This is a genomic window from Nocardiopsis salina YIM 90010 (assembly GCF_000341025.1).
In the GTDB taxonomy this organism is placed as follows: domain Bacteria; phylum Actinomycetota; class Actinomycetes; order Streptosporangiales; family Streptosporangiaceae; genus Nocardiopsis; species Nocardiopsis salina.
On sequence record NZ_ANBF01000096.1, the window covers coordinates 10,089 to 92,396 of the forward strand.

The 82,308-nt window shown below is 70.9% G+C and carries 69 protein-coding genes and 9 pseudogenes (1 of these 78 cut by a window edge); 31 read left to right on the top strand and 47 right to left on the bottom strand.

Annotated features, from left to right (window positions below):
* The 4 genes and pseudogenes from D474_RS28280 to moeZ all read right to left on the bottom strand — a co-directional run.
* Positions 1-1,612 (bottom strand): annotated as a pseudogene (locus D474_RS28280) (ATP-dependent helicase) (it extends 1,486 nt beyond the left edge of the window).
* 246 nt (positions 1,613-1,858) lie between these two features.
* Positions 1,859-2,170 carry an MGMT family protein gene (locus tag D474_RS0110765; protein WP_017613586.1) on the bottom strand — a complete coding sequence of 104 codons (312 nt, stop codon included), beginning with the start codon at positions 2,168-2,170 and terminating at the stop codon, positions 1,859-1,861.
* 71 nt (positions 2,171-2,241) lie between these two features.
* On the bottom strand, positions 2,242-2,625 hold the full coding sequence (locus D474_RS0110770; RefSeq protein ID WP_017613587.1) for an SPW repeat domain-containing protein: 384 nt from the start codon (positions 2,623-2,625) through the stop codon (positions 2,242-2,244).
* 162 nt (positions 2,626-2,787) lie between these two features.
* The gene (gene moeZ, locus D474_RS0110775) at positions 2,788-3,951 is read right to left on the bottom strand and encodes an adenylyltransferase/sulfurtransferase MoeZ (RefSeq protein WP_017613588.1); all 1,164 of its coding nucleotides are present in this window, start codon (positions 3,949-3,951) and stop codon (positions 2,788-2,790) included.
* 281 nt (positions 3,952-4,232) lie between these two features.
* Between moeZ and D474_RS0110780 the strand changes: the two genes are divergently transcribed.
* From D474_RS0110780 to D474_RS0110790, 3 genes are all read left to right on the top strand, one after another.
* Entirely contained in the window at positions 4,233-4,460 is a 228-nt protein-coding gene (locus tag D474_RS0110780; protein WP_017613589.1) for a hypothetical protein, read from the top strand.
* Positions 4,461-4,734: 274 nt separating this feature from the next.
* On the top strand, positions 4,735-5,409 hold the full coding sequence (locus tag D474_RS28285) for a TetR/AcrR family transcriptional regulator (RefSeq protein WP_083931791.1): 675 nt from the start codon (positions 4,735-4,737) through the stop codon (positions 5,407-5,409).
* A 297-nt stretch (positions 5,410-5,706) separates the two neighbouring features.
* Complete coding sequence (locus D474_RS0110790) at positions 5,707-6,489, top strand: mechanosensitive ion channel family protein (RefSeq protein ID WP_017613591.1); 783 nt, start codon at positions 5,707-5,709, stop codon at positions 6,487-6,489.
* 118 nt (positions 6,490-6,607) lie between these two features.
* On the opposite strand, the gene D474_RS0110795 is transcribed toward D474_RS0110790, so the two are convergent.
* The 3 genes from D474_RS0110795 to D474_RS0110805 form a co-directional block, all read right to left on the bottom strand.
* Positions 6,608-6,850: a hypothetical protein gene (locus tag D474_RS0110795; RefSeq protein ID WP_017613592.1), complete on the bottom strand. Its 243-nt coding sequence runs from the start codon at positions 6,848-6,850 to the stop codon at positions 6,608-6,610.
* Positions 6,851-7,126: 276 nt separating this feature from the next.
* The gene (locus D474_RS0110800) at positions 7,127-7,438 is read right to left on the bottom strand and encodes a DUF6401 family natural product biosynthesis protein (RefSeq protein WP_017613593.1); all 312 of its coding nucleotides are present in this window, start codon (positions 7,436-7,438) and stop codon (positions 7,127-7,129) included.
* A gap of 131 nt (positions 7,439-7,569) precedes the next feature.
* The gene (locus D474_RS0110805; protein WP_017613594.1) at positions 7,570-8,247 is read right to left on the bottom strand and encodes a ferritin-like fold-containing protein; all 678 of its coding nucleotides are present in this window, start codon (positions 8,245-8,247) and stop codon (positions 7,570-7,572) included.
* Between the two features lie 557 nt (positions 8,248-8,804).
* Here D474_RS0110805 and D474_RS28290 point away from each other — a divergent pair.
* Together D474_RS28290 and D474_RS0110815 are read left to right on the top strand one after the other, a co-directional pair.
* Positions 8,805-10,300, top strand: a pseudogene (locus tag D474_RS28290) (DEAD/DEAH box helicase).
* 184 nt (positions 10,301-10,484) lie between these two features.
* Positions 10,485-11,399, top strand: coding sequence for an alpha/beta fold hydrolase (locus tag D474_RS0110815; protein ID WP_026118367.1), 915 nt, complete (start codon positions 10,485-10,487; stop codon positions 11,397-11,399).
* An 81-nt stretch (positions 11,400-11,480) separates the two neighbouring features.
* Here D474_RS0110815 and D474_RS0110820 read toward each other — a convergent pair whose 3' ends face one another.
* The 5 genes from D474_RS0110820 to recD2 form a co-directional block, all read right to left on the bottom strand.
* Positions 11,481-12,443 carry an MBL fold metallo-hydrolase gene (locus tag D474_RS0110820; RefSeq protein WP_017613595.1) on the bottom strand — a complete coding sequence of 321 codons (963 nt, stop codon included), beginning with the start codon at positions 12,441-12,443 and terminating at the stop codon, positions 11,481-11,483.
* A gap of 106 nt (positions 12,444-12,549) precedes the next feature.
* Positions 12,550-13,425 (bottom strand): PHP domain-containing protein, encoded by an 876-nt coding sequence (locus tag D474_RS0110825; RefSeq protein ID WP_017613596.1) that lies wholly within the window; start codon positions 13,423-13,425, stop codon positions 12,550-12,552.
* Between the two features lie 47 nt (positions 13,426-13,472).
* A complete protein-coding gene (locus D474_RS0110830; RefSeq protein WP_338045279.1) occupies positions 13,473-14,138 on the bottom strand; it encodes a DUF6758 family protein in 666 nt (221 codons plus the stop codon).
* Positions 14,139-14,228: 90 nt separating this feature from the next.
* Positions 14,229-16,121, bottom strand: coding sequence for a translational GTPase TypA (gene typA / locus D474_RS0110835; RefSeq protein WP_017613598.1), 1,893 nt, complete (start codon positions 16,119-16,121; stop codon positions 14,229-14,231).
* A gap of 299 nt (positions 16,122-16,420) precedes the next feature.
* On the bottom strand, positions 16,421-18,646 hold the full coding sequence (recD2, locus tag D474_RS0110840) for an SF1B family DNA helicase RecD2 (protein WP_017613599.1): 2,226 nt from the start codon (positions 18,644-18,646) through the stop codon (positions 16,421-16,423).
* Between the two features lie 166 nt (positions 18,647-18,812).
* On the opposite strand from recD2, the gene D474_RS28295 reads away from it, so the two are divergent.
* Positions 18,813-19,901: a serine/threonine-protein kinase gene (locus D474_RS28295; RefSeq protein WP_051050950.1), complete on the top strand. Its 1,089-nt coding sequence runs from the start codon at positions 18,813-18,815 to the stop codon at positions 19,899-19,901.
* Here D474_RS28295 and D474_RS0110850 read toward each other — a convergent pair.
* Positions 19,886-20,449, bottom strand: a complete 564-nt coding sequence (locus tag D474_RS0110850) for a hypothetical protein (RefSeq protein WP_026118368.1) — start codon at positions 20,447-20,449, stop codon at positions 19,886-19,888. The two genes, D474_RS28295 and D474_RS0110850, sit on opposite strands and share 16 nt — an antisense overlap.
* Before the next feature lie 216 nt (positions 20,450-20,665).
* Here D474_RS0110850 and D474_RS34260 point away from each other — a divergent pair.
* Positions 20,666-22,493, top strand: a pseudogene (locus tag D474_RS34260) (bifunctional metallophosphatase/5'-nucleotidase).
* Between the two features lie 115 nt (positions 22,494-22,608).
* Here the strand turns inward: D474_RS34260 and D474_RS31720 are convergent.
* Positions 22,609-23,211 (bottom strand): hypothetical protein, encoded by a 603-nt coding sequence (locus tag D474_RS31720; protein ID WP_026118369.1) that lies wholly within the window; start codon positions 23,209-23,211, stop codon positions 22,609-22,611.
* A 581-nt stretch (positions 23,212-23,792) separates the two neighbouring features.
* On the opposite strand from D474_RS31720, the gene D474_RS0110865 reads away from it, so the two are divergent.
* The gene (locus D474_RS0110865; protein ID WP_026118370.1) at positions 23,793-24,461 is read left to right on the top strand and encodes a response regulator transcription factor; all 669 of its coding nucleotides are present in this window, start codon (positions 23,793-23,795) and stop codon (positions 24,459-24,461) included.
* Between the two features lie 70 nt (positions 24,462-24,531).
* The gene (locus D474_RS0110870) at positions 24,532-25,818 is read left to right on the top strand and encodes a sensor histidine kinase (protein ID WP_026118371.1); all 1,287 of its coding nucleotides are present in this window, start codon (positions 24,532-24,534) and stop codon (positions 25,816-25,818) included.
* 12 nt (positions 25,819-25,830) lie between these two features.
* Here D474_RS0110870 and D474_RS0110875 read toward each other — a convergent pair whose 3' ends face one another.
* From D474_RS0110875 to wecB, 3 genes are all read right to left on the bottom strand, one after another.
* Positions 25,831-28,053: a glycosyltransferase gene (locus tag D474_RS0110875; RefSeq protein ID WP_017613603.1), complete on the bottom strand. Its 2,223-nt coding sequence runs from the start codon at positions 28,051-28,053 to the stop codon at positions 25,831-25,833.
* A 56-nt stretch (positions 28,054-28,109) separates the two neighbouring features.
* A complete protein-coding gene (locus tag D474_RS0110880) occupies positions 28,110-29,852 on the bottom strand; it encodes a hypothetical protein (RefSeq protein WP_017613604.1) in 1,743 nt (580 codons plus the stop codon).
* Positions 29,853-30,055: 203 nt separating this feature from the next.
* A complete protein-coding gene (gene wecB, locus D474_RS0110885; protein WP_026118372.1) occupies positions 30,056-31,168 on the bottom strand; it encodes a non-hydrolyzing UDP-N-acetylglucosamine 2-epimerase in 1,113 nt (370 codons plus the stop codon).
* 189 nt (positions 31,169-31,357) lie between these two features.
* Between wecB and D474_RS28305 the strand changes: the two are divergent.
* The 5 genes and pseudogenes from D474_RS28305 to D474_RS33300 all read left to right on the top strand — a co-directional run.
* A pseudogene (locus D474_RS28305) lies at positions 31,358-33,080 on the top strand (glycosyltransferase family 4 protein).
* A 100-nt stretch (positions 33,081-33,180) separates the two neighbouring features.
* Positions 33,181-34,542 carry a nucleotide sugar dehydrogenase gene (locus tag D474_RS0110895; RefSeq protein ID WP_017613607.1) on the top strand — a complete coding sequence of 454 codons (1,362 nt, stop codon included), beginning with the start codon at positions 33,181-33,183 and terminating at the stop codon, positions 34,540-34,542.
* Positions 34,543-34,798: 256 nt separating this feature from the next.
* Entirely contained in the window at positions 34,799-35,968 is a 1,170-nt protein-coding gene (locus D474_RS0110900) for a glycosyltransferase family 4 protein (RefSeq protein WP_026118373.1), read from the top strand.
* A gap of 107 nt (positions 35,969-36,075) precedes the next feature.
* A complete protein-coding gene (locus D474_RS0110905; protein WP_017613609.1) occupies positions 36,076-36,681 on the top strand; it encodes a malonic semialdehyde reductase in 606 nt (201 codons plus the stop codon).
* Between the two features lie 461 nt (positions 36,682-37,142).
* A pseudogene (locus D474_RS33300) lies at positions 37,143-37,244 on the top strand (MarR family transcriptional regulator); the annotation flags it as partial.
* A 497-nt stretch (positions 37,245-37,741) separates the two neighbouring features.
* Here D474_RS33300 and D474_RS0110915 read toward each other — a convergent pair.
* From D474_RS0110915 to D474_RS0110950, 8 genes are all read right to left on the bottom strand, one after another.
* Entirely contained in the window at positions 37,742-38,608 is an 867-nt protein-coding gene (locus D474_RS0110915; protein ID WP_026118374.1) for a glycosyltransferase family 2 protein, read from the bottom strand.
* Positions 38,609-38,856: 248 nt separating this feature from the next.
* Positions 38,857-39,627 (bottom strand): CDP-alcohol phosphatidyltransferase family protein, encoded by a 771-nt coding sequence (locus D474_RS0110920; RefSeq protein ID WP_017613612.1) that lies wholly within the window; start codon positions 39,625-39,627, stop codon positions 38,857-38,859.
* Complete coding sequence (locus D474_RS0110925) at positions 39,605-40,654, bottom strand: iron-containing alcohol dehydrogenase family protein (RefSeq protein ID WP_017613613.1); 1,050 nt, start codon at positions 40,652-40,654, stop codon at positions 39,605-39,607. Before D474_RS0110925 ends, D474_RS0110920 begins: the two co-directional genes overlap by 23 nt.
* Positions 40,655-40,659: 5 nt before the next feature.
* Positions 40,660-41,391: a phosphocholine cytidylyltransferase family protein gene (locus tag D474_RS0110930; protein WP_017613614.1), complete on the bottom strand. Its 732-nt coding sequence runs from the start codon at positions 41,389-41,391 to the stop codon at positions 40,660-40,662.
* Positions 41,392-41,407: 16 nt separating this feature from the next.
* Complete coding sequence (locus D474_RS0110935; protein ID WP_017613615.1) at positions 41,408-42,052, bottom strand: DUF5941 domain-containing protein; 645 nt, start codon at positions 42,050-42,052, stop codon at positions 41,408-41,410.
* Positions 42,049-42,843, bottom strand: a complete 795-nt coding sequence (locus tag D474_RS0110940; RefSeq protein WP_026118375.1) for a hypothetical protein — start codon at positions 42,841-42,843, stop codon at positions 42,049-42,051. The genes D474_RS0110935 and D474_RS0110940 overlap by 4 nt, the downstream gene beginning before the upstream one ends.
* Positions 42,844-43,049: 206 nt before the next feature.
* Complete coding sequence (locus tag D474_RS0110945) at positions 43,050-43,925, bottom strand: ABC transporter ATP-binding protein (RefSeq protein ID WP_017613617.1); 876 nt, start codon at positions 43,923-43,925, stop codon at positions 43,050-43,052.
* Complete coding sequence (locus D474_RS0110950) at positions 43,925-44,770, bottom strand: ABC transporter permease (protein ID WP_017613618.1); 846 nt, start codon at positions 44,768-44,770, stop codon at positions 43,925-43,927. The genes D474_RS0110945 and D474_RS0110950 overlap by 1 nt, the downstream gene beginning before the upstream one ends.
* Positions 44,771-45,179: 409 nt before the next feature.
* Here D474_RS0110950 and D474_RS0110955 point away from each other — a divergent pair, with 409 nt between their 5' ends.
* Positions 45,180-45,932, top strand: a complete 753-nt coding sequence (locus D474_RS0110955) for an IspD/TarI family cytidylyltransferase (protein WP_017613619.1) — start codon at positions 45,180-45,182, stop codon at positions 45,930-45,932.
* The gene (locus D474_RS0110960) at positions 45,932-46,693 is read left to right on the top strand and encodes a glycerophosphodiester phosphodiesterase (protein WP_017613620.1); all 762 of its coding nucleotides are present in this window, start codon (positions 45,932-45,934) and stop codon (positions 46,691-46,693) included. The genes D474_RS0110955 and D474_RS0110960 overlap by 1 nt, the downstream gene beginning before the upstream one ends.
* Positions 46,694-46,767: 74 nt before the next feature.
* Here the strand turns inward: D474_RS0110960 and D474_RS0110965 are convergent, their stop codons facing one another.
* On the bottom strand, positions 46,768-47,859 hold the full coding sequence (locus D474_RS0110965) for a DUF4429 domain-containing protein (protein WP_017613621.1): 1,092 nt from the start codon (positions 47,857-47,859) through the stop codon (positions 46,768-46,770).
* 93 nt (positions 47,860-47,952) lie between these two features.
* Positions 47,953-48,948 carry a glycosyltransferase family 2 protein gene (locus D474_RS0110970; protein ID WP_017613622.1) on the bottom strand — a complete coding sequence of 332 codons (996 nt, stop codon included), beginning with the start codon at positions 48,946-48,948 and terminating at the stop codon, positions 47,953-47,955.
* Positions 48,949-49,241: 293 nt separating this feature from the next.
* On the opposite strand from D474_RS0110970, the gene D474_RS0110975 reads away from it, so the two are divergent.
* The 3 genes from D474_RS0110975 to D474_RS0110985 all read left to right on the top strand — a co-directional run bounded on the left by D474_RS0110975 (position 49,242) and on the right by D474_RS0110985 (position 53,026).
* On the top strand, positions 49,242-50,783 hold the full coding sequence (locus D474_RS0110975; protein ID WP_026118376.1) for an LCP family protein: 1,542 nt from the start codon (positions 49,242-49,244) through the stop codon (positions 50,781-50,783).
* Between the two features lie 11 nt (positions 50,784-50,794).
* On the top strand, positions 50,795-51,460 hold the full coding sequence (locus D474_RS0110980) for a hypothetical protein (protein WP_017613624.1): 666 nt from the start codon (positions 50,795-50,797) through the stop codon (positions 51,458-51,460).
* Between the two features lie 234 nt (positions 51,461-51,694).
* Positions 51,695-53,026, top strand: a complete 1,332-nt coding sequence (locus D474_RS0110985) for a UDP-glucose dehydrogenase family protein (RefSeq protein WP_026118377.1) — start codon at positions 51,695-51,697, stop codon at positions 53,024-53,026.
* A gap of 64 nt (positions 53,027-53,090) precedes the next feature.
* Here the strand turns inward: D474_RS0110985 and D474_RS28315 are convergent.
* A pseudogene (locus D474_RS28315) lies at positions 53,091-54,598 on the bottom strand (MFS transporter).
* A gap of 71 nt (positions 54,599-54,669) precedes the next feature.
* Between D474_RS28315 and D474_RS0110995 the strand changes: the two are divergent.
* Complete coding sequence (locus D474_RS0110995) at positions 54,670-55,245, top strand: TetR/AcrR family transcriptional regulator (RefSeq protein WP_017613627.1); 576 nt, start codon at positions 54,670-54,672, stop codon at positions 55,243-55,245.
* A 98-nt stretch (positions 55,246-55,343) separates the two neighbouring features.
* A complete protein-coding gene (locus D474_RS0111000; RefSeq protein WP_017613628.1) occupies positions 55,344-55,568 on the top strand; it encodes a hypothetical protein in 225 nt (74 codons plus the stop codon).
* Between the two features lie 56 nt (positions 55,569-55,624).
* Here D474_RS0111000 and purE read toward each other — a convergent pair whose 3' ends face one another.
* Positions 55,625-56,161 carry a 5-(carboxyamino)imidazole ribonucleotide mutase gene (purE, locus tag D474_RS0111005; protein WP_017613629.1) on the bottom strand — a complete coding sequence of 179 codons (537 nt, stop codon included), beginning with the start codon at positions 56,159-56,161 and terminating at the stop codon, positions 55,625-55,627.
* Positions 56,158-57,315 carry a 5-(carboxyamino)imidazole ribonucleotide synthase gene (locus tag D474_RS0111010; protein WP_017613630.1) on the bottom strand — a complete coding sequence of 386 codons (1,158 nt, stop codon included), beginning with the start codon at positions 57,313-57,315 and terminating at the stop codon, positions 56,158-56,160. The genes purE and D474_RS0111010 overlap by 4 nt, the downstream gene beginning before the upstream one ends.
* 224 nt (positions 57,316-57,539) lie before the next feature.
* Between D474_RS0111010 and D474_RS0111015 the strand changes: the two genes are divergently transcribed.
* A complete protein-coding gene (locus D474_RS0111015; RefSeq protein ID WP_017613631.1) occupies positions 57,540-58,058 on the top strand; it encodes a GtrA family protein in 519 nt (172 codons plus the stop codon).
* The gene (locus D474_RS0111020) at positions 58,055-58,513 is read left to right on the top strand and encodes a hypothetical protein (RefSeq protein ID WP_017613632.1); all 459 of its coding nucleotides are present in this window, start codon (positions 58,055-58,057) and stop codon (positions 58,511-58,513) included. Before D474_RS0111015 ends, D474_RS0111020 begins: the two co-directional genes overlap by 4 nt.
* On the opposite strand, the gene D474_RS0111025 is transcribed toward D474_RS0111020, so the two are convergent.
* On the bottom strand, positions 58,503-59,504 hold the full coding sequence (locus D474_RS0111025) for a CPBP family intramembrane glutamic endopeptidase (RefSeq protein ID WP_017613633.1): 1,002 nt from the start codon (positions 59,502-59,504) through the stop codon (positions 58,503-58,505). The genes D474_RS0111020 and D474_RS0111025 overlap by 11 nt on opposite strands.
* A gap of 417 nt (positions 59,505-59,921) precedes the next feature.
* On the opposite strand from D474_RS0111025, the gene D474_RS0111030 reads away from it, so the two are divergent.
* Positions 59,922-61,061 (top strand): Mrp/NBP35 family ATP-binding protein, encoded by a 1,140-nt coding sequence (locus tag D474_RS0111030; RefSeq protein ID WP_017613634.1) that lies wholly within the window; start codon positions 59,922-59,924, stop codon positions 61,059-61,061.
* An 81-nt stretch (positions 61,062-61,142) separates the two neighbouring features.
* Here D474_RS0111030 and D474_RS0111035 read toward each other — a convergent pair whose 3' ends face one another.
* The 4 genes from D474_RS0111035 to sigE all read right to left on the bottom strand — a co-directional run bounded on the left by D474_RS0111035 (position 61,143) and on the right by sigE (position 65,043).
* Positions 61,143-62,192: a S1C family serine protease gene (locus tag D474_RS0111035; RefSeq protein ID WP_017613635.1), complete on the bottom strand. Its 1,050-nt coding sequence runs from the start codon at positions 62,190-62,192 to the stop codon at positions 61,143-61,145.
* A gap of 465 nt (positions 62,193-62,657) precedes the next feature.
* The gene (locus D474_RS0111040; protein WP_017613636.1) at positions 62,658-63,722 is read right to left on the bottom strand and encodes a hypothetical protein; all 1,065 of its coding nucleotides are present in this window, start codon (positions 63,720-63,722) and stop codon (positions 62,658-62,660) included.
* Positions 63,719-64,426 carry an anti-sigma factor family protein gene (locus tag D474_RS0111045; RefSeq protein WP_026118379.1) on the bottom strand — a complete coding sequence of 236 codons (708 nt, stop codon included), beginning with the start codon at positions 64,424-64,426 and terminating at the stop codon, positions 63,719-63,721. The genes D474_RS0111040 and D474_RS0111045 overlap by 4 nt, the downstream gene beginning before the upstream one ends.
* Positions 64,423-65,043, bottom strand: coding sequence for an RNA polymerase sigma factor SigE (sigE, locus tag D474_RS0111050; protein WP_193373993.1), 621 nt, complete (start codon positions 65,041-65,043; stop codon positions 64,423-64,425). Before sigE ends, D474_RS0111045 begins: the two co-directional genes overlap by 4 nt.
* A 279-nt stretch (positions 65,044-65,322) precedes the next feature.
* Between sigE and D474_RS0111055 the strand changes: the two genes are divergently transcribed.
* Both D474_RS0111055 and D474_RS0111060 read left to right on the top strand, forming a co-directional pair.
* Positions 65,323-65,958, top strand: coding sequence for an O-methyltransferase (locus D474_RS0111055; protein ID WP_394296529.1), 636 nt, complete (start codon positions 65,323-65,325; stop codon positions 65,956-65,958).
* Positions 65,959-66,136: 178 nt separating this feature from the next.
* Positions 66,137-67,147 (top strand): GNAT family N-acetyltransferase, encoded by a 1,011-nt coding sequence (locus tag D474_RS0111060; protein ID WP_017613639.1) that lies wholly within the window; start codon positions 66,137-66,139, stop codon positions 67,145-67,147.
* A 67-nt stretch (positions 67,148-67,214) separates the two neighbouring features.
* Here D474_RS0111060 and D474_RS0111065 read toward each other — a convergent pair whose 3' ends face one another.
* The 7 genes and pseudogenes from D474_RS0111065 to D474_RS0111095 all read right to left on the bottom strand — a co-directional run bounded on the left by D474_RS0111065 (position 67,215) and on the right by D474_RS0111095 (position 73,457).
* Entirely contained in the window at positions 67,215-68,690 is a 1,476-nt protein-coding gene (locus tag D474_RS0111065; protein WP_017613640.1) for a leucyl aminopeptidase, read from the bottom strand.
* Positions 68,691-68,767: 77 nt separating this feature from the next.
* The gene (locus D474_RS30975) at positions 68,768-68,935 is read right to left on the bottom strand and encodes a DUF3117 domain-containing protein (RefSeq protein ID WP_017613641.1); all 168 of its coding nucleotides are present in this window, start codon (positions 68,933-68,935) and stop codon (positions 68,768-68,770) included.
* A gap of 318 nt (positions 68,936-69,253) precedes the next feature.
* A complete protein-coding gene (locus tag D474_RS0111075; RefSeq protein ID WP_017613642.1) occupies positions 69,254-69,850 on the bottom strand; it encodes a hypothetical protein in 597 nt (198 codons plus the stop codon).
* A 169-nt stretch (positions 69,851-70,019) separates the two neighbouring features.
* Positions 70,020-70,511, bottom strand: coding sequence for a hypothetical protein (locus tag D474_RS0111080; protein ID WP_017613643.1), 492 nt, complete (start codon positions 70,509-70,511; stop codon positions 70,020-70,022).
* A 54-nt stretch (positions 70,512-70,565) separates the two neighbouring features.
* Positions 70,566-71,345 (bottom strand): LOG family protein, encoded by a 780-nt coding sequence (locus D474_RS0111085; RefSeq protein WP_017613644.1) that lies wholly within the window; start codon positions 71,343-71,345, stop codon positions 70,566-70,568.
* Positions 71,346-71,431: 86 nt separating this feature from the next.
* A pseudogene (gene dapE / locus D474_RS28320) lies at positions 71,432-72,483 on the bottom strand (succinyl-diaminopimelate desuccinylase).
* 137 nt (positions 72,484-72,620) lie between these two features.
* Positions 72,621-73,457: a 2,3,4,5-tetrahydropyridine-2,6-dicarboxylate N-succinyltransferase gene (locus tag D474_RS0111095; RefSeq protein ID WP_017613645.1), complete on the bottom strand. Its 837-nt coding sequence runs from the start codon at positions 73,455-73,457 to the stop codon at positions 72,621-72,623.
* 199 nt (positions 73,458-73,656) lie between these two features.
* On the opposite strand from D474_RS0111095, the gene D474_RS0111100 reads away from it, so the two are divergent.
* Positions 73,657-74,526 carry a hypothetical protein gene (locus D474_RS0111100; RefSeq protein ID WP_026118382.1) on the top strand — a complete coding sequence of 290 codons (870 nt, stop codon included), beginning with the start codon at positions 73,657-73,659 and terminating at the stop codon, positions 74,524-74,526.
* Here the strand turns inward: D474_RS0111100 and D474_RS28325 are convergent.
* The 3 genes from D474_RS28325 to fdxA all read right to left on the bottom strand — a co-directional run bounded on the left by D474_RS28325 (position 74,419) and on the right by fdxA (position 77,364).
* On the bottom strand, positions 74,419-75,684 hold the full coding sequence (locus tag D474_RS28325; RefSeq protein WP_017613647.1) for a macrolide family glycosyltransferase: 1,266 nt from the start codon (positions 75,682-75,684) through the stop codon (positions 74,419-74,421). The two genes, D474_RS0111100 and D474_RS28325, sit on opposite strands and share 108 nt — an antisense overlap.
* Positions 75,685-75,741: 57 nt before the next feature.
* Complete coding sequence (gene dapC / locus D474_RS0111110) at positions 75,742-76,848, bottom strand: succinyldiaminopimelate transaminase (protein ID WP_017613648.1); 1,107 nt, start codon at positions 76,846-76,848, stop codon at positions 75,742-75,744.
* A gap of 198 nt (positions 76,849-77,046) precedes the next feature.
* Entirely contained in the window at positions 77,047-77,364 is a 318-nt protein-coding gene (fdxA, locus tag D474_RS0111115; protein ID WP_017613649.1) for a ferredoxin, read from the bottom strand.
* 179 nt (positions 77,365-77,543) lie between these two features.
* On the opposite strand from fdxA, the gene D474_RS0111120 reads away from it, so the two are divergent.
* From D474_RS0111120 to D474_RS0111130, 3 genes and pseudogenes are all read left to right on the top strand, one after another.
* Positions 77,544-77,786 (top strand): putative acetyltransferase, encoded by a 243-nt coding sequence (locus D474_RS0111120; RefSeq protein WP_017613650.1) that lies wholly within the window; start codon positions 77,544-77,546, stop codon positions 77,784-77,786.
* A 156-nt stretch (positions 77,787-77,942) separates the two neighbouring features.
* Positions 77,943-79,290: pseudogene (locus tag D474_RS28330) on the top strand (hypothetical protein).
* 82 nt (positions 79,291-79,372) lie between these two features.
* Positions 79,373-80,425, top strand: a complete 1,053-nt coding sequence (locus D474_RS0111130) for a site-2 protease family protein (protein ID WP_017613652.1) — start codon at positions 79,373-79,375, stop codon at positions 80,423-80,425.
* A 160-nt stretch (positions 80,426-80,585) separates the two neighbouring features.
* Here D474_RS0111130 and D474_RS0111135 read toward each other — a convergent pair whose 3' ends face one another.
* Together D474_RS0111135 and mshB are read right to left on the bottom strand one after the other, a co-directional pair.
* Positions 80,586-81,035, bottom strand: coding sequence for a hypothetical protein (locus D474_RS0111135; RefSeq protein ID WP_051050951.1), 450 nt, complete (start codon positions 81,033-81,035; stop codon positions 80,586-80,588).
* Between the two features lie 35 nt (positions 81,036-81,070).
* Positions 81,071-81,937, bottom strand: coding sequence for an N-acetyl-1-D-myo-inositol-2-amino-2-deoxy-alpha-D-glucopyranoside deacetylase (mshB, locus tag D474_RS0111140; protein WP_193373994.1), 867 nt, complete (start codon positions 81,935-81,937; stop codon positions 81,071-81,073).
* Between the two features lie 117 nt (positions 81,938-82,054).
* On the opposite strand from mshB, the pseudogene D474_RS0111145 reads away from it, so the two are divergent.
* Positions 82,055-82,308: pseudogene (locus D474_RS0111145) on the top strand (S9 family peptidase); the annotation flags it as partial.

Sequence of the window (82,308 nt, forward strand, 5' to 3'; positions counted from 1 at the left end):
CCTGTTCGGCGTCGGCCCCCTCGGCGGCGAGCTCACGCACGGTGGCCAGCGCCGTGGCCACGCGTGTGGCGGGTGCGGCGACGTCGCGGTCGACGAGGGTGAGGTCGCGGGGGTCGAGCAGGGCGTCGACGAGCAGCTGCGCGGAGGGCCGGTACCCCTCGTCGGTCTCCTCGGACCGGGCGCGATCGAGGTCGAGGCGGCGCAGGGCACGCAGGAGCCGCCGCAGGCCCACGGTGTCGGCCTCCCCGAACGGGCTGGTGAGGAGCTCGCGTGCGGCGGTGTCGTCGAGCTCTCCGGGGGCGAGTCCGTACCGGATCAGCGCCAGCAGGGGACGCACGAGCGGTTCGTCGGCCACCGGGAGGTCGTCGGCCCCCACCACCACGGGCACGGAGGCGGCGGTCAGGGCACGGCGCAGCACGGGCGTCTGGCGCACCGACGACCGCACGATCACGGCCATGCGCGACCATGGGACCCCGTCCACGAGGTGTGCTCTCCGCAGGGTGTCGGCGATGACGGCGGCCTCCTGCGCGGCATTGTCGGCCTGCAGGAGCTTGACGGTCCCGTCCGCGGTGTCCTCTCCCGGAACCAGGTCGCGGTGCTCGTTGACCTGGCCCGGGGCACCGCCGGCCACCGCGGGCAGGCGTCGGGCGACCGCACGCGAGGCCGCGAGCAGGCCGACCCCGCTGCGGCGGCAGGTGCGCAGGGCCACGACGTCGGCGTCCTCTCCGCGCGCGGTCGGGAAACGCTGCGGGAACTCGAGGATGCCGCGTACCTCGGCGCCGCGGAACCCATAGATGGACTGGTCCGGGTCGCCGACCGCCACGAGGTCGCGCCCGTTGCCGGCCAAGGCGCGCAGCATCTGTTCCTGGGCGGGGTCGGTGTCCTGGTACTCGTCGACGAACACGACCTCGTGGGCGTTGCGTTCACGTTCGCGCACCTGGGGGTCGGACAGCATGTCGGCGGCCACACGAACGAGCTCGGCGTAGTTGAGAGTGGGAACGGGCGCGATGTCGAAACGGCCGGTGTAACGCTCCAGGAACCCGGCGGCCGAGCGCCAGTCGTCGCGGTCGCGTTCGGTGCCGAGCAGGTCGAGGGAGGCGGGGTCGAGGCCGCGTTCCTGGGCGCGCATGAGGAAGTCCCGCAGTTCCTCGGCGAACCCGCGGGTGTCCAGGGCCGGGCGCAGGCGTTCGGGCCAGCCGTCGGCGCCGTCCTCGAGTTCGCCGCGCAGGAGTTCACGCACCTCCATGAGCTGTTCGGGCCCCGACAGCAGTCGCGGCGGATGATCGCCCATGCGCTGGAACTCGCGCCGGATCAGCGCGTACGCATAGCTGTGGAAGGTCATGGCCAGGGGTTCGCGGGTGGTCCGGCGCAGGCGCCCCGTGATGCGTTCGCGCAGTTCCTGGGCGGCCTTGCGCCCGAAGGTGAGCACCAGCACGCGGGAGGGGTCGATGCCGCGGTGGTCGATGCGGTCGACCACGGCCTCGACGATGGTGGTGGTCTTGCCCGTGCCCGGCCCCGCGAGGACCAGCAGTGGCCCGCCCTTGTGCTCGACGACCCGGCGCTGGTTCTCGTCCAGCACGGGCGGCGGCTGCACCTGGTGGGCGCGCCGCACGAGACGGTAAGGGGAGGAGTTCACGCACCCAGTTCATCAAAGGGCAAAGACCGTCTCTGCCATGACCCGGGACGAGGGCCTGCTTGGCGAACACCGATTACCTGCTGCGCGACGCCCCAGCGGCACTCTCGCTGCGTTCCCATCAGTCGACGGCGCAGCCGCCGACTCCTTCTTCCGCCTTGCGACAGCACCACTGGCTACGGAAGGCGTCCACCAAACAGGCCCTGTCCGCGCCCCGGGCACCGTTCAGGGCTCCTGCGGGCCGGCCCAGCGTGCCCTGCGCATGTCCACGCGGTCGCTGCGCGGGCGCAGGGGTGTGGCCTCCGCCGCGTAGTGAGAGAGCGCACGCACCTCGTGCCCGGGGGGCGGTCGGCCGTCGGCCCGCACGACGCGCCACCACGGCACAGCGCCGCCCCAGCCGGCCATGACCGCACCGACCTGGCGGGGACCGCCGCGTTCGAGGTACTCGGCGATGTCGCCGTAGCTCATGACGTGTCCGGAGGGGATGCGGTCGACCAGGTCGAGGACGGCCTGGCTGTATTCGTCGGGTTCCACCACGGGGGTCAGCCTAGACACCGGGACAGCGGTGGGGCCGCCCCGGAAGGAGCGGCCCCGTGTGCATCGCGTGCTCAGGCCGACTGCGGCATGTGATTGCCCCAGGCCAGTTCCGGGTCGCGCTTGACGTTGGCGCGGGCCGCCACGAGGCCGATGACCCCGAGGATGGCGATGACCGCGCCCAGGACCCATGCCGTCGCGGCCGCCGCCGTCGATCCGGTGAACGCCAACAGCCAAGGCAGGAGGAAGGCCAGCACACCGGCGCCCGCCACAGCGGCCTCGCTGGAGACCGCGCCGGGGCGAGTGATGGAGATTGTGGAGGCCATGATCGTGATGAGGCCCAGCACCATCATGAACCCGCCGGGGAACCCCAACAGGTAGTGCCAGGTCCAGCTCAGGGCCAGGGCGAGCCCTGCGGCGATCGCCGCCCAGTTGTCCCAACGTCCCCTTCTACGCATCGCGCCACCTCCCAGCAGCGGGCCACGACCGGTCGGTCCGGTGGCCTTCGAGGTGATTCGTACCCTTCGGCACACCCCACAAGACGCGCAGCGGCGCCCGGACCTGGGCCCGGGCGCCGCTGTGTGTGCTGCCGTGTCGGCCGCGCAGCGCGGCCGGAGCGCCTAGTACGTGGGCAGGCTGGTGTCGACCTGGTTGGCCCAGGCCAGCACACCGCCGCCGACGTGCACGGCGTCGGAGAAGCCGGCGGCCTTGACCGCGGCCAGGGCCTCGGCCGAACGCACACCCGACTTGCAGTGCAGGACGAGGCGCTTGTCCTGCGGGAGCTGCCCCAGGGCCTTGCCGTTGAGGAAGTCCCCCTTGGGGATCAGCGTCGCACCGGGAATGTTGACGATCTCGTACTCGTGCGGCTCCCGCACGTCCACGAGGTAGATGTCGTCGGGCTTGTTGTCGAGGAGGTCCTTGAGCTCGGGCGCCGTGATGGTGGAGTCGGCGGCCGCCTCGCTCGCCTCGTCCGACACGGTGCCGCAGAAAGCCTCGTAGTCGATGAGCTCGGTGACCGGCTCCGTGTCGGGGTCCTTGCGGACCTTGACCTCGCGCCACGTCATCTCGAGGGCGTCGAAGATCAGCAGACGGCCGACCAGCGGCTCACCGATACCGGTGATGAGCTTGATGGCCTCGTTGACCATGACCGACCCGATGGAGGCGCAGAGCACCCCCAGGACGCCGCCTTCGGCGCAGGACGGGACCATGCCGGGCGGCGGGGGCTCGGGGTAGAGGTCGCGGTACTGGGGACCGTGCTCGTTCCAGAACACGCTGACCTGGCCGTCGAAACGGAAGATCGAGCCCCAGACGTAGGGGATGTTCAGGATGACGCAGGCGTCATTGACCAGGTACCGGGTCGCGAAGTTGTCGGTCCCGTCGAGCACGAGGTCGTAGCCGCGGAAGACCTCCAGGGCGTTGTCCGACTCCAGGCGGTCCTGGTGCAGGACGACCTCGACGTTGGGGTTGACGTCCTTGATGCTGTCGCGCGCGGACTCGGCCTTCGGGCGGTCCACGTCGCTCTGGCCGTGGATGACCTGGCGCTGCAGATTGGACTCGTCGACGACGTCGAAGTCGATGATCCCGAGGGTGCCCACGCCCGCGGCGGCGAGGTAGAGCAGGGCCGGGGAGCCCAGACCGCCCGCGCCGACGACCAGGACCTTGGCGTTCTTGAGGCGCTTCTGCCCGTCCATACCCACGTCGGGGATGATGAGGTGGCGCGAGTAGCGGCGCACCTCGTCCACGGTCAGCTCGGCGGCTGGTTCGACCAGCGGCGGCAGCGACACGGTGACTCCTCAAAGTCTGTTGGTAGCTTCACACCGCCCGAATCCGAGAGGGACCACCGGGCGAGGGGGCGGGTCGCGAAGCGTGCTTGCACTTATACCCAACCTAACGGGTGGGGTATTCCATTCCCACCTCGGGGAGGTGTGGGGCACGGCGCCCGCACGCAGGACCGTCCCACTCGATCACAACCACCGCCTCCCCGGACTTCATTCCGAGGTGTTGACCCCCGAGGCAGGCAGGGAAGAGTAGTGTCCGCGAGAGCCGCGACACTAGGGAGGACCTCGTGAGCACCCACGAAGAGCCGGGCAAGCAGCAGCGGGATTCCGGCGGGGACCCCGCCGAGGCCGTCCCCGAAGCCGACTCCGCAGAGCAGAGCGCCGACGCAGCCCACGAGAGTGAGAGCGAGGACTGGCAGCAGCGGGTCGCCGACTCCCCGTTCTCCGAGGGTTCGGAGGCCGACGTGGTCGACCAGTCCATCGACGCCGGTGAGGACGAGGACGAACACCGCTGAACCACCGGACGCCGCTGGGCACGGTGTGAGGTCACCCTCAGAGCCGGCCTGCGCACACCCCCGGCCGGATCGTGCACCGCCCGTGCACGCGCGTTTCCGGCCGGTTCCCCCGTGCGCCTACGTCGGACGTCCCTGCCGACACCGAACCTACGCAGGAGTAGGATGTGAGGAAACTGTGCGACGCGTCACCGAACCCGGGGGCGCCGGGCAGTACTAGCCACGCAGATGTTCGGTATGGCGTGCATCTGCCATGCCGAGTTCGGAGGGTGTGGGTGTGACAGCTCCTTCAGACGCCCGCTCCCGGGGCACCCGCTTGCCCCGGGTCAGGCGCCGACGCCAGCTCCTGGCCGCGGCACAGGAGGTCTTCGTCGCCCGCGGGTACCACGCCGCGGCCATGGACGAGATCGCCGACCGCGCCGGGGTCAGCAAACCAGTGCTCTACCAGCACTTCCCAGGAAAACTGGAGCTCTACCTGGCCCTGCTCGAAGAGCACTCCGAGGCCCTGGTCGAGAAGCAGCGGGAGGCCCTGGAGAACACCGACGACAACGCCCAGCGCGTCGCCGCGAGCTTCCGTGCCTACTTCGACTTCGTCGCGGGCGACGGTGAGGCCTTCCGTCTCGTCTTCGAGTCCGATCTGCGCAACCTGCCCGCCGTGCGTGAGAAGAGCGAGCAGACGATGCAGCGCTGCGCCGAGCTCATCGGCGAGGTGATCCGCCAGGACACCAGTATCTCCGACGAGGAGTCGCACCTACTGAGCATCGGGTTGGTCGGCATGGCCGAGACCAGCGCCCGGTACTGGCTCAACAACCACGGCGCCGTACCCAAGGACGCCGCCGAGCAGCTGGTGGCCCGCCTTGCCTGGCGCGGCATCAGTGGCTGGGGGCTGCAGCGCGGCGCGGACGAGATGACAGGCGAGAGCCACGAGGGCGACGGCTCCGCCGACCACTGAACGAACCCCCGGACGACGGCGGCCAGGGCCACAGAGGCCCGGCCGCCGTCGTCTTTTTCCCCGGGGCAACGGCGCTCCCCCGGTCCGCGCCACCGGATTCCACCCCCATTCCTACGAACGGTCAATACCCGCCCAAGAATGACCCAAGGAACAGAATTGCCCCCGCGCCGACTGCGCGCAGGGATTCAATTCCCCTTCGTCGGGTATCGCCGGAATGAGAAGTACAGACTTCTCCGCGACGTATCCGCCCCGGCCCGCAGAGCCTCGGCGGAACAAGCGAATCGGGGGTGAACACGTATGGACATGGGTCAGGGCCTGACGAGCGCCTGGGAGGCGTTCGCCTCTTTCGTACCGTTGCTCATCGGCTTCCTGGTCGTCCTGGCACTGGGCTGGCTGATCTCGTGGCTCGTGGGCAAGGCCGTCTCCAAGGGCCTGCACGGGGTCGGCCTGGACCGTGCCCTGCACCGCGGGGGTGTGGGCGAATACTTCGAGCGCAGCCGCTGGGGCGCCAGTGAGCTCTGCGGCAAGATCATCTACTACGTGGGACTGTTGTTCACGTTCTCGTTCGCGTTCAACGTCTTCGGGCCGAACCCGGTGAGTACTCTGCTCAACCAGGTCATCGCCTGGATCCCGCAGGGCATCGTCGCGCTGGTGATCGTGGTGGTGACCGCGATGATCGCCAAGGCGGTGCGCAACGTCGTCTCCGGCGCTCTCGGCGGCCTGTCCTACGGCCGGATCCTCGCCAACGTGGCGGCCGTGTTCGTGCTCGCTCTGGGTGTCATCGCCGCGCTGAACCAGGCCGGTGTGGCCGAGGCGGTGACCGTCCCGGTCCTGGTGGCCGTACTCGCCACGCTCGGCGGCATCCTCGTCGTCGGTGCCGGCGGGGGGGTCNCGATGCAGGAGCGCTGGGCGCGTTGGCTGGACGTGGCCGAACGCGAGACCAGCCGGATGAACGAGGACTCCAGTTACCAGGCGGGCAAGGAAGCCGCGATGAGCCGACCGGGTGCCGAGCGCACCGGAACGGAGGAGAGCCGCGAAGGGGCCTCGGCCTCCGGGCGCGGACCCGAGTCCACACCGTGATCGACCTCGAACGCGGCCGCCGCCACCAGGCGGTTGCACACGACGAGGGCGGAACCGCGACGGTTCCGCCCTCGTTCACGTCTGTGGCCCGCGCCGGAACCCCGCCATGCCGCCGTGTCTACAGGAACTCCGAATCGCGCAGCTCCAGTTTGGACAGCTGCTCGATCCTGCGGAAGACCAGCACCCCGATCGCGGCGATGGTCAGCAGCCCCAGCCAGAACACGATGCTCGCGGGCCCGCTGAAGACCATGGAGACCAGCGCGATGACGCCGATGAGCACAAAAAGCGCGAAGTCGATGCGGTCCTGTTGGATCAGGACGCCGACCGGTGGACGCGCCGCCCCATGCCGACCGCTCCTCATTCGCATTCCTTTCTCGCGGCCTCAGGGCCGCTCCGCCGTTCGGCGGTGCCCCGATCCTCGTTTCTCCCGGACCGGTAACACCGAGGGTCCCACGTTGCATTCCGCAGGGCCCGTACAGCGGGCAGGGTGGACCGGGCGACCGCCCGATTCTCAGCGTACGCGCGACACCGGTTTTTCGCCGGGGAACAGGAAAAGGACCGGCAGCATCCGGGGCCCAACGGCATCGGTGGGCGGGGTCGGCGTCGTGGCTCACACCGTCCTGCGGACGTCACGACCCTAGCGGACGAAACCGCGCTCCTTCGCCAGGCGGCAGATGGCGAGGACGCGCAGGGTCTCCCAGTCGTAGTCGGCGGTCTCGGAGTCCCAGCCGCGCTCGAGGCAGCCGTCGAGGAAGCCGTGGAGGTAGGTACCGAGTGTGCGGGCGTTGATCTCGCTGCCGGCATCGGCGATGCCGTCGCACACCTCCGCGGTGTGCTGGTCCAGCTCAGCGCACATCCAGGGTTCGATCGGACCGTCCAGCGGACCGATCCGGTGGAAGTCTCGGGTGAGCCCGGCCAGCGGGTGGCGCACGGAGGTGCCGATGGGCATAGGGGTACCTACTAGTGATTGGTCTGAGGACGACGAGCGACCCCTACTGTACGTGGGGCCATCACCCGAACGTTACGAAAGTGTGCGAAATTACCCGTACTTGACCAAGCAGACCCCAAGCCCCGGTCAACTCAGTCGCTCAGGCCCATGGTCTCGAGCCGGGCGACGTGCCTGTCGGCGATGGAACCGAACAGGCGGGTCACACCCGCGAGATCGCCGATGCCGGCGTCGTCGCCGCCCCCGTCCTCGGCCAGCAGCGCGGCCAGGCGCGGGCGGGCCACGGCGACCTGCTGCGCCTGGCTCAGTGCTTCCCCGACCAGGCGGCGGGCCCACAGGGACAGGCGTCCTGCGAGGGCCGGGTCCTCCGCCACGGCCGCGCGCACGGTCTCGGAGATGAACGCGCCCCGGCTGTCCTCGGCGAGCACGGTCTCGACCAGCACGCTGGTGTCGGGGTCGGCGAGCTCGGCGACCTTGCGATAGAAGTCACCCGCGATCCCGTCGCCGACGTAGGTCTTGACCAGGCTCTCCACCCAACTCTGCGGCTCGGTGCGCGCGTGCCAGGAGTCCAGGGGCTCAACGAAGGGTGCCATGGCCTCCTCGGGCTCGGCCCCGACTTCGACGAGCCGCTCGCGCAGGCGCTCGTAACGACGCTGTTCCTCGGCCGCGAGCGAGGCGAGGCGACCCTTGTCCTTCAGGGTCGGCGCCAGTGCCGCATCGTCGGTGAGGCGGAAGAACGAGCCGAGTTCGGCGTAGGCGAGCAGACCGAGCAGGTCGGTCACGGCGGGGTCGACGGAGGGGCCTGGGTTCATGCCGCTCAGAGTATCGCCCGCCCTCGCCGGGACGGTAGCGGGGACTAAACGGGCGGCGCGCACGGTTGCACCGCGTGGAAGCGGGTACGGTCCCTGCCGTCCACGGGCCGGTGAACCGGCATGTCGAACGGTGGGGTCTGCGGCTAGACTCTGCGTGATGACGAGCGTGTGCAGACGTCGCGGCCACCTGCTCCGCCGAAGTACGGCGGCGACCGGGCCTCGTTCACGGCGCCACGCGCGACCGACCCACGACGGCCCGCCACGATCCCGCCCACGCGGGGCCGGTCGACCCCGACCACACACGACAGACCTGCGGATGGTTCCGGATCCGCGGCCGGGCACCCCCGCGCCGGCCGGGACCAGGAGGCAGCGCCACCGTGTCCGTGCGACGTCACGACGTCGTGACACCGGTGAGCCGCGCCCTCGCTCCGGCAGCAGACCGAATGCGACCGCACGCCGCGGCCACGCCGACGTTGCGGCCCGCCAAGATGGAGGCATGAGCCCTGAGCAGTACAGACGAGACCAACGAACCCCGGACCACCTTCCGTGATCTGGGTGTGAACACCGACCTCGCCGACGCCCTCGAAGCAGAGGGGATCGTCGAGCCCTTCCCCATCCAGGAACAGGCCCTGCCGATCGCACTCTCCGGCAGTGACATCATCGGCCAGGCCCGCACGGGCACCGGTAAGACCCTCGCCTTCGGGCTCCCCCTGCTCCAGTCGGTGCAGAAGGACCCGGGCACGTCCAAGCGCCCGCACGCGCTGATCGTGGTCCCCACCCGCGAACTCGCCATCCAGGTCGCCGCCGACCTCACCACGGCCGGCAAGCGCAGCGGCAGCAGGATCCTCACCGTCTACGGGGGCCGGTCCTACGAACCGCAGATCAACGGCCTCAAGGAGGGCACCGACGTCGTCGTCGGCACCCCGGGCCGCCTCCTCGACCTGGAGAACCAGAAGCACCTGCGTCTGGACGCGGTCTCGGCCGTGGTCCTGGACGAGGCCGACAAGATGCTCGACCTGGGTTTCCTCCCCGACATCGAACGCATCCTGACCAAGATCCCCGAGAAGCGCCAGACGATGCTGTTCTCGGCCACGATGCCGAGCGAGATCGTCACCCTCTCCCGGAACTACCTCACGCGTCCCACGCACGTGCGTGTGGGTGACGACGACGAGATCGACGGCAGCTCGATGCCGGGCCGCATCACCCAGCACGCGTTCCGCACGCACCAGATGGACAAGCCGGAGATGCTCGCCCGTCTGCTGCAGGCCGAGGGCCACGACCAGAGCATGGTCTTCTGCCAGACCAAGCGCGCCTGCGACCGGGTGGCCGGCGACCTGAAGTCCCGCGGATTCGCGGCCGCGGCGGTCCACGGCGACCTGGGGCAGAGCCAGCGCGAGCGGGCCCTGCGTGCGTTCCGCAACGGCAAGATCAACATCCTGGTCGCCACCGACGTGGCCGCCCGGGGTCTGGACGTGGACGACGTCACGCACGTGGTCAACTACGAGACACCCGAGGACGAGAAGACCTACACGCACCGCATCGGCCGTACGGGCCGCGCCGGCCGCAACGGGACCGCCGTCACGTTCGTGGACTGGCAGGAGATGCCGCGCTGGAAGCTGATCAACGGCGCTCTCGACCTCGGCCAGGCCGAACCGGAGGAGACCTACTCCACCTCGAAGCACTTCTTCGAGGCGCTGCGCATCCCCGAGGGGACCAAGGGCCGTCTGGCGGCCGACAAGCGCGGTGACCACGCCGGTCTGGAGGCCGAGGAGGTCGAGGACATCGGCGACACCGGCCAGCGGTCCGAGCGCAAGGACCGCGGCAACGAGCGCGGCAACGAGCGCGGGGGCGGGAACCGCCGCCGCGGCGGCGGCCGCAACCGTTCGCGCNCGGCGGTGCGTCGGCCGAGGCCTCCACCGAGGCCAAGGGCGAGAGCCGCTCCGAACAGCCGGAGAAGGGCTCCTCCGACGAGGGGGGAGCGCGCCGCGTGCGCCGTCGCCGTCGGACCCGCGGTGGTGTGCGAGCCGCCCGCCGGGACCCCGAGAACACCTGATCAGGGCCGTGCCGCGCCCGCTCCGAGGCGGGCGCCACGGCCGACGCAGATGTGTCACCCGCGGCCACGGTCGCGGGTCCGTTCTCCTCCGGGGACCGTCCCTGCTCCCGCGGTGCCCGCACGTACGGAGCCACGGTCACGAGCTCGCCTTCCCCGTGCCCCCGATCGTCTAGGGTGTCCCGACGTGAGTACACCCCAGTTCCTGACCCTGCCCCCGGGCGTCTTCCCCGTGGAGCTGTCGCTGCCGCACGGCCCGGTGGCTGCCCTGCGTGCGCTTCCCACCTCGGGCAGCAGCCCCGAGCTGTACCCCGCCGTGCTCGTGCACGGTTACACGGGGAGCAAGGAGGACTTCATCGCGCTCCTCCAGAGCCTGGCTCAGGTCGGCCGGGAAGTGGTCGCGATCGACCTGCCCGGCACCTACCGTTCCCCCGGTTTCGAGACCCTCTCCCCCGCACCCGGGACCCCGCGCCCCGACTACCGGCTGCCGTCGCTCGGCATGGTGGTCGCGGAGGTCTGCGAGCTCGTCGGCGCCGGCCGTCCGGTGCACCTGGTCGGCCACTCGATGGGCGGGCTGATCGCGCGCGAGACAGTCCTGTCCCAGAGCACGGAGCTGCACACCCTGACGCTGCTGTGCTCGGGCCCGGGCGCGCTCACCGGGCAGGCCGCCGCCCAGGTCCGCATGCTCATCGCCGCGCTCTCGGCCGTGGACCCGACCCCGGACCGCATGCGCGAGCTGTGGGAGGAGCACGTGGCCGAGGGCGTACGTGCGCGGATCACCGATCCGGAGGTCCGCGAGTTCCTGCGCGACCGCACGCTCTCCAGCAGCCCCGAGGCACTGTTGCACACGGCTGAGGACCTGTTGGGCGCCGCCGACCGCACCGAGGAGTTGGCCGGCGCCGGGGTCCCGGTACTGGTGCTCTACGGCGAGAACGACGACGGTTGGACCACCGGGGCACAGGAGGAGATGGCCGACCGGTTGGGCGCCGAACGCATCGTCGTACCCGGCGCGGGCCACTCCCCCAACGTCGAGGCCCCGGAGACGACCTCCTCCGCCCTGACCACGTTCTGGAACGACCGCGAGTCCGTCGGGCAGCGATGACCCCACCGCACACGAACGGCGCCGTGCCCCGCCCGGGAACGGGCGGGGCACGGCGCCGATGTCTGTGCAGGGGCCCGAGAGTCAGACCCAGGAGTCGAAGTTGCGGCCCTCGGCGGCCGCGGTGGTCGCCGGACCGCTGTCGGGGAGAAGGCGCGTCTCGGGCGGGAGGGAGAGCAGCTTCTCGCCGATGGAGGCGAGCTGCGTGGTGTAGTCGAGGTAGGTGTCGCCGACCATGCCGGGCTCACCGGAGCGGACGGTGTCACCGCTGAGAACGACACCCTTCTGGCTGATGTAGTAGCCGACGGTGCCGGTGGAGGTTCCGGGCAGGGCGAGCACGTCGATGTGCAGGTCGCCCACGTCCAGAGAGCCCTGGCCCTCGACCTCGATCTCGGGGCGGTGCTCGGCACCGTGGTAGCGGCGCCAGACGCGCATCTCGCGGGGGTGGAGGGCGATGGGGGCTTCGGCCTCCTCCGCCACGGCGATGGCGGAGGCGATGTGCGGGGAGTAGCCGTTGGTGCAGGCCACGAGGTAGATCTCGCGCTCGCCGACGGCCTCGAGGATCGCTTCGGAGTCGTACGCGGGGTCGATGACGATCACACCGTCCTCGTCGGCCTCGACGATCCAGGTGTTGGCGACCATCTCGAACTTCTCACCGTCGAACTCGAAGGTGCCGGCGGTGCGCACGCGGGTGATGCCCTCGCTGTCGGGGCCGGTCACGCCGGTCTCCTCGCCCTCGTCGGCGAAGACGTCGGTGGAGGCGGACTCCTCCTCGGCGGATTCCCCGGAACCCTTCTCTTCCTCGGAGTCCTTGCCACCGTCGGAGTCCTTCTCTTCCTCGGAGTCCTCGGCGGCCTCGTCGTCGGTGGCGGTCTCCTTCTCGTCCTCGGCCTTGTCGGCGCCGACCTTGCCCTCGGGCCTCTCGCCGCGGTCCTCGGACTCTGCCTCCTCGGCCTCTTCGACCTCCTCGGCCGACCCCACCGCCTCCGCAGCGGAACCGGTGGCCTCCTGGCCGTCCTTCTTCTTCGACTTCCGCTTCCAGAACACGGCTCAGACCTCTCGCATCGTCCGGGTACGGGTTTTCACGCTGCGACCCATTGTGGCGCGCCCGCGCAGTGGTCCGTACCGTACCGAACCGTCCGGTGCGGACCGCTCACCCCCGGATGAGGGAGGCCCCGGTCGCGGGGGCGACGAGGCGGTCGAAGGCCTCCGGATCGGTGGTGCAGCGCCCGAGGCGGCGGCCGGTCAGGGCCCCGTGGTCATCGCTGGAACCGGTGACCACCACCCCGAGGTCGTCGGCGACCCCGCGCCAGTACCGGGCCTCACGGCGATTGTGCGAGGGGTGGTCGGCCTCGATCCCACCGAGCCCGGCCGTGGCCATGCGCTCGACCAGCTCCAGGGGTACGGCGCCGTTGAGAGCGCCCTCGGCGCGACCGGGGTGGGCCAGGGAGCAGACGCCGCCCGCGCCGCGCACGAGTTCGACCGCGCGCACCGGGTCGATGGCGTACCGAGAGGCGTAGGCGGGCCCGCCCGAGCCGATCCACCGGTCGAAGGCGTCCTGCACGTCCCGGGCCGCACCGGCCTCGACGACGGCGCGTGCAAGATGCGGGCGGCCGATGGTGTTGGCGTCGGCGTACTCGTCCTTGCCTGCCCCGGCGATCTCCAGGACCCGCTCCCATTCGACCTCGACCCCGTGTGCCTGCAGCTTCTCGACCATCTCGCGGGCGCGGGAGGCGCGGTCGGACCGCACTCTGCGCAGTTCGGCGAGAAGCCCGGGGTCACCGGGGTCGAAGAGGTAGGACACGAGGTGCACGCTCGACCCGGCGTGGGCGCACGACAGCTCCATGCCGGGGACGAGGGCCAGACCGGGAGGCAGGTGGTCGGCGGCCTCCTCGACCCCGCCGACGGTGTCGTGGTCGGTCAGGGCGAGCACGTCCAAGCCGGCGGCGACCGCGTGGTCGACGACCTGGGCGGGGGTGTCGGTCCCGTCGGAGACAGAGCTGTGGGAGTGCAGGTCGATACGTGTCACCGGGCGATTGTACGTAAGGGATGCTTCACGCCACGGGGCAGCAGGCCCTAATCCGTTTCCTCCCGCGCAGCGAGCTCTCCCATCAGAAAGGGGCTCAACGCACCGAACGGGGGCTCCAGTGATACACCCCCGTCGTTGATACCGCGCAGATCCCTGAGCGCGTGGATCTCGCCCATGAGCATGCCGGTGTCGGCGTCGGCGAAGACGATCCACAGCCAGTGGGCGAGCGCCTCACCGGTGTAGACGGCCCGACCGCGCCCCAGATCGAGGTTCCACAGGGCGATGTCGTGGCCGTCGAAGCGGAGTTTGTCGTCGGGGGCCCCGCCGTCGAAACCCTCACCCGGGTCCGGTCCGTCGAGCCCGGCGAGGCGGGCGCCCAGGCCCACCCCCGGGTCCTCGGCGACCACCGCACACTCCCCGACCCCTCCCAGGGGGCCGGGTCCGGAGAGCGCCACGGCGGTCGCGATCGCGCCCGAGCGCTCGTCCCCTGCCTCGGCGAACCCGGTGACCACCCACCCGGTCGGCAACGGCCACGGGATCCACAACGGGACACGGGCCTGCGGAAGAAGCGTCTCCAAGGAGGCGGCCCCGGGCGCCCGCACCGGCTGGAGCGGGGCAACGGGACCGTGTGCGTCGCACTGCCAGGCGCTGGTCCACAGCCCCGGGGGCCGGACCACGCGCCCGCATCTGGGACACGAGGGCTCGGACTTCATGCTGGTTGCGGTCTACCCGTGTGACCTGCGGCAAAAACGCGGGGGCGGGCCGCCCGTGCGGCCCGCCCCGGAAGTCCTGAACGCCATCCCCTAGGAGGACTGGCGCTTCTTGCTCGCGGCCATCCGACCACGCTCCTTGTGGTCCAGGACCACCTTGCGGATGCGCACGGCCTCGGGCGTGACCTCCACGCACTCGTCCTCGCGGCAGAACTCCAGCGCCTGCTCCAAGGAGAGGTGGCGCGGCGGCACCAGGCGCTCGAGTTCGTCGCCGGTGGCCGAGCGCACGTTGGTGAGCTTCTTCTCCTTGGTGATGTTGACGTCCATGTCGTCGGCACGGGAGTTCTCTCCGACGATCATGCCCTCGTAGACCTCGGTGCCCGGTTCCACGAACAGGACACCGCGCTCCTGGAGGCTGAACATCGCGTAGGTCATGGCCTGCCCGGAACGGTCGGCCACCAGGGCGCCGTTGGGCCGGGTACGCAGGTCGCCGAACCACGGCTCGAACTTCTCGAAGACGTGGTGGGCGATGCCGGTGCCACGGGTCTCGGTTAGGAACTCCGTGCGGAAACCGATGAGGCCGCGGGAGGGCACGAGCCAGTCCATCCGGATCCAGCCGGTGCCGTGGTTGACCATGTTCTCCATGCGGCCCTTGCGGACGCTGAGGAGCTGGGTGATGGCGCCGAGGTAGTCCTCAGGGGCGTCGACGGTCAGGCGCTCGACCGGCTCGTGCACCTTGCCGTCGATGGTGCGGCTGACCACCTGCGGCTTGCCGACGGTGATCTCGTACCCCTCGCGGCGCATCTGCTCGACCAGGATCGCCAGGGCCAGCTCACCGCGGCCCTGCACCTCCCAGGTGTCGGGGCGCTCGGTGGGCAGCACGCGCAGCGACACGTTGCCGACGAGCTCCTTGTCGAGGCGGTCCTTGACCAGGCGCGCGGTGACCTTGGCGCCCTTGACCTTGCCGACCAGCGGCGAGGTGTTGGTACCGATCGTCATCGAGATGGCCGGCTCGTCGACCTGGATGAGCGGGAGCGGGCGCGGATCGTTCACGTCGGCGAGAGTCTCACCGATCATGATGTCGCTGATGCCGGCGATCGCGATGATGTCGCCGGCCCCGGCCTTCTCGGCGGACTTGCGCTCGAGGCCGTCGGTCTTGAGCAGCTCGGTGATCTTGACCTGCTGGGTGGAGCCGTCGGTGCGGATCCACGCCACCTGCTGGCCCTTGTGGATCTCGCCCTGCTTGATGCGGCACAGCGCCAGGCGGCCCAGGAACGGCGACGCGTCCAGGTTGGTCACGTGCGCCTGCAGGGGCGAGTCGGGCACGTACTCGGGTGCGGGGATGGTGTCCAGCAGCGTGCTGAAGAAGGGCACCAGGTTGTCGTTGTCGGGCACCGCACCGTTGTCGGGGCGCTCCAGAGAGGCCTTGCCGTCACGGGCGCACGCGTAGACGATCGGGAATTCGATCTGCGACTCGTCGGCGTCCAGGTCCATGAACAGCTCGTAGGTGTCGTCCACGACCTCGGCGATCCGGCTGTCGGGCCGGTCCACCTTGTTGATCACGAGGATGACGGGGAGCTTGGCCGCGAGCGCCTTGCGAAGGACGAAACGGGTCTGGGGCAGCGGGCCCTCACTGGCGTCGACCAGCAGGACGACCCCGTCGACCATCGACAGGCCGCGCTCGACCTCGCCGCCGAAGTCGGCGTGGCCGGGGGTGTCGATGATGTTGATGACCACGTCCTCGCCCTCGGGCGTGGTGTAGTGCACCGCGGTGTTCTTCGCGAGAATGGTGATGCCCTTCTCGCGCTCGAGGTCGTCGGAGTCCATGACGCGGACGTCGACGTCCTCGTTCTCGCGGAAGACACCGGACTGCCAGAGCATGGCGTCAACGAGGGTCGTCTTGCCGTGGTCCACGTGGGCCACGATGGCCACGTTGCGGATGTCTTTCCGGCGGGCGGTGCCCTCGACGGGCGTAGCGCTGGACATGGGTAAGTCTCGATCTCCTGATACTGGGTAGAGACCGCAGAATGCCACGGCCCACTCGCCAGTTTATGTGGTGGATGGTGTCTGGTCGGGTGCCTGTGCTGCGCCTCACTCCGACCGTTCGGCCGGTGGCGCCAGGCGCTCCAGGGGGCGGGGGACGCCCTCGACCACGACGGGAGTCTCTTGCACAGTCCTCCAGCCTAGGGCCTCTTCAGCGGGCACCGCCCACACCGTGGCCCGCCACCGCCCCGACGGGCGACCGGGCCCACGCAGCAGCGCGGACCTGAGGGCCCGCGCCCCGCTCAGGCGGGTCCGTCTGCGGCCGTGCGGAGCCGATGGGCCAGAGCTGTGTGGCGCCGCCCGGAGGAGGCGTTGCGTACCGCCTGGGCCAGCGCCCGACGCGAGCCCACCAGCACCACGAGCCGCTTGGCGCGGGTGATGGCGGTGTACAGCAGGTTGCGCTGCAGCATCAGCCACGCGCTGGTGGTCACGGGCACGACCACGGCCGGGTACTCGCTGCCCTGGGAGCGGTGCACGGTGACGGCGTAGGCGTGGGCGAGCTCGTCGAGTTCGGCGAAGTCGTAGCCGATCTCCTCGTCCTCATCGGTGCGCACGGTGAGCTCCTGCGCCACCGCGTCTACCCCGGTGACCACCCCGAGTGTCCCGTTGAAGACCCCGTTACGGCCCTTGTCATAGTTGTTGCGGATCTGCGTGACCTTGTCGCCGGCCCGGAAGATGCGACCGCCGACCCGGCGTTCCGGCACGTGGTCGGCGGCCGGGGTGAGCACCTCCTGCAGCGCGGTGTTGAGGTTTCCCGCCCCGGCGGGTCCGCCCTTCATCGGTGCCAGGACCTGTACGTCGCGCCGCGGGTCGAGGCCGAACCGGCGGGGGATGCGCCGGGCGACCACGTCCACCGTGAGCTCGGCGGCCTCGGCAGGGTCGTCGCTGGGGAACAGGAAGAAGTCGTCCAGGCCCTGCAGCACGGGCGGTTCACCGGCGTTGACGCGGTGGGCGTTGGTCACCACCCCCGATTCCTGGGCCTGTCGGAAGACGTGGGTCAGCCGCACGCTGGGGACCCCGGTCCCGTGGTCGAGCAGGTCGCGCAGCACCTGCCCGGCCCCGACGGACGGGAGCTGGTCGACATCGCCCACCAGCACGAGGTGGGCGCCGGGTGGGACCGCTTTGACCAGCTTGTTGGCCAGCACCAGGTCGAGCATGGAGGCCTCGTCCACCACGAGCAGGTCGCAGTCGAGGGGGTGGTCGCGATCGTGGGCGGCCTCCCCGCCGGGGCGCAGTTCCAGGAGCCGGTGGACCGTGGAGGCCTCGACCCCGGTGAGCTCGGTCAGGCGTTTGGCGGCCCTCCCGGTGGGCGCCGCGAGCACGACCTTGTGGCGTTTGGCCAGGGCGGTGGTCACGATCGAGGAGACGGTGAAGGACTTGCCGACACCCGGCCCGCCGGTGAGCACGCAGACCCGCTCGGTCAGGGCCAGGCGCACCGCACGCTGCTGCTCCTCGGCCAGATCGGTGCCGGTGCGTGTGCGCAGCCAGTCGAGCACCACCTCCCAGTCCACCCCTGCGAAGGCGGCCATGCGGTCGACCGGGGCACGGAGCAGCCCGCGCAGCCCGCCGACCAGCCCCAGCTCCGCCCGGTGGAACGGCAGCAGATACAGGGCCCGCACGGGCATCCCGTCGGGTCCCGGGACCGTCTCCGTGGCGATGCCCTCGGTCTCCACGAGCTCACCGATGCAGTCGATGACCAGCGACGAGTCGACCGACAGGATCTTCACGGCCTGCGCGATGAGTTGTTCCTCCGGCAAGTAACAGTGGCCGTCGCCGGTGGACTCGGACAGTGTGAACTGGATCCCCGCCATGACCCGTTGGGGGCTGTCGTGCGGGATGCCGACCGCCTGCGCGATGGTGTCGGCGGTCTTGAACCCGATGCCCCAGACGTCGGTGGCGAGCCTGTAGGGCTCCTTCTGAACCACGTCGATCGAGGTGTCGCCGTACTTCTTGTAGATGCGCACGGCCAGAGAGGTACTGACCTCCACCCCCTGCAGGAAGACCATGACCTCCTTGATGGCCTTCTGCTCCTCCCAGGCGTCGGCGATCGCGGCGGTGCGTTTGGGCCCCAGCCCAGGGACCTCGATGAGCCGGTCGGGTTCTTCCTCGACGACCTCGAGCGCGTCGGTACCGAAATGCTCAACAATGCGTTCGGCCATCTTCGGCCCGATGCCCTTGATCAGGCCGGAACCGAGGTAGCGCCGGATCCCCTGCACGGTGGCGGGCAGCACGGTGGTGTAGTCGTCGACGTGGAACTGGCGCCCGTACTGGGGATGGGAGCCCCACCGTCCCCTCATGCGCAGGGACTCCCCCGGCTGCACTCCCATGAGGGAGCCGACGACAGTGAGCAGGTCGCCACCGCGTCCGGTGTCGACCCGGGCCACGGTGAAGCCGTTCTCCTCGTTGGCGTAGGTGACACGTTCGAGCACGCCCTGGACGACGGCCCCGCGGGGTCCCTGTTCCGACACCCGTCCCTCCTTCGCCGTCCCTGGCGCCCGTCGTGCACCGACGATACGACAAGGAGCGGTCCCGGCGTACCGGCCCGTGGAGCCGGCGCCCGACGCGCAGCGGCGCTGTGACAGCGTGGTGGCGGGTATCCCTTCCCCGTCCCTGGAGAGAACCGGGAGAGTACTGATGAGAGTTCGCGGTGTGCGCAGACTCAGCCGCCTGGAGGCGGAGGATCCCGGGGAGGTCGGCGGCCACACTGTGCGGGGCCGGGTCGGCTCGGGAGGGATGGGCGTGGTCTACGCGGTCGATTCCCCCGGCGGCCAGGAGTACCTCGCCGTGAAGGTCGTTCACGCCGAGCACGCCGCGGATCCCCGGTTCAGGGAACGCTTCGCGCACGAGGCCCGCCTGCTCTCCAAGGTCAACAGCGCCTCGGTGTCCCGGTTCGTACAGGCCGACGTCGGGGCCGAGCAACCGTGGATGGTGACCGAGTACGTCCCCGGACCACCGCTGCGCCACCACGTGGAACGCTTCGGGCGCATACGCGGTGGGATGCTTCTGGGGCTGGCGGTGGGCACGGCCGAGGCGCTGCGCGACGTGCACGCGGCGGGGGTGGTCCACCGCGACCTCAAACCCGGGAACGTGGTGCTGTCGGCGGCCGGCCCGAAGATCCTCGACCTCGGGATCGCCCACGACGTCGAGGAACCCGATCCAACCAAGTGGTTGCGGTTGCGCAGGATGCGCCGGGCCTATCGCGAACGCGGGCTTCCGTCACCCCGGTCCCTCGCCGACGAGCGCACCGCCGAGCACCACGACCGGCGCGGCACTCCAGGATGGATCAGTCCGGAACAGTACCGCGACGAGCCCACCACGCAAGCCTCCGACGTGTTCCTGTGGGGCGCACTGCTGGCCTTCGCCGCGGCCGCGCACGACCCCTTCGGCCGGGCCCCGGCCGGGGAGATGGCACGTCGCGTCGTGCACGAGGAACCGGATCTGGAATATCTGCCGCCGGGGCTCGAACGCCTGGTGCGCGCGGCCATGGCCAAGGATCCGGCCGCGCGCCCGGACTCCGTGGAGCTGTTGCGCGCGGCTCTGGCTCTGGAGGGCCCCCAGGGCGGTGTGCGTCCACCGCAGGAAGGCGTATTCGCGGACGGCCTCGGCCCGGCCGCAGTTCGCGGGGTCCTGGAGCGCCACTGGACCCGCGCGGACGTGCGGGTTCCGCGACCGCCCCGCTTGCCGCGGCGCCGGGCCCGGAGCGCGGCTCAGAGCAGCCCGTAGTGTGCGCGGCTCTCCTTGGAGATCATGAAGACCAGCATCGTGATGGTGAAGCCCAGCGGGATCAGAATCGTGAAGTCACCGGCGAACAGGGCGAACACGAGGATCGCGGCGGCCAGGCCCTGGAACAGCACGACGCCCCAGAAGACCCCGACGGTGCGGTTCCGGATCCGGCTCGCCAGGAGCACGGACAGCGCACCGTAGACGCCGGTGACGGCGAGCAGGTTGGCCATGAGGGAACGCATGTATCCGACGTCGATGTCGACCTCGACGCCCTGCTCGGCCATGAGGCGCTCCTGCTCGGCGAAGCTCTCGCGCATCTCCTGCTCGGGTGCGCCCAGCGACAGCAGCACCATGAGGGCGATGCCGATGCCGCAGGCGCCCCCGATGAACATGAGCGTGCGCACGATCATGACCTTCTTCGGGGTGGGCGCGTCGGGCCGCATGGCGTCCAGGTGCGCTTCCAGCCCGGAGAAATCTCCCTGTGGCGGAATGTCGCCCCCGCCTCGGGCCCCGTCGTGGTCGTTCGGATCGTGGCCAGAGGGAAACACGGGTCCTCCGAGGGAGTTCGGCGCGAGCTTTCGCTTCCATGGTAGGCGTGCGGCGTGCCGTCGGACAGCGAGGAAGGTCCCTCGGGGTGATGTCGAAAACCGGCGCGGCAACCGCAGGTTCTGCAAATCGTAACCGCGGGGGCCGTGCTTCCCCGGGCTCCGCGTCTTAGGGTGAACCCCTCCCCCGCCCCCACACGCCCCAGAGGAGTCACACGGATGTCCAGATTCGTGCGCGCGTCCGGCGCGCTGCTGTTGAGCGGTGCCCTGGTGGTGCCGTCGGCGCAGGCCGCATCAGCCGAGCCGGGACAGGCCCCGGCCGGGGAAGCGGACTTCACCCTCACCCTCCTGCACGGCAACGACCCCGAGTCCCAGCTCCTGCACGCGTCCGGGGAAGAGGACTTCGGCGGTGCCGCCCGGTACACGACCCTGCTCGACGAGCTCCGCACGGCCGAAGCCGCCGGGGACGAAGCGCTCGGGGACGAGGCCGACCACCGCGGTGCGGTCGCGGTGAACGCCGGCGACATGTACCTGCCGGGGCCGGAGTTCGCGGCCTCGCAGGAGGAGGGCGCACCCTTCTACGACGCGCTCGCCGCCGGGTACGCCGAGTACGACGCGGTCTCGATGGGCAACCACGAGTTCGATTTCGGCCCCGAGGTGTACGCCGAGTTCATCGGCGAGCTTCCGGAGGACACCCCGGTGGTGGCCGCCAACGTCGACGTCTCCGGTGAGCCGGATCTGGCCGCGCTCGAGGAGGACGGCCGCATCGCCCCGAGCACGGTGCTCGACGTCGAGGGGGAGCCGGTCGGTGTCGTCGGAGCCCTCTACCCGGACCTCGAGGCGATCTCCAGCCCGCGCGACGTGGTCGTGGACGAGGTCGCCGAGCCTGTCCAGGCCGAAGTGGACCGCCTCGCGGAGGACGGTGTCGACAAGATCATCACCGTCTCCCACCTGCAGGACATCACCAACGAGGAAGCGGTCGCCGCCGAACTGAGCGGTGTCGACGCCATGGTCGCCGGCGGCGGCCACGAGGTCATGGCCGGGGAGGACGACGCCCTCGTACCGGGCGACGAGATCACCGAGCACCCCGGTTCCGGTGAGCCGCTCTCCTACCCGCTGATCGCCCAGGACGCCGACGGCGCGGACGTACCGATCGTCACGGCGGGCGAGGACTACAAGTACGTGGGCCGCCTGGTCGCCAACTTCGACGCCGACGGGAACCTGGTCTCGATCTCCGACCGTTCCGGCCCCGTCGTGGTCGACGACTCCGTGGAGCCCGACCCGCGGGTGCAGGAGGAGGTCACCGACCCGGTCGCCGACCACGTGGCCGAGCTCGCCGAGACCGAGGTGGCCCAGAGCGAGGTCGACCTCGACGGGCGCCAGGATCCGGGTGTGCGGACTCAGGAGACCAACCTGGGCAATCTGCTCGCCGATTCCCTGCTGGAGACCGGGCAGGAGAACGCCGAGGAGTACCAGGTCCCCGAGCCGCAGATCGGGATCCAGAACGGCGGCGGGATCCGCNAGCGCGCTGGACACCTACTCCGTGGCCGCGTTCGCCAACCAGGTCGCGGTGGTCCCCGAGGTGCCGCGTGACCAGGTCAAGGAGCTGCTGGAGCACGGGGTGTCCGCCCTGCCCAACGCCGACGGTGCGTTCATGCAGGTCGGCGGCGTCAACTTCGCCTACGACCCGGACGGTACGGCCCAGGAGGTCGACGAGGACGGCGAGGTCCTGACCGAGGGCACACGCGTGCGCAGCGCGGTCCTGCACGACGGCACCGTGATCGTCGAGGACGGCGAGGTCGCGGACGGCGATCCGGTCTCCGTGGCCACCAACGACTTCTCCGCGGGCGGCGGCGACTCCTACCCGTTCCGCGGCGCCGACTTCACCGTGGTGGGCTCGACCTACCAGGCCGCACTCGAGGCCCGGCTGACCGGGTCCCTCGAGGGTGTGGTCCCGGAGGCCGACTACCCCGAGGGCGGTTCCGGCCGCATCGTCGAGGGCGACGAGGCGACCGAGCCCGAGGACGGCGGCCGACCCGTCGTCTGAGACCGCGTGCGCGCGGTGTTGACGACACGAGCGGGGCCCGCCCCGCCGCCCGGGTTCTGGCGGTGGGGCGGGCCCCGCCTTCTCCGGGCGCCCTGCCCGGTACCGTCCTCTCGGGTCAGGGGCAGCCGGTGGCCTCGGTGGCGTCGTCGGCCATGGTGTCCCGCTGGCCCTGGTCGGTGTTGTTCTCCTCGAACCAGACCAGCACCACGTGGCAGGCGTCGGTGACGTCGATCGCGTCGCCCTCGTCGAGGTTGTCCTCCATGTTCTGGCTCACGGAATCAGCCACGATGGCGTTGTCGAAGGCGATGACACGCACGAGGTCGGTGTCCATGGCGCTGGAGCAGCTGAAGAGGTCACCCAGGGGGTCGTCCTCGTCCTCCCCCTCCTCGCACACGTCCTCGGTGGTGTCGAAGCGCTGATCGATGTCGTGGTCCTGACGCAGCTCGTTGACGACCTCCTCGGCAGTGAGCAGGTCCTCGGGCTCCTCCGTGGGTGAGGGCTCCTCGGTCGGGGAGGGCTCCTCGGTGGGTGTGGGCGTCGGGGACGGCCTCGTGGTGGGGGTGTCCTCGTCGGTCGGAGACTCCGAGTGCTCCTCGGTGGGTTCTTCGGTCTCCTCGTCCTCGGCGATCGCAGTGGTGGCCGCGTTGCCCGCGAGCAGGGTGCCGCCGACAACGGTCGCCCCGGCGAGCACGGCGATCACGGTGAGGACCGCGAGCATGCCCGCGCCGTAGCGTCCCGGACCGCCAGAACCGCCAGAACCGCCAGAACCGCCGGGGCCGTACGGGCCGACCGGCCCACCGGGTCCGCCGGGTCCGCCGGGTCCGTACGGGGGCGGACCTTGCGGTCCCTGCGGACCATAGGGGCCCTGGGGCGGCACCCCCGCTCCACCTCCGGGCTGGGGCGGGCCCTGGGGTGCCGCGTACCCGGCTCCCCCGCCCGGCTGCTGCGGATGCCCCTGGGGCGCGTACGGGGAGGGGGCGCCCGGACCTTCAGGGGTCCCGTGGGCGTAGGGGTCGTGTCCGCCCCCGTCCGGGCCGGGCATGTGGTGGGGGTTCACTGGGCAGGCTCCTCGTGGTGCGTTCAGGCAGGGACGGCGCCGGGTCAGGACGATCCGGTGGGGGTTCCGCCCCTGACGCCGACCCCCAGTTTCCCAGTTTCGCCAACAAAGTGCAAAGAAAAGGCACATACCGGCCAATTGCACCTTTCGCCAGGTATGTGATTAGCGCATTTCCGGCCATCCTTGGGACATCCGGCGCGCATAATAGGGAAATGCGCCACCCCAGATCTACGATCGGCAGCATGACCTGCGTTTTGCTGGCCGAAGACGATGTCTCGATCTCCGAACCCCTCGCGCGCGCGCTCCGCCGCGAGGGCTATACGGTGGACGTGACCGTCAACGGCATTGAGACACTCGACCGTGCCCGTGCGGGAGACATCGACCTCATGGTGCTGGATCTCGGGCTGCCCGAAATGGACGGCCTGGAAGTGGCACGGCGGCTACGCGCCGAAGGCCACGGAACGCCGATCCTCATCCTGACCGCCCGCGCCGACGAGGTCGACACCGTCGTCGGCCTCGACGCCGGCGCAGACGACTACGTCACCAAGCCGTTCCGGCTGGCCGAGCTCCTGGCACGTGTCAGGGCCCTGTTGCGCCGGGGCGGGGCCGAGGTACCGGTCGTGCACGGGGTGCGGATCGACAACGACTCGCGCCGCGCGTGGATGGGCGACCGCGAACTCCAGCTGACCACGAAGGAGTTCGACCTGCTACGCGTGCTCGTACGCGATGCCGGAAAGGTGGTCACCCGGGAACAGATCATGCGGGAGGTGTGGGACACCAACTGGTGGGGCTCGACCAAGACCCTGGACATGCACATCTCCTGGCTGCGGCGCAAGCTCGGGGACGATGCGAACCAGCCGTCGTACATCACGACCGTTCGCGGGGTCGGCTTCCGGTTCGAGCGAGACTGACACGATCTTCCGGATGCGACGCGCTCGGCGCCGGTCGACCGCTTCCGGGGTCGGACGGACATGAGGTGACATGCGCAGGCGGATGGTTTTCTCCACCCTGGTGGTGACCGTCATCGCCGTCATGCTGCTCGGGCTGCCCCTGGGCGCGCTGACCTATCAGCTCATCCACGAGGAGGCCGCCCGCCAGCTGCAGGGCGAGGCGGAGTTGATCGGTGCCGAGAGCGACACGATGCTCGAGTTCCAGGACGAGATCGACACGGCCAGGTTCGACCAGGACTACCCGCGGCGGTACATCCGCGTGACCCCCGCGGCCGGCTCGGAACCCGTGACGGCCGGGGATCCCGCCCTGGATCCCGAGGCGCCCGAGTCCCCGAACACCCTGTTGGGGACGACCACGACGGGGCGTGACACCCATGTCGAGGTCTGGGCCGCCTCCGACGACTACCAGAGCAGCGTGATCCGCGCCTGGTTGGGCATCGCCTCCCTGTCACTACTGGCGATCGGCGTCGCCGTGGGGCTCTCGATGTTCCAGGCCAGGCGCCTCACCCTGCCGCTGATGGACCTGGCCGCCACGGCAGAACGACTCGGCTCCGGTGTGGCCACCCCGTGGGGCCACCGTTACGGGATTCCCGAGGCCGACCGCGTTGCAGAGGTGCTGGACCGCAGCGCCGAACGCATCGCCGGCCTCATCGCCACCGAGCGCCACTTCGCCACCGACGCCTCTCACCAGCTGCGCACACCGCTCACCGCACTGACCATGCGCCTCGAGGAGATCATCCAGGTCGCGGACGACCCCCAGCTCGTGCGGGAGGAGGGCGAGGCCGCCCTCGCCCAGACCGAACGCCTCGTGGAGACCGTCGAGAGCCTCCTGGGCCGAGCACGCAAGAGCCAGAACCCCGAGGTCGAACCGGTCGAGCTCGACCCGGTCCTCAACAACCTCCAGGCCGAGTGGGCCCCCGTCTTCCAGCAGGAACGCCGCCGCCTGCTCGTGGTGGGCGACTCCGGGCTGACCGCGATGACGGTACCGGCCGACCTCGCTCAGATCCTCGCGACGCTCGTCGAGAACGCCTACAAACACGGTGCCGGAACGGTCACGCTCCGGCGCATCGACACCGGTCACTCCGTGCGTATCGAAGTCAGCGACGAGGGCGAGGGCGTACCCGACCACCTGTCCGGCCGGATCTTCGACCGCGAGGTCAGCGGCGGCGACGGGACCGGGCTGGGTCTGGCGCTGGCCCGGCACATCGCCGAGTCCGAGGGCGCGCGCATCGAGCTCGTTCAGACCCACCCGGCCACGTTCGCGCTGTTCCTGCCCGCCGGGGCCGGGGGCCTGTCGAAGATGACCGGCCCCGTCTGACCCCTCCCCCGGTCAGGGCGAGGGGGTAGCGGCCGCGGCCGGTGCCTCCGTCCCGTCGGGGCGTTTTCCGCTCACCACCAGGTCGGTCCAGAGCGAGCGCACCCGCCCCAGTCCGTAGGAGCCCACGATCTGTGCCCGGGCCCGCTCCGCGGTCTCCCTGAACCGGCCGTCGGCCACCACGGCGTGGATCTCCTCGGCCATGGCGACCGGGTCCTCATGGATCCACTCGGTGTCGTAGATGGTGTCGGCTCCGGGCCAGGGCAGAACGGCCGGCACACCCCCGGAGGTCGCACACTCGGCCGGGGCCAGGTGGAAGGACTCGTCGTCGCTGGTGGAGAGCGTGAACCCGATGCGGCGCAACCAGGTGGCCACGTCGGGCCCGAACGGGTCGAAGACCACGGCCCCGGCCAGGGCCTCGTCACGCTGGATACGGCGGTAGGCCTGCTCGAAGAAGGCGCGCTCCTCGGGCCGGTTCCACACCCACCAGTAGTCCCAGGGGTGCTTGGTCTTGATGGAGAGGGTGAAGCGCGGCTCGAGTCGGCGCAGTTCGGCGAGTACGTCCAGGGCACGGTCCAGGCGCTTGCGCGAGGGGGCGATCCCGATCATGCCGAGGGAGTACTCGGTCCCGGCGAGCTTGGGCCGGGAGAGCTGGCGGTCGTCGACCCAGTTCGGCAGGACCACGACCTTGTCGGCGGGCCACCCTGTGAGCTCCCTGGTCAGAGAGGCGTAGTGGGGGCTCACACAGACGACGGCGTCCACCTTGTCGATGTCGAGCTTGCGGGGCCACTCCGCGTAGAGCTCGAACCGGTGCAGGCGCACGATGAGGCGTTGGCCGGGGCGTTTCCACCTGGAGTAGAAGAGGGCGTTGGGGCCGCACCACTCGCAGATGACCACGTCGGCCCAGGCGGCGAGCTCCCGTGACCGGTACTGGTCGTGCGTGCGCAGGCCCTCCCACTCGTCGATACGCACGTCCAGCCCGGGCAGGGAGTCCAGGTACTCGGCGAGCCTGGTGAAGAACTTCATGTCGTGCCCGGCGATGACGACCTTGAGCGGGCGCCCCGGGTCGGTACCGGCCGGTGCGGGCGGGAGCGCCTCGGCGAGCAGGCCGCGCAGCCGTTCCGCGGCCCGGTCCAGGGTGTGCTCGGCCGCCGCGGAACGGCACCGCTCGGCCGCGTCTGCGTAGACGGCACGGTCGGTGTGGGCGCGGGCGACCACGTCGGCGACCGAGTCCAGGTCCTCCCCGGCGAAGAGGGGGTAGTCGGCGCCCAGGAGGTTCTCGTGCATCGGGGTCCGGTTGAGCACGACCGGGAGGCCGAGGGCACCCAGCTCGAGGACCTTCGTGGACAGTTCGAGGCTGGCGTCCATCGACGGGTCGCGCCAGGAGAGCCCGAACCCGCACTCGGCCGACTGGGCCAGGGCCTCGGCCCGCGACATGCCGCCGCGCCAGTCCACACCCGGGGTGGTCTCGAGGGCGCGGCGCATGCGCTTGGCCCACTCGGCCGGTTCGGAGTGGATCTTGTCGCCGATCATGACGACCTCGGAGTCCACGCCCCGGCGGGAGAGCGCCTCGGGCAGCTCGGTCATCTCCAGGGTGTTCCACAGGGGAGCGAACTTGCCGGTGTAGGCCAGGCGGGCGCTGGCGTGCACCTCGCCGTCGGCCCTGACGCCCTCGGGCACCACGACCACCGGGGGGAAGAGTTCGGCGCGCCCGCAGACGGCGGGCACGTTCGACTCCAGGAACGCCCGCATCTCCTCGGTCTGGCAGAGCAGGAACCGGGAGGCCACGGCGATCTCGGTGAGCTCGGTGGTGGCGGTCGCTCCCAGTTCTCCGACGCTGTGGGGGAAGTCGGTGAGGTAGGTCCACAGCCGCCCGGACAGGGACTCCTCCTGCGCGGCCAGGCCGGCGAGGCGGCGGCCGCGCACCACGACCAGGTCGAAGGGGGTACGGGCATGCCGGTCGCACATCAGGCCCACGGCCTGCTCCGGGGTGAGCCCGCGTGGGCCGAGGTCGCCGAGCAGCTTGTCCTCGTAGGGGCGCACGAGGCGCACACCGGGGGTACGGGTCAGCGGTTCGGTGAGCCGGTCGGTGCGCACGGGCGCCTTGAGCAGCACGGTGACCTCGCAGCCCGCGGCGGCCAGGGCCTGCGCCATCGACTGGGCCCAGATCGCGGAACCGTCGATGATGTTGAGGTCCACGTCCCCGTACAGGAGCGCGCGCGGAGGAGGAGTACTCACGATCTTCCCTTCGGATGCTTTCGGGTTGCCCTGGGGGCGGCCGGCGTTACCGCCGGTCAACCGACGGCGCCCGCGTCTGCGGAGGTGTGGGTGGTGCCGTCGGCGTCGGAGGAGCGGCCGGGGCCGTTCTCCGGTCCCAGGGCGAGCAGGCGGCTGCCTCGCCGGTACCACTGTCCCGGGGGCCAACCCTGTCGCAGCAGGGACTCGCGGGCCAGTTCCGGTCTGATCTCGCTGACGAACACGTACTGTCCGTCCTCGGTCCGGGGCCGGTCGAAGAAACCGCGGTCGCCGGTGTCCTCGGGGTCGGCGCTCCGGGGCCTGGCACCGACGGCGTCGGCACCGGAGCACTCGGCAGCGCACACGAGGTCGGCGAGGCGGTGCTCGCCCAGGGGCCCGGTCCAGGGGTGGGCCCACCGGGCGGTGGCCCGGGCGGCCAACACCGCCCAGCGTTCGACGGCGAACCCGTCACCGCGGGCGGCGGTGCGGGTGAGTTCCTCGGGGGTGTCGGGGGCGGTGAAGCGTGCGGTGCGCACCGTCAGGCCCTCCGCACGCAGGCGCCGGACCCCGGCAAGTCGGGCCGCCGCTCCCGGGACGACGACCTCGGCCGGGCGCAGTCGCGACCGGAGCACGTCGTCGGCGAGCTGATCGGCCTCGGCCTCGCCTGCGGGGTCGGCCAGGACCGCCACCGCACGCCCGCGCAGGGGCAGTTCGGTTCCGGGGGTTCCGGGCGGGAACTCCAGTCCGCCCAGGACCTCGGCCAGGCGCACTGGCGTGGCCTCGCCGAGGAAGACACCGCGCAGCATCTCGCGCTGTTCGGCAGCAGTGGGTGCGTCGGCACGCAGGCGCGGAACGGACACCGCGAGGTCCTCCTCCCCGGCCAGGGCAGCCGCGGCGGAGTGTGTGACGGTGCGGGCACCGCAGGCACGCGCCCGGCGGTGCAGGGGGCCGCTCGCGGGGCCGCTGCCCGGGAGGACCGCGACGTTGGCGGCACGCAGGGCTTCAGCGAGGTCCGGGGCGTCGGCATCGACCACGCGCACACCCAGGTCGGCCAGGACATCGGGAATGCGGTCGGATGTGTCGGCCCGCACGAAGACCGCCTCCGCCCCGGACGCGAGGTCGGCTGCCACAGGGTTGAACAGGTGGAGGGGCACCCCGGCGTCACCCTGGTGGATGCGGTTGAATCCGAGCTCGCGCAGAGCGGGCGGGGTGGGTCCGTCCTCCAGGAGCACCGCGGGGATGCCGCGTGAGACCGCCGACTCCAGTACCCAACCGAGGGCGCGGGTCCGGTCGGCCACAGCGGGGTCACCGACGTGGGCCCATGGCGACCCCGGCGCGGCGGCCGAGGAAGAGACGAGGACGAGGTCGACGTCGACGCCGTCCATGACGATCTGGGCGTCGTGGGGGCGAAGGGGTACCGAGCGCAGGTACGGGTCGATCGCCTGCTGGATCCCGGTTCCCACGACCGTGGCCGCGACCAGGTGTTCCTCGCCCTGGCCCACGATCCCGCTGAGGAGGCGGGCCTCCTGGCGGTCGGCGTCGAAGGAGCGTACGGGTTCCACACGCCGGCGCTGGGAGTGGGTGGTGGTGCCGCTGCGCCGCCAGAGCCGGTAGAGGTCGCGCGGGAGGCGGACCAGTGAACGGCCCGGGCGTTTGGCGGCGTTGGTCAGGGCCCGGCCGACCTGGAGCGACGTCGAACCCTCGAGGGAGGCCAGGCGCACCTGTGCCTCCTGGAGCTGGGCCTCGCGTTCGGCCAGGGCCTGTCGGAGCTGTTCGGTCTGGCTCTGTTCACGCCGTTTCACGGTCTGCCACCTTGTGTTCTGGTCGGGTCGGCATCAGCGGGGACGGCCGGTGGGACCGGCGCGCCCCCGGCCGGGAGCGGATGCCCAGCCTCAGGCGGGCCCGGGCTCCCGTGGGACGCCCGCACTCGACGGTTGGTGTGCCTGGCAAGGGGAGATCACCTCGACCGGTGTTCGGTGTAGGGGGAGGGTACGGGGCAGGGGCTTCATCGGACCCACCCCGACAGCACTGCGGCGATGCGTTCGCCGGAACGGCCGTCCCACAAGGGCGGGACGTCGTCGCCACTGCGGCTCTCGGGTCGGCCGTCCAGGACCTTGGTGAGCGCTTGGACGAGGTCGTCCTCGGTGACGAGCTGGTTGGTTCCGTGTGTGATGGTCACCGGACGTTCGGTGTTGGGACGAAGAGTCAGACAGGGCACGCCGAGGATGGTCGTCTCCTCCTGCACACCCCCGGAGTCGGTGATCACGGCCGACGCCCCGCGCGTGAGCGCCACGAAGTCGAGGTAACCGAGGGGGTCGAGCAGGTGGACGCCGGGGTGGTCCCCGAGGCCGGCCCGGTCGAAGGCGGCCTTGCCGCGCGGGTGGACGGGCATGACCACGGGGATCTGATCGGCGATGGCGTGCAGGCGGCCGGTGAGGCGGGCGACGTTGTCGGCGTCGTCCACGTTGGCGGGCCTGTGCAGGGTCGCGGCGACGTAGCTCTCGGGCAGACCGAACCGGGTGCGCAGGGCATCGGCGTCGAACCGGTCCAAGTTCCGGAGCAGGGTGTCGATCATGGGGTTGCCGACCAGGTGCACCCGGTCGGTGGAGACCCCTTCGTCGGCGAGGTGCCCGATCGCCTCGGGGCTGGTGGCGAAGCACAGATCGCTGAGCTGGTCGGTGACCCGGCGGTTGATCTCCTCCGGCATGGAGTTGTCGAAGGAGCGCAGGCCCGCCTCCACATGTGCGACGGGAACACCGAGCTTGGCAGCGACCAGTGCGGCGGCCACCGTGGAGTTCACGTCGCCGTAGACCACGACCGAACCGGGCTCGCGGCGGGTGAACTCCTCCTCCAGGCCGACCATGAGCGCGGCGGTCTGGGAAGCGTGCGAACCCGACCCCACGCCGAGGTCGACATCGGGTGTGGGAAGACCGAGGTCGCGGAAGAACACCGCCGACATCCTGTCGTCGTAGTGCTGTCCGGTGTGGACGACGGATTGGTGTGCCCCGCGCTCGCGGAGTGCGGAGACGACCGGTGCGGCCTTGACGAAGTTGGGCCGCGCGCCGACGACGTGCACGATGCCGGTGTCCCTGGTCCCTAGGGGAGCGCTCGCTGCCACGACTGTGTCTCCTTCTGCTGTGGCGCGGCCGTCACGGTACGGCGCCGCGGTCGGTCCGCGAGGGTCGGACCGGGGCCTTGCCCCAGCCGTCCCCCGCGCGTCGCCGTGGCGTCACCGCTCGGCCACGTCCGCGTGGTTGTGTTTCTGACCGTGCACGAGAACCGAACTCACCAAGCCCACGTACCGCACGTGCGCGCCCGTTGGCCGCGCGCTCTGACGTTCACGGCCTCCCTGGCCTGGCGGCACCTGCGTGCCGAACCTGCCCGTCTGCCGTTGCTGGCGCTGCGGTTGGCCCCCGGCCCGCCCCGGCGGGCGGTGCGCTCGGTCGCGTCCCGGCTCGGCGGTCTGCCCCTGGCCTACGCTCTGTGGGACCAGGGCCGGCGTGAGGATGCCCGCGAGGCTGTGCTCACCGAGGCCGACGGCGCCGGGGACCGCGCGGTCGGCCGCCTGGTGACGGCCTGTCTGGCCGCGGGTGACACCGCCACCGCCCGTGAGCTGGTGGAGCGGCTGCCCCGGGGTGCGACCAGGGACACGGTCGAGCACAGGACGGCGCTGGCCACCGGCCGGGCCGTATCCGCTTCGTCCGTAACGCCTGATCATCACGGGATCACGGTAACGCGCGGTGACCGAACAGGGCCCGACGACACGGTGAACGCTCGGCGACCGCCCGACGCCCCTGGGGAACTGCGTGTCCTGCACTTGGTCACCAACGCGTTGCCGCACACGAACGCGGGCTACACACAGCGCACGCACCGCATCGCGGCCGCCCAGCGCGAGCTCGGCATCGACGCCCATGTACTCACGCGGGCGGGGTACCCGCTGACCAAGGGGGTGCCCGATCCGCGCCCCCTGGTGGCGGTGGACGGTGTCCCATACCACCGGATGATCCCGTGGACGGCTCCGGCCGACGCGGACGCGGAGTTCGAGGCGGGGCTGCGTATGGGATCCGACCTGGTGGAAGCGTTGCGGCCGGACGTGCTGCACGCGGCGAGCAACCACCACAACGCCAGGCTGGCCCTGGCCCTGGGCCGGCGCTTCGGGATCCCGGTGGTCTACGAGGTGCGGGGTTTCCTGGAGGAATCCTGGCTCTCGCGCGATCCCGAACGCAGTACGCGGGACGCCTTCTACCGGTCCGAGCGGGCCGCCGAGACGGCGTGCATGCTCGCGGCAGACCTGGTGGTGACGCTGGGCGGTGTGATGCGGGCCGACATCGTGGACCGCGGTGTCGACCCGGACCGTCTGCTGGTGGTGCCCAACGCGGTGGACCCCTCGTTCCTGGAGCCCCTCCCCCCGGCGTCCGCCGTGCGAGAGCAGCTCGGCATCGGCGCCGATGCCTTCGTGTCCGGTACGACGACGAGCTGTTTCGGTTACGAGGGCCTGGACACCTTGTTGGAGGCCGTCGCGCTGATGCGGGATCGCGGCGAGGACGCACACGCCCTGGTGGTCGGCGACGGTCCCGAACTCCCGGCGCTGCGTTCCCGCGCCGAGGCCCTGGGGCTTTCCGGTTCCGCCCACTTCCCCGGCCGGGTGCCCGTGGCGCAGGTTCGCGACCACCACGCGGCCATGGACGTCTTCGCGGTCCCGCGTCGGGACGAACGGGTGTGTCGTGTGGTCACTCCGCTCAAGCCGGTAGAAGCTATGGCAGGGGGGGTGGCCCNCCAGTGATCTGCCTGCGTTGCGAGAGATTGTGGAACCAGGGGTGACCGGCGAGTTAATTCCGGCAGGACAATCGGTATGTCTAGCCGATGCGCTCTCAAAACTCTCTTATAGTCACAAAACGCGCACCTCTTACGGATGCGCAGGTCGAAGCGTCGTCGAAGAAGAACGAACCTGGGCCGGAGCCGCATACCGCTACGACGCGGCGTACAGAGGTCTCATCCGAAAATTGTCCGGACCAGGCCACATCCCGTAATACCGGCAAACGGACGCCTAGACTCGGACGGCCGCCGCCGAAATAGCAGACCTCACGTACGTACGCCCGTTCTCGAAACGAATGCGAGTGTGACAGCGAAGTGGATGCCGCATCCTCCAACCGAGCAACCGTCGAGCGGCCCGGGACACCGGCGAGCGACCTCGTCGTCCTGGGCCTGGGCTACGTGGGGCTGCCCCTGGCAGCCGAGGCAGCCGCAGCGGGTCTGCGGGTCGTGGGGCTGGACGTCAGCCCGCGGGTCGTCGAAGGCCTGAACGAGGGCGGATCACACATCGACGACCTCTCCCCGGACGACATCACCGCGATGCTCGACCAGGGTTTCAGCGCCACCACCGACCCGGCCTGCCTGGCGTCGGCGCGCACCGTCGTCATCTGCGTCCCCACACCCTTGTCGCCCGAGGGCGGCCCGGACCTGGGCGCGGTCACGTCCGCGGCCAGGTCCATCGCGGCGAACCTGACCCCGGGCACGCTGGTGATCCTGGAGTCGACGACCTACCCCGGCACCACCGAGGAGGTCGTCCGGCCGATCCTGGAGGAGTCCGGCCTGGTCGCCGGCTCCGACTTCCACCTGGCGTTCTCGCCCGAGCGCATCGACCCGGGCAACGCGGCCTTCGGCGTGGCCAACACCCCGAAGGTCGTGGGCGGCATGACCCCGACCTGCGGGGAGCGCGCAGCGGAGTTCTACGGGACCTTCGTCAACAGCGTGGTCCGTGCGAGCGGCACCCGTGAGGCGGAGATGGCCAAGCTGCTGGAGAACACCTACCGGCACGTGAACATCGCACTGGTCAACGAGATGGCGGTGTTCTGCCAGGAGCTCGGCATCGACCTGTGGGACTCCATCTCGGCCGCCGCCACCAAGCCGTTCGGGTTCCAGGCCTTCTACCCGGGCCCGGGTGTGGGCGGGCACTGCATCCCGATCGACCCGAACTACCTGTCGTACAAGGTCAAGACGCTGGGCTACCCGTTCCGGTTCGTGGAGCTGGCGCAGGAGATCAACGGCCGTATGCCCTCCTACGTCACCCAGCGTGCCCAGGAACTCCTCAACGACAGCGGCCTGGCCCTGTCGCGCTCCAAGGTGCTGATCCTGGGCGTGACCTACAAGGCCGACATCGCCGACCAGCGCGAGTCGCCGGCCCGTCCCGTGGCGCGCAAGCTCGCCGCCAAGGGCGCCACACTCACCTATCACGACCCGCACGTGGAGTCGTGGACGGTCGACGGAGCCGAGATCCCGCGCTCGACCGACCTGGACCGCGCCCTGGCCGACGCCGACCTGACCGTGCTGCTGACCGACCACACCGACTACGAGCCCAAGCGGCTGTCCGAATACGCACGGCTGCTGTTGGACACCCGCGGGGTGCTGCGCCGTACCCCGCCCGAGACCGAGGCCGACGTGCCGCCGCAGGTCCGTCGGCACGTCGATCGCGAGGGCCTGCAGGTGCTCTGAAACCCGGTCCCACGGGTCCTGAACAGGGCCCACACCACCGACGGCACGTCGGGGACGGACGGCGTCCCCCGGCGTGCCGTTCGCTGTTCACCTGCCTCTGCCACAAGGTTCACCGGATGCCCCCTTGCCGTCCATCGGGCTTTTCTCGCGACGTTTCCGCAGGTGAATACCGTGTCGAAAAGCTGGTCGCGCCACCGAAGAGCAGATCATCGGTTGAGGCGGCCCTTTATACAGGCGACACAGGTAGGTGATCTCCATGCACGTGCTCGTGGCCACGGTCGTGCACCACCCCGAGGACGCGCGCATTCTGCACCGCCAGATCAGGGCACTGCTCGACGCGGGGCACTCCGTCACCTACGTGGCTCCGTTCCGCGAGTGCGGGGTCACGCCGTGGGACTCAGTGCGGTCGATCGATGTACCCCGGGCAGCGGGCCGGGAACGCATGGCGTCCCTGCGGGCGGCACGACAGGTCCTGGCCGAACACGCTCCCGGGGCCGACCTGCTGCTCTTCCACGACCCCGAACTCATGCTCGCGCTGCCGGAGAACCGCCCGCTGACCGTGTGGGACGTGCACGAGGACACTCCGTCGGCGCTGCTCACCAAACCCTGGGTTCCCGGACCGCTGCGCAGGCCCCTCGGCGGCGTGGTGCGGATGTTCGAGCGCCGCGCCGAGCGCCACATGCGGCTGCTCCTGGCCGAGGAAGGCTATCGGAACCGGTTCCGCCTCGACCACCCGGTCGTGCCCAACACGACCGACGTGCCCGAACAGCCGGCGCGTGAGCCCGGTGACGACCGGGTCGTCTACCTGGGACACGTCTCGGTGGCCAGGGGGGCACACGAACTGGTGGAACTGGGCCGGTTCCTGCAGCCCTACGGCATCCGGCTGGAGGTGATCGGCGGCGCGGACCCGAGCGTGCGCCCCCTGCTGCGCGAGGCCTCCCAGGACGGAGCCCTGCACTGGTACGGCTACGTCCCCAACGACCGGGCGCTGCGGATGTGCGCGGGCGCCCTGGCCGGGGTGAGCCTGCTGCACGACGAACCGAACTACCGCCACTCCATGCCGACCAAGATCGTCGAGTACATGGCGCACGGGCTCCCGGTCGTCACGACGGCGGGCCCGGTGGCCACGTCCCTGGTGAACGGTCGCCCGGAAGGACCTGCCGGGTCGGTCGTGCCGTTCGGCGACGCGTTCGCTGCCTCGCAGGCGATCCTGCGCCTGCGCAGGGAACCGCGGCTGCGCGCCGAGTACGCACGCACGGGGCATCGGATCGCCCAGACCTCCTTCCACTGGCCGGTTCAGGCGCGCAGCTTCGTCAAGCGGCTGGAGAGCTGGGTGGACGAGGCGACCGGGCCGGTGGTGCACGTGCCGCGCCCTCGCAGGCGCGCACGTCGCGCACCCGCCGGCCCGGCCCTGGCGAGTGAGTGAGATCACATCGCGCGGCCGCTGAAATATCTTCCTGGGAAATCAGGTTGGGGTCACGTGACAGCCCCGGGCCCCGCGCCCGGAACCCCACACGACACCGAGGTTTCCCCATGTACGACGCCCTGGCCCTCGACAAGAACGCCCAGGACCTGCTGTTCCGCGAGGCCCGCACCGCCAACAGCTTCACCGACGAGCCGGTGACCGACGAGCAGCTGCGTGCGATCTACGATCTTGTCAAGTACGGCCCGACGTCGATGAACAACCAGCCGCTGCGCGTGACCGCCGTGCGTTCGAAGGAAGCCCGGGAGCGCCTGATCCCGCACATGGCCGGCAACAACGCCCCCAAGACCTCCACCGCGCCGCTGACCCTGATCCTGTCGGCCGACAGTTCCTTCCACGAGCACTTCCCGACGACGTTCCCGGTCGCCCCCGACGCCCGTGAGAACTTCTCGGGCATGCCGGTCGAGGCCCGCGAGAACGTCGCTCACGAGAACACCATGCTCCAGATCGGCTACCTCATCATGGGTGTGCGCGCCGCGGGGCTCGCCGCCGGACCGATGAGCGGTTTCGACGCCGAGGGTGTGCGCAAGGAGTTCTTCGGCGAGGACTCCGCCCTCAAGCCGGCCGTGGTCATGAACATCGGCAAGCCCGGCCCGGACGCCTGGTTCGACCGCCTGCCGCGCCTTGGGCACGAGCAGGTCGTCACCGAGCTCTGATCTGCCGCGCCGCGCCGCACGTGGGGGCCGCTCCCGTCTGTCCGGGAGCGGCCCCGCGTGCGTGCACGGGCCGCAGCCGCCCGCTCCGGCCCGGTCCGGAAACGGCCGGACGGCACCCTCGCGCCCCACGCACACCACCAACGTGTCGTCCCCGAGGGGCGCACACGGAAGCGTCCGGTGGAGCAGACGGTCCCCTCGGAGCCGGTAGCGGCAGCGGGCTCTGTGCGGGCGGTGTACGTGTTCGCCGCGCCCCGGGCGCGGCATCGGGCGTTCCGTTATGGTCTTGGAGAAACCCGGCGACCGGCCGGAGCGCGGGATCGGCGCACAGCCGTGATGGGTGAGAGTGGAAAGTGAGTTCTGAGTCGCAGGAGCAGACGCAACAGACAGCTCGGGCCGCCTCGGCGGTGACCGAGGTCATCGAGGTGCTCTGGGGCCGTGGCCGCGAGGCCGCCGCCTCCCCGGTGTCCCCCTCCCAATTGAAGGTCCTGTTCGTCCTGGAGGACGAGGACGGCGTCAACCTGCGCACCGTCACAGAACGACTTGGGTCGACCCCTCCTTCCGTCAGCAGGCTCTGCGACCGCCTCGAAGCGGTCGGCTTCGTCAGCCGTACGGCCAGCCCGAGCAGCCNGCTCCTTCCTCAACGACCTGCGTGGCCGGCGGGAGAAGGAGCTCCACACGGTGATCGCCCGCATGCCCCCGAAAAAGCGCACGATGCTGCTGGAGGGCCTCACGGCCTTCCGGGAGGTGGCCGCACAGACCGAGGACTCGGGGGTTCGGGACCCCCGGACCGCATGACAGGGGAGACTGCCAGGTACCTCCGCAGCGCATGGCGAAGGCACCGGGGTGTTCGGCCTGCCCCTCGGTCCGAACCGCTCCACCCGAGGAATCCATGCGAAGCAGCCGAAATATTGTCAACGCGCAATAGACTTCGGCGGTCCCTCCCTGGTGGCACGGAGAGGTCGATTCCTGCCCGGACCTGCCCCCCCCGCACACACGAACGGAGGGTCCGCACACCCAGGTGCACGGACCCTCCGCAGGTTCGTGGACGCGCCTGCGCCGGTCAGATGACCGGGGGCCGCCCTGCGCGTGTCATCCGCCAGACCGTGCGCCACCCGATCGGTGTGCGCGCACCGGCGTCCTCCCGCCAGCCCTCACGGAACCCCTGGAACCAGGAACGCAGCGCGTCGCGATCACGCTCGCGCAGCAGCGTCAGCCCCATCCAGGTCCCCAGGTACGGCAGCACCAGCAGCCAGGGCAGGTTCCGGCGGGCCAACCACACCCGGTTCCGGGCGTTGAGGCGGTAGAAATCGGCATGACGTGTCGGGGCGACCGCCGGGTGGTACATGACCGCGTCCGCGTCGTACTCGATCCGGTAGCCGGCGTCGATGATGCGCCAGGCCAGATCGGTCTCCTCGTGTGCGTAGAAGAAGTCGCCCGGGAGACCGCCACCCGCCTCGAAGGCCGTCCGCCGGATCGCACTCGCGCCGCCCAGGAACGTGGTGACCTCGCTGGACTCGCGCGGGTTGCCCACCCGCAACCGCGGCACATGGCGCCGCTGGTCGGGGCCGCCGTCGGGGTCGGCGATCCGGAAGGAGATCGCACCCAGCGACGGGTCGGAGGCGAACCGTTCCCGTACGTGGCGGGCCAGGTCGGTGGAGCGGTACCAGCCGTCGTCGTCCAGGAACAGCACGATGTCGCCCTCTGCGGCGCGCACACCCTCGTTGCGCCCGGCCGGGATACCGACGTTCTCGGGCAGCGGGACGGTGCGCACACCCTCGGGCAGCTCGGGCAGCTCGGCGCCGTTGCTGACCACCACGACCTCGACGTCGGCGCCCTCCTGTTCGAACACGCTGGTGATCGCACGGCGCAGTTCGGCCGGGCGGGTCCCCATCGTGAGCAGGACACAGGACAGTGTGGGCGCGGACACCTCGGCGCGGCTCCGTTCGGCGGCGGTGGGCTGGGAGTCCTCCGCCTCGGACGCATCGGAACCCGATGCGGGCGGAATGACAGGAGTAGCCATGGGTTCGACCGATCAGTGGACGGCGTGCGACAGGCAGGTGAAGTACCAGCAACGGTCGCAGAAGCAGACTAACGAAAGCATAAAAGGGGGGTGTAGGGGGCTGTGAACCGGGTAACGCTCACAGCCCCCTCTGTGACGGTAACGTCACTACCGCGTTATTCCAGGCGGCGCGAGGCGACCACGCTGACGAAGTGTGCCGCGCTCATGAGCACACCCACGAAAGCGCAGACCGCGACGAGGATCCGGGTGGCGGTCAGATCGCCCAGGAAGGCGTCGACGACCGCGGCCACGACGACGAGCAGGGAGAGCTCCACCGCCTGGATCACCCGGTGCACCTTGAGCATCGAGGCCAGCCGGCGGGCCAGGCTCAGTCCGGAGGACCGCGGGCTCATCGCGGCGTCGCTGACCTCCTCCGGCAGGCCCGCCTTGGCGCGGGCGACCACGACGTTGTCGGTCTCGGCCTTGATGAGCGCCACGCCCAGGGCGGCGGCCATACCCAGGATCACCCAGCCGCCGGCCTCGAACTCACCCTGAGCACGGATGCCCAAGCCGATGAGCAGGGCGATCTCGGACACGTAGTGCCCGATGCGGTCCAGGTAGATCCCGGCGACGCTGGTGCGTCCGGTGTAGCGGGCGACCTCGCCGTCCGAGCAGTCCAGGAGCAGGTACACCTGGACCATCACGGCCGCCAGGATCGCCGACCACAGGCCGCCGAAGGCCACCACGACACCGGCCAGGACACCGAAGGCCATCATCAGGTAGGTGATGGGGTTCGGGGGGACCCCGAGACGGACGAACACGGTGCTCACGTACGGGGAGAGGTCCCGCATGTAGAACCGGCCTGCCCAGTGCTCCTCGTTGGTGCGCTCCTTGATCCCCTCGGGCTGGCCGCCCGAGCGGACCTCAGCGACCGACGGCTTCGACATACTCTGCGACACTCCGCCCGATCTCGTCCTCGGAGAGGTTCAGGTGTTCCAGGATCGTGAACCGGCCGGGACGGGTGTCCGGTGCGAGGACCACCGCCTTGGCGAACTCCTCCGCGGACAGGCCCACGTCCGAGGGGACGATGGGCAGGTCGTGGCGGAGCAGGCAGTCACGGATCTCGTGCATACGCGCCTCGGACCAGTCGAGGTGGCGCACACGCAGGAAGGACGCGTACAGCGCGCCCAGGCCGGCGAGCTCGCCGTGGTTGCTGGTGCCCGGGTAGAGCTGCGTGACGGCGTGCAGGATCTCGTGGCAGGCGCCACTGGCAGGACGGCTGGAGCCGGCCACCGACATCGCCATTCCGGACAGCACCAGACCCTCGGCGAGCACGGTCAGCAGCGAGTCGGACTCCACCGAGTCGGGCCGGTGCAGGATCGCCTCGGCCGCCACACGCGCGAAGGTCACGGCCATACCGTCGACCGGCTCGCCGTTGACCCGCCCGGCCAGCTCCCAGTCCTCGATCGCCGAGATGTTGCTGACCACGTCGCCGATGCCCGAGCGCACGAGGTGGGAGGGTGCCGCCTGCACGTAGTCGAGGTCGATGACCAGGGCGATGGGCATGGTGACGCCGATCGACGGCTTGCCGCCCTCGTGCTCGAGGGAGCTCACCGGGGAGGCGATGCCGTCGTGGGCCAGGTTGGTGGCCACGGCCACCATCGGGATACCCGCCATGGTCGCGGCGAACTTGGTCACATCGATGGTCTTGCCGCCGCCGATGCCGGCCACGGCCTCGTAGGCGCCCGAGCGCAGCTTCTTGCCGAGCTCGGTGGCGGCGTCCACGGTGCCTTCGCTGACCTGGAAGACCTCGCACTGGGGCAGGTCGACGTCGCGTTCGATGCGCTCACCCTGGCCGGGGCCCACGACGAGGGCGATGCGGCCCTCGGTGGCGATGCGCCGGTCGGCCAGGACGTCGCCGAGCGCGGCGATGGCCCCGCGACGCACGTCGATGGCCAGGGGCGACTGCAGCATTCGGGCTAGTAGCGGCACGCGATCTCCCTCGCCTCGGCCAGGTCGTCGTGGTCGTCGACCTCGACCCACTCGACGTCTCCGATGGGCGCGATGGAGACCTTCTCCCCGCGGTTGACGAGCTCCTGGAAGCCGTCCTCGTAGTACAGCTGCGGGTCGCGCTCCCAGGTCGCCTTGAGTGCGTCCGCGAGGCGGGCATCCAGGGACCCCTCGAGGAGGGTGGCGCCGATGTACTCGCCCGCGGCGATGCCCGGGTCCATGAGCTTGGTGATGTTCTTCAGGTGCCCGGAGCCGTCCAGGGTCACCTTCATCTCCTCGTCGGCGAGCTTCTTGACGTCGTCGACCGCCAGGAGCAGTTCCGAGCCGCGGGAGCCCAGCAGCGCCTCCTCGACGCTCACCGGGTGCACGGTGTCCCCGTTGACGAGGAGGACGCCCTCGGAGAAGAACTCACGCGCGGTCCAGAGGGAGTAGGCGTTGTTCCACTCCTCGGCCTTGTCGTTGTAGCTGAGGGTGATCTTGACGCCGTGGCGCTCCTCGAGGGCCTCCTTGCGTTCCTCGACGGCGTTGGCGGCGTAACCGACCACCACGACCACGTCGGTCAGCCCGGCAGCGGCCAGGTTGCGCAGCGAGATGTCCATGATGGTCGTCTCGCCGTCGACGGGCACCAGGGCCTTGGGCAGGGTGTCGGTGTAAGGACGCAGCCGGCGTCCCGCGCCCGCGGCGAGAACCATTCCGAGCATGAGGGCGTGTTCCTCCTTAGGTTGAGGAGGCGTCCACGCCTCCTCGGTCGTTGTGGTCGTCACGCAGGTCGGTCACCGGTGTCGCGCTCCAGGTGCGCACGGACTCGCGGACGAGCAGCGCCACCAGGTACGCGGCGAGCAGGCCGTAGACGGCCGTGAGCGACTCCAGCGCTCCCCCGACGGCGACGACGAGCAGGCGCCCGTCCCAGCCGAGGGAGGCGGCGCGTACCCACCCGGGGCGGACCGTGCCGACCGCGGGGCGGGTGACGTCGTCGCGGTGGTGGAGGACGACCGCCACCAAGAGTACGAACACCAGGGGACCGGGTACACCGGACGCCAGTCCCAGGACCGTCAGGAACCCGTACTCGGTGACGCGCAGCACGGGTGGCACGAGCCAGTCGAACCGTCCGTAGTGGGGGTGGCCCGAGACCAGGCCGGACAGTAGCAGGGATGCGACCGGTGCGAACAGGGTAATGCCTGTCAGCCGCCCCTGGTCTGCCACGAGGAGGGTACCGGCGACCAGAGCGACGGTGAGTACGGTGAGCAGGGGCGGGAAGGCACCGGGGGCGATCCGCCCCAGCAGGAGCCCGATGTGACTGTCATCACGCAGAAAGCGCAGATCGGGTCGGCGCGGCGCCACCTCCCGCACGGCCCCGCTCACACCTGCTCCACGCGGTCCCCGGCGCCGACCAGTTCACTCGTGACAGCGATCGTGCACCCCACGACGAGAGTGACGAAGGCGACCCTGGGGTCCCACACGATCGTGGTTACGACGATCGCCAGGAATCGCACGGGCTGGGTGAAGGCCAGCCCGCGGCGGGCGAGATCGGACAGCGGCACCACGGCGCCGGTTGCGGCGGGGGCCGCCCCCCTCCCCTCCCGCGCGGCCACACGCGTGCTGCCGCGCGCGGACTGCGTGCCGAGCAGCCGTCCGGTGAGTTCGGGGTCGCTGTCGCCGGGCGGGCGCGGACCGGGGACCCCGGCCCCGCCGAGGAGGCCCTCAGAACGCCGCTGCGCGGGCACCGCACCGCGAGCCGCGTCACGCCCCAGCGGCTCGGCAGCGGGGGGCTTGCGGGCCACCAGGAGCGAGTCGCGCAGCGCCAGCGCGATGAGGGCACCCGCGGCCCACGCCCAGGCCCCGTTGATGCCGGCGGCGACCGCGCCCAGGGCCAACCCGGCGTAGACGATGTACTCGCGCAGCTGGCCGAGCATGGCCGCGAGCCACAGGGTGAGGGAGTCGCGCCGGTTGGGGGGCNCCGAACGCACAGCGTCGCAGGCCAGGACGAGCGCGAGGAAGACCGATCCGACGAGTGGCCCGTTGCCCTCTCCCTGTGCGAACCAGACGGCCGCGCCGAGTGCGGCCAGCACGCTGATCCGGGTCATGCCGGCCCGGGTCACGTGCCTCCGTTCCAGGACGCGTGCGATCGTCCGCGCGGGTGAAGCGTGTGCCATGTCCGTGCCCTCCCAGATGTACCGAGGGACACGTTTACTCACGCTGGGTAACCATTCAACGCCGACACGCATATTGGCCCGGTAGCCCCAGGTCGGCGGGGGTTTCGGACAGGCCAGGACGCACGCGAGCGCACCACCGGAAAACCCGTGGTGCGCTCGCGGATGCTGCGTGGAGGGAGGTGAGAGGGGGTGGGCCCAGGGTTGCCCTAGGCCTCGTCGCCCTCGGACTTGCCGTCGTCGGGATTCTTGTCGCCGTCGGCGCGCTTCTTCTTCGCCGCATCGCGCTTCTTGCGTTCGGCGATCTCGGCCTTGGTGTCCTCGTTGTAGGCCTCGAGCGCCGAGTCGATGTCGGTGTCCAGGGCCAGGCTGCCGTTGCGGATGTAGAGACCGCGGTTGCAGAACCGGCGCAGGTCCTTCTCGCTGTGGGAGACCAGGACCATCGTGCGCTCGTTGGCGAGCATACGGTCGATGGCCGCGTAGCACTTGAGCTTGAAGGCCTTGTCGCCGACGGCCAGGACCTCGTCCACCAGCATGATCGGGTGCTCGAGCTGCGAGATGAGCGCGAAGCCCAGACGCACCTTCATGCCACTGGAGTAGTGGCGCACCGGGGTGTCGACGAACTTCGGCTTGATCTCGGCGAAATCGATGATGTCCTCGAAGCGCTCGTCGATCTGCTTCTCGGTCATGCCGTGCAGAGAGCCCACGAGGTACACGTTCTCGCGGCCGGTCAGGTTGTCGTTGAACCCGGCACGCAGCTCCAGGAGCGGGGCGACCTTGCCGTGGACCTGGACGTCGCCCTCGTCGGGGATGAGGACGCCCGCGATCATCTTGAGCAGCGTCGACTTTCCGGTGCCGTTCTTACCGACGATGCCGACGCAGTCGCCCTTGGCGATCTCGAAGGACACATCGCGCAGCGGCCAGAAGTCGTCGCCCTCGGCGTTGGGGTCGCGCTTGCTGCCGTGGATGAACATCTCGCGCAGGCTGCGCTTGCGCCTGCGGTTGACGGCGAACTTGACACCGAGACCCTTGGCCTCGATGACCGGGCCAGCGCCATCCGTGGTGTAGGTGGAGGGCTGTGCCATCACAACTCCTTCAGGACGGACATCTCCAGACGGCGGAACGTCCAGTATCCGATGACGAGCATCAGGAAAGAACCCACCACCGACGACCACAACGCGATCGTGGTCGGGGTCAATTCCGGGAATCCAGCGAACCACACCGCTCTGTGCATCTGGAAGATGCCCAGCAACGGGTTGAGCTGGTACAGGGTCTTGAGCCATTCCGGGATATCGGACTGCAGGACCATGTGCGCCGGGTACAGGATGGCCGATCCGTAGAACAGGAGGCGCGTGATGATGCGCACCATCCGTTCGATGTCGCGGAACATGACGTTCACCGTCGACAGGAACAGGGTCATCCCCAGGCCGAACACGAACTGCAGCACAATGGCCGAGGGCAGCCAGACGAGCATCCCCGTCCAGCTGAACGTGCCGCCCAGGAACACGACGAAGGCCAGCAGCACCGGCAGGGTGAGCAGGTACTCGACGAACTTCGTTCCCACAGTGGCCATCGGGAAGATCTCCCGCGGCACCTTCATCGTCGTGATGAGTTTGCCGTGCGTGATCATCGCCCGGGGTGACTCGCCGAACATCGCCCCGAACGAGGTCCACGGCAGGATGCCCGCCACCAGGTAGAGCAGGAACCCTCCGTGGTCCAGGGCCTCCGGCGGCATCCCCCGGTCGGCCTGGAGAATCACTCCGAAGACGAAGAAGTAGACCATCGTCAGAGCCAACGGCTCCAACATGGTCCACGCGTACCCCAGTACGGACTGCTGGTACTTGACCTTCAGGTCGCGCCGGACCAGGAGGCCGACGACCTTCCGGTGCTCCCAGACGGCCAGCGCCCTTGACGCCACCGCCACCTCCAAGGGTTGAGTTCTCTTCGCCCGGAACACGAGGTGCCGGACGGCCGCGTGCATGTGTGTCTGTCGCCTTGCGCGCACCGGGCCTCTGCACGCGGTCCGACCCACGGCAGACGGTTTCCGGCACGGGGGGAGAGCGTGTCCGGGCGACCGGGGGAGTGTCACGGACCGCGCCCGGCTCCACGACCGATTCAGAGGAGGTCTGGACCGAGCACGCCATATCAGGCGTCCAACAGAGTACCGCTGTGAACGACGGGTCGCGCCCATCGCCCCGGCCCCCGCCGCTTCGCCACCCCGGCACCCTCGACCGTACGGAAGCCCCGATCACCCGCAGTGCAGACGCTCCGGGCGTGTGACGCACGTCGGTTAATGTCGACCGGGACCGTACACGCCATCGACGAGGGGGTGGGCCGCCATGAGCGCACGGCCCGAGGTGATCGCGGCCGTCCTGGCCGGCGGGGTGGGTGCCCGGATGGGCGCTCCGGCCCCCAAACAGCTGCTCCCGCTGGAGGGCAGGACGATCATCGAGCACTCCGTGGCCGCCTTCGAGGCGTGCCCCGACGTCGACGAGATCGTCGTGCTGATGGTCGACAGCCACGTCGGGCGCGTCGAGGACCTCGTGGCGGAGGCCGGGTTCACCAAGGTCAGCCGCGTGCTGCCCGGAGGCGCCACCCGCACCGAGACCTCGAACGCCGCACTGGAGGCGATGTCGGGAGCCTCCGACGAGGACCTCGCGCTCCTGCACGACGCGGCCCGCCCCCTGGTGCGGCCGGCGACCGTCTCGGCGTGTGTCGAGGCTCTCGGCCAGGCCGGCGCCGTCGGGGTGGCCGTGCCCGCAGGCGATACCGTGGTACGCGTCACGCCCGGCCGGACCGGCGGAGAGGCGATCACGGACGTCCCCCCGCGCGCCGAACTGAGGCGCATGCAGACCCCCCAGGGCTTCCGGCTCGGGGTGGCACGCCGCGCCTACGGCCTGGCCATGGCCGACCCCGGTCTGGTGGCCACCGACGACTGCGGCGTGGTGCTGCGGTACCTGCCCGAGGAGGAGGTCCGGATCGTGCCCGGCGACGAGTCCAACATCAAGGTCACGAACCCCGGCGACGTCGAGGTGGCCGAGACGCTGCTGCGCCGTGCCCGCGCGCGTGCGGCCGTGACGGGGGCGGCGTGATGGGCGGCGTCTTCGAGCCCACAGAGGTCATCGGCCACCGGGGCCTGGGGCGCGGCGTCGTGGACGTGCACCGGGAGAACACGCCGGGTTCCTACGCGGCCGCCGCGCAGGCCGGGGCGGACTGGGTGGAGATCGACGTGCGCCGCACCGCCGACGACGCGCTGGTGCTGTACCACGACGCGGCCCTGGCCGACGGCCGTGCGATCGTCGACCTGACCGCGGCCGAGTGCACTCAGGCGGGGCTGTACCGGCTGGCGGAGGGGCTGGAGGCGATCCCCGAGAGCGTGGGCCTGGACGTGGACGTCAAGACGGTCATGGAGGACGCCGTGGACTCCCCCACCAGGCACACGGTGTCCCTGCTCCTGCCCCACCTGCGCCGCGAGGCCCGGCGACGCAGGGTGTTCGTGTGCTCCTTCGACCCGGGGCTGCTGGCGGCTGTGCACGAGGGCGCCCCCGAGGTACCGACCGCGTGGATGCCGTACGTGCGCAATCCGGCCGACACGGCGATCCCCGGAGCGGTGGGGCTGCGCTGCCCGATCGTGGCGGTCGACGCGCGTGCACTCGGGCTGGAGGGCGAAGAACCGCGCCCGGGGCGGCGGTCGGTGGAGTACACCCTCGAGGTCGCACACGCAGCGGGGCTGCAGCTCATCTCCTGGTGCCCCGGCCCCGAGGACGCCGCCCGGTACACCGCCGCCGGCATGGACGCGGTGGTGGTCGACGCCGTGCCCGACACACTGGCGGCGCTGCGCGGGCCGGGCTGAACTGCGGGGATCTTGCTACCAGAGCAGAGTTCAGCGCCGATATTGGCTCCAGTAGCAAGAGCCTCGGGGCCAGCTCAGATGCGGCGCAGCAGTTCGGTCTTCTTCTCGCCGAACTCCTCCTCCGACAGCAGCCCCTTGTCCCGGAGCTCGCCCAGGCGCTCGATCTGGGCATAGACCCAGTCGGTGTCGTGCCCGGTGCCGCCCGTGGAACCCTGCTCCGCCACGGGCCCGGCGCCGTCACCCGCCGTTCCCGGCGAGTCTTCGCCCCCGACGCCGGTGCCGGTTCCCCGTCCGCGGCCGGGCAAGGGGATCGTCAGGCGGGGCGCAGCCAGGGCCCCGACCGCGTTCTGCGCCGCCTCGCGCCACCACTCCGGATCCCTGATTCCGGGCCGGTCGCCGATGCCGGCGTCGGAGACCTCGCCCGAGCCCAGGCGCGCGCGGGCCGCGGCGCCGTGGGCCCAGAGGTGCGCGGTGACGGTGGCGGCCATGAGGAAGACCCGGTACTGGCCGTCGTCGTCCTCGTTCGCGCGCAGGATGTTGAGGTCGTGCTTGGGCTTGGCGGCGGCCTCCTTGGCGGTCCTGGCGGTGACCACCCGCAGGAAGGTCCATCCCCAGTCGTCCAGGGGCACGATCTCGACCCCGTTGATCTCGGAGAGGGCGTACTCACGCCGCTGCTTCTTGCGCTTGTACCCGCCCGCCTGCGAACCCGACCAGAGCAGGCGCAGGCCGTCTCCGTCCAACACGGCCTGCCCCTCGCACGTGGTGATGAGCAGGGGCAGCTCGGGGACCATACGGGTGGGGAGCCAGGGGTCCTGGGGTGCCTCCGCCTGCCCGGCGGCGAAGCGCATCTGGTCGGCGAGGTACTCGGCGACCAGCTCGGTGCGGGCGGCCCCGGTGAGGCGGAAGGGCTGGAGCTTGGGGTCGATCTGGGAGCCCACCGCCAGGTAGGGGTCGGTGCGCTCACGCAGGCGCAGGGAGAGCACCCACCCCTTCTTGCGGGCCGCCCCGGGTTCGAACGCGACCGACTCGACGGCGCCCATGGGCACGCTCAAGGAGCCGATCTCCCTGAGCAGCGGGCTCTTGAACCAGCCCTTGGTCTCGTAACGGATCTCGATCGTCTCGCCGTCGAAGACCCAGACCGCCTCGTTCCCGCGTAGTTCGTCCATTGACAGCCTTCCCGTGCCGCACCTTCTTCGATAGCAGAGATCCGGCCGGTTCGACAGGGTGCGGGTGGCTTCCGGCCGGACCGGGCACAGGGGTCAGCCCTGGGCGGCCTGTGCGGTGCGGGAGTCCGAACCCAGGCTCGGCGGGCTCGTGATGAAGCCGGCGCCCCACGACATGTGCATGGTGGCCAGCGCCAGGGGGATCATCGGCCGGGACGCGGCCGGCAGTCCGCGGCCCAGGGGCAGGGTCGCGCCGATGACGAGGGCCAGGTAGGCGCCTGGCACCAGCCACAGCGGCCACCAAAGGAACCCGCCGACGAGGCCGGCGAGGTTACCGGCCAGGGCGACCGGCGGTGCGAGGTAACGCAGGTTGATGGTGCCCTTGTGCTGGCGGGCGACCACGCGCCGCCAGCGTCCGTAGTGGAAGTACTGCTTGGCGAGGAGCCCGACGGTGCGACGGGGACGGTAGGTCACACGCATGCGCGGCTGGAACCAGACGGTGCCACCGGTCTGCCGGATGCGGTGGTTCATCTCCCAGTCCTGGGCCCGCAGGAACGCCTCGTCGTAGCCGCCCACGCGCTCCAGGGCCGAACGCCGGAACACCCCCAGGTACACGGTGTCGGCCGGGCCGCCCTCGCCCCCGGTGTGGAAGCGGGCGTTGCCGACACCGATCTTGGACGTCATCGCGGCCGCCACGGCCTTCTCCCAGGCGGAGACGCCCTCGGCCGCCATGATCCCGCCGACGTTGTCCGCGCCGGTCTCGTCCAGGGTCTCCACGGCCACCCGCAGGTAGTCGGAGGGCATCATCGCGTGGCCGTCGATCCGGGCCACGATGTCGTGCGTGGAAGCGCCGATGGCGGCGTTGAGCGCCGACGGGGTCTTGCCGGAGGGGTTGTCGACCACGGTCACACGCGTGTCCGCGGCAGCGATGCCGTCGGCGACCTCGCGCGTGCGGTCCTTCGAGGGGCCCACGGCGAGCGCGATCTCCAGTTCGCCGGGGTAGTCCTGCTCCAGGACGTGTTCCACCGCCGCGGCGAGGTGGTGCTCTTCGTTGAGAACGGGCATGACGACGGAGACGGAGGGCCAGGACACAGGTACTTCCCAGGATCAAAAGGGGTCGGAACGCCCCAACGGTACTGCACGCGCAGACCCGGGCCGCACCGTCCGGCGGCACGTCTCCCCCGCCTCCGCACCACGTTTTCCACCCGCCACGGACGGGCACGACTTGCGCGGATTTCTGGTTCCCGTCGAACGGTTCCGCCCCGGGACGCGTCCGACCCAATGGGGCGACAACACGCCGAGCGTTGACATCCCGCGTCCTTCGGGGAATCGGGTGACAACCTGGGGAGAAGAACACCGTTGACGGGGTTGGGACGGGGATGTCGATGAGCGACGACAACGCCGGACAGCAGGGGTCGGCGGGTGAGTTCCGGCGCGAACGCTCACAGCCCCTGCCCCCCGGACGGCGCCGCTCCCCACGCAGCGGACGAATCACGGTTCCTTCGGCCGGTGCCCGGCGACGGCGCACCGGCCTTCTCCTGATGAGCGCCCTCTCCGTGCTCGTTCTGCTGGCCTCGGGCATCTCCTGGGGCGCCACCGAATGGGTCTCGGGCAACATCAGCCGCTCCGACGTTTTCGGCGGCCTGGCCGACGACGACCGGCCCGAGAACGAGTCGGGGGCGCTGACCTTCCTGGTGATCGGCTCCGACGGCCGGGACGAGATGAGCCGCGAGGACCAGAACGCGCTCAGTGTGGGTTCGACCCCTGGCCAGCGCTCCGACGCGATCATGCTGGTGCACCTCAACCACGACCGCGACCGTGTCACCGTCGTGGGCCTCCCCCGCGACCTGTGGGTGGACGTCCCCGGCGAGGGCGAGGACAAGATCAACGCCGCCTACGCATACGGCGGCCCCCAGAAGTCGGTGGAGACCGTGGAGTCGCTGACGGGGGTGCGCATCGACCACTACGTCGAGGTGGACTTCACCGGGTTCGTGGACGTCGTCGACTCGCTCGGCGGCGTCGAGGTGTGCCTGGAGGAGAACATCGACGACCCCAAGGCCAAGCTCGACCTGGAGGCCGGCACCCACGAGGTGGACGGCACCGACGCGCTGGCCTTCTCGCGTACCCGCGCGACCGCACGCGGCGACCTGGACCGCATCGACCGCCAGCAACAGTTGGTCGCGGCGATGATGGACCGGGCGCTGAGCACCGAGACCCTCTCCGACCCCGCCAAGCTCACCTCGTTCCTGGAGACCTCGTTGTCGTCGGTGACCGTGGACGAGGGCCTGGACACCGGCACCCTCAACGAACTCGGCCACCAGATGCGCGGGCTCGACCTGGACGCCGTGGACTTCGCGCAGGTGCCGATCGCCGACATGGAGCACTGGACCGAGCGCGGGGACGTCGCGGTGCTGTGGGACGAGCCCGCCGCCCGTGAGCTGTTCGCCGACATCCAGGCCGACCGCCCCGTCGGCGACGAGGAGGAGGCCGGCGCGGATGACGGGGACTCCGATCCGGCTCCGACGGACATCCCGGTGCGTGTCTTCAACGGCACCGCCTCCCCCGGGGTCGGTGCCGAGCTCGACGCCCAGCTGTCGCAGGCCGGGTTCGAGCTCACCGACGGGGCCGAGAACTGGACCAGCCGGGACCTGGCCGAGACCCAGGTGCGGTACGGACCCGAGATGGCCGAGGAGGCCGCCTACGTGTCCGGGCTGATCGACGGTTCCGAAGCTGTGGAGGACGACACCCTGGACGGTGAACTCCAGATCGTGATCGGATTCAATTACACGTCGTTCGACGCCCCCGCTGCCGAGGCCGACGCGGAACCGGCGGAGGAAGAGGAAGCCGAGGAGACCCCCACCGAGCTTCCGGAGGAGTCCGAGGGTTCGGCCACCACCTCGACCGCCGAGGACAACATCTGCTCGTAGGAAGGTTCCCCGTGCTCCGCCATCTGGCCGGCCTGCTCATCGGTACCGCGCTCGCCCCCGCCCTGTGGGTCGCGGTCTCCTGGTCGGCCGAACTGTTGCCGCAGTTGGCCGACGGCGACGTCTCGTTCGCGACGGTCTCGGCGGCACTGCTGCTCGCCGCGGTCGGCGCTGTGGGCGTGGGACTGGTCGCCACACGGGTCTCCCCGATGATCGCAGCCACCGGCGGACTGCTGCTGGCGGCGATCGCGCTGTGGCCGGCCGTGGCCCCGCAGACGCTGGGTCCGGCGCTGGGCCGGCTCAACGCCGAGAGCTTCCTGTACCCGTCCGGCCCGGGGCTCGCGGTCGCCCTTCCGCTGGGAATCCTGCTCTTCGGCTCGGCGTTGACGCCCACCCGGTGGCGCGCCCTGCACGACGTAACCGGCGGAGCCCGTGCCGGGTCCGACGGCGACCGGTACCGTCCTGCGCCCCTGGAGGAACCGGCCGATCCCGGCCTCTACGGGCCCGCCGGGGACACCGTCCCGGAGCACCGTCCCGCGTCCCCGCCGCGCGGCAGCGGGCTGGAGGGCGACCCCGACAAGACCACCACCCCCTTCCGGCGTGGCGAGAACGGGGCCTCCTGGACCCCGTTGGAAGATGAGGCCGGACGAAACCGGGCCTACGGTGACGACCCGGCCTGAGACAGCCGGTGGACCGAAAGGCCGGACCCGCCGGTAATCTGAACGATTGACTGTTCACGCCGTGTTCGGTCACACGCCGTTCCGCGGCGCGTAAGGTGTTGCCCCGCCTCGGTGGGGTCACCCGATCACCACAGCCGAATGTCCGTTTCGCCCCTCCGTGCACGGATGCCGAGCGGAACGAACGGGCACAAGAAGCACACGAGCGCGGACAGCAAGGAAGAAGGGACACCACCAGTGGTCGAAGCAGAACGTATGCGTGTCTCGGTCATCGGGACCGGATACCTCGGCGCCACCACCGCTGCGTGCCTCGCCGAGATGGGTTTCGAGGTCCTCGGCGTCGACGTCGACGAGGCCAAGGTGGACATGCTGCGCCAGGGCCGTCTCCCCTTCTTCGAGCCGGGCCTGGACGAGCTCCTCAGCGAGAACCTCCCGACCGGGCGCCTGCGGTTCACCACGTCCTTCGCCGAGGCGGCCGAATTCGCCGACCTGCACCTGATCTGCGTGGGCACCCCGCAGATGGACGACTCCGGCGCCGCCGACCTGAGCTACGTCAACTCCGCGGTCGACCAGCTCGCCCCACACCTGACCCGTCCGTCCGTGGTCGTGGGCCGGTCCACCGTCCCGGTCGGCACCGCCGCGACGCTGGCCGCGCGCCTGGCCTCGCTGGCACCGGTCGGTGATGAGGCCGAGCTCGGGTGGAGCCCGGAGTTCCTTCGCGAGGGCTTCGGCGTCGAGGACACGCTGCACCCCAACCGCATCGTCATCGGCACGGACTCCCCGCGGGTCGAGAAGGCCGTGCGCGCGCTGTGGCAGCAGCAGATCGACGAGGGGGTGCCCTTCCTCGTGACCGACCTCCAGACCGCCGAGCTGGTGAAGGTGTCGGCCAACGCATTCCTGGCCACCAAGATCTCCTTCATCAACGCCATGGCGGAGGTCTCCGAAGTCGCGGGCGCCGACGTCATCAAGCTCGCCGAGGCGCTGTCGCACGACGACCGTATCGGCGGCAAGTTCCTGGGCCCCGGCCTGGGCTTCGGCGGCGGGTGCCTGCCCAAGGACATCCGCGCGTTCATGGCGCGCGCCGACGAGTTGGGTGTGGAGCCCGCACTGTCGTTCCTGCGCGAGGTCGACGCGATCAACCAGCGCCGCCGCGCGCGCACGATCGACATCGCACGCCAGCTGATCGGCGGCAACTTCGCCGGGCGCACCGTCGCCGTGCTGGGTGCGGCGTTCAAGCCCAACTCCGACGACATCCGGGACTCGCCCGCGCTGGCCGTGGCCTCCACCATCGCGTCGTTGGGCGCGCACGTGACGGTCTACGACCCCCAGGCGATGGACCGGGCCCGCGAGGAGCACCCTCAGCTGAACTACGCGCCGACCCTGCGCGACGCGGCCGCCGGCGCCGACGTGGTGCTGCTGCTGACCGAGTGGGCGGAGTTCAAGGAGGCCAACCCCGAGAACCTGGCCGAGGTGGTCGCCCAGCGCAAGATGGTGGACGGGCGCAACGCCCTGGACCCCACGTACTGGCGTTCCTCCGGCTGGACCTACCGGGCGCTCGGCCGGCAGTGACACCGATGTACCGGCGAGGGCCGGGTCCGACGTCGCCGGTCGGACCCGGCCCTTCTTCGTGCTCTCACACCCGCGCGGGATCTCCCGGGCCCGGGTCGGCGGGTTCGTTCCGGGCGCCCGCCNCGACGAGGGCGATGACCAGGAGCGTCCCGGAACCGGTCGCGGCAGCGGTGTTCACACCCGCGGTGTAGGCCTCGAAGGCGGCGGACAGCAGGGACGCCGCCTCTCGCGGTGGCAGGTCCGCTGCGGTGGAGGCGGCCCCCGCGACGGTCTCGCCGGCGGCCGTTCCTGTATCGGGGGCGGTCCCGGCCATGGTGCTCCGGTAGACCGAGCTCGCCACGGTTCCCAGGGTGGCGATACCCAGTGCCGCTCCGAGTTCGGTGCTGGTCTCGGAGACCCCGGCCGCGGCCCCGGCACGCTCGGGCGGGGCGGTGGCCAGGATCAGGGTGTTGGCCAGGGTGGCCACGATCCCGATGCCCAGGGTCACGACGGTGTAGCCGCCGACGAAGACCGCGAGGTGGGTGTCGGCCTCCACCGCGGCGACGGCCCCGAACCCGGCCGCCCCCACGACCAGGCCGGCGGTCAGCAGCACGGCGGGGCGCACCCGTTCTGCGAGGACGCCGGCCAAGGTCGCGCCGGCGACTGTCCCGAGCACGGTGGGCAGGGCGTAAAGGGCGGCGAAGAGGGGGCTCAGGCCGTGCACGACCTGCAGGAACGTGAAGGTGAGCAGACCGAGCCCGGCCACGGCGAAGGACACTGCGGTGTTGCCGAGCACGGACGCGCTGAAGGCGGGCCGGGTGAACAGCGTCAGATCGACGAGCGGGTCCTGAGCCCGGCGTTGCCGCAGGACGAACAGCACCATCGCGGCGACACCGACCGCGAGTGCGACCAGGCCCGCGCCGTCGGCCCCGTACTCCACGAACCGCTTGGCCGCCTGGACCAGGCCGATGACGGCGACCAGCGAGGCCGCCGCACCCGGAAGGTCGAAGGCGGAGTGTTCCGTGCCCCGGTACTCCGGCAGCAGGAACGGGCCGGCGGCCAGGAGCACCGCCATGACCGGCAGGTTGATGAGGAAGACCGAGCCCCACCAGAAGAACTCCAGGAGCACCCCGCCGATGACGGGGCCGATCACCGCTCCCCCGGCGAAGGCGACGGTCCACATGCCCACCGCGGTGCGCCGTTGGGCGGGGTCGGTGAACATCGCACGGAGCAGCGACAGCGTGGACGGTGCCAGGGTCGCGGCGCCGATGCCGAGCAGGACCCGCCCCGCGATGAAGAGCTCCGGTGAGGGTGCGGCGGCGAGCAGGGCGGAGGCGGCGCCGAAGGCGAGGGCTCCGATGAGCAGCAGGCGACGGCGGCCGATGCGGTCGCCGAGCGCGCCCATGGTGATCAGCAGCCCCGCCAGGACGAAGCCGTAGACGTCCATCATCCACAGCCACTGAGCGGCGGGGGGGGCNGTGCGGCGACGAAGAGCACCGAGATGTCCATGGAGACGAGCAGTGCGGGCAGAAGCAGCAGGACGGCACCGACCCATATCCGGGGACCGGCGCGGTTCCGAGATTCCGGGTTCATGGCCTTGATCGTACGTACGTCAAAATCGACCGTCAATATGTACGTACGTTCAAGACTGTTACAGTGGACCCATGAGCCAACGTGAGGAGCTGCTCGCCGGCGCCAAGCAGTGCCTGGTGGAGAAGGGCTACGGCAAGACGACCGCGCGCGACATCGCCGCCGCCTCCGGTGCGCACCTGGCGTCCATCGGTTACCACTTCGGTTCGAAGGACAAGTTGCTGAACACCGCGGTGATCGAGGCGACCGGCGAATGGGGCGACGTGTTCGAACGCGCCCTGGAGGCCTCGCGGTCGGAAAGCCCGGACCAGCGTCTGCACGTCCTGCTCCGAACCCTCTTCTCGACCCTGCCCGAGAACCGTGACCTCATGGTGGCCAGCGTCCAGGCGTTCAGTCAGGCCCAGTTCGACGACGACATCGGCACCCCCCTGCGCGAGGGCATCGGGCGCGCACGCCGGGACATGGCCGCCCTGCTGCTGAACACCGCCCCGAACGAGGTCGACAATTCCACCGCCGCGGGTCTCGGTTCGATGGTCTACAACGTCGTCACCGGTTACGTCCTGCAGTACCTCGTCGACCCCGAGGGCCTGCCGACGGTCGACCAGGCCGTCGAGGGCCTGCACCTGCTCGTGCACCCCCGAGCCGACTGATGCCCGTAGATCCGGCGGACCCCCGGCGGAACGGGGCCCTCTCGACCACTCTCAGTCATTGACTGAACACGATGATCCTGCCGAGAGGGAAACATCCCGTGAAGCTCTCCGCCCTCCGAACTCCGGCCGTGTGCGCCGCGTTCCTGACGGCCGTGCCCCCGGAGGGCGCCGGCGGCGGCGATCAGGTCCTGGTCCCGGCCGACGGCCTGCGGCAGGTGGAGGCCGACCGGTACCCCCCCGTCAACGACCTCATGCTCGCCGGTCACCTGCAGGAACGCCCTGCCGAGCTGTGCGTGGACCACGCCCCGCGCGTGCGGTTCTGACGGACACACATCGGGCCCGGGGCGAGCGCCCAGGGCCCGTGGTGCGTCGTGGGGGGTCAGAAACCGAAACCGGTCGCCTTCTGCCCGTCGGCCACCTCGCGTCGCAGCCGCTCGCCCTTGGCACGGGCCTGCGACTCGAGCTCCTCCTGGAACCGGGCCATGCGCTCGGTCAGGTCCGGGTCCTGGGCGGCCAGCATCCGCACCGCCAGCAGGCCGGCGTTGCGGGCGGCCCCGACCGCGACCGTGGCCACCGGGACGCCGGCGGGCATCTGCACGATCGACAGCAGCGAGTCCATCCCGTCCAGGTGCTTGAGCGGTACGGGCACACCGATCACCGGGAGCGTGGTCACCGACGCGAGCATCCCGGGCAGGTGGGCGGCTCCCCCGGCCCCGGCGATGATGGCGCTGAGCCCGCGCCCCGCGGCCTCGCTCCCGTAGGAGATCATCTCGTGCGGCATGCGGTGCGCCGAGACGACGTCGGCCTCGATGGGGACGTCGAACTCTCGCAGGGCGTCGGCGGCCTCGCGCATCACCGGCCAGTCGGAGTCCGACCCCATCACGATGCCCACACGGGGCTGGTCCTCGGCGGTCACTGCTGGTCTCCTCGCAGGTAGGCGGCGGCGTCGCGGGCGCGGTCCAGGAGGTCCCGGTGGTCGTCGCCCGCCACGGTGACGTGCCCGATCTTGCGGCCCGGACGCACGTCCTTGCCGTAGAAGTGCACCTTCACCTCGGGATCCTCGGCCATGACGTGCAGGTAACGGCTGTAGACGTCGGGGTCCTCGCCACCCAGCAGGTTGGCCATGACGGTGTAGGGGGCGTTCGTGCGCGGCGACCCCAGCGGCAGGTCCAGGACGGCCCGCAGGTGCTGTTCGAACTGCGACGTGCGCGCGCCCTCGATGCTCCAGTGGCCGGAATTGTGCGGGCGCATCGCGAGCTCGTTGACGACCACGCCGTCGGCGGTCTCGAACAGCTCGACGGCCAGCACACCGGTCACCTCGAGGGCGTGGGCGATCTCGATGGCCAACTCCTGGGATCGCGTGGCCTTCTCCTCGGCCAGGCCCGGGGCGGGGGCGATCACCTCGTGGCAGATACCGCCGCGCTGCACGGTCTCCACGACCGGGTAGACGGCGACCTGTCCGTGCGGGGAACGCGCGACCTGGACCGCGAGCTCACGGGAGAAGGAGACCTTCTCCTCGACCAGGAGCGGCACCTCCTCGGCGGCGGCCCGGTCGACGACCTCACGGGCCTCCTCGGGCCCGCCGGCCACCCACACACCCTTGCCGTCGTAGCCCCCGCGCGCGGCCTTGAGCACCACCGGCCACCCGGCCTCCTCGGCGAAGGAGGACACGTGGTCGAGGGTGGTGACGGCACGCCACCGGGGTGAGGGGGCGCCGAGCTCGGTCATGCGGGTGCGCATGCGGAGCTTGTCCTGTGCGAAACGCAGCGCGTCGCGGCCCGGACGCAGCAGGCCGCCGGCCTCCTCGACCGCGCGCAGGACGGGTTCGGGCACGTGCTCGTGGTCGAAGGTCACCACGTCGCGGTCCTTGGTGAAGGACAGGACGTCGTCCAGGCCTCGGTCGTTGCCCAGGGTGACGTCCCCGCAGACCAGTGCGGCGCTGTCGGCCGGGTCGGCCGCCAGGACCGAGAAGTGCACTCCCAGGCCGATACCGGCTTGATGGGTCATGCGGGAGAGTTGTCCCCCGCCCACCATGCCGACGCGGGGGACGGTGCGGTTGTGCTCGCTCACAGTTCCTCAGTTCATGCTCGACGCCGCGGTGACGGGACGGTCCCGCTCGCGCACGGCGGTACCTGGCCCTGCGCTCTCCGGTCCAGGGCTCGGAACCCGCGGCCGGGGTCAACAGCGGTTCCCCCGACCGAGTCTAGGACGTGGCACGCTGGGACTCCGCAGTGGCCACGGCACCGGGGACAGGGGTACCGTCGGCCGACCCCCACCGAGCGACCGGAGGCCCCGTGCGCGCATTCCTGGAACGCCGCCCCCGGCTGGCGAAACTGGCCGGGGAGATCGCCCGGTTCGGATCCGTGGGCGCGATGGCCTACGTGGTGCAGCTGGGCGTGACCAACCTGCTGTGGACGCTGACCGACCTTCCGGTGATGGCGGGCCAGATCATCGGAACGGTCTGCTCCATCGCGGTGGCGTTCGTCGGGAACCGGTTCTGGACCTTCGGCTCACGCGCGCGCACCGGATACGGGCGGGAGACGGTGCTGTTCCTGGCGATGAACGGTATCGGCATGCTCATCCAGCTGGGGTGCCAGGCGTTCTCGCTGTACGTGCTCGGCCTGGACGGGCCCCTGGCACAGAACATCGCGGGCAACGTCGTGGGGGTGGGCCTCGGAACGCTGTTCCGCTTCTTCTCGTACCGCACGTGGGTCTTCCCCGACCAGACCCGTGAACCCGACACCGCATCGGCCACCGACCCCCTCGACGGCGCCGACAGGCAGCCCGAGGGCACCGCGCGGAGGCCCGTGTGAGCCGCCCTCCGCGCGCGCTCCCCTTGGTCCGCACCCTGGCCCCGATGGCGGCGCTGGCCTGCCTGGCGCTGCCGTTCCACGAGCTCGGGGGCGGGCACCCCTCCCCCGCCCGCCTGACCGGGTTCGAGGTGCTCACGACGGCGCCGACCGGAACCCCGGTCCCGGGACCGGTCGCGGTGGCAGCTCTGGCGGTGTGCGCGTCGGCGCTGGGGCTGGCAGGCCTGTGGCGGCCGTCGGTCCTGGCGGTGCTCGCCGGGTTGCTGTCGACCGTCTCGGCGACCGCGCTGCTCGTGCACCACCGGTCCGCCCTGAAGGCGCTGTCCGCCGGACCTGACCTGCCGGGCTACTGGCTGGCGGTGTCGTTACTGGTGATGGCGGTGCTCGCCGCACTGGCCGAGCTCCTGTACACGGACGTGGGCGGGGACCTCGGCGGGTCGGACGACCTCAAGGACTGACGCGGCGCACGCCGCGGCGGTTCGCGGAGACCACGACCATCAGGGCGAAGAGGCCGGCCTGCACCACGGTGAGGAACAGGCCGACAGGCGTTCCCGCTCCTGCCGGCAGGCCGGCTCCGACCACGGCACCGGTCCCGATCTCGTCGATGCGCCCGTCGTAGACGACGAGCGTGTACTGCACCATGCTGTTGACCAGGTGCAGCCCGATCGCGGCCTCCAGGCCGCCGGTCCGCCAGGTCAGCCATGCCATCGCCATACCCAGCACGGCGAGGGCGGCTGTGGTCCACACGTTGCCGGGGTGACCCGCCGCGTACAGGCAGGCGAACAGGGTTCCTGCGGCCAGGATCCCCGGCCAGGGGGAACGCAGCACGCGGGCGGTGGCGCCGGTGCTCTCCCTGGGCACGAGCGATCCGATGAGCTGCATGACCATGCCGCGCAGGGTCATCTCCTCGGCAGCGGCCTGGAAGGGCACCACGAGCACGATGACCAACAGCGCGCCGAGGAACACCCCGGTTCCGGACAACGCCACCGACGACACGGCCTCGGGCTCGGTCCCGGCCACGAGGGTGTCGGAGAGCGCCCACGAAAGGAGCAGGCACAACGCCACGGGTCCCACCGCCAGCGCGAGACAATGCCCCAGCCAGGACCACCGGAGCCGGCCCTCGACCGACATGAGCGACCCGAAGCGGCGCCACTGCACCACGCGGACCAGGAAGAACACGATCGGTATGAGCAGCGCGGTGGAGGCCAGCCCGAATGCGAGCGTGGCGATCGCACCTACACTCATCGACTCCGGGGCTAGCCCGCTGCCGCCCATGACCGAGACGATGGTGATCGCCAGGACCATGCCCATCCACAGGACGGACAACAGCACGGCGAAGACGAGCAGTGTCAGCGGCGGCGTCCACCAGCGTGAACGTGTCGTGCGGGCCAGTGTGTGGTATGACTCACCAGAAGGGATCTCCGCTGTCGCGAAGACGCTGGTGCGCACGGGGCGCGGAGGTGGCCAAGCCCACACCCCCGGGTCCGCCTCGACCTGGGGATGCCCCCCGGGAGGGGTCAGCCTGCCACCACCGGGCGGTCCGGCCCAGTCCTGATCCTGTGGATACCGCCCGTCGGTCGGCCCCTCGACCCCCTCGGAGGCTGCGGGCCAGGACGAACCGGGCGGTGGCGGCACATTTCCCATCGTGCGCTGAGACTACTATCCGGCCATGTATTGCCTGCGTTAAGACCGCGCCGTTATCACCCGCCTGCGCAGAGCATCGAGCGCTGCGAAATCCCTCGTGCCGCGCTTTCCGGACACCTCGGGCACGGAATAGGGGCACGCTCCGGACCCGTTGTACGGAATGGTCCGTGCGTGGCTTGTGCACAGGCCGAGTCCTCGTCCCGCTGACCTACGATTGGGTACATGTCCTCCACACCATCCACCGAGCAGGTGCACAAGGCCCTGGCCACGGTGCAAGACCCGGAGATCCACCGACCCATCACCGACCTGGGCATGGTCAAGAGCGTCGACGTCGCCGACGACGGGGCCGTGCACGTGGGGATCTACCTCACGGTGGCCGGTTGCCCGATGAAGGGGCGCATCGAGAACGACGTGTCCGAGGCCGCGCGCACCGTCGAGGGCGTCCGCCACGTGACCGTCGAGCTCGACGTCATGAGCGACGAGCAGCGCAAGGAGCTGCAGAACAAGCTCCGCGGCGGCCAGGCGGAGAAGGAGATCCCCTTCGCCAAGCCGAACTCGCTGACCAAGGTCTACGCCGTCGCTTCCGGCAAGGGCGGCGTCGGCAAGTCCTCGGTGACCGTGAACCTGGCCGCCTCGATGGCCGCCCAGGGCCACAAGGTCGGCGTGGTCGACGCCGACATCTACGGCCACTCCGTTCCCACCATGCTCGGTGCGTCGGACTTCCCGACCAAGGTCGAGGACATGATCCTCCCCCCGAGCGCGCACGACATCAAGGTCATCTCGGTCGGGATGTTCACGCAGGGCAACCAGCCCGTCGTGTGGCGCGGCCCGATGCTGCACCGCGCACTCCAGCAGTTCCTGTCCGACGTCTACTGGGGTGACCTGGACGTCCTGCTCATGGACCTGCCCCCGGGCACCGGTGACATCGCCATCTCCGTGGCGCAGCTCCTGCCCAACGCCGAGCTGCTCGTGGTCACCACTCCTCAGCAGGCCGCTGCCGAGGTCGCCGAGCGCGCCGGCGCGATCACCGCGCAGACACACCAGCGCATCACGGGCGTCATCGAGAACATGTCCTACTTCGTCCCGCCGGAGGGCGGCGAGAGGCTGCACCTGTTCGGCGAGGGCGGCGGGCAGACCGTGGCCGACGCGCTCACCAAGACGCTCGGCACCGAGATCCCGCTCCTGGGGCAGGTCCCGCTCGAGACCCGCCTGCGCGAGGGCAGCGACGCCGGTGAGCCCCTCGTCCTGAGCGACCCCGACAACGAGGCCAGCAAGGTCATCTCCGGTGTGGCCGAGAACCTGGTCGGCAAGCCCCGTGGGCTGGCCGGCATGCAGCTGGGGATCTCCCCGGCCGGCCGCTGACCGCCCCGCACCCACACATCCGCGACGTGACGCCCGCGCACACCAGTGAGTGTGCGCGGGCGTCTCGTGTTCGGGGCCGGGTCAATCCTGCGACGATCCCAGGGTGACCGTGGTCGATTCGTTGTCCCCGTCGCGTTCGTAGTCGACCTCGACCTCGTCACCGGGTGCGAAGTCGCGCAGCATCGCCATGAGCTCCTGGCCGGAGTTGATGCGACGGCCGTCGAACTCCACGAGCACGTCGCCCGGTTCCAGGCCCGCTTCGTCGGCCGGGCCGCCGGAGTCCACCCCGTCATCGTCGATGACAGCGCCCGCGATGGGGCTCTCGGTGTCCAGGGCCACCCCGAGATCGGCATATTCGGATTCGGCCTCCCCGCCGTCCTCGACCAGGGACGAGACGACACCCTGGGCGTCGGTGGCGGGCACCGCGAACCCGAGGCCGATGTTGCCCTGGGGCTCGCCCACAACATCGTTCATCGTCACGATCATCGAGTTCACGCCGATGACGCGCCCCTGCACGTCCACGAGCGGGCCGCCGGAGTTGCCGGGGTTGATGGCCGCGTCGGTCTGGATCGCGTAGAACTGACTGCCGCCCTCCTCGGAGCCCACCGGCCGGTCCAGGGCGCTGATGATGCCCTGGGTGACGGTGCCCGCGAGACCGAGCGGCGCACCGATGGCGATGACCTCGTCGCCGACGATGGCCTCCTCCGAGTCGCCGAACTCCAGCGGTTCGACGTCGTGCGGGTCCTCGAGCGAGAGCACAGCCAGGTCGTACTCGGGTTCGGTACCCACCACGGTGGCCTCGGACGTGCTGCCGTCGCTGTACTCGATGTGGATTCCCTCCTCCATCGGTTCGGCGACGTGGTGGTTGGTGACGACGTAGTCGCCCTCGATCACGAAACCGGAACCGGTGTGGGGGATACGCGGGTCCGCGCTCATGATGTGGACGACGCTGGGGCTGACCCGCTGCGCCACGCCCGCGACGGTTTCCGGGTCACGTTCGGGAGCCTCGGGCGGGGGTTCGTTCATGTGCGAGGACTGCGACTCGTCCTCGTCCGCGCCGCCGCCCACCGGGTTCAGGAGAGTCCCGGCGAGACCGCCCGCACCGCCGGCGATGAGCGCGACGACGAGCATGGCCGACAGCGCGATCCACGCGGGGATCCCACGGCGCTTGCGGGGTCCTCCCCCGCTCTCGTTCTGTACCTGGGGGCCGGGCCCCTGAGGCGGCTGGCCACCGGCGCCGACAGGCATCCCGGAGGTGGGTGCGACGCCGGGTCCGATCGGGGGCTGCCCGTCGGCGGGGGTGCCCGGTTGCTGGGGCCCGGGGCCCTGCGGCGGCCCCTGGTGCGGCCCGGGGCCGGGTTGGTCCTGGTGCGGAGCCCCGCCTTGTCGGGGGTCGGGTCGGTGCCACTGCTGCTGCGGGTCCGGGGCCCCGGCCGGGGGTCGCGGAGGTTCGAAGGGGGGTTGGGCTCCGGTTCCGGAGGGAGGGTGGTGCCCGGGACGGTCTCCCGGACCCTGGGGCGGGGTGTGGTTCATGGGTTCTCCGCTGCTGCCGGAGGGCATGGCATTGGGGTCAGGGGTTCTTCGCGGCGCTGCTGGTCACAGGGGACCGAGGCGGGACAGGCCCCGCTCGACCCGGGCCCAGAAGCCCGAGCCCTCGGGGGCCGGGAGCGCCTTCACCGCCGCACCCGCGAGCCCGGCCGGGGCGTCGGCCAGGACGGTGAAGACGAACCCGTCCGCCTGCCACATGCTCTGGTACTGGCCGACATCGCCGCCGAAAATGGTGTCATGTCCGGATGAGATGCCCGTTCCCCCCTCTTCGGTTCCGACATATCCGCCAGAGGGGGACGAGGCATGACTCGAACCCAGCTTCCCACGTTGCACGAACAGCGATATCTGGGAGAGACCGTCGGAGTAGACCGCGTGCACGACCTTGTGGCCCTCGTGCTCGGTGGCGCGCGCGTCGACCAGGCGGAGGTTCCAGGTGAGCTGCTCGTCGACCTTCCAGCCCTCCGAGCGCAGGTCCTCGCGTGCCTGCGCGTCCAGGGCTTCTCCCCAGGGTTCGCCGGTCTCGGCGCGCTCGGGCCACTCGCCCTCGCCGATCTCCAGTTCGGTCAGGTTCGAGGACAGCGCAGGATCGCCGGCCTGGTCGTAGACCGTGCGGGCCACGAGCAGCCCGCTGTCGGCCTCGACCCAGAACCGTCCGGCCACCGTGCCGTCGGCACGTTCGGCCTCCACGAGGCGGGCCGGGCGCCCGTCGAGCTCGGTCCGGCCGGCATCGGCCACACGGTAGGTGTCGCGCAGCATCTCCAGCAGGCGGTCGTCGAGCGACTCCAGGGCCTGCGAGGCCTCCACGACGAACGGCTCGTCCTCGGCACCGATCGGCGCGAGCACGACGCCCTCGCCGGGACGGTTGACCACGCGCAGGCCGTAGGGCTGCCCGTCGGGTCCGGTGACCTGGCGGACAGCGGTGTAGGGCGTCTCCCCCTCGGCCTCGGCGGCGGCGCGCAGCACGGGCATCCCGTCGTCGTCTCCCGCGGCGGGAACCTCGTGGGCCCCGGGGTGCACCGCCGAGGTGAGCAGCAGCGCGCACAGGCCGATGAGGACGAGCAGGACGGCGAGGACGGGGCGGCGTGCACCGGAGGAGGGGTCCCCCGTGCTCAACGGCCCGCCTGCTCCACCTCGGACCCGGGCGGGGGCTCGTAGCCCTCCGGCGAGGTCTCGACGGGGATGTGGCGGCTGGTGACTGCGTGCTCGACCGCGTAGTCGGCGAGGCGGGGCTCGACCACGGGGGCGTCCTCGGCCTCGCCCCCGGCCACGAACGCGGTGCCGAGCAGGGCGGTGACCACGGCGGCCCCGGCCACGGCGTACCTGCCGCCGGCGAAGGGCGTCAGCAGCTGGGAGAGGAGCTCGGACCCGCCCCGGTCAGCGCGTTCCCGTTCGCCGGTCGCCTCAGTCCCCGGTGCCCGGGCTCCGGGTGTCGCCGTGGGGTCGGCCTCCGGCCCGCTCGCCGCGAGCGGTTCTCCGCCCAGGCCGCCGGGGGCTCCGGGGAAACCGCCGAGCGGCCGGGAGGAACCCAGGGGCGGGCTGGAGCCGAACCCGCCGCCCCCGCCGAAGGGGGGGTCGAAAGGGTTCGGCCCGTCCTGTCCGGGGCCGCCGTCCAGCGAGGACAGGCGCCCCATGAAGTCGAGGTCGGGTTCGGGTTCGCCCAACCCGTGGAGGCGGCGCTTGAGCCGCCGGGTCATGTCGGCCTCGAAGCGGCAGGCCTCGCACTTGGCGAGGTGGATGAGCGCGCTCTCGTGCTCGGCGGGCCCGAGTTCACCGTCGACGAGCGCGGACAGGCGCTCCCCCAGGTGTTCGCTGCTCACTGCTGCGCCTCCCCGTTGGTCGCGTTCGCCCCTTCGTGCTCGCGCTCGGCCTGCGCAGCCAGGGAACGCCGGTGCTCCAGGGCACGGCGCAGCTGCGCACGGCCGCGGTGGATGCGGCTGCGGACCGTTCCGAGCTTGACCCCGAGCGTGGCCGCGATCTCCTCGTAGGAGAGCCCCTCGATGTCGCAGAGCACCACCGGGGCGCGGAACTCGGCGGGCAGCGCGTCCAGGGCGCCCTGGACGTCGGCGTCGAAGTGGCGGTCGTGGTAACGCTGGGCCGGCGAGGGTTCACGGCCCTCCAGGCGTTCGTCGGCGTTCTCGGCCAGCCCCTCGAAGCGGATACGGGCCTTGCGGCGCGCGCCGTCGAGGAAGAGGTTGGTCGTGATGCGGTGGAGCCAGCCCTCGAAGGTCCCGGGGGTGTAATTGGCCAGGGAGCGGAAGACGCGGATGAAGACGTCCTGCGTGAGGTCCTCTGCGTCGTGCTTGTTCCCGGTGAGGCGGTAGGCCAGCCGGTAGACGCGCGGTGAGTGGTCGCGGACGACCTCGTCCCAGCTCGGGGGCTCCCATGGCTCGAAGTCCACGGCAGGGCCGGTCTCTGGCACCGCTGCTCCCTTCATCGGGTCGACCCACCGCGAGAGCGCGCTGGTCGGGGGGAGTATGCATTCGTGGCGATCAACGTACGTTCATCCCGTTTCAACGCTCAGGGACGCCCGATAAGTTCCCGCTGCCACGCTCGGAGTTCGCACCGGTTCAGGCTAGTCTTTTGCCGGGGACGTGACCTGGCGGCCATCTTCATCCTACGGTGAGTGACCTCTCCCTGGTCAGAACCCTGGACCGACACCGCACCGTCCCAGTGGGAGGCCGTCATCACAGCGCCGGAGGAGAGCTCGATCCACATGAGCTGGGCCAGGACCGAGCAGTCGAGGTTCGAACAGGACGCCCTGGAGGACCCGGTGATCGCCGAGGCCTACGAGGTCGGCGCACGAACGGGGGCGACCCCGATGGACACCACGGCCGGGGCCGCCCTGCGTTTCCTGGCCGCGGCCACCCGCGCGCGTTCGGTCGTGGAGGTCGGGACCGGTTGCGGAGCCTCGGGGCTGTGGCTGCTGCGCGGGATGCCGCCGGAGGGGATCCTCACCACGGTCGACGTCAATGGCGCCCACCAGGAGTTCGCCCGCGGGCTGTTCTCGCGTGCGGGCGCGGGTGCTGGACGGGCCCGGCTCATCCGGGGTTCGTCGCGCGAGGTGCTGCCGCGGCTCACGGACGGGGGCTACGATCTCGTGCTGGTCGACGCGGACGCCCTCTCCTACCCCTTCTATTTGGACGAGGCGCGGCGGCTTCTGCGCCCGAACGGCCTGGTGGTCTTCCACAACGCGATGGCGGGCTCCCCCGAACCCGACGGCCCCCTGCGCGCACCCGACCCCGGAGAGACGGCGGTACGCGAGGTGATCCGGCTGGTGCGCGAGGACGAGAGCCTGGTCGCGCTCCTGCTACCGGTGGGCTCGGGGCTGCTCGCGGCGATCCGTTCCTGACCCGCAGGGACCAGGGGAAACCCGGAGGATCAGGGCACGAGGGTTCGCGGCGGCGGCCCGACCCACAGGGGTCGGAGAACAGGTACGGACCGGGTTCGGCGAAAACCCCGCGGGGCGGCGGTCCGGTCCGCTAGGTTACGGGCCGATCCCCGACAGATCCCTGAACGGAAGGCCCCCGATGAGTGCAGAGCCCACCCGGATCCGGCGTGTGGAACCCAGCGACGAGGCCTCGCTGAACGCCTGGTTCGAGGTCCTGAACCGTGCCCTGGAATTCGGCGAGGAGGATCCGCTCCCGCCGCTGGAGGAGATGCGCGGGCTCCTGGCCGGGGAGGAACCCGGCCTCCACGCGCTGGGCCTGGTCTCCGAGGAGGACGGCACGGCCGTGGGCGCGCTGCTCGTGGAGTGCGACGAGAGCGGGTCCGACACGATCGAGGCCGACATCGCCGTCCTGCCCGAGTCGCGGCGCCGCGGCCACGGCACCGCACTGCTGCGCGCGGCAGGCACGATCGCCGCCGAACTGGGCCGCACCACCCTGGAGGGCGAGGTCTCCGCAGGACCGGGCTCGGACCTGGACTCCACCCCCGGCGTCGCCTTCGCGCGCGCCCACGGGTTCGAGCCGGTGCGCACCCAGGACCTCTACGTGCTCGACCTGCCGCTGCCGGGTGCGGTGGAGGCTCTGCTGAAGGAGCGCACGCGCCCGACCGGGGACGACGGCCCCGAGATCACCGGCTGGGTGGACGTCTGCCCCGAGGAGTACGCGGAATCCTGCGCACACCTTCGGCAGAGCCTGGACGGGGACGCCGGCCGCGCGTTCACGGTGGAGGACTACCTCGCGCAGGCGTACGCGGCCGACGCAGCGCGGGCCGAGGACGGGGTCGGGTTCCTGGCCTCCGCGGCGATCGACGCCGACGGAACCGTGGTGGGCCTGTGCGAGGTCGTCCTGCTGCCCGACGACGTGTCCGCGGACCAGTCGGGGATGCTCGTACGGCCGGATCACCGGGAACGCGGCATCGGCAGTCGGTTGTGGCTGCGTACCCTCACCGAGCTGTCCCGGCTGCACCCCGAGCGCAGCCGGGTGCGCACTTGGGCAGCTCCGGAGGGGACCGAGGCCGGCGAGGCCGTCACCGAACTGGGGTTCCGGCCGGTCGAACGGGGCATCGCACTCAGGGGGCCGGCGCCCTCGGCCTGAACCGCTGCTACGGCCGCCCCGTCGGCAGGTACCGACGGGGCGGTCGGGGTTCGCGGCTGCGTCGCTGCTACTCGGAGGCGAGCCAGCGCAGCAGTGTGCGGGTGGTGAAGGCGGTACCGCCCTTGCTCAGCAGACCGGACTCCGCCATGGAACGGCCGGGCCCTGCGATGTCCAGGTGGGCCCAGGGCAGCCCGCCGGTGAATTCGCGCAGGAACAACGCGGCATCGGTCGCGCCGGCCGGGCCGAAATCGGTGCCCCTGGTGCCGATGTTGGCCAGGTCGGCCACCCGGGACCGTGTGGTCTCCGCGTACTCCTCGGTCAGCGGCATACGCCAGAGCGGTTCGCCGGAGTCCTTCGAGGCCTGCTCGAGCTCTGCGGCAAGGGTGTCGTCGGTGCTGTAGAGCGCGCCGATGCCGGTACCCAGTGCGAGCTTGGCCGCGCCGGTGAGGGTGGCGACGTCCACGACGAGGTCCGGCTCCAGCTCGGTGGTCGCGTACCCCATGGCGTCGGCCAGGACGAGGCGGCCCTCGGCGTCGCTGTTGAGCACCTCGACGGTCTGCCCGGTGTAAGTGGTCAGCACGTCGCCGATGCGGGTTGCGTCACCGGAGAAGGAGTTCTCCGCGAGCGCGAGCAGTCCGGTCACCCGCACGCTGCTGCCCACGGCCCGCAGCGCCGACAGCACGCCCAGCACGATCGCCGAGCCGCTCATGTCGGTCTTCATGAGCTTCATGTTGTCGTTCGGCTTCAGCGACAGGCCGCCGGTGTCGAACGTGATGCCCTTGCCGACCAGCGCCACGTGAGCCGTGGGGTTCTCGGGCACGTAGGAGAGCTCGACCAGGCGCGGCGGACGCGCGGAGGCCTGCCCGACGCCGAGGATGGCGCCGAACCCGGCGTCGCGCAGCTCCTCCTCGTCCCACACCCGCACGGTCAGGCCGCCGTCGCGCGCGACCTCGCCGGCGCGCTCAGCCATCCACTCGGGGGTCTTGGTGCTCGAGGGCGTGTTGATGAGGTCGCGCGCCAGGGACGTGGCCGCGGCCAGGCGGGTCCCGCGCTCGACGGCGTCGGCGGAGACGTCGCCGACCAGGTCGATCGCGGGCGCGGGGCGCTTGCTCCCGGGCGTCTCACCGGATTTGAGGGTGAAGGTGTAGGACGCCAGCAGGGCACCCTCGGCGAAGGCGGTGGCGGACTCGGGGGAGAGTTCCGGCCACGCCAGCGCCACACGCTCCTTGCCGCGTGCTGCGCGCGCGATCGCGGCCCCGGCCTTCCGGAGGTCGTCGGGCGCGCCCGATCCGACCCCCAGAAGTGCCAGACGGGCCAGTCCGGCCTCGCGCCGGACCGGGAACTGGGAGAGTTCACCGGCGCCGCCGGTGAGCGCGTAGTGCTCGATCAGATCGGTGAGCGGAGCCGGGAGGACCGCGGTGAGACCGCCGTCGACGGTCCCGGAGGGGGAGCCGTCCTCCTTCGACACGGGCAGAACCAGCAGGTCCGCGGGGGATTCGGCGAGGGTGCCCGGTACCGGGCTGATCTCCGTGGCGAATGGCACAGGCCGCTCACAATCGTTCACTCAGGGTCGAGAGGTGTGTGTACCTCGGGGGTTTCGGGGGATGCGTGCGCGCCGGGTCAGCCGACGACGCCCTTGAGCTCGTCGCGGAGCTGGTTGGCCTCGTCGGGCGTGAGCTCGACGACCAGGCGACCTCCGCCCTCGAGCGGGACGCGCATGATGATGCCGCGGCCCTCCTTGGTGACCTCCATCGGCCCGTCGCTGGTCCTCGGCTTCATGGCCGCCATGCCATACCCCTTTCTGGTGTTCCTCGCGGGTGAGCTCCCACGCCCCCGTGACTCGAGGGACGTGAATCACTCTTCGACCATTATCTCGGACGTTGATCCCCGGATGTGCGCCGGACGACAGCCGGACGGCCACCACGGGCGCCCCACCAACGAAGAATCGTCGATCATCAAGGTTATATCGGCACTGACCGAAACCGGGGAGACGGCAACCGTCGACCCTTCCGGAACAGGGTTCCCAGGGCGTGGTTCCTGCGCGCACGCGTCCTGTTCGGAGCGGGAGCACGGGCGGCCGGGGGCTCCGCCCGAGGGAGCAAGGGGTTACTGATCGAGGGTGCCGGTGGAGACCATGCGGGTGCCTCCGTCGGTGACCGAGGCCCACTCGGCGTCGAGGCCGCCGTCTCCGTCGGGGCGCACGGTCAGCTCCGACTGGTCGACGCAGCGGTCCTGGGGGTCGGAGGTCTCGGTGTAGGCGTAGACCAGCCGGTCGCCCTCGCGGGCGCTGAGCTCGAGCGTGCCCGAGCAGGTGAAGGTGGTCCAGGCGGTGCTCCCGCGCTCGGCCCCCTCCTCGATGCGCACCTGCGCGTCCCACTCGGCGACGGGCTCCCCGTCGGTGTCCACCTGGGCCATCCGGCCCGACCAGGAACCCTCGAAGTCGGTCACGGGCGCTTCGCCGTCGGCAGCGGGCGCAGCGCCCTCGCCGTCCAGGACGAAGGCCCAGAGGGCGTAACCGCCCGCGCCGAGCAGCAGCAGGAGCACCAGCACGACCGCGGCGACCGTGGCCTTGCGGCGTCGCCGGCCGGTGTGCCGGGTCGAGCGCGGCGGCGGCCAGAGGGACATCTGGCGCACGGGCGAGGCGGAGGCGTCCGCGCCGCGCCGGCCGTCGGAGCCCGATTCGAGTTCGGCTGCTGTGTCCATCCTCGCCATCCTCACCGACAGGGTCCCCACCCGTGGACGGGGCGGGGAGACGCATGTACAGCGACCGAGAATAGAGCACACTTTCGCGGCGCATCACCCTCGAACGGCGGGTTCCGTGTGATGCAGGACATACCGGAACGCGGGGCCGACGACCGGCGCAGAGCTCCGATCAGGCCCCGGTGCCCCGGCTCCCGCCGCCTGCCGAGGCCTCCTGCGCCTCGGGGGCGGACCCGGCCGCGGTGTCGGCGGTCTCACCCTCGGAGGAGGTTTCGGACTCGGCAGAACCGTTCTGCGAGCTCTCCTCCGGGTACCCCGGCAGACGCGTTCCGTCGGGACCGGCGGCCTCGGGCACGTAGGAGGGGTCGGCGCGGGACAGGCGCCACTCAAGGTCGGCGATGCGCTCCTCGCGCTCCTTGAGGGTGCCGGTCAGGCGAACCAGGAGCTCGTCGACCGCACGCACGTGGTAACCCCACAGGGACAACGGCACCATGAGGCGGCTGAGCTCGGAGGCGCGCACGGGGCGGTCCTCGGGGAGGTCGAGCGGGGGGAAGTCCGCCTCGTACCGGGCGAGCTGGCCGCCCTTGCCGAGCACGACGTAGACGACGCCGACCAGCACGGCGAGCGCGGCCAACCCGATCAGGATCATGATGAAGACAGGCACGGCACCGATCGTGCCACAACCGCCGCTCCCGTAGGGCGGGCGGCAGCGGCCGGCTCAGGAGCCCTGCTGCTCCCGCTCGATGCGGTCGTGCACCCGCTCCATGTCCTTGTGCACGCGCTGGATGAGCTCCACGACCTCCCCGGGGTCGTCGACCTGCTGCACGAGTTCCATGTCGTCCGGCTTGATCAGCCCGTTCTCCAGCAGGGCGCCCTCGATCCACTCGCGCAGGCCGCTCCAGAAATCGGAACCGACCAGCACGACCGGGAACCGGGTGACCTTCTCCGTCTGCACGAGCGTGATCGCCTCGAAGAGTTCGTCGAGGGTCCCGAAACCGCCCGGCAGCACGATGAACGCCTGCGCGTACTTGACGAACATCGTCTTGCGCACGAAGAAGTAGCGGAAGGTCATCCCCACGTCGACGTAGGGGTTGAGGGACTGCTCGAACGGCAGCTCGATACCGAGGCCGACCGAACGCCCGCCGCCCTGCTGGGCGCCCTTGTTCGCGGCCTCCATCATCCCCGGTCCGCCCCCGGTGATGGTCGCGTACCCGGCCGAGGCGAGCCTGCGGCCCACCTCCACGCCCAGGTTGTAGTAGCGCGTTCCCGGCTCGATGCGCGCCGAGCCGAACACGCTCACCGCCGAGGGGAGTTCCGACAGCAGACCGAACCCCTCCACGAACTCCGACTGGATGCGCAGCACCCGCCACGGGTCGGTGTGCACCCAGTCGGTCGGCCCTCTGCGGTCGAGGAGGCGCTGGTCGGTCGTGGTCGTGGGGATCGCGCTGCCCCGGTAGGTGAGCGGACCCGCTCGGCGAATGTGCTCTTCTTCCGTCATGGGGTAAAGCTATCCGGCACCGTGGCGGTCACACTCTGCACTCGGGTGAATCCTGCGGCAACAAAGGACTGCCCGGTCGTCGCAGCTCAGTTGCCGCCCCGGAGCCAGGCGAGCATGCGGGCCTCGGCATCGGCGATCTTGGCGGTCTCGGCGTACTCGTCACGGGTGTGGGCGAGCATGGGGTCGCCGGGGCCGTAGTTGACGGCCGGAACGCCCAGACCGGAGAAGAGGGAGACGTCGGTCCAACCGAGCTTGGCGCGGGCCCGGCCCTCGCCCACGGCGTCGACGAACGCGGCCGCGGAGGGGTCGTCCAGGCCGGGGCGGGCGGGCGCGGCGGCGTCGACGACGGTGATCTCGAAACCGTCGAAGACCTCGCGCAGGTGTGCTTCGGCCTCCTCCACCGACAGGTCGGGCGCGAAGCGGTAGTTCACGGCGATCACGCACTCGTCGGGGATGACGTTGCCGGCGACACCGCCCCGCACGGAGACGGCGTTGAGGCCCTCGTGGAACTGGAGCGCCTCGACGACGGGGTTGCGGGGCGTGTAGGCGCGCAAGCGGTCGAGGATCTCCCCGGCCTTGTGGACGGCGTTCTCCCCCATCCAGGAGCGGGCGCTGTGGGAACGCTTGCCGTGTGCGGCGACCTCCACGCGCATCGTGCCCTGGCAGCCGCCCTCGATCATGCCGTCGGTGGGCTCCATGAGAATCGCGAAGTCGCCCGCCAGCCACTCGGGGTGGTTGCGCGACAAACGCAGGAGCCCGTTTCGGGAGGCGTCGACCTCCTCGTTGTCGTAGAAGACGTAGGTCACGTCGTGGACCGGCTCGGTGACCTCCTGGGCGAGGCGGAGCTGCACGGCCACGCCGGCCTTCATGTCGGAGGAGCCGCATCCGTACAGGCGGGCGCCCCCNCGTTGTCGACGACCGGCACGGTGTCGATGTGGCCGGCGACGACGACCCGGCGGTCGCGGCCCAGGTCGGTGCGGGCCACAAGGGCATCGCCGTCCCGGTGCACGCTGAGGTGGTCCAGCTCCCGCAGCCGGGCCTCGATCAGATCGGCGAGGGCGCGCTCGTCCCCACTCTCCGAACGCACGTCGACGAGGGCTCCGGTGAGGTCCACCGCGTCCGAGGTCAGGTCCAGCATGCTCGCGCCCGCTTTCGTTGAGGGTCTGGTGTCGTGGCTCGCCGAACCACGATAGGACGACGGGGCACCCCCTCACGCTCGGCGAAGGGATGCCCCGTCGGTGGCGCGGACCGGCCGCACCTGGGTCCTACGGTGCGTCAGGCGTTGACGCCGTGCTCGCGCAGGAGGTTGTTCAGGGCGAGCTTGTCGTGGTCCTGGCCCTCCTCGAGGCGCTTGAGCACCAGCAGCACCGGCATGCCGAACTCGCCTCCGGGGAAGCTCTTGTTCCGGTTGGCGGTCACGCAGACCGACCGGGCCGGGGCCTCGCCGCGGGGGAGCTCCTCGCCGGTCTCGGCGTCGAAGACACGCGTGGAGGAGGTGAGGATCGTACCGGCGCCGAGCTTGGCGCCGGTGCGCACGCGGGCGCCCTCGACGACCATGCTGCGGGAGCCGAGGAAGGCCTCGTCCTCGATGATCACCGGCGAGGCCTGCGGGGGCTCGAGGACGCCGCCGACGCCGACGCCGCCGGACAAATGGACGTTCTCGCCGACCTGGGCGCAGGAACCGACGGTCGCCCAGGTGTCGACCATGGTGCCGGAGCCGACGTGGGCGCCGATGTTGGTGAAGGACGGCATGAGGACCACGCCGGGGGCCAGGAAGGCGCCCCAGCGGGCGATGGCGCCGGGCACCACGCGCACGCCGTCGAAGCGGGTCTTCAGCGGCACGCGGTCGTGGTGGTAGAAGTCGCCGACCTGCGACTCCTTCATGTCCAGGACCTTGAAGCCGAGCAGGATGGAGCGCTTGGCGCGCTCGTCGACGACGACCTCGTCGGTGGAGGGGTCGACGAAGGCGACGCGGGCCTTGCCCTCGTCGATCATGTCGATCGCGCCGGTGATGATCTCCCGCGCTTCGGTGTGGCCGGGAGTGAGTTCGGGACGCTGCTCCCAGAGCTCATCGATCCGGTCGGGCAGCGGGCTGGTGTACGAGCTGGTCATGTGCCACACGTTAACGGACTACCCCGAGTGGCGGGCCACACCCCCGGCACGGAAAGGCCCACAGTGCCCGGGTCCCCTCTACTGCCCGGTGGGGCCGACTAGAATGCGGGCCCGGCGCCGCGTGCGCCGCGCGGCCCGCCCGGCCCCCGAACGTGCGGAGCAGGCCGCACCGTCCTGCTTCCGACCCCTTGGGGCGTCCGTGCCCAGTAAGCGCCGTAGAGTCTCTGCCTTCGTCAAGATCCTGTTCAGCGTCACGCTCGTGTGCGGCCTGTTGGTCGCGGCGGGGTACTACGTGCTGACCACGGTCGAGCCGTTGGACACGCAGGAGCCCGAGCCTGGTTGCAGCCTGGAACTGTCCCAGGGCTCCTACGACATGCGGGTCTCGCAAGCCGCCAACGCCGCGACGGTGGGCGGTGTCGCCTTCAGCCGGGACCTGCCGCCCGAGGCCGTGACCGTGGCGTACGCGACGGTCTGGCAGGAGTCGACCTTCCACAACGTGGAGTACGGCGACCGCGACTCGGTGGGCCTGTTCCAGCAGCGCCCGTCGCAGGAGTGGGGCGACGCCGACGAGATCCTCGACCCGGTCTTCTCGAGCCGGGCCTTCTACGACACCCTGGCCGAGGTCGAGGGCTGGCAGGGCATCCCGGTGCACGAGGCCGCGCAGGAGGTGCAGCGGAGCGCCGACGGATGGGCCTACGACCAGCACGAACAGCTCTCCGAGCAGATGGCGGCGGCCTTCGGCGGCGCCGACGGCGCGGCGGTCACCTGCTGGTACGACGAGCAGCGGTTGGCCGACCTCGAGGCCGCGGAGGCAGACCCCGAGGGTGCGCGCGAGGAGATGGCGCGGGTCTTCGGTTCCGACCCCGGTGCGCTGCCCGCAGACCACGACCCCGCCACCGGGGACCTCGGCTGGGCGATGGCGATGTGGGCGGTCACGCACGCCGAGGAGTACGGGCTGACCTCAGTGGGCTACGACGGCCACCGGTGGACCGCCACGGACGGGGTCGACGGCGCCGAGGCCTGGGAGCGCGACGGCTCCGACACCGGCGGTCAGATCTCCCTGAACTGACCTGCAGGACCGACCGGAACGCAGCGCGGGTTCAGCCCCGGCCGAGCACCTCCTCGACGGCGTCGGCCGCCGCCCNACCCGCTCGCGCACGTACGGGTCCTCGGCGGTGTCCTCCACGGCGGCCCACAGGTGGTCGGCGGTGAGGCGGTCGGGGTCGAGGCGGCGGCCCAGACCCAGCTCGGCGATCCGGTCGGCGTTGGCGCGCTGCTCTGCCATCTGGGGGAGCGCGATCAGGGGCACCCCGTGGGCGAGGCCCTCCATGGTCCCGCCCATGCCGGCGTGGGTGACGAAGGCACGGGCGTGACGGAGCACCGCCAGTTGCGGCACCTGTGCATGGACCTCGACGTTGGGCGGGACCTCCCCCAGGACCCCGGGCTCGGTCTCCCCCACCGCCATGACCACGTGCCAGGGGCGTTCGGCGGCCGACTCCAGGACCGCACGGTAGAGGTCGGGGCGGTCGTTGTAGGCAGTGCCGAGGGAGACGAGCACGACCGGGCCGGCGCCCTCAGGCGGTTCCCAGAGGTCCTGGAACGCACGGCCGGTCAGTACGGGGCCGACGAAGCGGTGGCCGGTGAACGTCTCCCCTGCCGGCTGGAAGGCCCGGGGAAGCGTCACCAGGCGTTCGGCTGCGCTCGTGCCCTGGAAGAAGGCACCGACGTCGGTCATCCCCTGCGCACGCACGTACCGTCCGGTGCGGAGCAGCACCCGCCAAAGGCGCGGGCTGAGCGGGTTCAGACGGACGTAGGACTTCATCGACCAGTGCCGGTTGCCCACGAAGTTCGGCCAGGTCTCCACCGAGGGCACACCCCAGCGGTGGGCGAGGATCCGCCCCCACCAGGCGAGCGTGCCGTCGTGCACCACCGCATCGGGCGGGTCGAGGCCGTCGAGCTGGTCGACCGCGGCGCGGGTCTCCTCCAGCAGCATCCCCATCGCGCGCACGAGCTCGCGCCCGTGCATCTGCGGAACGTCCTCGTCGGAGTCCTCCCACGTGGAGGTGGTCGGAATGTACTCGGCCCCGGTCGCGGCGATGCGGTCGGCGAAGGGACGGGGCGCGGCGTACCGCACCCGGTGCCCGCGGGCCACCAGCTCGGCCGCGATGCCCAGAGTCAGGTTGACGTGCCCGGCGCCCAGCGGCCCCAGGAAGAGGAGGTCGGCCATGGGCCGAACCTACTCCCCGGGGCCGGCACGCACAGGGAGACCAGGGGCCGGTCCGGTTCAGGCCAGGCGGGCGGCGGCCTCGGCGACGCGCTCGTCGGTGGCGGTGAAGGCGACCCGCACGTGGCCGGCCCCGGCCCGCCCGTAGAAGTCGCCAGGCGCCACGATGACGCCGCGCTCGGCCAGGTGCTCGACCGCGCCCCAGGCGTCCAGGTCCGGGTGGCTCGCCCAGAGGTACAGGCCGGCCTCGGAGTGCTCGACCTTCCAGCCCGCACCCTCGAACGCCGAGCGCAGGCGCGTGCGGCGGGCCCGGTAGCGCTCCTTCTGTTCCTCGGCGTGGGCGTCGTCGTCCAGAGCTGCCTTCATCGCTGCCTGCACGGGGGCGGGCACGATCATGCCGGAGTGCTTACGCACCTCCAGCAGTTCCTTGACCAGTGCCGGGTCACCTGCCAGGAACGCGGCCCGGTACCCGGCGAGGTTGGAGCGCTTGGACAGCGAGTGCAGGGCGAGCAGGTTCTCGTGTGAGTCACCGCACACGTCCGGGTGCAGGATCGAGACCGGCTCGGTGCCGTCCCAACCGAGGTCGAGGTAGCACTCGTCGGAGGCGACGATCACACCACGCTCACGGGCCCACCGAACGACCTTGCGCAGATGGTCCACGCCCAGCACACGCCCGGTCGGGTTGCTCGGGGAGTTCACCCACACCATCGACACCGGGGCCGGCCCCAGCGAGGCGAGCCCGTCGGCGGCGACCGGGGTGGCCCCGGAAAGGCGCACGCCCACGTCGTAGGTCGGATAGGCCAGCTCGGGGTGGACGACCGTGTCGCCCTCCCCCAGGCCCAGGAGCGTGGGCAGCCAGGCGACCGTCTCCTTGGAACCGATGGTGGGCAGAACCGCGCCCTCGGCCACAGCCACACCGTGGCGTCGGGACAGCCAGTCCTCGATGGACGAACGCAGTTCCGGCGTCCCCCAGGTCTGCGGGTACCCGGGCGAGTCCGCGGCTCCGGCGAGCGCCTGTCGGAGCGTCTCCGGCACCGGGTCGACCGGGGTGCCCACGGACAGGTCGACGAGACCGTCGGCGTGGGCGGCCGCGGTGCGTTTGTACGGGGCCAGGCGGTCCCACGGGAAGGTCGGGAGCCGGTCGGCCAACGGTCGCCGCTCACCCATCGCTGATCACTCCATCCGATTCCGGTCCGGCCGCTGCGGCCGGGGCACAGGGCACGAACAAGAGTCGCGCCGACCCCGTCGAGGGGCCGGCGCGACACACGTGCTCACACGTGCTCGGGACACCCTCTGCGCCATGGGGATGCCCCGGACGGACGGCCCCTTCTCGGGCCGCACGCCCTCCGTTCTTCTGCCGCAGGGTCAGGCCTGCGGAGGCAGCTTCGCGACGATCGGGTGGTCGCTGTCGATCTTCCCGACCTTCGAGGCCCCGCCCGGGGAGCCCAGGTCGTCGAAGAAATCGACGTTGGCCTTGTAGAACTCCGACCACTGGTCGGGCAGGTCGTCCTCGTAGTAGATGGCCTCGACCGGGCAAACGGGCTCACACGCACCGCAGTCAACGCACTCGTCCGGGTGGATATAGAGCATGCGCTCGCCCTCGTAGATGCAGTCCACGGGGCACTCGTCAATGCACGCCTTGTCCAGTACATCAACACAGGGCTGCGCGATGACGTAGGTCACGTCGTACTCCTTGTCTCACCCCCGCGATCCCACGGGGGAGGCGGGGACCTTCGGATCACCGGAACGTCGGGGCGGCTTGCGGGCGCCACCCCTGCCGGGGTCCGTAAGCGATTGGCACAGATGTCGTACTCCTAGTATGGCTTCGGAGAATACTCGAAGCACAATCGGGGGCGCGTTACATGCACTTCTCCGGACGCCTCGTCCACCGGATCGGGCCACACGACGTCGGTGAGCGGGTCTCTGTGCGTATCCGCACGCCCGACGGGAGCTTCAGCGATATCGTCGGTGTGGTGGAGTCCTGGGAGCGGGGCATCCTCACACTCCGTCGCCGGGACGATTCCGTGGCCGAGGTCGCGGAGGAGACGATCGCGGCCAGCCGCATCGTCCCGCGCACGCCCCCGAAACGCCGGAAGCGCCCCTGACCCGTCAGGCATTCTTCCTGCCCCCGCGGGGTAGGAGAGCCTCAGCCCCGCGGGCGGACCCCTGCTCACCGCCCCGGGCGTCCACATCGAGCTCCGCGCCCCGCCGCGACCCCGCGCGGCCCGGGCGCCAGTCACGCGGGGAGGTGGTGAGCGCTCGTGCGCGAAGCGGTGGCGTCCGCACTGGCCGAGTTGGCGCAACGGGACGAGCGGGCTGCCGAAATGGCGGGGGGGGGNCCTCGTCCCCGAACGGGACCTGGAACGCCTCACCCAGCACTCGGTCCAGCGTTTCTGCTGGTACGAGCTGCCGGTGCGCTTCCAGAACAGCCACGACGACCAGCTCTTCGCCGCGCGTTCCCTCGGCAACCTCTTCTCGCTGCTACAGCTCTACCAGTACGCGCACATCTGTCAGGCGCCCGAGACGCTCACCCTGTTGGCGGTCTACCGTGACGACCACGAGGCCGGCGTGGCCATGTACGAGCGGCTCATGTGGGAATCGGGCGTGGAACCGCCCGACCTGCCCGAACTGACCTGGGGCACCGCCGTGGGCGATGCCGAACTCCGGGCCCGGGCCGAGACCGCGGCCTCGCTGGAACTGGCCATCTCCCTGCGCGACATCCGTCCAGGCAAACGCGGGTGGCGTCCTGCGCAGGAACACTTCGCGCGTTCGTTCCTCACCCAGCCGGACGGGCACGGCCTGAGCCACCTGGACCGGGTGCGCGAGGAGCGGGTGCGCGCCTGGCTCAACTCCACGGCCCACCCCCACCGCCAGCGGTTGTGGCCCCTGGTCGGCCAGATCATCGCCGGGACCGACGTCCCGCGTACCGCCGACGCCGTGCTGGCGCCGTTGCAACGCCTGCTGGACCTGGCGGCGGACGGAATCCCGCTGACCCAGATCGGCTACATCTCACCCAGCGTGGTGCGGCAGATGTGCGAGGACTTCGGCTGGCGCACCACCCCGAGCCCACCCCGAAGTGAGACCGACGTCACCCAGCTGATCGCGCTCCACCAGGTGCAGCGGGGCATGCGGGCGGTACGGCGTTCCGGTCGGCGCCTGGTGCTGACACGGCGCGGGCGGAGGCTGCGGGAGGACCCCGAGTCGCTGTGGGAGGCCGCGGCCGAGACCCTGTGCCGCACCGGAGGGCTGGAGCAGGCCGCGGCGGAGACGCTCCTCGGGCTGCTGTTGACCCGGACCCCCCAGGGCAGCGGGTCGCACGCCCGCCGCGCGGAACCGGACGTCGAGGCCGCCGAACGGGTGCTCACCGAGACCGGGTGGCGGGCGGTCGAACCCCCCACCGGCCGGCACGCGGCCGCGCACCGGCGCACCGCGGAGACCGCCTCCGACCAGGTACGGGCGATGGTGATGTCCACCGGTTGGCTGCTGGAGGCGCTCAACCTGGTGACGGAGGAGGACGCGACCGGGCGCCGGGAGCTGACCACCCCCGGCCGGGCCTTCGCGATCGCGTGCCTGCACAAGTCCGCGGTGGCCCCGCGAGCGGTGGTCTGACACTCACCCGGACCCGCTGACGAGGGGTCGCGAGCAGGGCCTACTCTGGTGCGCGGATCCACCCGCGACCAGCAGGAGCACCATGCCCACGCCCGACAAGCCCGACGCGCCCGAGGACCTGTGGGAGAGGATGCCCGACGACGCCGCGAACGTCCCGGATCCGGACGTGGTGAAGGACGCTGACGGGGCCCCGGAGACTCAGGAGGCCGCGACCGAGACCGAGGACGCTGGTTCCGGGGCCGGGGAGCCCGGAGCGGCCGGGGAGCCCGAGGCTGCTGAGGCCCCGGAGGCGCGCGAGGGCACCGGCACGGACGGGTCCGGCGAGCCCGTCGAGGCCCCGCGCGGCTCGGCGGTGGACTTCATCCCCAGCCCCGTGTTCCTGCTCCTGCTCGGCCTGGGCGGGTTCGCCCTATGGCTGTCCTGGACCGCAGTCGAGCTGGACTGGGCGGCCGATGACACCGAAGTCACCCCGCTGATCCCACCGCTGATGGTCCTCATCGGGTGGTTGCTCTCCACGGCCGTGCACGAGTTCGCACACGCGCTCACGGCCCATCTCGCCGGTGACCGGTCCCTTCGCGGCTCGGGGTACCTGCGCCTGAACCCCTTCGCCTTCCGGGAGGCCTTCAGCGGAACGGTGCTCCCGGTCCTCTACCTCGGTGTGGGCGGGTTCGGCATGAACGGGCCCGCCGGCTACGTCGACTGGGATCGGATCCCGACCCGGGGCCGGCGTGTGGCGGTGGCCCTGGCCGGACCGCTCGCGAGCCTGCTGATGGCCGCCGTCTTCGGCTCAGTCGTCACGTACCTGGTGCCCCCGGGCAACGACACCACGAACTGGGCCCTGGCCGTCCTCGCGTTCCTGTGCCTGGCCAACCTGACCTCGGCGCTGGTCAACCTGCTGCCGATCCCCGGCCTGGACATGTTCGAGGCGGTCGCACCGGACCGCCCCTGGGTCCGCAAGGCCCGCACGAACCAGCTGTTCTTCTCGGTGGGGACGTTCGCCGTGCTCGCGCTGCCGGTGATCAACCCCTGGCTGCAGGAGTCGGTGTACGCGCTGCTGGACCTGATCATGCCGAACCCGACCTTCCCCGGGACGGCGTTCCTCGGCGAGCTCCTGTGGCAGTTCTGGGAGACGTGATCCACAAGGGCTGACGGCCGCTGCCGGTCGACCTGGTCAGCGGTCCGTTCCCTGCCCGGCGGGCCCGCATTCCGTCCGTCCCGCGCGCCACGCGGCCCCTTCGGACCGCGTGGCGCGAGTCCTGGATCAGGCCGGCGCGAGGGCCCCCGGGCCCGGATCGTCAGGCGGGGCGGCGGGGCGCGGAGCGCACCACGGCCGCGGCGAGGGCGACCATCGCACCGATGAGGAACGTGTAGTGCACCGGGTCGTCCTGCAGCAGAACGTCGCCACCGGGCAGGTAGCTCGTGGCCGCGAACAGCACCACGGCGTACCCGAGTGCGAACGCCACGGCCGGGGACTGGCGCCGTCCTCCCCAGGCCGCGAGTCGGCACAGGACGTACAGCAGTACCACGTAGGCCACGAGCGCGGCGATCGCCAGCGCGGGCGCGGGCTGGCCGCCGTCCCAGTACCGGGTCAGCCATCCGGCACTGACCGTCGAGGCCGTCCCCAGCACCAGGCCGAGGAGGAACAGGACCACACAGGTGGCTCCCGTCAGCACCGGGGACACAGCGTCCCCGGGGGCCGTCGGACGCTTGCTCTGCTGGGGTTCTTGCGGCTCTGTGGTGGTCACGGGAACCGAGGGTAGGCGGTCACGGCCACCACCCGTCACAGGCCCGCGAAGAGATCCGTCTCGTAGCCGTCGTCGCCGGGGCGCACGGGCGGTCCGAGCAACAGCGTGAAGTGCTCGACCGCGTCCACTTCCTGCGCGATGTCGTTGGAGAGCGCGAACCGCTCGCCGTCCACGGTGATCTGGGTGGTGTGCGCGCGCATGGCCAGCGCCTTCGCCGCCCAGTGGGGGCCGGCGTCGATCCTCGTGGTCACCTGCGCGTCGGGGGTTCCGCGTGCGATGTCGGAGACGCTCTCGGGCGGGGTGAAGGGGCCGGGATCCACGCGCATGCGGTCCACAGTCCCCCGGATCCGCGAGAGCGGCTGGGCGATGGCGTACAGCTTGTCCACCCGCCAGGGTTCCCCGGGCACCGACCGGTCCGCAGCCAGGTCCCAGGCGCGACGGGTCACCCTGTGTGCCTGGATGTGGTCCGGGTGTCCGTACCCGCCGTGCTCGTCGTAGCTCACCAGGACCTGCGGCCGGGCCTCGCGGATCTCGTGCGCGAGCCGGAGCGCGGCCTCCTCGACGTCGGCACCCCAGAAAGCCTGCGGGTGCTCGTTGGTCTCGCCGTCCATCATTCCGGAGTCGCGGTAGTGCCCCTGCCCGCCGAGGAAGCGGTGGTCCCGCACGTTCAGCGCCCGGCAGGCCCGGGAGAGCTCACCGACCCGGTACTCACCGAGGGTGTCGTCGCGGTCGGAGGCCAGGTGCGCGAGGTTCGCGGGGATGACCTCGCCCTCCTCCCCCAGGGTGCAGGTCACCAGCGTGACCTGTGCGCCCTCGGCCGCGTACTTGGCCAGCGTGGCACCGGTGACGATGCTCTCGTCGTCGGGGTGCGCGTGCACCATCATCAGTCGCCTGTCCATCACGCAGCGAACCATACCGTCCGGAACGGGGTTTTCCGGCCCGAAGGGACAACCCGGTCCCCGACCGGAGCCCGCACCGGCCGGAGTCGGCGCCGGCTGCGTATGCGACACAATCGCCGTATGAGTTTTCCTCGCCAACAGGCCCGAACCCAGCGCTTCACCATCGGTGTGCCCCGCGGTTTCCAGGTCTCCCCCGACGGGGACCGTGTGACCTTCCTCCGTTCACGTGACGGTTCCGACCCGGCCACGTGCCTGTGGATGCACGACGCCGAACGCGGCACCACCGAGATCCTGGCCGACCCGCGGGTTCTCGGCGCCGACGACGAGAACCTCCCCCCGGAGGAGCGGGCCCGCCGCGAGCGCCTGCGCGAGCA

Coding starts and splice junctions, on each gene's coding strand:
- D474_RS0111035 (WP_017613635.1), bottom strand. CDS start 62,192: ATGCTCGTCGTCGCGCTCATCGCCGGCGGTGCGGGCGGTCTCGCCGGG.
- dapC (WP_017613648.1), bottom strand. CDS start 76,848: ATGGGTGAGCGGCGACCGTTGGCCGACCGGCTCCCGACCTTCCCGTGG.
- D474_RS28295 (WP_051050950.1), top strand. CDS start 18,813: ATGAGAGTTCGCGGTGTGCGCAGACTCAGCCGCCTGGAGGCGGAGGAT.
- D474_RS0111130 (WP_017613652.1), top strand. CDS start 79,373: ATGCCCACGCCCGACAAGCCCGACGCGCCCGAGGACCTGTGGGAGAGG.
- D474_RS30975 (WP_017613641.1), bottom strand. CDS start 68,935: ATGGCGGCCATGAAGCCGAGGACCAGCGACGGGCCGATGGAGGTCACC.
- typA (WP_017613598.1), bottom strand. CDS start 16,121: ATGTCCAGCGCTACGCCCGTCGAGGGCACCGCCCGCCGGAAAGACATC.
- D474_RS0110995 (WP_017613627.1), top strand. CDS start 54,670: ATGAGCCAACGTGAGGAGCTGCTCGCCGGCGCCAAGCAGTGCCTGGTG.
- D474_RS0110770 (WP_017613587.1), bottom strand. CDS start 2,625: ATGCGTAGAAGGGGACGTTGGGACAACTGGGCGGCGATCGCCGCAGGG.
- D474_RS0111055 (WP_394296529.1), top strand. CDS start 65,323: ATGAGCTGGGCCAGGACCGAGCAGTCGAGGTTCGAACAGGACGCCCTG.
- D474_RS0110965 (WP_017613621.1), bottom strand. CDS start 47,859: ATGGACGAACTACGCGGGAACGAGGCGGTCTGGGTCTTCGACGGCGAG.
- D474_RS0110955 (WP_017613619.1), top strand. CDS start 45,180: ATGAGCGCACGGCCCGAGGTGATCGCGGCCGTCCTGGCCGGCGGGGTG.
- D474_RS0110900 (WP_026118373.1), top strand. CDS start 34,799: ATGCACGTGCTCGTGGCCACGGTCGTGCACCACCCCGAGGACGCGCGC.
- D474_RS0110830 (WP_338045279.1), bottom strand. CDS start 14,138: ATGAAGTCCGAGCCCTCGTGTCCCAGATGCGGGCGCGTGGTCCGGCCC.
- D474_RS0110905 (WP_017613609.1), top strand. CDS start 36,076: ATGTACGACGCCCTGGCCCTCGACAAGAACGCCCAGGACCTGCTGTTC.
- D474_RS0110975 (WP_026118376.1), top strand. CDS start 49,242: ATGAGCGACGACAACGCCGGACAGCAGGGGTCGGCGGGTGAGTTCCGG.
- D474_RS0111120 (WP_017613650.1), top strand. CDS start 77,544: ATGCACTTCTCCGGACGCCTCGTCCACCGGATCGGGCCACACGACGTC.
- D474_RS0110920 (WP_017613612.1), bottom strand. CDS start 39,627: ATGTCGAAGCCGTCGGTCGCTGAGGTCCGCTCGGGCGGCCAGCCCGAG.
- D474_RS0110795 (WP_017613592.1), bottom strand. CDS start 6,850: ATGAGGAGCGGTCGGCATGGGGCGGCGCGTCCACCGGTCGGCGTCCTG.
- D474_RS0111085 (WP_017613644.1), bottom strand. CDS start 71,345: ATGACGGAAGAAGAGCACATTCGCCGAGCGGGTCCGCTCACCTACCGG.
- D474_RS0111075 (WP_017613642.1), bottom strand. CDS start 69,850: ATGGACACAGCAGCCGAACTCGAATCGGGCTCCGACGGCCGGCGCGGC.
- D474_RS0110960 (WP_017613620.1), top strand. CDS start 45,932: ATGGGCGGCGTCTTCGAGCCCACAGAGGTCATCGGCCACCGGGGCCTG.
- D474_RS31720 (WP_026118369.1), bottom strand. CDS start 23,211: ATGCTCGCGGTCCTCACCGTGATCGCCGTGCTCGCCGGGGCGACCGTT.
- D474_RS0110800 (WP_017613593.1), bottom strand. CDS start 7,438: ATGCCCATCGGCACCTCCGTGCGCCACCCGCTGGCCGGGCTCACCCGA.
- sigE (WP_193373993.1), bottom strand. CDS start 65,043: ATGAAGGGAGCAGCGGTGCCAGAGACCGGCCCTGCCGTGGACTTCGAG.
- D474_RS0110805 (WP_017613594.1), bottom strand. CDS start 8,247: ATGAACCCAGGCCCCTCCGTCGACCCCGCCGTGACCGACCTGCTCGGT.
- D474_RS0111095 (WP_017613645.1), bottom strand. CDS start 73,457: ATGACCAGCTCGTACACCAGCCCGCTGCCCGACCGGATCGATGAGCTC.
- D474_RS0110870 (WP_026118371.1), top strand. CDS start 24,532: ATGCGCAGGCGGATGGTTTTCTCCACCCTGGTGGTGACCGTCATCGCC.
- D474_RS0110865 (WP_026118370.1), top strand. CDS start 23,793: ATGACCTGCGTTTTGCTGGCCGAAGACGATGTCTCGATCTCCGAACCC.
- D474_RS0111030 (WP_017613634.1), top strand. CDS start 59,922: ATGTCCTCCACACCATCCACCGAGCAGGTGCACAAGGCCCTGGCCACG.
- D474_RS0110945 (WP_017613617.1), bottom strand. CDS start 43,925: ATGGCACAGCCCTCCACCTACACCACGGATGGCGCTGGCCCGGTCATC.
- D474_RS0111060 (WP_017613639.1), top strand. CDS start 66,137: ATGAGTGCAGAGCCCACCCGGATCCGGCGTGTGGAACCCAGCGACGAG.
- D474_RS0110930 (WP_017613614.1), bottom strand. CDS start 41,391: ATGCTCGGAATGGTTCTCGCCGCGGGCGCGGGACGCCGGCTGCGTCCT.
- D474_RS0110925 (WP_017613613.1), bottom strand. CDS start 40,654: ATGCTGCAGTCGCCCCTGGCCATCGACGTGCGTCGCGGGGCCATCGCC.